Here is a 115,343-nt window from a genome sequence, read left to right as displayed (position 1 = left end):
TCAAAGCGTTTACCCATCAGCTTGGCGGCTGTCATTTGCGGCGTGGCGGCCAGATCGATCCGGGTAAAGCCTTTTTTTGCGGCTGTATCGACAAAGATACTGCCACGGTAGGTGCCAATGGCCTGGTTGTAGATAGAGTCACCCAGCGCCAGCAGGCGTTCTGTATTGCCTTTGCGGGTGTACACACAGGTGCTGCTGATGGCGATGGGGCCAAGCATCACCATCAGCTGCTCGCGCTCGCTTGAGCGTCCTAGGCTAAACAGCATCACATTCGGCCCTTCAAGCAGGGCTTTATAGCCCCTCACCCAAGGGACAAGCTGAATAGGGTCTTTATTTCCTAACCTGTTTTGTAATGCCTGAACGATTTCAACCGCCATGCCAGCTACTTTGTTGCCCGCCATATAATTGACGGGCGGCCAGTTCTCGGTGTAGATCGTGAGCGCGTGGGTCAGCGTGCTGGCACAGCAAAAAGCAAGCAAGGCAATGGCTTGTCTGAGCAGATGAATGGCTGGAAAAGGGTAAAATGCTGGCCGTTTCATGGACTACCTAGCTGCGCCGATAGTTAACATATTCCATTACGGTATAGCATGCTTTAGGCTGACATCACTTTGAGCGGGTGCAGCAGAATTGCATCCATCCTCTGTACTTAAGCTCAGCAATTGATGATGGCTGGTGAATTAAGTTCAGAGGAGGGGGCATTCAGCCTGCAGCTAGGCCGGTTTTTGATAGCCTGAGCATGCGCCCGCACTTGGCAGCCAGCTCTGGGTCATGTGTCACAATCACAAAGCCTGTGCCCGACTCCCTAGCTAGTTCCAGCATCAATTCAAACACGCCGCCAGCGGTTTCGCGGTCTAGGTTACCGGTGGGTTCATCCGCCAATACACAGGCCGGGCGGGTGACCAGTGCACGGGCAATGGCGGTCCGCTGACGCTCGCCACCTGATAATTCACCGGGTTTGTGATGGCTGCGATCGGCAAGGCCTACCCGTGCCAAGATGGCTTCGGCCTCTTTCAGGGCGGAGGCTTTATCCATGCGGCGGATCAGCAGCGGCATGGCGACGTTTTCTGCTGCGGTAAATTCGGGCAATAGATGATGAAATTGATAAACAAAGCCCAGATGCTGATTGCGTATCAGGCCGCGTTCGGTTTCATTGAGTGCTAGCGGGTCTTTACCCATCAGCTGAATTTGCCCGCTGCTGGGTGCGTCGAGAGCCCCAAGGCAGTGCAGCAGCGTGGATTTACCAGAGCCTGATGCCCCCACAATGGCGACGGTTTCACCCTGATGCAATTCAAAATCAATGTGAGCCAGCACCTGGGTTTCTAGTTTGCCGGTTTTATAGCTTTTGCTTAAATTTTGTGCCGCCAATACGGGCGTCTGACTGGTGTTACTCATAACGTAAAGCCTCGGCAGGATTAACGCGGGATGCGCGCCAGCTTGGGTAGAGGGTTGCGACCAGTGCTAAGACCAGTGAAATGCCACCAATACTGCTGACATCACCCCATAGCACACGCGATGGCAGCTCGGAAATGAGATAAACATCCGGGGATAAAATCGTCGTGCCCAGCACGCGCTCAATAAATGGCACAATCACATCCAGATTTTTGGAGATAAACACGCCCGCCAGTACGCCGGAGCCCGTGCCAATCAGGCCGGATAATGCCCCTTGGATCACAAAAATTTTCATGATGGAGCTAGGTGATGCGCCCAGTGTGCGCAAGATGGCGATATCGGCTTGCTTGTCGGTGACCACCATCACAAGGGTAGAAACCAGATTAAACGCTGCAACGGCCACGATCAGTGTCAGGATGATAAACATCATGCGCTTTTCGATTTCAACGGCGCGGAAATAGGTGGGGTTTTCCTGAGTCCAGTCGGCCACAATTAAATTAGGCATTTCGTAATTGAGCTCGCGCGCAACGCGGCGGGCTAAATTAAGGTCGTCCAGTTTAAGTCTGACACCCGAAACAGCATCTGCGGTGCGAAATAGCTTTTGTGCGTCGCCAATATGAATCATGGCCACGCCCATGTCGTAGGGCGCGTAATCGGCTTTAAAAATGCCCGTGACGGTGAATTGTTTATATCTTGGGGTAAATCCCGCAATCGTGACTTGGCCTTGCGGAGTAATGAGGGTGACGCGATCACCCGTGCGAACGCCCAGCTCGTTGGCAAGAGAAATGCCCAGAATGACACCGAATTTATCCGCCTCCAAAGATTGGAATGTTCCGCTGACCAGCTTGCCAGAAACCTCATTTACGGCGCTTTCCAGTTTTGGATCAACACCCCGGATGAGCACCCCTTTGACCTGATCGCCTCCGTTAGTCAGTAGGCCTTGGCCTAAAACATAGGGGGCTGCGGCAAGTACGTGCGGATTCTTTTTGGCTGTGCTGGCGGCTGATTTCCAGTCATTTAGCTGATTGCCCACGCCGCTGATCTGCACATGAGCGGCCATGCCCAGAATGCGGTTACGCACTTCTTCCTGAAAGCCATTCATCACAGAGAGCACAATAATGAGCGCGGCCACTCCCAGTGCAATACCAATCACGGAAACCAGAGAAATAAACGAGATAAAGCCATTACGACGGCTGGCACGCGTATAGCGCAGGCCGATCAGAAGTTCATACATGGGAGGCGAAATCTAACAGGGCGAGAAAGGCGGCTAGTTTAGCATGCTTAGATGGCGATGCTTGCTTGCGGAAGGGGTAAATATGGAGGTGGCACTGGTTTTTTTAGTGTGAAATGAGTGTTGTTTCTTGTGAAAGATGGCGTGGGCACAAAGGTGTGCCCACCCTATATTAGGTTTCTCTCCGTGAAACTCTGTGTCCTCCGTGGTTCACTTGGGGTTTGCTGTAGGGGCATCCGCTAGCAGGTAAATAAACCGCGTTGGCGAAATTGATCACGTACTCGCTCAACTAGTTCGGGTGTTGGCGTAGGGGTGTCGCTTAATTCGTATTTCATGCCCAGCTCGGCCCATTTGCTTTCGCCCATTTTATGGAAGGGCAATACTTCTACCCGCTCGATGTTTTGCATGGGTTTCAGATAGTCAGCCAGCTTTTCTACGTCGGCAAAGTCGTCACTGATTCCGGGGATCAGTACATAGCGAACCCAGACTGGTTTGCCCATCTTTTGCAGGCGTTCGGCAAAGTCGAGCGTGGGTTGCAGGGGTTTGCCGGTCAGGGCTTCATATTTGACCGGGTCACTTTGTTTGATATCCAGCAGCACTAAATCCACATGATCGAACCATGCATCATCGAGGTGAGCGGCTAAAAAGCCTTGGGTATCGAGCGCAGTGTGCAGTTTGAGATCCTGTTTGGCGCGGCGGAATATTTCGCCTACAAAGTGCGCTTGCATTAATGGCTCGCCACCAGAAATCGTCAGCCCGCCCGCAATGCGTAAAAAGCTGGCGTATTTGCTCAGCTCGGTCATGACGGCTTCGACGGTATAGCTTTTGCCGTTATGCAGCTTCCATGTGTCCGGGTTGTGGCAATACAGGCAGCGGAACTGGCAGCCGCTGACAAAAAGGGCAAAACGCATGCCGGGGCCATCGACAGCCGCGCCGGTTTCAATGGAGTGTACAAAGCCCTGCTGGTGGTGCTCGGTATCAAAAGAGATCGGGATGATTTCCCCGAGTGGCTTGCTTGGTTTCATGTTTTTTTCCAGTAGTACTTATTTTATTGTTGTACGTTAAAACGGATCATTAAGCCTGCGCTTAATGATCCGTTTTGGGTAGATCTACTTTGAGCTGCTAGGCAGCACTACTTATGTTTTTTCGTGGAATGTACGGCTGATGACGTCCATTTGCTGCTCACGAGTGAGCTTGACGAAATTAACTGCATAGCCAGAAACACGCACGGTCAGTTGTGGGTATTTATCCGGGTTTTCCATCGCATCAACCAGGGTATCCCGGTTTAACACATTCATATTGAGGTGAAAGAGTTGTGCCATGGGCTGCTCCTTGGGTGGGTGTGTTCGTCAGTCTTTGGTTCGGATTAATCTGCCAGCCCCTCAGGGCTGAGAGATCACAAAGCAATACGTCTTAACACTTGCCGTGGAAGGTGCGGCTGATCACGTCCATTTGCTGTTCGCGGGTCAGTTTCACAAAGTTCACTGCATAACCAGAAACACGCACGGTCAGTTGTGGGTAGTTTTCTGGGTGTTCCATGGCATCCAGTAGGGTGTCACGATTTAATACATTCATGTTCAGATGGAAGAGCTGATCCATGGTTTGATCAACCGCATCTTTATCGAGGCATGCGGAGCATTCTTCACCGTGTGGCCCAAACAAACCGTCGATCGAAGCCGCTAGTGTTTTAACGCGGTCTGCATCGTTGTGGCCCAGTGCATCCGGGGTCATGGAGGCTGTCCATGACACACCATCCAAGGCTGCTTCGTAAGGGATCTTCGATACTGAGAAGCCCGCAGCGATAAAGCCATTGGTATCACGGCCATTCATCGGGTTTGCACCTGGTGAGAATGGTGTGCCTGCACGACGGCCGTCAGGTGTGTTACCTGTTTTCTTACCATAAACCACATTAGAGGTAATGGTCAGAACCGATTGAGTAGGCATTGAATCACGATAGAACACAGGCTGAGCCTTGATCTTGTTCATGAATGTTTCTGTCAGCCACACTGCAATATCATCCACGCGGTCATCGTTGTTACCGTAAGCTGGGTAGTCGCCTTCGATTTTGTAATCAACGGCAATGCCTTTTTCATTACGTACAACGCTTACTTTTGCGTGTTTGATGGCAGAAAGTGAATCCGCAGCAACTGACAGGCCGGCAATACCGCAAGCCATGGTGCGCAGAATATCGCGATCATGCAGTGCCATTTCAATGCGTTCGTACGAGTATTTATCGTGCATGTAATGGATGGAGTTCAGCGCAGTCACGTATGTTTTTGCCAGCCAATCCAGCATTACATCGTATTTGGCCATCACTTCGTCGTAATCCAGTACATCGCCTTTCAGTGGTTCGAAACCATTGGCCACTACTTTGCCGGTTTTTTCGTCCACACCACCGTTGATCGCATACAGCATGGCTTTGGCAAGGTTGACCCGTGCGCCAAAGAATTGCATTTGCTTACCCACGGCCATGGCGGAAACACAACATGCGATGGCGTAATCGTCACCCCATTTAGGTTTCATCAAGTCATCGTTTTCGTACTGGATGGCTGAGGTATCAATTGACACTTTCGCGCAGAATTCTTTAAAGCCTTGCGGGAAAGAAGTCGACCACAATACGGTTAGATTAGGCTCTGGAGCCGGTCCGAGGTTGTACAGGGTGTGCAGAACACGGAAGCTGGTTTTAGTCACCAGTGTACGGCCATCAAGCCCTGTACCACCGATGGATTCTGTAACCCATGTTGGGTCGCCAGAGAATAAATCATCGTATTCTGGTGTGCGCAGGAAGCGGATAATGCGCAATTTCATGACCATATGGTCAATCATTTCCTGAGCTTGTGATTCGGTAATACGGCCTTCCTGCAAATCGCGTTCGATATACACGTCAAGGAAGGTGGACGTACGGCCAATAGACATCGCAGCGCCATTTTGCTCTTTAGTGGCAGCAAGATAGCCAAAGTACAACCATTGGATGGCTTCTTGGGCAGTCGCAGCAGGCTTGGAGATATCAAAGCCATAGGCTTTGGCCATTTGCTTGAGTTCGCCCAGCGCTTTGATTTGCTCAGATAATTCTTCACGCAGACGAATCACCGATTCGGTAAACGGAACATTATTCAGTTCTGTTTTTTCGCGTTTTTTATCGTTAATTAGGAAATCAACGCCGTATAAAGCGACGCGACGATAGTCACCAATAATACGGCCACGGCCGTAAGAATCCGGCAGGCCCGTAATCACGCCTGAGCTACGGCAAGCCATGATTTCTGGGGTGTAAGCATCAAATACGCCCATATTGTGATCTTTACGGTATTTGGTAAAGATATCCACAATTTGTGGGTTCATTTCAAAGTGATAGGCTTCAAGGCCGTTTTGCACCATGCGTAAACCGCCGTTCGGCATAATGGCGCGACGCAGAGGTTTGTCAGTTTGTACACCAACGATGGTTTCTAAATCTTTATTGATATAGCCAGGGCCGTGCGCAGTAATGGATGCACCAACGTGAGTCGATACTTCTAATACGCCACGTTTGCGCTCTTCTTTTAGCTGAACAGATAATTCTGTCCAGAGCTGAGTAGTGCGTTCGGTCGGGCCGGCAAGGAAGCTATCATCATCCAAGTAAGGCGTATAGTTAAGTTGGATAAAACCACGAGTGTCCACTTTGTCTTGCCACTCGCCCGTTTTAAACCCGCGCCAAGCGTCAAGTTGCAGATGGTTTTCTGGTGCGTTCATAGCTGATGCTCCTGTAGGCCTCAAGACCCTGTTGCCGTGCATGCCTTATAAGGACACGCTTTAAGTTTGATCTGTCTGAAAGCGTTTTTCCCGCGTTTCAATACCTTCATCCTAGTCCGATCTTTGACGCAAAAACTTAATATAAATCAACTTCTTGGTTTTGTAGCTTGTATAGAGTTGACTACTTTTGCCTTGGGAAAATAGAGCATAAAAATCAAAAAAAAACAGCGCCAAATTGCGGCGCTGTTGCGTTAAATATTTACAGGGTAACGGCATGTTCACGGGTTGCATGAAACACGATTTTAGGCCACCGTTCCTGGGTGAGTTGTAAGTTCACCCGGCTGGTTGCGAGGTAAGCAAGGCTGTTTGCAGCATCGCGTCCCAGATTATTAACCAGCTGCCCTTCAAAATCGTCGAGCATTTTGGCGTCTTCACAGCTGACCCAGCGTGCAGTGTAAATAGTAGTGGATTCAAAGACGGCTTCTACACCGTATTCATTGGCAAGGCGCGAGGCCACCACTTCAAATTGCAGCACACCCACCGCCCCTAGGATCAGATCCGAGCCATTCAGCGGTTTAAAGACCTGTACTGCACCTTCTTCACCCAGCTGTTGCAAGCCTTTTTGCAGCTGCTTGATCTTCAGCGGGTTTTTGATGCGCACAATGCGGAACATTTCAGGGGCAAAGTAGGGAATGCCGGTAAAGGCCAACAGCTCGCCTTCAGAGAATGAATCACCAATCTGGATATTACCGTGATTAGGCAGGCCGATAATATCGCCCGCGTAGGCTTCTTCTACTTGCTCACGGCCTTGCGCCATAAAGGTCACTACCGAGTTGGCCGCAATTTCACGGTTAAGCCGCAAATGCTTGAACTTCATGCCACGGGTAAATTCACCCGAACACACGCGCAGGAAAGCAATCCGGTCGCGGTGTTTCGGATCCATATTGGCCTGAATCTTAAACACAAAGGCAGAGAATTTTTCTTCGGTCGGGCTGATGGTACGTACGGTGGCATTGGCATCCCCAGGCGAGGGGGCCCAGTCAACCAGCGCGTTTAAGATTTCACGAATCCCGAAGTTATTAATCGCCGAGCCAAAGAAGACCGGGGTTAAGTCGCCCGATAAAAATTCTTCCAGCACAAAGGGATGCGAAGCGCCGCGTACCAGTTCCAGCTCCATACGGGTGGTTTCGATTTCCAGTGGGAATAGCTCATCAAGGCGCGGGTTATTCAGGCCCTCAATGATTTCCATTTCATCCAGCGGGCCTTTGCCGGGGGTGAACAGCAGTACAGTATCGGTCAGGATGCTGTACACACCACGGAAAGTCTTACCCATGCCGATCGGCCAAGTAATGGGCGCGCAGCGGATTTCCAGCACGCTTTCAACTTCGTCTAAGAGCTCAAGCGAATCACGGACTTCGCGGTCGAGCTTATTCATCAGCGTAATAATCGGCGTATTACGCAGGCGGCAGACATTCAGCAGCTTGATGGTTTGCGCTTCCACGCCTTTGGCCGCATCAATCACCATTAAGGCGCTGTCTACGGCGGTGAGTACGCGGTAAGTGTCTTCAGAGAAATCCTGGTGGCCTGGGGTGTCGAGCAGATTAACCACGTGATCGCGGTAATCAAACTGCATCACACTGGAGGCTACCGAAATACCCCTTTGCTTTTCGATATCCATCCAGTCGGACGTGGCGAACTTGCCGCCTTTTTTACCTTTAACCGTACCGGCGTTTTGGATCGCACCCGAGAAATAAAGCAGCTTTTCGGTGAGCGTCGTTTTACCCGCATCAGGGTGGGAGATAATGGCGAAGGTGCGGCGACGGCCTACTTCGCGTGCTAAATCAGTCATGTAAAGGGCTACAAAAAAGCAAAAGAGGGATTTTACGTTAATTACGGGGGATAAGCACGGATCACGGTGCACCGCCCCGGCAGGCCGGAGGGCTTGTTCCGGCTTTATGCTTTATCTGGTGGCTCGAGTGGCAGCAAAATACTAATCACTGCGCCGCCGCCTTCGGCATTGCGAGCATTAATTTCTCCTCCATGATCGGTCATGATCTGGCGGCTGATGGCCAGCCCCAGACCCGTGCCGCTGGCGTGGCTGTTCAGGCGGCTACTTTGAATAAATTTATCAAAAATTAAATCGAGCTCTGCTTCAGGAATGCCAGGGCCGTGATCCCTGACACTTAAGCCGCTGGCCGCTCTGCCATCGCTGAGGCGGGTTTCTTCAATAAAATGAATATCTATTTCAGTATGGTTGGGGCTGAATTTAATGGCATTTGAAAGTAAATTAATAATCACCTGAGTAATGCGCGCTTTATCAAAGAAAAGCATCAGCGGTGGGGCGCCTGCATCTAAATTAAGCTGAATATCCTTGCTGGCCAGTAAAGTAAGCAGCTCGGTTGAAGCGTGTTTTGTAATTGTTTTTAGATCGAAATTCATTTTTGAATAACGCATTTTATTGGCTTCAAGCCGCGACATATCTAAAAGATCATTCAGTAAAATAAGTAATCGGTTGCCGCTAGAATGAATGCGCTCAAAATAGCGGATTAAATTAGCGCTGTCGGCTGTTCCTACTTTAGACAGGCCAATTTCAGAAAAAGACAAAATGGCATGCATGGGCGTGCGAAGCTCATGCGACATATTGGCCAGAAAAATAGATTTAGCCATATTGGCCGCTTCTGCCGCTTCTTTCGCTTCTAAGAGATTGCTTTCAACTTCTTTGAGTTTGGAAATATTAGTGAGAAAAGCAAAAGCATATTCTAAATGCTGGTGCTCATCATAAATGCAGGCGGAATTGACTAAAAATGGGCGCTGTTTGCCATCTGCGGCAGGAAGGCTGACTTCCTCCACATGATTGGATTGCATCTGCTGGCTGGATAAATGAGCCGGAAAAATCGAATTGGCGTGTTCCGGCCAAAGCTCATCGGGTTGTTTACCAATCAGCGTATTGCGATGAAGACCCAGTTGCTGGCAAAAGGCTTGGTTGATATCAACAATGCGGCTTTTGCTGTCAATCAGAATAAAACCGTCGGCAGTGCCCTCGATAATTGTGCGTTTAAGTCGCTCTGATTGTCTGAGCGCCTGCGCTGCAATTCGGGATGCGCTGACATCTTCAATTACGCAAATCAAGCCCTTGCTGATATCACCAGCCACCATTTCTTTGGCATAGACCATGGCCCAGAAGCTGGAGGTGTCTCTGCGGTAGAGCTCCATCTCGCCCCGGAATGTGCCTTTACTCTTAATGGCTTCACGGATGGGCTTGTTATAAGCCGTAAAGTGCTGGGCAGAGGCGTGCAGCATATCTGTTGGCATGTCGGTGATTTCTGCCGTGCTGTAGCCAAACAGCGCCTCAAATGCAGGGTTGACTAGGCGTATCGTCCCTTTGACAGAGAGCATAATGGCCAGCGGGCTGGCATCCAGTACGGAGCGGATTTCTGCGGTGCGCTCCCAGACCAAATCTTGCAGGTGGTCGCGGTGTCGGCGCAGCTCGCGTTCGCTGTTTTGTTGCTCGGAAATATCACGCACCGTGGCGCAAAGATAAGCTACTTCAGCAAAAGTGATCTGGCTGAAGGTGATTTCAACCGGTAGCTGAGTATGTTGCAAATTGATCTGGTGCGTGGTGTAAAGCAAACGCTTTTCAACCGTAAGGGTGTTCCAGAACTCTTGCCACTGGGCTTGATTAATTTGCGGGAAAATATCAAAGAAACGTAGTTTGAGCAGCTCGTCCGCGCTGTAGCCGGTGCTGGTTGATGTGGCGCGGTTGGCATAGCAAATTTGGCCGGAATAATCGGCCCAGAGAATAATATCCGGGGCTTCATCCACGGTAAATTGGGTGAGATGTAATCTTTCTTCGATGCTTTCCACTCGTCTGATTTGCTTTAACAGTAAATAAAGCAGGCAGGAAATAATCAGCACAAAGCTTAAACCCGCCAGAGCACGGGTAATGAGATCGCTCATAAAGCGATTCAGCAGGGTGTTGCGGTCGGTGGAAATCAGAATAATCAGCGGCAGAATGCTCTGGCTGGTGTGAAACGCGGTTAGCAGCTGGGTATTGTTATAGGTGCTTGGGTAAACGCTGGAGCCTTGCAGGCGGCGCTGCTCGAATAGTAGCGGGTCGATATCCCTTAAATTGCGGCCAATCTGGGCTTCATCAAAAGGGTAGCTCAGTAAAATCACGCCATCGCTACGCAGTAAATGGACATGGCTGCCTGGCGCTAACTTGAGTGATTGATAAAACTGAATAAAATACTGGGGCTCTACGCCCGCTAAAATTACGCCACCAAACTCGTTACTATTTTTTTTGATGCGCTGCGTCACAGGGATCAGCCATTTTCCATCTGTGCGGCTCAGGATGGGGTTACCAATGAGCGGGCGGCTGTCTTGAAACTGGCGGTGATACAGAAAATAACTCCGGTCCGCCAGACTAACATGGCGGGTAGGGTATTCCAGCCCGTGGCTCTGGATCAGCCCCTTGCTGTCAATGGTGATGATGGCTCGCACCTGCGGAGTAAGTTTTACCTTATCTTGTAATACTTTATGGGTTTGCAGCTCATTGGCTTGGTCCACCCCGCCATACTGATTGAGGTTTTCCACGATATTTTGCATGGATTGCTCAACCGAAACAAAAGAGCGTGTGGCGTGCTCATCCAGTGAGCGGGCCAGAGATAGACTGCTGCGTTCTGCTTCTTTGATGGTGGCCTGATAGTCATGCAAGGACACGATGACCAGCGCAACGGTAGTAACAATGGCCAAAATGGCGTACAGCAGGATCAGGCCACCACGCAGTAGCTTGAGGGATGTAGCCGAGCCCGTGGGGCGCAGTGATCGTGCGAAAAACCGGTTCATAGTTCAGTGGTTTGGGATGGATGCATTGAAATTGGGCCTAGCAAAGGTGCCGCATGCCGGGCAAAGGATAAGCCGGCTGTTGCTGAGCCGGCTTATCCTTTTTGATTGCTTAATCAGTCATACTATAGTGTATTGCATCAGCCATTTTGCGCTGCAGCAATACGCTATTTATAAAAGACAACTTAAGCTTTTGCTTCCAGTTCTTCCCATTTAGTCATCTTTTCGAGAATCAGCCCATCCAGCTCTTCGATGCGCAATTGCATTTCGCGGGCAAGCTTGGGGCCATTGCGATAGATGCTGGCGTCGAGTAATTGCTGCTGGATATCCAGCTTCTCGGCTTCAAGCGCATTGATTTGCAGTGGCAGCTGCTCTAAAAGGCGGGCATCATTAAATGAAAGCTTTTTCTTCGCTTTGGCAGGCTCAGCCGGCTTGGCTTGTGGTGCTGAGCTGGCTTTGGGTGGGGCAGCAACAACAGGCGCATTGCTGGCCATCCGTGCTTTGGCTTCCATCCAGTCTGCATATCCGCCGGCGTTTTCAATCAGTACGCCATTGCCTTCAAAGGCAATCACCTGAGTGACCACATTATCAAGGAAGGCCCGGTCGTGGCTGACCAGGAACACCGTGCCGGAATAATTAGACAGCAGTTCTTCCAGCAGCTCTAAGGTGTCGATATCCAGATCGTTGGTTGGCTCGTCCAGCACCAGCACATTGGCTGGGCGAGTAAACAAACGGGCCAGTAGCAAGCGATTACGTTCACCACCAGACAGGGAGCTGACCGGGCTGCGGGCGCGAGCGGGCGCAAACAAAAATTCTTCTAGATAGCTAATAACGTGTTTACGCTGATTGCCAATTTCGATGTAATCATTACCCTGGCTGATGGTATCGATCACGGTGGCGTTTTCATCCAGCTGCTCGCGGAATTGGTCGAAGTAGGCCACTTGCAAATTGGTGCCCAGTTTAACTTCGCCGCTATCTGGCTGTAATTCGCCCAAAATCATTTTCAGCAGGGTGGTTTTACCTGCGCCATTCGGCCCAACCAGACCAATGCGATCGCCTCGAATCAGGCGGGTACTGTAGTTGCCAACGAGCGTTCTGCCGTTATAACCCTTGGTGACGTTTTCTAGCTCGGCCACTAGCTTGCCTGATTTATCACCCGAATCCACATTAAAGCTGACATTGCCTACGCGTTCGCGGCGCTGGCTGCGCTCGATACGTAAGGCTTCCAGGCGGCGTACGCGGCCTTCATTACGGGTACGGCGCGCTTTAATCCCCTGGCGGATCCATACTTCTTCCTGGGCGAGCACTTTATCGAATTTTTTATTGGTAAATTCTTCCTGCTCGATCAGTTCTTGTTTTTTAGCTTCATAAGTTTTGAAATTACCTGGGAAGCTGGTCAGATTACCGCGATCAAGTTCGATGATGCGCGTGGCAATATTATCGAGGAAGCGGCGATCGTGGGTAATAAACAACACGCTGCCCGCAAAGTTTTTGAGCAGCTCTTCCAGCCATTCAATCGCGCTGACATCCAGGTGATTGGTTGGCTCATCCAGTAATAAAAGCTGTGGTTCAGACACCAAAGCACGGGCCAGCGCCACACGTTTTTTCCAGCCGCCTGATAAAGCGCCAATTTTTGTTTCTGCAGGCAGATCAAGGTGCGACATAATCGAGGCAATCAGTGAATCGAGCCGCCAGCCATCCTGCGCTTCTAAATCGTGCTGTAAATCCATCAGATGGGTTAAGCTTTCTTCGCTGTCATCTAATGTTTGCAGCGCTGCGTGATAGTCAATCAGCGTCTGGCGCACCGCACCCAAGCCTTCGGCCACGGCTTCATAAACGGTGTGTTCCATATCAAATACAGGCTCTTGCGAAACAAAAGCCATCTTCGCGCCCGTTTCGAGGCGGATAACGCCGTCGTCCAGCTTGTTGACGCCTGCGACGGTTTTAAGAAGGGATGATTTACCTGCACCATTGCGGCCGATCAGACCAACGCGTTCACCAGCATCAAGAATAAAGCTGGCTCCGTCTAAAAGCGGAACGTGGCCATAGGCGAGGTGAGCGTTTTCTACAATTAAAATGGGCATTTGGTACCTTGAAGCAGGGGTTTTGCTTATTTGAATGTTTGAATATAGAGGGCAGATTGTGCGCCTTTGCCTTTAGCCTGAACGCGCTAAGGCAGAGTGTGCATTGATTTGCCAACAAAAAATCTTAGTGGCGATTATACGGCCAGATGGCCTTAGCCGATACCTGCAGTGTTGGAACTATTGATTTCCACCATTAGAATGGGGTGGGCCAAGCGGCTCATTTACCCTGCTTGCAGCGTGATCACTCAGGCTCAGCGCCGTAAATGACGGGATGCTGCCATCCTGCTTCAGCCGCAATAAGCGTCATAAAGCAAACTCGGAAACCGCGAATGATACGATTCTTGATGCTCTGTTTGTGTTTGACTGGCCCTGTTTGGGCAAAGCCCGTCGCGAGTGTAAAAAGCACGCACCCAGCATTAAGTAAACCCTCCCAGCTCGCTGCAACCGGCGCTGATTTCGATCCGGAACACCCGCCAGAAAGGCTGAGAGTGCTGGTGGCGCTGGGGCCTTCTACCTTTTTTATTAAAAATGGCCGTCAGTATGGCGTGGAATACAGCATGCTGAACGAGTTTGAAAAATTTCTGAATCAGGGGCGGAGCAAAGGGCAGCCACCGCTGCGTTTGCAATTTATTCCTGTTGATGCCGGTGAGCTGATTCCCGCGCTCAGGGCCGGGCGGGGGGATATTGCGGCGGGGCTGATGCCGGTGACGGAAGGAGCAAAGCAATTAGTCGCGTTTTCTAACCCCTATTTGCAAGATCGCTGGTGTACGGTGTCGGCCGCAGAAGAGGGGCACAGTCTTACGATTCCATCCAGCAGCTATGCCCAGCGGCTTTTAGGCGATTTTAATGAGGCAAGACGCAAAGCCGGAAGTGCAGAGTTTGAGACAGAAAACGCAGCGCCCGGAGTAAACAGTGAAATGCTGCTCGCCGAAATCAATAAAAACGCAGATAAAACCACCATGGCCAGCAGCTTTGTTCTGGGGTTATGGAGTAAAACGCTGAGCAAGCTAAAAAGTCATAGCTGCACAGAAGAAAAAGTCCCTGTGGCGTGGGCGGTGCGTAAAGACGACAGCGCTTTGCTGGCCACCTTAAATCGTTTTGCAGAGAAATCGGGCATTGCCGAGCGTGCGGTGACGGCTACGCGGCGTTATCTGGAAACCAGTGGCAAGGTGCAAAGCGCCAGTCAGCTAGGCTCACTGGATAAGCTGGCATTTTTTGCGCCTGTGTTTCAAATTGTGGCCGCGGCCAATAATTTAGACTGGTTGCTGCTTGCTGCAATCGGGCAGAAAGAAACAGGTTTGAATTCGGTCATACGCAAAAAAGGCCCGACCGGCATTATGCAAATCAACCCCAGCACCGCCCGTAATATGGGGGTGACAAATCCCCATGATGCAGAAGGCAATGTCACTGCGGCAGCGCGCTATCTGGGGCATTTGCGTGATTTCTTTAATAACCCCGGCATTAATGACGAGGATCAACTGTATTTTATGATTGCTGCCTACAACGCAGGCGAAGGGCGTGTACAGCAATTGCGTAATCAGGCGGCGGCTCAGGGCTTGGATCGCAACCGCTGGCTGGGGAATGTAGAAAAAGTGGCTTTAAAGTCGGTCAGTAAAGGCATGGTGGATTATGTGTCTGCCGTGAGCCGTTATTATATTGCCTATCAGGCAGCGGAAAAAACACGCAAAAAACATGAAGGCGCGTCAGCGGCGGCCGAGCTTAAATAAAGAGATATTGCCGCAGCATCTAGGCATTCAATTACGTCGCTTAGAAGATCAAAGCGCAATTGAGGCGCTATCTGCTTTTCTCCGCGCACGCCGCGTGCGCGTTTAGCGCATAAAAAATCGTTTTTATATTGGCGCGCTAATCTGGGGGCGCAGGGCTAGGGCGCTATGCGGTGCAGGGTTTAAAGCGGGCTAAGGCAAAAAGAGACTAGCCAACCCGTCCATCTCTGGATTGCTTTGCATCCTAGGCTTGTTTTTTTGCATTCTGATCCTCGCTTTTTACACTTGATCGCAGCGCTATTTCGCCTTGGAATGGCTTTGTTTAAAGTGACATTACTCCAACTTTGCAAGAGAATGTCATGAAAGCCTTAATGTTAATCGCTACTGCCTTGATGATTTCTACTCCTGTTTTTGCTGCACCCGTTTCAAAAGAAGCTGTAATCATTAAGTTGCCAAGAATAGAGGTTGTTGGGAAACGTCATGATGCAATCAATAAAGCGTCTGTAAAGCTGGCCGCACTTGATACGCCAATTGCAAACGATGCAGTCATTATTAAATTGCCAAGAATAGAGGTTGTTGGAAAGCGTCGTGATGCCATTCATAAAACATCTGTAAAAATGGCGGCATCAGATGCGAAATGGGCAAAAGACGCCGTGATTATTAAATTGCCACGAATCGAAGTGCTTGCAAAGCGGGAAAGCGCTCTGGTATTGCCATCAATGATGGTGGCCGCAGAGCAGGGCGATGGGGTGTTTTTTAATACTGCAATGCCGTCTATGGCAATAGTAAAGAAAATTAATCTCTTCATGCCTTATGGCGTTTAATACATCGAGCAATACGCTGGCGAAAATGTGTTATTTGGCTGGTACCATGGGTTTAAAAGGCCGGTATTAATAAAATGATGAGGCGCTAGTTGAAGAAAATAGGATGAGCAATAGTCAGCAGTAAGTAATGGTCAGCCTTTACAATTTCAATTATTTACTGTGGCAGGAAAAAGCGCCCGTAATCTGCAGCAGTTTATCTGCTCAGCATCCAGTAAAACCGAGGGTGGCCGCCTTTTGCTATTTTGATATTTCATCGTTGTATGCAATTTAATTATTATGTGAAGGTTGCCGTGGTGCTGTGTAAAATACGCCAGTCTGCGTAGCTTTGCGTGTGGTTTTAAATTGAAGGTATTTGTATAAATCAGAGAATGAGTCAGGCAAAGCATCGTTATAGAATGAATTGATATGGGTATTTAGCTGTAATTAAGTATTGGGTATGGTCGGCTTATATAAAAATAAAGGCAGCATATGAATGATGAAAATATTAAAATAATCAAGGCGCGTTTTTATGAGCTGCTTGATTTTTTTAAAAAAATATTTGACCGGCTCGCTGTGTGGGTGATTCAGCTGAGCTGGGGTAAGTTTATCTTTTTAATGATTTTATCTTTGATAATGGGCGGTGCGATTGAAGATGGAATTAATAGCTTAAAAAATGCAGAATACGTGGCCGCTGTGCCATCCCCTCCGGCACCACCTGTTGTGATTCATCAGCCGGGCAAGGAAAAAATACCTTCTGAGCCATTGGATCCGTCGCCTGATTTGTCGGAAGCATACGCCAATAAAAATACGGACCCGCAGCAGGCTGAGCAAGAAAAGGCCGATGCAGAAAGAGAGCTGGCAGATGCAAAAAAAACAGCGCATGATAAAGATAAAATTAAGAAAAAATTGCGCAATAAAATTGCGGGTTTGAGTGTGATTCAGGATAGTGACTTATCCTTAGCGGATAAAAATGAATTGATTGATGCGGTGAGCGAATATTTGTTGACCCTTGAAGAAAATACACCGCCTGCCACTAGGATATCAACTAATATTTCTGTGAATAACTGGGTGTTTCTTTTTATCATGCTGCTGCTGGGCATTAAGGTATTAATGGGGGGCAAAAAACGTGCCGAAGCACTGGCCAGAGAAGCACAAAAAGAATCAGAAAGAGAGGCATTATTAAGGCAGGTGGCTGAGGCTAAAATACAAATGATGCAGGCACAAATTGAGCCGCACTTTTTATTTAATACCTTGGCTTCTGTTGAATATTTAATTGAAACGGATCCGCCGCGTGCTTCTGCCATGCAGCGCAGCCTGATTCAATATTTGCGCCAGGTATTGCCGCAAATCAGGGACCATGCCTCTGGTAATCATTTGGGGCGTGAGGCCGATATGGTGGCGGCGTATTTAGAGCTGTTAAAAATGCGTATGGAAGAGCGATTGGAATTTAATATTCATATTCCCGAAGGCTTACGCTCAGCGGCTTTCCCTCCGATGATTTTGCAAACACTTGTTGAAAATGCAATTAAACATGGATTAGAGCCTAAAACAGAAGGCGGCAGCCTGAGTGTTTATGCAGAAGTTGCGCATCAAAAATTAAGAATCAGTGTGATTGATAATGGCCTTGGTTTTGGCATGGCAAAAAGCAGTGGCACAGGTTTGGGGCTGCAGAATATTCGTGAGCGGCTGGCTTTGCTATATAAAGGGAACAGCTTGTTTTCAATTACAGAAAATAAACCAAGCGGTGTGTGTATTACGATTGAAGTGCCTTATACTCTGGCAATATAAATGAGCCCATTTTTTTAAAGGATTGCCATGCCCACCGCACTGATTGCTGATGACGAGCGTTTAATGCGTGATCAGTTAAAATTACGTCTTTCTCAGGTCTGGCCGGAATTAGAAATCATTGCGCAAGCTAAAAATGGCGAAGAAGCGATTAGCCAGACATTAGCGCATCGGCCAGATTTTGCTTTTTTAGATATCCGCATGCCTGGCTTGACTGGTTTAGAGGCTGCGCAGGCGATTTCTCAATCTACCCATATTGTATTTGTAACCGCTTATGATCAATACGCAGTAGAAGCCTTTGAGCACGGTGCGATTGATTATGTATTAAAGCCAGCGGATCCGGAGCGTTTGGCTTTAACCGTAGAGCGTTTAAAAAAACGCCTCGCCAGCCCGCCCAATGATATGCAGGCTTTAATTGCCCAGATTGCTAAGCAAGTCACCCAAAAGCCCGCGTATTTGCAATGGATACAGGCATCAATGGGGCAGGAATTGCGTTTGATTCCGGTTGAAGAAGTGTTGTTTTTTCAATCCGATGAAAAATACACACGGGTGCAAACAAAAAATTATGAGGCTTTAATCAGAAAGCCCGTGCGTGATTTATTAGAAGAACTCAACCCCGATCTATTTTGGCAAATTCACCGCGCAACGTTGGTGAACAGCAAGGCGATTGAAGGCGTGGTTAAAGATATTCGCGGGCGCTTACTGGTTAAAGTGAGCGGCCTGAGCGAAAAGCTGGAAGTCAGTCGCAGCTTTACGCATTTATTTAAGCAAATGTAAATCTACCACTGGCAGCCGCTGTCGCTTACTGCATCGGCCACTAAAGGCACGACCGCAAGCAGGCCCAATCCTGAGTACGCTTTTTTACAATCAGGCCGGTTGGCTTTATCCAGTGATTTGGCCAGCTCGCTGCGGGGTGTTTCAGCCTGTGGTTTTAGCCCCGGGATAATGGATTGCGTTCTAACGGCAGAGCTGTTTTCCTTGGGGATGGATAAATCGAGTCTGGCAGATGGGCTGATTGCTTGGTGAATGGCGTTGCCACTCTCAGTAATGGAAGGAATCTCCAAAATATTGGGCTTTGTTTCATGCCTTGAAACAGGCCCCGTTTGGGGCGTTATTTTTTGTTTTGCGGTTTGTTGCTGATGCTTAGCAGCAGGCGGCGGGGGTGGGCTTACCGGCTGCGTCCGTGGCGTTTCACTCGCGGGTAAAAAAACTTGTAAGCCCGGGCGTTTTGTTTGATAAGCCGGTTTTTTTGCCTGATAAAACAGGTAAACACCAAGATGCATCAGTAGTGCCAAAGCAAGGCCGATGGGCAGGGTGTGGTTTTTCATGAGATGGAGATAAAAACGTGCGGCATTTTATGATGTCCTGTCGTCACATGATAGGGTGCTGCTGGGGCGCTTAGTCTAAATGGAATACGTTTCGTTTTTCCATGGGCTTATTTACTTGTTTTTGAATCACTTGGCCTTGTTAAGTGTACAGAGGCATGCGCTAATCCGTTTTCGGTTGGGTATCAGCGCTCTGGCTGTTTGTATTCAAAAATGGTCAGAGCTCGCAAGGCGTGCAGGCTTTGCCTTCTTTCGGAAAATAATTAATTACTTTCTAAGTAATAGCCAAATTGCACACTATTCTTATGCAAGACGTAATGCCACTCAGTGGTACTTATCGGGCATAGGAGTGGATATGTGTAAGTATTTGCTTAAGGCCCTGTGCGGGCTGCTTATGCTTATCAATTGCAGCTTAGCTGCAGGCAGATATACATTTTCTGTGGTCCCTCAGTTTGGCCCTGACCATTTACATCAGGAATGGCAGCCTGTATTGCAACGTATTTCGCACGATACAGGTATCGTGCTCGAGCTGAAGCTTGCCGCTGGCTATACGCAGTTTGATGCGATATTAAATAAAGGTAGCGCTGACTTTGCCTATGTTAATCCCTATCAGGCGCTGCGTGCCCGGCCTCGGCAGGGTTATGTCCCCCTATTAAAAGACCGCAAGCCTTTAGTCGGAATATTGCTGGCACGTAAAGACAGCAGGTTTAAGTCCGTTCAAGATTTAAACGGGCAGGCCATTGCCTTTCCGGCACCCAATGCTTTTGGGGCTTCTATTTTGCTTCGTGCTCACTTAAGCGGGCGCATGGGTTTGCAATTTACCCCGCGATATCTGGGCACGCATTCCAATGTGTTTTTGCACCTAGCGCGAAATGAGGTGGGGGCTGGTGGAAGTGTGCTTGCCGCTTTTGATGATGAGCAGGCTGAAGTGCGCGGTCAGCTGCATATTATTTACCAAACGCCGGAAGTCGCGTCGCACCCGATTGTGGCTCACCCCCGTGTGCCTTTAAAAGATCGTAATGCCATTGTGCAGGCCTTTATGAGTTTGGCCCAAGATGAGGCAGGGCGGGCTTTGCTGAAGGAAATTCGTTTTTCAAACCCTGTGCCGGCTCTGTATGAAAAAGACTATTTGCCTTTAGACGCTTTAAAGCTTCAGAAATATGATGCAGAAGAGAAAAACTAGATGGATGCGCCCCTGATTCCTGCTTCGTCGCCCGCTTGGTGGCAAGCCGTATACCGGGCTTTGCCTCGCAGCCTTTCACGGCAAATTATGTTGCTTACCTCGATTTGTCTTGTGCTATCGCTGCTGAGTTACGGGGCTTATACGGCAAGCAGGCAAACCCATTTACTGCGAACCACCGTCATGAACAATATGGCCGCTTTGGCTCGGAATCTTGCCACAGTGAATGCACAGTTTTTGTTGGTAGAAGACTGGGTGAGTATTGAAGCAATCTCGATGCAAACCGCCGCAACCCCCGGTATTTTTTTGGTGCAGGTCAGTAATCCGGAAGGCAAGCTGCTGAGCGAAGTGGTGTTTGAACATGGGCGCAGCGTGCCTCATTTTGGCCATGAGCGTTTGCATCCTCCCCGGCAGGTGCGGCCCTTTACGCAGTCTGAGGAGGTGAATACAGCGCTCAGCCTTCATCGTTTAGCCAGTAAGCAAACCATGTCGGCATGGCACCCGATTATGGCGGGCACCCATGTGGGCTGGGTCAGGGTGAGCTATCGCACCGATGGTTTAAACCAGGAGGTGATCGCCATATGGACTCAGGCGCTGCTGATTATTGCACTGGCCATCACCGGGACGCTTGTTTTACTGAAATGCTTGCTTGGGCCGCCTATCCGGGCCTTACAACAGGCCACCCGCTTTGCCACGGGTCTGGATCATGCGCTTGGGGCAAAGCTTCAGGTGTCAGGCGAGTCTTCAGAAATCCAGGCTTTAGGTGAGGCGCTTAATCATGTTTCAGCGCGTTTATTTACACAAAATAGCGAATTAAACCATCAGAAATTTGCGCTTGATCAGCACGCTATTGTCAGCATTACTGATTTAAATGGCCTGATTGTGTATGCCAACGATTTGTTTTGTGATATTTCTGCGTATTCTAGGACTGAATTACTGGGTCAGAATCATCGTATTCTTAATTCAGAGTTTCACCCGCCTGCTTTTTTTGCTGCGCTTTGGTCTGCAATTACCCGCGGGCAGGTTTGGCATGGTGAAATTAAAAATAAAAACAAACGAGGGCAGTTTTATTGGGTTAATGCCACCATTGTGCCGCTGATGGGCGTCAATACATTCGCTGAGCAATATATATCTATATGCACTGATATCACTGAAATTAAAAATTATGAATTATCTTTGCAGGCTGCAAAAGCCAAGGCAGAGGCGGCAACAGTGGCAAAAAGTCAGTTTTTAGCCAATATGAGCCATGAAATTCGCACACCAATGAATGCGATTCTGGGCATGCTTAAATTATTGCAAAATACCGAATTAAGCGACCAACAACTGGATTACACCACTAAAACAGAAGGTGCTGCGCAGTCTTTATTAGGGCTGCTGAATGATATTTTGGATTTTTCTAAAATGGAAGCCGGCAAAATGGAGCTAGATCCGCAGCCGTTTCACTTTGACAGGCTGATGCGGGATTTATCCGTTATTTTATCGGTCAATATTGGAGCCAAACCCATTGAGGTATTGTTCGATATTGATCAATCCATGCCTAAGGTTTTGATTGGCGATGTATTGCGGCTGCGGCAAATCCTGATTAACTTGGCGGGTAATGCCATTAAATTTACTGAAACAGGCGAAGTCATTATTCAAATAAAACTGCTTGGCCAGATTGAAGATCAAATCTCCTTGCGTATTTCAGTTAAAGATAGCGGTATTGGCATTGCAGCCGAAAATCAAAGGCATATTTTTGAAGGATTTACTCAGGCTGAATCATCCACAACGCGGCGCTTTGGGGGGACGGGGCTGGGTTTATCTATTTCCAGACGCTTGGTTGAAATGATGGGTGGCAGCCTGATGCTGGAAAGCGAGGCAGGAAAGGGCAGTACCTTTTACTTTGAAATCATGCTGCCTGCCGTGAATGCTTTAGCCGAAGAGGCAGACCGCTCCAGTTTTGTGGGGGGGCTTAATCATTTGCATGTTTTGGTGGTGGATGACAATGAAACCGCTCGCGGTCTGATGGTGGGTATGGCCCGCTCATGGGGCTGGCAGGTGGATGTGGCCCGGAGCGGACAAGAGGCGATTACTCTGGTGGAGACCTGCTCGACTTTGGCGCAGGGGGGATATCAGGCTATTTTTGTGGATTGGCATATGCCGGATATGGACGGCTGGGAAACCATATTACGGATTAGGAAAATTCTGCAGGCCACGGATACCCTTGTCATTGTGATGGTGACCACGCATGGCCGGGAGTTGCTGGCTCAGCGCAGCAGTGAAGAGCAGGCCGCCCTAAATAGCTTTCTGGTAAAACCAGTGACGGCTTCGATGCTGTTTGATGCGGTGGCCGATGCGCGGGCTGGCCTAGGTAATTTGCGCAGCAGGCCCCGCCTGCCGGGATTGAAACCTTGCCGTTTGGTCGGGCTGCGTCTGTTGGTGGTTGAAGATAATTTAATGAATCAGCAGGTGGCACAAGAGCTGCTTAGTGCTGAAGGCGCGCTGGTCGAGCTGGCTGCAAACGGGAAGGCGGGTATTGATGCCATTGTTAATGCATCCAGCCCTTTTGATGCGGTGCTGATGGATGTGCAAATGCCCGTAATGGATGGCTATACGGCAACGCACATCATCCGGCATGGCTTGGGAATGGCCACCTTGCCCGTGATTGCCATGACGGCCAATGCTATGGATTCAGATCGCGAGGCCTGCCTTGCTGCTGGGATGAACGATCATATTGGTAAGCCATTTGATTTGATGCATCTTATTCAGATTGTGCAAAGCCAAGTCAGGCAAACCCGGCATCAATTGGTTTTAAATAGCGACATCACCAGCGCGCCGGACCAAGCGCAATTTCCTGCTAAAGATGAGCTTGATCTTACCGGGGCTTTAGAGCGCCTAGGAAATAACACGGGTTTATACGGCCGTGTTTTACAGTCTTTTTTGTCAGAAGTCAGCGAAGTGCCGGCCCGGCTGGATGCTTTTTTAAGAGCAGGAAAAAGAGAAGAAGCCCGCCGTTTAATGCATACCTTAAAAGGGCTTGCCGCTACAGTCGGAGCTTGCTATTTAGCGGCGGTTGCTCAACAAACAGAGGATGAACTTAAAACCGCGGCCGCGGAGCACGATGTGCTTTGTGAGGCACTGAAGGACGCCGTGCTTTCCTGCAGCCAACTGATCGAGCCGCTCGCTCTGAGCTATACCCAAGCCGCGCCAGCAGAAGCTGTGCCGGATACTTCACAGTTGCTGGCAGATATTAAAGAATTACATGTGCTGTTAAAAGGCTCGGATCTATTAGCTTTTGATGTGCATGCCCGGCTGCAAAAAAAATACGCCCGTACGGCGGCACCTGAGCTTAAAGCCTTGTACGAGGCGATGGGTGCATTTGATTTTATGCGGGGGCAAAAACAGTGTGAAACACTTTTAGAAAAATACGGCGAATTACAATAAGCGGATTTAAATAAACACCCATCCGCCGCTATAAACATGCAGGCGGATTGGATTGTTTTTCATATGCGGGAATCTGGTCTCTGCACAGAATTCCCCGCTAAATCAAAGCCATTAAAGCGTGGCATCTTTAATCTCTGCCAGCAGATCATTTGACGGTAAAACAGGGCCTGCTGTTAATGCGCATGAATCGCCTGCAACAGCTCCGCCTCTAAGGCACGGGATGCGTGCTGATCTTTGAGTAATTCCCCGCTGATTAAGAAATTATCTTCAGCCCGCTCGCCCAAAGTCATAATTTTGGCCGATTGAATTTCAATCCGGTTATTGGCCAGCACGCGGGCAATGGTAGAGAGCAGGCCGGTTCTGTCCCCTGCCGCTATCGATAGCACATGATATTTTCCGCGCTCATCTGCGCGTATCATCACATGTGGCTGAATGGGGAAATGCTTTAATTGGCGGGAAATACGCGATTTTTGCACCGTAACCAGCGGCAGGCCTTTTTCTAATTGCTGGCTGAGCTCAAACTCGATATAGCCAATTAAATCACGGTAATTATCTACGCGATTATCAGGGATATAAATATAGAAACTATCTAAGGCATAGCCATTTTGCGTAGTATGAATATGTGCGTCAAAAATGGTATAGCCAGCACGCTCAAAAAAGCTGCAAATTTGCGCGAATAAATCATTTTTATCTAGGCTGTACACCATTACTTGCAAGCCCTCTCCTGATTCTGAAAGCCGTGCACGCACCACCGGTTTAAGCGTATTTACACGGGAAAACAGCATGCGGGTATGCCATGCAATTTCTTTGGCATCGTGGCGCAAGAAATACACGGTATCGAGCACTTTCCAAAACTCTTCATGCGCTTCCTGGCGTAGGCCATGCAGGCGAATCAGCCGCAGTGCCTCATCTTGCCGCTCTTCCAGCCAGGAGCGGCTGCTGCTGGCTTGGCTGCTGAACAGGCGCTGGGTGGCTTTAAATAAATCTTCAAGCAGTTTGGCTTTCCATGCGTTCCATACCTTGGGGCTGGTGCCGCGGATATCGGCCACCGTCAGCAGGTAAATCGCAGTGAGCTTGCGCTGATCCCCCACCCATGTAGCAAAGGCCTGAATGGTTTCAGGATCATACACATCCTGCTTTTGTGCCACGGCCGACATCGTGAGGTGATGCTCTACCAGCCAAGTAATCAACTGGGCATCCTCATTAGAAAGCGGCATGCTGGCGCACCATTTAGCTGCAATTTCTTTGCCTAATAAGGAATGATCACCGCCACGCCCCTTGCCAATATCGTGAAACAACGCCGCCAGATATAAAACTTCGGGTCGATCAAATTCCGCCAATAGCCTAGAGCACATCGGGTATTCATGGGTAAAGGCATTGACGGCAAAGCGCCGCACATTGCGCAGCACCATTAAAGTATGTTCATCCACGGTATACACATGAAATAAATCATGCTGCATACGGCCGACAATTTGCCCAAATTCCGGAATAAACCGGCCTAATACGCCGTATTGATTCATGCGGCGCAATACGCGGGTCAGGCCGCGCGGCTCTCGGAAAATATCAATAAAGCGCTGCTGATTTACAGGATTGCTGCGAAAATCATCGTCAATACGGGATCTGGCATGCCAAAGCGCCCTGAGGGTGGCAGGGCTGATATCTCGAGCATCTCTTAAGCGCTCTAATTGCCAGAATAATTCCAAGATGGTTGAAGGTTGGCGCTCAAATACATCGGGAGCGGTGATTTCAATCGACGCGCCACGTAATTGAAAGTATTCATTAATCGGGCGGATCTCAATGCCAACTTGCGAAAAAATACGCGCTTTCAGGGCTTCTAATAATAAAGGCGCAAGCTGGCTGATAATGCGGGCAGAGCGGTAATAGGTGGCCATTAGCGCTTCGCTGGCCCGCAGGCGTATTGATCCTTTCTCGCTGTCTGCAAATTTAAAATCGCTGGCGAGCGTGTGCTGGTAATCAAAAAGAATACGATCTTCACGCCGTTTGGCCAGCCAGTGCAATTGAATACGATAGGCACGCAATACCCGCTCGGCATTTTCTAATTTAATGATTTCTTCATCAGTCAGCATTTTTAATTGTGCTAAAGCATGCCAATCACGGCCTAAACCTTGGCTTGCAGCAATCCAGCCAATTAAATGTAAATCACGTAATCCACCCGGTGCTTCTTTAATATTGGGCTCAAGATTATAAGTCGCGTTTTGAAAGCGACCATAGCGTGCTTGTTGCTCTAATAATTTGGCTTCAAAGAATTCCTTGGTGTCGATATAGCGATGCACCGTGTCATAAAACTCTTTAAAGCGCTCAGGATCCCCGACCAAGAGCCGCGCTTCTAAAATGGTGGTTTGCACGGTGATATCTTTTTCAGCCTCGTGCATACAATCGGCGGTGGTACGCACGGAGTGGCCCACTTCCAAGCCAATATCCCAAAGCTCGCCCACAAAGATTTCCAGCTTTTCCAGCAGTGCTGGCGAGGGCAAATCCGGCAATAAAATCAGTAAATCCACATCTGAATAGGGAAATAACTCTCCGCGCCCATAGCCTCCAACAGCCACCAGCAGCACCTCATCAATAAACTGATGCCTGCCCCACAGCTCGCCTAAGGTGCGATCGGTGAGTTGCGCCAGCTCCGCCAGAATAGGCAAGGCCTCGCTTGGGGTATCAAATTGTTGGTGTAAGGCAGCTTTATCAGCCGCATAAGAAGCCCGGATGGCACTGACAGGACGCATAACTCAGCCAAATATAAGGTGGTGCTGTAGTTTATAGGAGAAAGGGGCGGGGAGTGGAGGCGGATAGGATAGTTATGTGTAAGCCGCTTCTGTGCGCTTACATCTTTGTTGCCTCTTTTAGCCATCAGTTTATTTAAATAGATCAGCATATTGCATCGAATCATTGTGAATTCAGGCGGTTTTCCGCCATTTAATATTGCCTGATTCTGTAGTTTCGCCATCTTCGGATTCACCTGAGTAATCAGCATCGCGTCGTTTTTTCTTTGTAAGCAAGGGCTTGAAATGTAGTTGGCCTATGTCAGCCTGCTGGCAAGCTAATTGCTAAATAGCAAAGGGAAGCCTGTCAGGCTGTCTGCCCTTACCTTTAGCTACGGAGTTGCAATGAAGAAACTTACTTTAATCGCATCGCTGGTCATGACGTCTTTTTCTGCCTATGCCGCAGAGGATGTGATTCGTCTTGGTAATCTCAAGTTCGCCCATTACGGTGCGGTGTCTTATATCAAGGAAATCGCGCCTAAATGTGGGATGAAGGTAGAGGAGCGGATGTTTGCCAAGGGGCTGGATATTATGCCAGCCATTATTGCGGGCGAGATTGATGTGGCGGCCAGCGCGGCCGATGCGGCGATTGCTGGGCGGGCAGGCGGGGTGCCGGTGTATGCGGTGGCGGGCTTTGCCAAAGGCGGAATCAGAATTGTGGTGCAGCCGGGCTCAGCCATTAAAACCGTGGCCGATTTTAAAGGCAAATCGGTGGGCGTGGCACGCGGCGGGGCGCAGGAGCTGGCGCTGTTGGCTGAGCTAGCTAAGGCAAATCTGAGCTGGTCTGAAAAGCCGGGCAAGGATGTCAAAATTGTTTACCTGCCGTTTGCGGATTTAAACCAAGCGCTGATGCAAAAGCAGATTGATGCCATGTCGCAATCCGAGCCGCAGGCTTCGCAAGCGATTAATAAGGGCTTTGGCGTGGAGCTACTAAAGCCCTATGAAACACCGATGGGCGAGCCGATTCGCACCCTTGTGATGAGCGAGAAGCTTTACAACGGCAATCGCCCATTGGCTGAAAAGTTTATGAAGTGCTTTGTGCAAGCCACCAAGGCCTTTATGGATGACCCTAAGCTAGCCGAAAACTATGTGCGCAATACGATGTTTAAGGGCCAGATTACGGTGGATGATTATCAGGATGCCATCGCTAATTCGCCGTTTTATTACAACTTAAGCGTTGAACATATGCAGATCACCACTGATTTTATGGCCAAGTATGGCGTGGGCAAAATGGTGAAGCCGCCGGTGGCCAAAGAGTGGGTGAAGCTTGATCTGCTTGAGCAGGCCAAAAAATCTTTAAACGTGAAATAAGGGTCATCCAATGAATAAAGCAATAGCAAGCCGGATTGCAACCGGACTTTGGCTGCCCGTTTTATTGATTGCGCTTTGGCAGGCCGCAGCGATGGCGGGCTGGTTAAACCCGCAGATTTTGCCGTCCCCATGGCAGGTAGTGCTGCGTTGGTATGCGTATTTATTGCCTATGGAGCCCTATGACGCAGCGCAGAGCAGTTATACCGCTTGGTTGTTTTCGGGCGAAATGATTCACGATGCCATTGGCACCTTATATCGGGTGGTGGTGGGTTTTGCGGTGGGCGCAGCGCTGGCTTTGCCGCTGGGCTTATTAATGGGCGCTAGCCCACGGGTGTATAGCTGGTTTAATCCCATGATTCAGGTTTTAAGGCCTATTCCACCGATTGCCTATATTCCGCTCTCTATTTTATGGTTTGGTCTGGGTAATGCCCCAGCGATTTTCCTGATTGTGATTGGGGCGTTTTTTCCTGTATTGATGAATACCATTGCCGGGGTGCGTCAGGTGGATTCTATTTATCTGCGCGCGGCGCGTAATTTAGGCGCGAGCCAAAGCACCCTATTTCTGAAAGTGATCTTACCTGCAGCCACGCCGTATATTCTGGCCGGTGCGCGCATTGGGGTGGGCACGGCGTTTATTGTGGTGATCGTTTCAGAAATGATTGCGGTGAATAACGGGCTGGGCTTCAGAATCTTAGAAGCGCGTGAGTATTTTTGGTCAGACAAAATCATTGCAGGCATGTTAACCATCGGCTTACTGGGCCTTGCGATTGATATGGCGATGAATAAACTCAATAACCACTTGTTGCGCTGGCACCGCGGCCTGGAGCACTAAGATCATGACGGCACAAATCAAAATAGCGCAAGTGAGTAAGATTTTTAAAACGCCAGGCGACGATGTGGTGGCCTTGCGGGATATCAATCTGGAGATCCCCAATGGGCAGTTTGTTTGCCTGCTTGGGCCATCTGGCTGTGGTAAATCCACCTTGCTGAATGCGGTGGCGGGATTTTCTCATCCTACAAGCGGCAGCATTACCGTGGATGGCTCGCTGATTAAAGACACGGGGCCAGATCGTGGCATGGTGTTTCAGGAATACGCGCTGTTCCCTTGGATGACGGTTGAGCAAAATATTGCCTTTGGCCTGACCATCCAAAAAATGCCGCAGGAACTGATCGATAGCAAAGTGGCCGAGCTATTAGAAACACTGAAGCTGGTGGAATTTCGCAAGCGCTTTCCTAAGGATTTGTCTGGCGGCATGCGCCAGCGTGTGGCCATCGCGCGTATTTTGGCGTTGAACTCACCGATTATGCTGATGGACGAGCCTTTTGGTGCGCTGGATGCGCTGACTCGCCGCAGCTTGCAAGATGAGCTGCTTAAGATTTGGCAGGAGCATAAGAAAACCATTTTGTTTGTTACCCATAGTATTGAGGAGTCCATTTATTTGGCCGATCGCATCATTGTGCTCACTTACCGCCCAGGCACGGTGAAGCGCGATGTGCTGGTGGATATTCCAAGGCCGCGTGATCCTAGCTCGGCTGAATTTAACGCGCTAAAACGCGAGCTGGGCGCATTGGTGATGGAAGAGCAGCAACGCCATCAGCAAGCCGAGCTATGCGGCTTGAGCTCTGATTAACGATGCTTAAACCAGCGCGATTTTTGGGGATATTAGCGATGCTCTGCTTGGCGGGCTGCCTGTTATGGCTGGCCGCCCAGTGGAGTGAGCGCAGCGCGCTGGCGCAATTGCGCACGGCCGGTCAGCATCGTCTTGATGTTTACACCGGCAGTTTGCGTAATGCGGTAGATCGCTATACATGGCTGCCCTTTGTGTTATCTAGCCAGCGCGATCTGGCTGATTTACTGCGTGCCCCGCAAGATGCAGTGCAATTAGAGCGGGTGAATCGCTATTTAAAAGCGGTGAACGATGCGGCGCAGGCCTCGGCGATTTATGTATTAAATGCCGAAGGCTTGGCGCTGGCATCCAGTAACTGGGACACCCCGCAGAGCTATATTGGCAATAACTATGCGTTTCGGCCCTATTATCAGCAGGCCCGCTTAGGCTATGCAGGGCGATTTTATGGTGTGGGTTTTACCACGCAACAACCCGGTTATTTTTTATCTTATCCAATCAGAGATGGCGAGCGAGTGCTGGGCGTGGTGGTGGCTAAAGTCAGCCTTGATGCGCTAGAGAGTAATTGGCGGGTGACTGGCGAGCGTATGCTGGTGAGCGATAAAGACGGCATTGCATTTTTAGCCACCGATCCAGCGTGGAAATGGCATACGTTGGCCCCTTTGCCCAGCTATACGCTGCGATATATAAAAGAGAGCCGCCAATATGGGCGCAATATTTTTCCAGCGCTGGGCTTGCTTAAACAGCAGCGCTTAGATAACAACACCCAATTGGCGCGCTTTAAAACCGGCAGTGATCAGGCTGATCTGCTGGTGCAAACCGCCAAAGTGCCTGATCTGGGTTGGCAAATTGTGCTCTTTACCGATCTCACCCCCATCCGGCAAGGCGTGAGCCGCGTTTTGCTTGGCACCAGCCTTGGCCTATTGGCTTTGCTAGCTTGGTATTTATTTTGGCGGCAAAGGCGGCGGCGCATCCGCGATAATCTGCGTGCCAGCCAAGCACTGAAACAAGCGCATGACCAGTTAGAGCAAAAAGTAGCCGCGCGTACCGATGATTTACTCGGGGCCAATACCCAGCTGCAGCGTGAAATTGCCGAGCGAATCCGCACTGAGCTTGATCTGCGCGCGGCCCAAAATGAGCTGGTGCAAGCAGGCAAAATGGCGGTGCTCGGGCAAATGGCGGCGGGGGTCACCCATGAATTAAACCAGCCACTGACGGCTATGCGTGCCTTGGCCGACAATGCCAAGCTGCTGCTGGAGCGTGGCAATATCGCGGCGGTAGCAAGCAATTTGCTGCATATCAGCCAGCTGACCGAGCGCATGGGCAAGATCACTGGCCAGCTGCGCTCCTTTGCCCGCAAAAGCGATAACCGCGCCGAAGCAGTGCTGCTTACACAATCCATTAGCAATGCGCTGCTCTTGCTGGAGCAACGCTTGCGCCAGCAAAGAGTGGCATTAAATATCGAGCAGCCGGAGCAAGTGTGGGTGCGATGCAATGCGGTGCGACTAGAGCAGGTGTTGATTAATTTGCTTAGAAACGCGCTGGATGCGGTAAAAAATCAGCCCGCAGCCTGCATCACACTGGCGGTGCAGCAGGCGCAGGATAAAGTAAAAATCAGCGTGCTTGATAATGGCCCGGGCATCGCTGCCGAGCAGTTAGCCAGCGTGTTTGATCCCTTTTTTACCACCAAGGGCGACGCTGAGGGCTTGGGCCTAGGGCTGGCGATTTCGCTATCGATTGTGCGTGATTTTGGGGGCAATTTGCAGGCCAGCAATCGCCCTGAAGGCGGGGCTTGTTTTGAGCTGGAATTACTTGCCGCCAAGGTATGAAACAAACATCAACAGGGCTTGAATAATGAAAGTGCTCTTGATCGACGATGAAGAAATAATCCGCCATGCAGGCAGCCAAACGCTGGAGCTGGCAGGCTTTGCGGTGGAAAACTTTGCAGATGCAGAATCGGCCTTGCCGCAGTTACAAGCCGATTTTGCGGGCGTGGTGGTGTGCGATGTTTGCCTGCCGGGGCTGGACGGTTTGCAGCTCTTGGCCAAAAGTGTGCAGAAAGACGCCGAGCTGCCCGTGGTGCTGATTACCGGCCACGGCGATGTGGCAATGGCCGTGCAGGCGATGCGGGATGGCGCTTATGATTTTATTGAAAAACCTTTTTCATCCGAGCAACTGATCGAAGTGGTGCGGCGGGCAGAAGAAAAACGCAAGCTGGTGTTGGAAAACCGCCAATTGCGCCGAGAGTTAGAACGCAGGTCTGGCATAGAAGGGCGCTTGTTGGGGCGTGGTGCAGGCATAGAGCAATTGCGCCGCCGCATTATGAATATCGCCGATACCGACGCCGATGTGCTGATCATGGGCGAAACCGGTACGGGCAAAGAGCTGGTGGCGCGTTGCTTGCACGAGCACAGCCATCGCGCTGCCCATCCCTTTGTGGCGCTCAACTGCGGCGCGCTGCCCGAGCAACTCTTTGAAAGCGAAATCTTCGGCCATGAAGCGGGTGCATTTACCGGCGCAAGCAAGCTGCGTATTGGCAAAATAGAATACGCCAATGGCGGCACGCTGTTTCTGGACGAGCTAGAAAGCATGCCGCTTACGCTGCAGGTTAAATTACTGCGGGTCTTGCAAGAGCGGCAGCTGGAACGCCTTGGCGGCAATATCAGCATCCCCGTCAATTGCCGGGTGATCGCGGCCAGCAAAAGTGATTTAAAGCTGCTGAGCGATCAGCAGCAGTTTCGCCTTGATCTTTACTACCGCTTGAATGTAGCCACACTGAATCTGCAGCCCCTAAGGGAGCGGCGCGAAGATATCCCGTTATTGTTTGAACATTTTGTACTGCAAGCCGCACTGCGCTACCACCGCCCCGCTCCGATTATCGCCCCAAGCCGGATGCGGGAGCTGATGTTGCAAAGCTGGCCTGGCAATGTGCGCGAGCTGCGTAATGTGGCCGATCGCTTTGTGCTGGCGCTGCTGGACGATCTACCCGCTAGCGAAGCCGCACTTGATTTACCTTCTTTAGTCGAGCGCTTCGAAAAAAACCTGATCGAAGACGCCTTGCTGCGCGCCGAAGGCCAAATCACCGCCGCCAGCCTATCCCTCGGCCTGCCGCGCAAAACGCTGTATGACAAAGTGAAGAAATATCATTTAGGGGCGGGTGAGGGGTAGTTTGCAAGGAGGGCGTGTGGGGAGGGGACATCCGCCTTTATGGCTTGGAGTGCTAAAAATAGGCAGGGCTTCATCCCTATCCTATCTATAAAAGCCTATCCAGCTGGATGTGATGAATTTGTAGGTTGGGTTAGCTGGTTTGTTCGCCAGTTTTGGGCGGATAAACCAGCGTAACCCAACATTTAGACAAAAAAGAATGTTGGGTTACGTGATAAAACGGCTAAATTCATACGCTGTAAGTTAGGTGTTTTTTATGGGGTTGCCACATGTTTGCAAGCTTTGAAACAACGTAGTGCGGGTGCAACTCGCGTGTTTTTTAGCATTGCATGCGGGTTGCGCCTCATACGCGCTAACCAAAGTCAAAAGCCCTTTTTATTAGTGCCTACGGCACGTTGATTTTGGAGCGGTAGCCACCGCTGGGGCGTCCTTTTCTTGAACGGCCAAGAAAAGAACCAAAAGAAGGCCGCCCCACGAAACACGAAGGCCCCTCATCTGCGGACAATCGAGCGGCGGCTGCGGAACTCGCTTCGCTCAAACAGTCCTCGCCGAAATCCCGCCCGCTTGTTCCTCGCTTCGGCGTGTTTCAAGGGGACTCAAAAAGCCCCGAGCAAAGAGCGTGGTCAATAGATTTTTTCGCTGTTTGCATATGAAAAGCAAAGTGGTTAGCGCATATGGGGTTGTACTCGCCCTACAAAAGAAGCACATGGCGCGATAAAAGACCTTAGCTCAACTTTCGTTTTTCTCCGTGAAACTCCGTGTTCTCCGAGCCCTCCGTGGTTCAAGGTTTGGGTTGTACCACCGCACTGAGCGTTACTTCACCGCATCATTAGGCTTATCCAATAAGCGAATTTCTTCTTTTAGCCATTGCTCGTCCTCGGAGCCCACTTCCAGCAAAATCAGTAGTTTATTCCACCATTCTTTGGCTGCGGCTTTGTCGCCGCGCTCGATAGCGGCGCTGCCGGCTAGCATGAGGGCGTCGGGCTCGCTGGCGTTGACGGAGAGCGCTTTGACGAGCAGATCGCTTGGCTTGCCTTTGAAACTCTTCTGCTCGATGGCGAGTACGCCGGCAAAACGGGCGATTTCTCCTGCGTCTTTTTCAATGGCTGGCCATGCTTTTTCGTAAGCGTTGATGGCGTCGCTATAGCGGGCTTGTGATCGGTAGCTGCGGGCCAGCATCAGCCAGCCTTGTTGATCATTCGGCTCTAAAATCATGCGGGCTTCAAGTTTTTTGACCATGGCGGCGATTTCATTTGGGCCGATATTGGGGCGCTGGCGGGTGCTAGGGTCTAGCGCGCTGGGGGTGCCCAGCTTGAAATACAGCGCGCCTGCGGCCAATGGCAAGATAAGGAGTAGTGCGATGACCAAGCCTCGCGCAGATTGCTCGTTGAGCATTGGGCTGGCGCTGCCAACTTCATTGATCAGGCGGCTTTCGGCCTCTATACGGGCGCTGGCATGATCGCTTTCGCTTAAACGGCCATAGCGTAAGTCTTCATCCAGCTCGGCCAAAATGGTGTCGTGCAGGGCATAACGGGCGCGGCGAATATCACCGGCTTGTGAGCGGCCTTTGAGTAGCGTCCAGATCAGCGCGGCCAGTGTGATGACCACCATTAGCGCGCAGATCAGGGTAAATAAGCCAAAGTGCGATGTGTTCATTGTTTTTCATCTTTCTTGGGGCGGGGCAAGCCGCGTATTTTTCATAAAAGATAAGCGGGTTTGGGCCTATCAGCAACGTTTCGTAGGAGCGGCTTTAGCCGAGAATGTTTTTAATAAGCCAAGTTTTCGCGGCTAAAGCCGCTCCTACAAAGTGCCTGTTGGCTGTTCTGCATATGCACTATTGAGTATTGCTTGTGCCATCAAACTCTTTTCGTAAAGCGGCCAGCTGGGCCGGATCGACCTCGCTGGAGACTGACTTTCGGCCGCGGATTTGCTGCAGCAACAGAAACAAACCAATCAGGAGTAGTAGCGGTGGTAACAGCCATAAAAGCAGCGTTCTAGCCTTGAATGGGGGGCGGTAAGTGACAAAGTCACCGTAGCGATCGGTCAGGTAGCGAACAATTTGCGGGTTGCTATCACCTGCGGCAATGCGCTCCCTTACTTCACGGCGCAGGTCTTCGGCTAGTGGCGCGCGCGAGCTGGCTAGGCTTTCATTTTGGCAAACCAGACAACGCAGCTCGGCTGATAGCTCGACTAAACGCGCCTCGGCGGCGACATTGCTGGCGGCAGGCGCAGCTACCTTGGCCGCTGCGGGCTGTAGCATCAGTGCCAGCCATAATCCACAAATAGCCAGAGTGCTAAAACCCAAACCTTGAATCATGGAGAAAAAGGAGGGCACAGAGAGCCACGGAGAAAACCAAGGCTGTGTAACTCCGTGTTTTCTGTGTTTGCCGTGGCGCAGGGCCTTGGTTTTTATATTTTGTGTTTTAAAATTTGCCAATATGCGGTCGTTATTCATCGCCGTGCCTTTTGCAGCTCAGGCAGCAGAATGTTTTTAAAAATATCCGGGGTGACTGCACCAATGTGTTTGTAAGCAATATGGCCATTCTTATCGATCACAAAAGTCTCCGGCACGCCATATACGCCGTAATCAATGCCCACACGGCCATCCCTATCCGCCACCACTATATTGTAAGGATTGCCACGGCTTTGCAGCCATTGTTTGGCGTCCATATCCAAGTCTTTATAAGCCAGGCCAACGATGGTGACTTTGTGCTCTGAAGCAATGCTGTTGAGCACCGGATGCTCCTGAATGCAGGCGCTGCACCAAGAGGCCCATACATTGAGTAGCCACGCTTGGCCCTTGAGGCTGGCGGGTGAAAACTGCCCGGTGGCATCTAGGCGATCAAGCTTAAATTGCGGCGCAGGCTTGCCGATCAATACGGAAGGGATTTCACGCGGATTAAGCGTTAAGCCCGCAGCCAGCAACAGCGCCAGTGCCGCAAAAATAATTAAAGGAGCAAAGCGTTTCATTCAAACTTCCTAAGCTGCAAAAAAGTTCTGTAACATCGATAACAGAGAGTGCATCGTTTTTGAAAAACCCAAATCTTGAACCAAGGAGGACACAGAGAATACGGAGAAAACCAATGCCAAGAGTCGTTGTGAATTTGCATGTTTGATTTTTTCTCTGTGCCTACTGGTTTAAGGTTTTACATCCTTAGCCGCCAAGCGCTGCTGCCGGTAACGGCGGTCGGATAGGGCGACGGCGCCGCCCAAGGCCATTAATATGCAGCCGTACCAGATCCAGCCAACCAGTGGTTTGTAATGGATGCGTACTAGCCAGTCGCCGGTAAATGGGTTGTCGCCCAGCGGCTCGCCAAGGGATACATAAATATCTTTGATTGCCGTATGGTGAATCGCCGCTTCGGTCATGGGCATTTGGCTAGAAAAATACTGGCGTTTTTCTGGCTGCAGCACGCTGATGGCCTTGCCGTTTTGGCTGAGTGTAAGCTGCCCCGTGAGCGCGGCATAATTGCTGGCGCGGTTTGACTTCACCGCGTCAAAGCGCAGGGTATAGCCCGCAATGGTGTGTGTGTCGCCAAACGCCATGCGCAGATCGTCTTCGTGCTCGTAGCTTGAAACCACGGTTACACCGGCTACAAATACGGCTATGCCGAGGTGGGCGATATGCATGCCGGAAAAAGCTGCAGGCATATTGCAAAGTGCCTTCCACCAAGTATTGCCGCTACGGCGGTTGCTGATTAAGCGGCGGCTCCAGTCGCGGATTGAGGTGATGGCCACCCAAAGCGCAATCACCAACGCGGTGGCTACGCCCCATTTCCATTGGCCCCAGCAAAGTGGCAGCAATACACCCGCTACAATCGCCAGAATCATTGGGCCGTAATAAGCCAGCCACAGGCTGCGGCCATCTTGGTTTTTCCAGCGTACGCTGCCGCTTAAACCCATCAGTAGCAGGGCGGGCATCATCAGTGGAATAAACACGCTGTTAAAGTAGGGTGGGCCAACTGATAATTTGCCTTGGCCAAGTGCATCGATCAGCAGCGGGTAGAGCGTACCGATAAACACCGTGCTACAGGCCACAACCAAAATCACATTATTGGCGAGTAATAGCGCCTCTCTAGAGCACCAGTTAAACGCGCCACCGCCTTCCAGCAAAGGGGCGCGCCAAGCGTAAAGCGCCAGAGATGCACCGATCACCACGCAGAGAAAAATCAAAATAAATAAGCCGCGTGCCGGATCGGTGGCAAAGGCATGCACCGAGGTTAGCACGCCAGAGCGCACTAAAAACGTGCCAAGAAGCGAGAGCGAAAAGGTGCCAATGGCCAGCAATACCGTCCAGTGCTTAAAGGCATTGCGTTTTTCGGCAACCGCCAGCGAGTGAATCAGCGCCGTTCCGGCCAGCCAAGGCATAAAGGAGGCGTTTTCTACTGGGTCCCAAAACCACCAGCCGCCCCAGCCCAATTCGTAATAGGCCCAGGCGCTGCCTAGCATAATGCCAAGCGTGAGCGAAACCCATGCGGCGGACGTCCAAGGGCGGCTCCAGCGCGCCCAGCTGGCATCAAGCCGGCCAGAAATTAGTGCGGCCACGGCAAAGGCAAATGCCACAGAAAAACCCACATAACCCATATACAGAAGTGGGGGGTGAAGAATGAGGCCTAAATCTTGCAATAGCGGATTTAAATCTGCTCCGTCGCTAGGGGCAGGTAGCTGGCGAATAAAGGGGCTAGAAGTCAGTAAAATAAATAGATATAAGCCACTACCAACCCACGCCAATACACCACTCACTAAAGACTGCACCGAGAGCGGTAAATTGCGCGCAAACACCGCCACTGCAGCGCCCCAGCCAGAGAGCATCAATACCCAAAGCAAAAGCGAGCCTTCATGCCCGCCCCAGACCGCAGCAAATTTAAACCAGACTGGTAGAAGGCTATTGGATTGCCGCGCTACATAGCGGATCGAAAAATCATCCTGCAAAAAAGCCGTGGCCAGCAGCGCAAAGGCACTGGCGGTGAGCGCTAGTTGCAATAGCGCCGCAGGCCTAGCGATGCGCATGGCAGGCAGCCACTGCTTAACGCCGCCCCAAATCCCCAGTGTGCCCTGCACCAGCGCCACGAGTAGTGCCAGAATCAGCGTGAAAGTACCGAGTTCACCAATCATTGTTTTTCCAGATGTTTATACGGCTTTAGCGTGGTCAGATGCAGTGCTAAGGATTTAGACACTTTTAACTTCCCGCTTTCGAAAGGTCGTCATTCCCGCATGCCTTTGGCGTGGATCCAGCTGCGCTGCTGGATCCCCGATAAAAACACTCGGGGATGACGGTTTGTCATGCCCGGAAATTATTTCGAACCATATCCTAGGTTTTGAACCACAGAGTAAAACGAGAGCACAGAGCGCCACAGAGAAAGCCAATGCATATTAGGTTTTCTTCGTGAAACTCCGTGTCCTCCTTAACTCCGTGGTTCAAGGCTTGGGCTTGTTTGCTGCCGCTTTCTGATGCGCTTTGTTGACTGCATCTTGTGCTTCGGGCGGCATATAGTTTTCGTCGTGTTTGGCGAGCACTTCGGTGGCGGTGAAAATGCCGTTTTCCCAGCTACCTTCGGCCACTACGCCTTTGCCTTCTTTAAACAAATCCGGTAGCAATCCGCGAAATTGCACCGGGATATTTTGATCGGTGTCGGTGACAACAAAGCGAATACTGACGCCATCGCTGGCACGGCTAAGGCTTTTATCCACCACCATTCCCCCCAGCCTAAACGCCCTGCCATGCGGCGCTTCGCCATTGATGACCTGCGTGGGAGAGTAAAAAAACACTAAATTTTGGCGAAAGGCATTCACTACAAAAAAAGTGACTAAAGCCAGCGTCATTAAAGCACCCACAATCCAAAAAATACGTTTACGTCTGGGGGACATGGGGTTCTCCTTGATGATTCTTGATGGGTTTTCGTAATACGGGTGAAACCCGCGTATTTTTCAGTATCGCTCGCGGGTTTTGCCCCGTAAGTGCTAACCAAAGTCAAAAAGACCTTTTTAGTGCCTTCGGCACAGTGTTTAGGTGCGGGAATCCCCCGCGTGGGCCTCACTTTCTTGCTTCGCCAAGAAAGTAAGCAAAGAAGGCGACCCCACGAAACACGAAAGCCCCTGCGCTGCGGACAATCGAGTCGGCGGCAGGCGGGATTGGCTCGTTCCTCGCTCCCTGGCCGAAACCCCGCCCCGCTTGTTCCTCGCTCCGGCGTGTTTCAAGGGGACTTTAAAAGCCCTTTGCAAAGAGCGTGGTTGTTATGCTTTCTCGCTGTTTGCTAATGAAAAAACAATTTGGTTAGCGCATATGGGGTTTTACCCGCCCTACAATAGTGATGAATGCTCATACTCCTCATCCTCCATCTCTTGTGCTAAAGCCATCCTTCTTAAATGCTGAATCACTTGCTTACGTTGCTGCCTGATCAATAGCCATTCCATGCCTAGCCCCAAAACACAGGCTAAGAAAGAGCCCCACACATATAAGCCATAGCCGCCCATATAGATAAAATCGCTGAAGCTTGCCCAGTAGAGGCTTGAAAACATTATTGTTCTCCTTGGGCGATGCGCTCTTTTACCCAGCGGGTGCGGCTTTCTCGCTGCAAAATCAGTGTGCGAACACGGGATAAGCAGGTGGCGATGCTGTACATCCATGCCGCTAGCGACATTAATAGCATCGCAATCAACATGGTGCCGGCCATGCTGCTGCCTTTTTCTAAGGAGATGGACGCGCCTTGGTGCAGGGTGTTCCACCATTTCACCGAGAAATAAATCACCGGTACATTAAATACCCCAACAATCGCTAATACCGATCCCGCCTTATCGGCGCGGTCTGGTTCGTCAATGCTGCGGGTGAGGGCGATAAAACCTAAATACAAAAAAAACTGCAGCAGCATCAAGGTGAGCCTTGCATCCCACACCCACCAAGTGCCCCACATTGGCTTACCCCACAATGCACCCGTCAATAGTGATAAAAACGCCATCAGCGCACCCGTAGGAGCCAAGGCTTGCGCCATCATCGCGGATAAGCGAGTGCGAAAAATCAAATGCATCACCGACCAAAATGCCATCACCATATAAATAAACATCGCTATCCAGCTGGTGGGTACATGCAGGAAAATAATCCGATAGCCTTCACCCTGCTGCGCGTCGCCCGGCGCAATAGCAAAACCCAGCCACAGCCCTGCCAGCCCCAAAAGAATGGCTAGCATCATAAATACGGGGGTGAGTCGGCCAGCCAGCGGGTAAAACTGCATGGGGGAGGCGAAAGAAAATAGATTCAGCCAGCGCGGGCCGTTATGGCTTGGTTTCATTGTTTCCCTAGTTGTCTCTTGTGGCTTGCAACTCGTAGGGCGGGTGAAACCCGCCGTTTTCGTTGTTTTTTATATTAAATATTGGAGGGCTTTACCTCGGCTCTAGCAGCTTAAGATCCTATGCCGTAGGAGCGGCTTTAGCCGCGAATATGGTTACGAGCAGTGCTTTCGCGGCTAAAGCCGCTCCTACGAAACAGCAGGTTTTACTTTCTCAGCATTAAACAAAACTATTCAACCGCCAGCTTCACCGCCATCGCAGTCAGCCACGGCGCTAAAAATAATGTTCCGCAAAGCATGGCGGCCAGTAAGGATAGCTCGGCCATCCCAGGCAGCCCGCCCGCCACCGCGGCCACAGCACCGCTGCCAAAAATAAGTACCGGTGCATAAAGCGGTAAAACCAACAGCGCCAATAACATTTCGCCCTGACGCACGCCAAGGGTGAGCGCAGCACCAATGCTGCCTAATGCACTGAGTGTAGGCGTGCCAAGCAGTAAGCTGGCCATTAGCATCAGCAGGGTGTCGCTTTCCAGCCCGTATTGAATGCCTAAAAGGGGGGCGATTAAGGTGAGCGGAATGCCAGTCGTTAACCAATGTGCGGTCAGCTTGCCTGCCACCATCACGCTGGCGGGAGCGGGGGCGGTTAAGAGTTGCTCTAGGCTGCCATCTTGCCAGTCGCTATTAAAAAGCCGTGGCAGGGCGAGCAAATTGGCGAGGATCACCGCCACCCACAGCACGCCGGGGCCGATACGGGCCAGCAGCTTAGGCTCGGGGCCGATGGCGAGCGGAAACAGGCAGGCGACTAAAACAAAGAACACCACGCCCACCAGTAAATCGCCACGCTGCTGCCAGGCCAGTAATAAATCGCGGCGAACAATGGCTAAAAAGAAGCGCGTGCTGCTCATGCTGCGCTACTCATAGTTAATTCTAGTTCGGTGATGTTTTGAATGGCTTTGGGTAAGGCTTGATGCGAGGTCAGTATCACTAAGCCGCCGCTGCTTGCGTGTTGGGCAATCCACTCACCAAGCTGATTTTGCGCGGCTTGATCTAGCCCTACAAAAGGCTCGTCCAGCAGCCAGAGCGGGCGGCTGATCGCCAATAGTCTTGCTAAGGCAGCGCGTTTTTTTTGCCCTTGCGAAAGAGAGCGTACGGCTAGATCGCATTGGCGTATTAGCCCGACTTGAGTGAGTGTTTTGAGTGCAGCTGCTTCGCTTAAAACCTGTCCTGATAGGCTCGCCGTAAGACGTAAGTTAGTCAGCGGGCTAAGTAAATCTTTTAAGCCATCTTTATGGCCCAGATAATGCAGTGCGGCATAGTAATCATCGCCCCAAGCTGCTAATGCTTTGCCTTGCCAGGTGATTTCGCCATCCTGCGCCGTGCTCAGCCCCGCCAGCATTTTAAGCAAGCTTGTTTTACCCGCACCGTTCGCGCCGCGCAGGTGCAGGCATTGCCCCGCATTCAGGGCAAAAGACAGATTGGTAAAAAGGGGGCGATCAGCGCGCTCTGCTGAAAGTCTGGATACAGAAAGCATGGTGGGTAGTCAGTCAGGTTAGAAAAGGCGGCTTAGAAATCGATGGATTTCTTCGCCTAGCAAAGCGCAAGCTCTATAGCTGGCTAGGCCATGACGAGCAACGTAGTCAGGCGGAAAAAGGCGCGATTTAGCGCTGCCTCCAGCCTTGCTGACTACTAGTATAGGGATGTAGTGCTGTTTGCTGACAGGTATTTGGGCCTATCTCAGAAGAGGTAGTCCTAAATGCAACAGGCTAATTCACAGGCTTGACGTTATAGTGGGAGGTCTGAGGGCATAAGAATCTGCATAACTGCTGGCGGCACTTTCGCACTGTAGCTTCCCCCTTTGTAAAAGGGGGATTGAGGGGGATTTGCATGAGAGTTGGTTATATTTTGCCTTTTATCAAAAGCATGCAGAGCTAAATCCCCCCTGGCCCCCCTTTTTCAAAGGGGGGAACAAGTGCTTCAAACTTGTGTAGATATTTATGGTCTGAAGGGGGTACAAATGTACATTGTTGTGCTGTCATCAATTGCCATAGAGTGCGACTAATTATAAATTTGCTTGAAAGCTGTTTTCCCACGGATATAAGGAAGCCCGATGTTTGCGATTGCTCCCTTACAAGATCGCTTTGGCCGCGCTATACGCTACCTACGTTTATCGGTAACGGATCGCTGTGATTTGCGCTGTAATTACTGCCTACCTAAAGGCTTTAATGGCTATGAAGAGCCTGCGAACTGGCTGAGCTTTGATGAAATGACCCGTCTGGTCGGTATTTTTGCGCAGGCTGGTGTTTCGCGCGTGCGCCTGACCGGGGGCGAGCCTTTGCTGCGGCATAATTTGCCTGAGCTGGCTGCAAGGATATCGGCACTGCCGGGGGTGGAGGATTTATCGCTCTCTACTAATGCAACGCAACTGGTCAAACATGCCGTAGCGCTCAAAGCCGCTGGCGTGAAGCGCATCAATGTGAGTCTCGATTCGCTGGATAAAGGCTGTATTAATACGATTACCGGCCGCGATAGTTTCGACGCGATTATGGCGGGGATTATGGCGGGCAAGGCCGCTGGCTTTGATCCGATTAAGCTGAATATGGTGGCGATGCGCGGTGTGAACGAGCATGAAATCAGGCGTATGGTGGCGTTTTGCTTAGAGAACGATTTTATTTTGCGCCTGATCGAAGCCATGCCCATGGGTAGCACTGGCCGTAATGCACAGTATCTGGATTTAAACCCTGTGCGCGAGCAGCTGCTTGCAGAGTTTGGCCTGATTCCCGAAGTGGCCGAGCTGGGCGGCGGGCCTGCGCGCTACTGGCAAACCGCCGATGGTAGTGGTCGGGTCGGCTTTATTACGCCCATCTCGCAACACTTCTGTGCCACCTGTAACCGCGTCAGGCTGGCTGTGGATGGCACTTTATATATGTGCTTAGGCCAAGAAGAAAAATTTGAATTTGCACCGCTGCTGCGAGGCGGGGCAAGCGATGCAGAGATTTTAGCCGCGCTCAAATTTGCCATCGAGCTAAAACCAGAACGCCACGAGTTTAAAGAACAACCCGGCAAAATCATCCGCTTTATGTCGCAAACAGGCGGTTAGTGTTTCTTGAGTAAGAATTAAAGTTTTTGCACACAATGTTAAATCTTGAACCACAGAGTAAAACGAGCACACAGAGCGCCACAGAGAACCCCAAAAGCGAGGGAAGTTCTCCGTGATAATTTGAAGAAATAGTGTGGTTTTCTCTGTGTAACTTTGTGTCCTCTGTGCTCTCTGTGGTTCAAGATTTAACAAAGTGTGATTCAACACTTACCCCTGTTTTATCCCCTGTTCCACTGCCCAAATTGCCGCTTCCAGGCGCGAGCGGAAGTTTAGTTTTCTGAGCAGGCTCTTCACGTGCACTTTCACCGTGCCTTCCGCGATGCCTAGTTCCCTGCCGACCAGTTTGTTGGATAGGCCATTGGCAAGGCAGCCCAGTATTTCCCGCTCCCGCTCAGTGAGAGAGGCCATCATGGCATTGCGCTCGCTGCCGTCGTCTTCGCGCATTGCTAAGGCAAGAACACGGCCAAGGCGCTCCGGAATCGCCATCTGCCCATCCAGTGCCTCGGCAAGGCTGGCTATGATTTCCTCCGGCTCCATATCTTTGAGCAAATAGCCATCAGCACCTGCCCGAACGGCGGCAACCAGATCCGATGATTGATCGGATACGGTGAGCATCACTACCCGTGAATCGAGATCCAGCTCTTTAATGGCACGCAAGGTAGCAATGCCATCCATTTCTTTCATGTTTAAATCCAGAATGACCAGATCCGGATTGTTGGCTTCCACTACAAGCAGGCCTTCTGCGCCGCTGGCGGCTTCGCCAACGATATTAAACCGGCTATCTAAGGCTAATAGCTGGATCACGCCTTTGCGAAATAGGGGGTGATCGTCGATGACGACGACGGTGTATCTATCGCTCATTGTTTTTTTCCTTTTGCTGCAGGCGTATTGGGTGTGAATTGTAAGGAGACCAAGGTGCCGCTAGGTAGCTGGCGGGCGATGTCCAGCTCTCCATGCAGGCTATGGGCGCGGTCGCGCATAATGCCTAAGCCATAGTGCTGTTTTTTATCTGGGTGATCTTTGATGCCCAGACCATCGTCTCTGATGGTGACTAAAATGGTGTGGTTCAGCCCGCTTAGCGTGACCCATGCATGCTGTGCATGGGCGTGGCGCTCGATATTGGCGAGCGCTTCACGCACTATTTGCAGGATGTGGATTTCTTCATGGGCGCTCAGCTCAACCCCCATGAGCTGATTGTCCAGTATCACCGGATGCGCTGCCCGTTCAGAGAACTCCTGTACGGTTTGTTCTAGCGCTTCGGCCAGGCCACGCTCGTGCATTTGTAAGCGAAAGGTGTTGAGCAGCTCACGCAGCTGGCGGTAAGCATCGTTTAAGCCCTGGCGTAATTCTGTGAGTACAGCTTCTGCTGTGGCGCTGCGGGCTGCTTCGGGGAATTCGGTTTGTAGGCGCACCACCTGAATTTTTAAATAGGATAAAGATTGCGCCAAAGAATCATGCAGCTCGCGCGCAATCACTGAGCGTTCTTCATGCAGCGCCAGCCGGTGCAGCGCTTGCGTGCGTTTGGCATTGGCCAGTGCCGTACCAATTTGCCGCGCCACGGCTTCAAGTAATTGCTGCTGCCAGTCGGCCAGCTTTTGCATGGGTTTTAGCTGAATCGGCATAATGCCGTAGTTTTTTCGCCCGTCAGTTAGCTGAAAAACAGGGAAGTCGCTGGATTGTGCGGGCGTGGCTGTGGCTTCGCTGCAGCTGGCGCAGTCTCTTTGATCGCAATGTGTGCTGGGCTGGTTGGCGACCACGGCAAGGCGAAAGGCCAGCGGGGCTTGCTCGGTTTCGGTAATGCAGATGGCGGCGTGCTCAAGCTCGATCACGCTGCCCAAATCGCTTAGTACCTGATCAAAGGTGGTCTGATCTGGCTCCTGATCGGATAAGCGCTGTTTAATACGATATAGCAGCTCTAGGCTGCGCTGGTTTTGCGATAAAGCCTTGGTTTTTTCGCTGACCCGCGATTCTAATTCGCCGATGCCGCGGGCCAGTTCGGCCACCATATGGTTGATGGCTTGGCCAAGCTGGGTGATTTCACCCGCGCCGTCTTCTGGCGCTCGTACACTTAAATCACCATCTTTTACTTTGCTGGCGGCATGGGCCATGGCGATCAGCGGCCGGGTAACGCGCTGTGAAAGCCAGTGTAAAGTGCCCATCAGCACAATAAGCATAATGCCCAGACTGATCCATTGGATGCGCCCCAGCCAGATCAGACGCGCTTCGTGCTTTGCCTCAATCGCCTCTACATAAGCATCAATTAAAGAGACAAAACGAATGGCTCTGGGTAGCAGGCTGCCATCTTGCTGGCTGTTGAGCTGGGAGAGGTCTTTTTTAACTTCGGTGCGCCAAGCCATTTCCATGCGGTTGTAGCGGGTGCGCACCGGATCATCTGCCTGATCAGGCAGATTATTGAGCAGGATGGGGTGATAAAGGCGTAGCTCAAATTCATCAATGACCTCTTGCAGCAGGGGACGGCTGCCGGGGACGGGCGCGGGCGGTGATGCGTGGGTGGCCACAATCAAATACACCTGCTTACGTAAGGAACCCGCCAGATTAATCGCCGCACCTTCGCCTGTGGAGCGCACGACGGTGCTCCAGCTCATAAAAAAAGCCAGAAACGCGGGCAAAACCATCAGCAATAAGGCACGGGCAATAAACTGCAAAATCGACGCTTGGCGGAAATAGTCCCCAATACGCATAAGCACTACCTCTAAATTTCCATTTCTAACGACCTGCGGCAGAGGCCTCACTTTAAGTGTGAAAGGCATGCTGCCTGCCAGGGTTGTATTTTTTGAGCTGTGGCCTGAAATGCCGCCAGATAAGGGCAAGCACAAAGCGAGCAGCCTTGCCTCTCTTAAGACCGTCCTGCTGCAAAAACGCCGGATTTGGCCATGTTTCGGGCTTTTTTTCGTTACACGCCTGCTTAGCGTGCAACGAAGTTGCTCAGCACAGCCTCAAAAAACCTCGAAATCTGCTTCAAGCCGGACGTTTTCTCGCCGCGGATGCTCAAGTCTGACAGGCTGCTAGGTAGCAAAACATAGCCTAATTGCCTGTATTTCGCCATGCGCTTTAAAGGGAAGGCAAGTCTTTGATTTTTTATGATTACCTCTAAGGGGGTAGCGGTAGGCGGGCGCTGCTGTGCTGCACCTCTAAAGAGGCATTGTATGTATTACAGCGGCAGCCTAGTCTTAAAAACTTACTGATCCGGATGAATTGCCGCAGTGGACCCTTCCCGTCGTAATTTACTTTTTGGCCGCCGCCCGCAAACGCCAACCGCACCGCGCCCCCCTTGGGCAAGCGCGTCTTTTTCTGATCGCTGCACACATTGTGGCGATTGCATACGGGCATGCCCGCAGCAAATTATCAAAACAGGTGAGGGTGGTTTTCCGGTGGTGGATTTTGCTCAGGCCGAATGCACCTTTTGTGGCGATTGCGTGCGCACCTGCACATCTTTAGCGCTCGATCAAAGCATCAGCCCGCCCTGGAAAATCTACGCAGAAATCAATACCAATTGCTTGGCCGATCGCGGTGTTGAATGCCGAATTTGCGGTGAGGTCTGCGATGAGCAGGCGATTCGTTTTCAGCTTGCCGTTGGCAAAGTGGCCCATCCCCTTGTGAGTGCAGAGCAATGCACCGGCTGTGGTGCCTGTGTTTCATCCTGCCCAAGCCAGAGCATTCGTTTGTTGGAGTTGATCGCATGAATATTTTTAGCATGGTGATCCGGGCCGTTCCCGATCATCTGGAAGACGTCAAAGCTGCAGTCCTTGCGGTGCCGGGGGTGGAGTTACATCTTGAGCACGAAGGGCGGCTGATTATCACGATCGAGGATGTGCCTAGTGTTCGATCCTCTGATCTGCTCAAACAAATTCAAGAGATTCCCCATGTTGCATCGGCCACGTTGGCTTATGAATATTGCGACGAAGAAATGCCACCACCCCTATCTGTGAAATCAAAAAAATCTGAGGAGCGCTTATCATGAGCCTGGATCGTCGTGAGTTTATTAAAATTTCTGCCGTAGCTGCTGCGGTAGCCAGTGCGGGCATCCCGCTGGCTGGCGCTGCGCCTAAGCCTATGCCAGCCACGGCGGGCGATGGTAAAAGCGCCATTCGCTGGGATAAAGCACCCTGTCGTTTCTGTGGTACGGGCTGTGCCGTGCTGGTGGGCACGCAAAATGGCCGCGTGGTGGCCACGCAAGGGGATCCTGATGCAGAAGTAAATCGGGGTTTAAATTGCGTGAAAGGGTATTTTCTTTCCAAAATTATGTATGGCGAAGACCGCTTAACCCAGCCTTTGCTGCGTAAAAAGAACGGCCAGTATCACAAAGATGGTGAATTCACTCCCGTAAGCTGGGATGAAGCCTTTGCCATTATGGAGCTCAAATGGAAAGACGCGATTAAAACCAGCGGGCCGGAATCGGTGGCCATGTTTGGTTCGGGCCAGTGGACCATTTACGAGGGCTATGCCGCATCCAAGCTGATGAAGGCAGGTTTCAGATCTAATAATATCGATCCCAACGCTCGCCACTGTATGGCCAGCGCGGTGACCGGCTTTATGCGTACCTTTGGTATGGATGAGCCTATGGGCTGTTACGACGATATTGAAGCCGCAGATGCCTTTGTGCTGTGGGGCTCGAATATGGCCGAAATGCACCCGATTCTATGGAGCCGGATTACCGATAGGCGTTTATCCAATCCTAAGGTTAAAGTTTCGGTTCTTTCTACCTATGAGCACCGCTCCTTTGAGCTGGCAGACATTGGTTATGGCCTGGTGTTTACCCCACAAACCGATCTGGCGATGATGAATTTTATTTGCCACCACATCATCAAAACCGGCCGTGTGAACCAAAAATTTGTAAAAGATCACTGTAATTTCAAAATTGGTGAGACCGATATTGGCTACGGATTGCGGGCTAAACACCCTTTGGAAGTCAATGCCAAAGCCAATGGCTATCCGGATGCCAACGGCAAGCCTAAAACCAATCCCAACGATATGAAAGACGGCTCGTTTGAGCAGTTTTCAAAATTTGTGTCCGATTACACGGTAGATAAAGTCAGCAAGCTTTGCGGTATTCCAGAAGACCGCTTGATTGCGCTGGCTGAGCTGTACGCCGATCCAAAAATCAAAGTGACCTCGTTCTGGACCATGGGCTTTAATCAGCACACCCGTGGCACATGGGCGAACAATATGATTTACAACATCCATTTGCTGACCGGCAAAATCGCCGAGCCGGGCAATAGCCCGTTCTCGCTGACAGGCCAGCCATCGGCCTGTGGTACAGCGCGTGAAGTGGGCACTTTTGCTCACCGCCTGCCTGCCGATATGGTGGTAACTAATCCAGAACACCGCAAACACGCTGAAGAAATCTGGCGTATTCCTGAGGGCACCATCCCGGGCAAAATTGGCTTGCACGCCGTCGCCATGGCTCGGGCCATTAAAGACGGCAAGGTGAAAGCCTACTGGCAGATGTGTAATAACAATATGCAGGCCGGCCCCAATATTAATGAAGAGCTCTACCCAGGCTGGCGCAGGCCAGACACCTTTATTGTGGTGTCTGACCCTTACCCAACTGCATCAACCCTAGCTGCCGATCTGGTCTTGCCGACAGCAATGTGGGTAGAAAAAGAAGGGGGCTTTGGTAATGCCGAGCGCCGCACCCAGCTTTGGCGCCAGCAGGTGGATGCGCCGGGCGAGGCGAAGTCTGATTTATGGCAGCTGATGCAATTTGCCAAGCGCTTTAAGGTAGAAGACGTCTGGCCTGCCGATTTGATTGCCAAACAGCCCGCAGTAAAAGGCAAAACGCTGTACGACGTGCTGTATGTCAATGGCAATGTGGATAAATTTAAAGCCGCAGATCAGTTTAAAGGCTTTGAAAACGTGGAAGCAAAACTGGCCGGGTTTTACATCCAGAAAGGCTTGTTTGAAGAGTATGCCCAGTTTGGCCGCGGCCATGGCCACGATTTAGCGCCGTTTGATATGTATCACCAGGTACGTGGCCTGCGCTGGCCGGTGGTGAATGGTAAGGAAACCAAGTGGCGCTACCGTGAAGGCTACGATACTTACGTGAAGAAAGGCGAGGGCGTACGTTTCTACGGTAATAAAGATGGCCGCGCCAATATTATTGCTCTGCCTTACCAAGCCCCGCCGGAAATGCCCGATGCCAACTTTGATATGTGGCTTTGCACGGGTCGTGTGCTGGAGCACTGGCATACCGGCACCATGACCCGCCGCGTGCCAGAGCTGCATAAAGCCGTGCCGGAGGCGATGGTGTTTATGAACCCGAACGACGCTAAAAAACGTGGCTTACAGCGCGGCATGCTGGTGAAAGTTTCATCCCGTCGCGGTGATATTAAAGCCCGTTTAGAAACGCGAGGCCGTAATAAACCACCGATGGGGCTGATCTTTATCCCCTTCTTTGACGAAGGCCGCTTGGTGAATAAGCTGACGCTGGATGCCACCTGCCCGATATCCAAACAGACCGACTTTAAAAAATGCGCGGTGAAAGTGGTGAAGGCCTGATATTGAAGGGCGCACGCTAAGCCCGGCGAGCGGCAGTTTCAGGCCGCTCAGCGGACGCAGTGCGCCATGCAGATCCAAAGGAGAAAAAAATGAAAAAATTAATGACGATGCTGGCGCTGTTTATGAGCTTCTGTATGGTCTGCGCCCCTATGGCGCAGGCTGAAACCATGAAATCTTTGCGTGGTAGTGAAGCCGTGAAAGGCGACGCGCCATCTGAAAATTATCGCTGGGAAAAAGACCGCAAACCTTTACCAAGGCAGTTTGTGCAGCAGCCGCCGCTGATCCCGCACACCACCAAGGGCTATCTGATTACCAAAGAGTTTAATAAATGCCTTGATTGCCATAGTTGGGATCGCACGGCGGACACCGGCGCCACCAAGGTATCGATTACCCACTTTAAAACCCGTGGCGGTACTGAGCTGACTAATATTTCGCCGCGCCGTTATTTCTGCCAGCAATGCCATGTGCCGCAAACGGATGCCAAACCTCTGGTTGGCAATACCTTTAAGCCTGCCGATGGCTTGGTTAAGTAAAAAGGATTAAATAATGAGCGATGAAAGCAAGCCCTCATTCAAAGCACGGCTTTGTGCACGCATGCAAAAGTTGCGCAGCCTGCGTATCGGCTATATCGGCGTGATTGTGGCGTTTTTTGTGGGGATTATCTTTTGGGGCGGCTTTAACACCGCACTGGAAATGACCAATACCGAACAATTCTGTTTAAGCTGCCACGAAATGGCCAGCAATGTGTATCCGGAATACCAGGAAACCGTGCACTACACCAATCGCTCCGGTGTGCGTGCTACCTGCCCAGATTGCCATGTGCCGCATGAATGGGGCCCAAAAATGATTCGTAAGCTTGAAGCTTCCAAAGAAGTCTGGGGCAAGCTCACGGGCTTTATTGATACGCGTGAGAAATTCTTAGATAAGCGTATCGAGCTGGCACAGCACGAGTGGGACAGGATGAAGGCCAACGATTCCAAAGCCTGCCGCAACTGCCATAACTATGAATACTTTGACTATATGGAGCAAAACACCCGCTCGGCCAATGCCCACCAAAAAGGCTTGTCCGAAGGTATGACCTGTATCGATTGCCATAAAGGCATCGCCCACCACCTGCCCGCCGTTAATCAAAACGTAGGGCCAGATGGCAAGGGCGTGAGCCCAGAAGTAATGCACCCCGCATCGCCTAAGCCTGCTGTAAAAGCAGAAAACGCCAGCGATGAAGAGATTGCAGGCACGCAGTAAGCAGAGATCCTGAATCACGTAAGTATTGTGTCTTGCAGGGGAAAAGACAAATCAGAGGGCTGTGGCCCTCAGTGCCCGCGTTTGCTTAAGTAGTGCAAGGTTTAGCACGCCGCTTTCTTAATCAAATGGGCGTAGTTTTTGTTTTTTTAAAGGCTGCGCACCATGAGTTCAGCATGTAAAAACGGGCATCTGCGGGTGCCCGTTTTTTTGCTTAAGCGGAAGATTTAGTTGCAAAACCATTCGTTTTATTAAGATATGCCAGATATATGTTTACGGCATGCTTTCATTTTGTTAAATTCGCTGCTCATTCCATAACAGGATATCCACGAATGTTTCGTGCGAGCCCTTACTCAGCAGATTGCTCTGCTGGTGTATCCATGATGACTCCCCACTAGCCTTCACTAGGCAGGGCCGTTTGCGGCCATCTATTGCAATCCAAACCGCGGGTGTTTTAGAGCACAGTGCTATGGCGCGTGTTGCGCGTGGCTAAGCTCCTGCTTGCTGCATCGTGATCGCTTAGTCCATCGCTTTGCTTAGGCACGGCGTACGCACGAGGCTTCCTGCTGTTTGGGTTTTATCCCTGTCCGTTTGTCATTGCCCACCGTTGCGGCAATGGGGACGGCTGCGTATTGGAATGATGATGATTAAATTATTTATGTCTTCCCGCTGGTATCTGTGGTTTACCCTTTCCATATTGATTACCAGTATTGGCTCTGGATTAACCGCCGTGGCGGTATTTGGGGCTTTATCCAAAACGGCGGCAAATCCATCCGATTTTGCGCTTACTTTTTCAATGTCGGTTGTGCCGACACTATTCAGCTCTGAAATCGGTAAGTATCTGGGCAAATGGTACAGGCCTTTTTCTGTGCTGATTGCAGCAGAAATAGCCGGTGCATTGTCTTTGTTTCTGCCATTTTACGCTTTAGAAACAGGCAATGTGCTGATGCTCAGCATGGCGTTAGCTCTGCCGGGGCTGTGTACCGGGCTGGCGGTATCTGCGTATCACCTCATTAATAAGCGTGGTTTTGGCGAGGCAGATTATTTGCATCTGGCCAGAATAGAAACTATTACTTTTTCTGCAATTGCCATTGTGGGCACGGGTTTCGGCGGGGTGCTTTACCCTTTACTCAGCAGCAAGCTTTATTTTGCAATTGATGCGCTCTCATATTTATTATCGCTTGCGTGTTTGCTCTACGCCCGCTCTTTAATTGTGGGTGTAGCGCTTGATTGCATCGATCAGGAAACGATGGTGAAACTGCGGTTTTTCTCTCTGAGCCCAGATAAAAAAGCCATTTTAATGATTATGCCCATGCTGACATTGATTGCGGCACCAGCCATGGCTTTGCTGCCGGTAAAAGGGCTGGAATTTAATGATTTTAAAGTGCTGGGGCTGATCATTAATCCCGTATTAATACTGCTCTTTGCTCGCTGCCTTGGCCAGTTGATTGGCCCGCTGCTGACCAGCCAAAAGATGGTTGATCGCGTGTTTTACTCTGCATCGGGCAAATCTTTGCTGGGCTTGGGGTTTTTTCTGATGTATTTATTTGCGTTTTATACTCGGTATTTACCTCTGCTTATTCTGGCGGTGATTCTGGCGCATGTTTTTTCGAATATTTTATTCGCGGTGTCTTATTCCACCATGCTGACGTATTTTTCAGAAAATGAAATTAGCGCAGCATCGGTATGCTCTTATCAAAGTACCACCTTGATTTTGGCTTTAATGTCTTTGCCTCCAGGTTTTTATGCTGATCAATATGGCCTAGTGTCTGCCATGCTGATCTTTTCTTTTCCGGCCGTTTTATTGATGATGGTGGTGTTTGGCCGGCTTAAGCCGGGGCCGGAATTGAGTGTGATTTCATAAGCTGATTTATTTATTCCCTAAAGGGCAGGGGGCCGGTATGTTGCTGGCCTCTCTGTTATTTAGCGTGTGGCATGGTATTTAAAAACCAGACTTGCACAATCAGGATAATGGAATATTTTTCTTTTGGTGGGTAAGATATTTTGATTTAAAATCAAAGACTAAGTATTAATACTTACACTATAAGTATGAAATATTGTTAATAATCACAAGCTTTTGTAATCATTGTGCCGGGGCACTAAATCATCGGGTAATCTGCGGCATTGATAAAATAGTGGAATTACCGTGGGCCCCGATCAGCTACTTGCTTCATTTTCCGCCGCTTTTTCTCAAAACCAGCGTTTAATCTTATTGCAACTGGGCGATGGCGCAGCGTGGGGCGAGCAGCTTTTACCTCAGCGTGTAACAGGCAGCGAGGGGATTAATCAGGCCTATCGCTATCAGATTGATTGCCTGTCATCCGATGCGGCCTTAGAGCTTAAATCGCTGCTTGGCCTGCCGGTTGTTTTGGCCGTGGCCGATGCTAATGGCGATGCTATCGAGCGCTGTGGCGTCATCTCGCAGGCGCAGCTTTTAGGCTCAGATGGTGGCTTTGCTAAATATTCTATTACCGTAGAGCCACCATTCGCGCTGCTCAGATACCGCCGCACTTCCCGTGTATTCCAGGATTTATCCGTCCCCGATATTGTTAAACAAGTTTTAGCCGAACATCAGGCTAAAAATCCTGTCTTTGCCTCGGTACAAGCGCTGGATTTCAAACTATCGGCAGAATACCCGCCGCGCTCTTACTGCCTGCAATACCGCGAAGATGACTACGCCTTTTTATGCCGCTTAATGAAAGAAAGCGGCTTGGCATGGCGCTTTGAGCATTTGGCCGGAGACACACCTCAGGTTCAGCTCATTGTATTTGACGACGCTTTTGCCCTGCCCGAAGCGGCAGAATCTGCGGTGAGATTCCATCGGGCGGACGCCACAGAAGAAAGTGATTCACTCACCGGCTGGAATACCCAGCGGCAAATTGGCAGCAGCTCGGTAGCCCTTGCCAGCTTTGATTACAAAGCCGCCAATACCAGCCACAGCTCAAGCGACAGCGCCATTGATCAGGGCGATGGCGGGCAGCAAATCCAGACCAGCCTCGAATATTACGACCCGCAAACGCATTATTACGCCAGCGATTCGGATCAGCTCTGCAATGATGCCAAGCTGCGTCAGGATGCTTTAGATGGGCAAAAAAAATCATTTACCGGCTCTGGCACATTACGCAGCCTGCAGGCTGGGCAATGGTTCCGTCTGGAAGATCACCCCGCGCACGAATGGGATAGCGCAGAGCAGCGCGAATTTGCCATTACCGGGCTGACATTCACCGCCAACAATAATTTACCTGCAGATTTAAGCCAGCAACTTGGCTTAGTTGCGCCCAGCCTACTTGCCACTCCTGCCAAAGATAACGCGCCTTACCAAGCGGACTTTACCGCGCAAAGACGCGGCCAGCCTGTGCTCAGCCATCTGGGCGAGCAAGAATTTACTAAGCCCACCAGCCCAGGCCTGCAAACCGCCACGGTAGTTGGCCCTGCCGGGTCAGAAGTCCACACCGATGAGCAGGGGAGAATAAAAGTACAATTTCACTGGCAGCGTGCCGCCGAGCACCCTGAGTTTGGCGCCAATCTGGATGACAAATCATCTTGCTGGATACGCGTCGCCGCGCCATCGGCGGGGGCAGGCTGGGGGCATCAATTCATCCCGCGTATCGGTCAGGAAGTGACCATCAGCTTTGTTGAAGGCGATATCGACCGCCCTGTAGTCACTGGTGTTGTTTATAACGGCAGCCACCCCGTGCCAGCGTTCAGCGGCACAGGCGCATTGCCAGCGAATAAAACGCTGTCTGGCATCAAAACCAAAGAGCATGAAGGCGGCCAGTATGGCGAGCTGCTGTTTGATGATACTAAGGGCGAAGTTCGTACCAAATTATCCAGCGAGCACGGCAAAACCCAGCTCAACCTAGGTTATCTGATCCACCCAAGAACCGATGGTAAGGGTGAGCCACGCGGCGAAGGCTTCGAGCTGCGCACGGATAACCAAGGCGCAATCCGCGCCAATGGCCTGCTGATCAGCACCGAAGCCAAAGGCGGCGCCAGCGGTAAACAACTCGACCATAGCCCCGCACAAAGCCAGCTGGAATCAGCTTTAGCGTTGGCTCAAAGCCTAGGTGAAACCGCCACCAACCAGCTTGCGGACACCATAGAAACTGGCGACGAAGGCAAAACCGTAGAGGCAGACAACAGTGCAGGCAGCAAGGCCAGCACGGGTCATTTGTATCACCACGTGCATGCCAGCAAAAGCTTGGAAGCGGGCAGCAACACCGATAAAGACGGCAAGAGCAAATCTCAAAGTCAGGCAGGTCAACAAAAAATCATCCTGCTGCACGGTGAGGACGGCGTAGCCATCACCAGCCCGCAAAGCCAGACGCTCTCCGCAGGTACCAACCTGGATCTGGTTGCTCAAAGAGACACCAACCAAACCTCCGGCCGCCGCTGGATACATAATGCAGGATCACACATCAGCCTGTTTGTGGCCGGGGTAAAAGACAAAGTCGCGCTAAAGCTAATCGCAGCCAAAGGCAAAATCCAGCTGCAGGCGCAAAGCGATGATATTGAAATCACTGGCGACAAAAACGTCAAAATCACTGCCTGCAAAGAAAGCATCACCGTCGTCGCACAAGACGAAATTCTGATGACCGCTGGCGGGGCATACATCCGCATCAAAGGCGGCAACATCGAAATCCACTGCCCGGGGAAGGTAAGTATTAAGGGGGCGAATCATGATATGAGTGGGCCAGCGAGCTTAAATATGCCTCCTGTTAAATTCAAAGGGACGCTCTGTGAAATGCAGGCCGCCTCAGCGGCTTCAGGTGGTGATGCCATTGTGTCGAGTAAATGAAATGGTAATCTGCTTAATCATAAAGAGCCTTAAATATGTTTGAACATGCTCACCCGAACGACAGTTTTGAAGCCGAGCAAAGTGGTGCACCTTGCACACAAGTATTGCAAATGTCATTTTTGCAGGCTCAGCGGTATGCGCTTATTTTGGCTGAGCAGCGTGAAATGCTGCCCGCTGATTTGCCCTTCGTGCCACTGGTCCCCAAACAACTGGCAAAAGACGTCGGTTTAATGCCGCTGGCGCTCGATTTATGGGCTCTTGATGAAAAAGTCAGATTGGCTATGTTTGAGCAGCTCATTGAGCTTCAAGATCAAAAAGAAGCCAGCCCGATAGCCGCATTGCTGATCGCCGACTGTGATATTAAACAACTCAGCAAGCATCTGAGTGACATTCAGTTTCGTCGCTACCTTCAGCAATCAGGATGGCTGCGCCTTGTTGATCCTCGTGTATGGATACAACTTCCTCGCGTTTTAGGTGCAAGAGAAGTGGCAAGGCTTTTTGGCCCCGTACAGCAATGGAGCGTTTGCCTCTATGGTGATTGGGTGGTGACTCGGCCACTTTCTCCAGCAATGCTTGAGACGGTTGAAACACCACCCCTTGCTCTGCGTTGGCCTGCCTTATTAAGAATGGGCATTGTTAACCGGGCTTTGGCGCACCTCGGCTGGCTTAGCTACCCGCAAGCACAAGCTCAAAGTGAGTTACTGGATGCTTTGGTCTACCAGGGGCAGAGCAAACATCAACTCTCCCGCAGTGAAGAGCTGATTGCCTATGCCTGCCTTGGCATCCATTGCGGGCTAGCGTTTGATGAGCATCCCATTGCTCTGGCCGCGATTGCAGGATTGGATCGAGATGAGCCGGATGCCAGCATTGTTGATGCGCTCAATGAAATACCCAAAGAGCAATGGGAAATCATTCAAAAAGAGACCCATTCCAAAATGTACGCGACTCAATTACCCCTAAAGGCCAACAATGGCAGATAAACAATGCTCCAAAACCTGTGAATACTGCGATAAACGTGGCGTGGCTATTTTACCGCTGCGATATGCCGTAGCCTGTCCACAGGCAGGTGCGCCTGTAGCAACAGCACCCGAAATAGCCCTTGCAGCTGACGCCGGACAATACACCACTCGTTTGTTACGCTCTGGATATCTCTACGTTTATGACGAAGCGCGTAAACGCTGGGACGATTATTTTGTCACGCCAGATGCTTACTTTTTTAAGTTGGTTCAGCTGCCAGGCCAGGCACAGGTATTACCCAAAGAACCATTTAACTGCACTGGGCCAGGGCATAGAGAATTAGCCAGCTGCATTACGATCGCTAATGCAAAACAAGCAAGCAAGGTTTGGTTGGCATTTTCTGATGTGCAATGGACAGAGGCAGTACGTAAGCGCCACCAAGATGAATCCTATCGCAAGCACCATATGCGCTCTGTTGATGTGAAAGCTTTTGCAAGCAGCGCAGACGCTAAGCATTGTTTTTCTATCAAAGAAGTGGGCAAGCGTGTGGCTGAATACGCGCTAAGCAAAGAGCAGCTAAAAAAAGCGGTTGGCTATCACGAATTTACTAGCAACCCAAGAACCGGCCTGCAAAAAAACCTAGAATATGAATGTGATCTGCTTTACCCCAATAAAGGTTTTGCTCTTGTATTGGAAGACCCCGTCGGCGTTGCGGCAGAGCTGGGTGCCTTAATGAACTATCATCTGCACAACTTTGCTAATGATAAAGACCGAACCCGTAAACTTTACACCGCAGGAACAATCGCTAGTCTTGAACTTGCAGTAAAAGAGCAGGCTAGATCAAACGAAGAAACCGCAGCAAAAGAGCTGGCTAATCAGCAATTGTCCCAGCCTGACTTTGGGATGCTTAATGCTAATTATGCCAAAAACAAAGTAAAACGTACTGAAGAAATAGCAACGGTTACAGAAGCAGAAGCCAAGCGCGCAGAGAATTTAGGTTGGGAAAAGTACAGAATAAAATTCAAAGAAACGGAAATGAAAAAATGGCAAACTGAGCACGATGCTGAATTAAAGGAGTTTGATAAGAAATACATCGCCCCATTGGCTATTGCCCATACCGAATGGATGAAATCCACCATTATCCGTCACTATTTTGAATGCAATTATGATGATGGCAGTATGGAAAGTGGATTGGTCTATGCCAAGGCGGTTACCCTGTGTATTCGCAGTACACAAGATAAAGGCAGCAGCGCAAAATTAATTGCAGATTGGCTGGATGGCAAGATCAACGATAAAAATAATTTCATTATGAATGCTTTGGTTTTAAATGATAAAAAAACTAAAGAAGAAATCCAAAAAGCCATGGCTGTGAGTTTGGATTGGCGCGGGTTCCCTCTCGATCCTATTGCCGGTGCATTTGGCAAAGCGATTGAAAAAGTTAGGGGTGGTGAAGTGGATGTGCTGGGGCAGTTGACCACAGCCTGTGCGGGTGGTTTAACGAAGTTATTAAATACAGCATTAGACGGCGTAGTGCGCCCTGCTATGGTGGCCCTTGGCCTGCATACACAGCAAACATTTGTGGTGGTGACGATTACGGGTAATAAAAAAGAATTCAGATCCTTATTGATTCGAGAGCTGATCCGGCTAAGTGGGCAATCTGTTGAGAAAAACCGCATACAGCAGGCAGTCTCCCAGCAAATGCGTAGGTTACAGCTGGCGGGCGTGCCGATGGTAGGGCAAGTCGACAAACGTTTTTTACTGCTGATCGACCCCAGCCAAATTCGCAATATGCCTGCCAATTTAAATTCGGCAGCTCAAGCCAAATGGCTGGCAGGGATGATCAGAACGCCCGAGCAGTTGGAAGCGCTGAACTTGGCTGGCTGGCGCAGCCGGCTTAGTAATAGCCACATCGGCCAAGCCACCCAAGGAGCCGTCGCCCGCATCCCTCTGATTGCCTGCATTATTGGTGGGATATTGCAGTTCAACGCCATGCAAAAATTAAATGAAGACGAAGGCAAAGCCATGAGCCACGAGGCGCAAGAAGCGGTCTACCGCTTAGGCAGCGGCATCACCGCGCTGGCGGGTACCTTGGTTGATTTAACAGCACAGGGGCTGGAAAAAGTAGCACACAGAGCGCCGCTGAGGTTTGGACAAGGGCTCGATAGACTGATTAATTTTGGTAAATGGCTGGGTAAAGCTGCAGGTATGGCTGCTGGGGTGGTGATGGCTGGATGGGATGCTTATCAAGGAGTGAATGCTATTCAAGAAAAAAATCATGGTTTAGCCGCTTTATATTTTACCTCCGCAGGAATAGGGGCGGCGGCATCTTATCTACTAATTTATTCAACTTGGGCTCTCGCCACTGGAGTAGGACTTTTGCTTGTACTGGGCTTGATTTTAATTACCTTAGCAATTGAGTATCTAAAAGACAATAAATTTCAAGAATGGCTAGAGCGTTGCACATGGGGGGTAAAAGGGAAAGAAGAGAGATATAAAACACTGGAAGAAGAAATAAAACAATTTAACATGGCAAAGGCTTGACTATGAATTATTTAGGATTACTCGGTGAATACCCCACAAAGCGCCTCTTGAGTGATGTTGAAATTGATAGGAAATTGGATCGCAAAAAAAGTATAGCAACAACTCCTGCTCATCAGTTAAGTACGATAAAAATTAATTCTAGCTTTATTGAAATAGTTGATAAATATTTTTTTTGGAAAGGGTTTTTTTCTATTTTTGCACTTAGTATTATTTTTATTATGTTTTTTATGGTGATTGGATCATTTTTGGCTGCGTATTCAACTGATGAAGGTTTATCAGGGGCAATAGGTATTCTTATGTTTGTATCTATTTTGGCAACTTCATTTATTGTTTTTTTTTCATATAGGCTAAAAAAAGAGTCTTTCGCCTACACCCACTATCCCATACGTTTAAACCGTAAAACTAGAATAGTGCATGTTTTTCGCATCAATGGCTCTGTGCTCAGCGTGCCATGGGACGAGGTCTTCTTTTGTATCGCTCCCTGTGGCAAAGGCGATTGGGAGATTCAGGGGCATGTATTAGATAAAGACAAAAAAACGGTATTAGAAACCTTTGCTTTTTCAGAGGGCGCTGGTAGTAAGTTAGAAAGTGAAAAATTAAAACACTATTGGGAGTTTGTGCGGCGCTATATGGAAGAAGGCCCAGCATCTGTGATTGATGGCATTACTGGCTATTTGCCAATTAGCGATCGCCGTGAAACCTTTATCTTTGGCTTTCATCGCATGCGCTTTACAGTTGGTGCCGCACCATTAATATTGCAAATTCCTATTTTAGTACTCAATACTTTGATTTACCCCGCCCGCTGGTTTGCAATGCGTACCAGTAAAATACCAATGTGGCCTAAAGAAATTGAAGATCAGTGCCCAGTTGAAGAAAATGACCCTTATGCCCGTGATTATAGAAATAACCCTGCTTGATTTTGAGCATGCAAGTAAAAGCCAGTTCAAATTGTGCGACTGGCTTTTAAATCGTTTTACTTTGGCTTGTACCTCTTTGTTTGGGGTGATTTTGGTTGGCTTGTTAATTGGCATCACTATTTGTATAAAATATTTAAAAGGTAATGAATTGCAGGATTGGCTGGGGCGTTGCAGATGGGGAGTCAAGAAAAAAGAAGATCGTTATAAAACGATAGAAGAAGAAATAAAACAATTCGATTTGGCAAAGGCATAATAATGAACTACTTAGGGCTTCTTGGGAAATATCCAAATAATCGAGCTTTAACTACGATTGAAGTTGAAAGAAAGCTGGGCGCGAAGAAAAAGCTAGGTTTAGAGCCAGCTCATCAACTTAGTGCAATTAAAATAAATTCAAACTTTATAGAATTGGTAGACAAATATTTTATATGGAAAGGAGTTATAACTACATTCACTAGTATAGCTATATTTTTTGGGATCGCTATCCTTGGCGCAATTGGTTATGATTTTTTTATTAACTCGAGAAAATTGTCAGACGAAATTAGCACAATTTTTTTTGTATGTTTAATGGTTATTCCTTTTGTTGGGTTTTTTGTTCATCAGTTAAGTAGAGAATCTTTTGCATACACCCACTACCCCATACGTCTAAACCGTAAAACTAGAATGGTGCATGTTTTTCGTATTAATGGCACTGTACTTAGCGTGCCATGGGACGAGGTCTTTTTTTGTATCGCTCCTTGTGGCAAAGGCGATTGGGAGATTCAGGGGCATGTATTAGATAAAGAAAAAAAAACGGTATTAGAAACCTTTGCTTTTTCTGAGGGCGCTGGTAGTAAGTTAGAAAGTGAGAAATTAAAACACTATTGGGAGTTTGTGCGTCGTTATATGGAAGAAGGTCCAGAGTCTGTGATTGATGGCATTACTGGCTATTTGCCAATTAGCGATCGCCGTGAAACCTTTATCTTTGGCTTTCATCGTATGCGCTTTACAGTTGGTGCCGCACCATTAATATTGCAAATTCCTATTTTAGTACTCAATACTTTGATTTACCCCGCCCGCTGGTTTGCAATGCGTACCAGTAAAATACCGGTGTGGCCTAAGGAAATTGAAGATCAGTGCCCAGTTGAAGAAAATGATCCTTATGCCCGTGATTATAGAAATAACCCTGCTTAATTTTTAGCCTGCATGTAAAAGCTAAAAGCTAAAAGCTAGTTCACATTGTGGGTTGAATATTGTTTATACAACAAAACAGCAAAATAGAAGACAGAATAATGTTAATTAAACAATTAACCGTACTTTGCCTCTGTTTGTTCTTTGTTTTCGCAGGATTTAAGAAAAAGACATAATCAGGATGCTTTAATAAAAAACAGGGAGCATTGCTCCCTGTTTTGCTAAGTGGCTTTAACGGTGGGCTGAATTAAAACCCAAAATTCAAGCCCGTTTGCCCGCTATAAGTGCTTTCCTTGTCGTTCAGGTATTCCACTTTGCCAAACAGCGTGATGTCTTTGCTGAGTTTGTAGCTGGCGTTAAAGCCGATATTGGCGGTGAGGTCTCTGTCTTTCACAAATTGAATCGGCGCTGCAACGCGCTGGTCAATCGCTAACTTGCTTTGCATATCGTCGCGCTTGTCGCTGAAGTGGCGCTCAATGCCCAGATCTGCGCCCAGTTTTAGGGGCTGATCTTTGGCTCCCCAAATCAAGGATGCGCCCAGCTGCCCGGTGAGCTGGGATGCGTCTGCGCTGCCCAGTTGCAGGCGGTGGCTGGAGCCTTGCTCGTCAAAGGCGTCGCTCATGACCTTGCCGTGGCTGAGGCTGCTGCGTGCCAGTAGCGTGAAGTCCTGGTCTGCATAGGCTTTGTAGCTAGCGGCTAAGCTGGCATCGATGCCGCGGGCGGTGGTTGCGCCGGTGATTTGGCCTGTTACGCCGCTACGATCTAAATCATAGGAATACTTGGCGTAAGCCACGCTGGCAAGGATGTTCAGATCGCTCACTGGCTGGTAAGCAAGATAGGCTGTAAGGGCCTGACCATTCACATTGCCAGAGCCAAAGCGCGCTTCCAGCTTGCCGCTGTTTACGGTTAAAACGCTGCCTAATTTTAGCGACTCATTCACGCTGAATTCTGCGCCTAGGTAGTAATCATTGCGGCTGATATGCGCGTTGCCTGCCGATTGGCCGCCGCTGCGCATATAGCCTGCGTAAGCTGAGTTTTGCTCCTGATTACTTCTGGATTGCAGCAGGCTCAGCATGCTGCGCTTGCCGAGCAGGGCGTAATCGCTGATCGCGCCGTAATATTCTGGCGTGAGGCGTTCTGCATTGTCGGCGACCGTTGCACCATTGGCCGTCAGAAACTCACCTGCGTTTTTACCTGTGCCGCTGGCGGTATCAATCTGATTGGTGCCCACATCGCTTGTGGCGATATTCATCAGTGCTGCGGCTGCGGCACGCTGATTAGGATTGCGGCCCAAATCAGCGAAAGTGCTTTGCGGCAAGTTCAGCCCGGTGGTGATCACCTGGCCGGTGGCCACATCAAATACGGCGGCGGCGTTGACGACTGCTGCGCCGCTGCCGGCTACGCCATCCAGATCAAATTTTACGGTGGCAAAGTGGCCGCTTACTTTTTTGGCCTTGCCATCCAGGTCGGCCATGATTTGGTAGACCTCCCCTAGGCGCGGGGCGCTGCCGCCGTAGGTTTGCACAATCAGCTCGCTTTGTTTCTCAAGCGTGATTTTGCCTGCCACACGGATCTGATCGTGGCCGCTTACGGCGGTGGTGTTTTGCAGCTCAGATTGCAAAGTGGCCGCTTCGGTGTAGTTGCCCAGCACGGTAATCATGCCTGGCGAGTTGCCTGGAGCCAGCGTGCCTTCGTTGCGGAAATCACCGTTAAAGCTTAAGAAGCCTTGCACCTTTTTGCTATTGGTAAAGCTGCCGGTACTGGTGTTCACAAGGCCGCCTCCGGTCAGCACTTCGTACTTAATGCTGTCGCTATTGTTCAGCGAGAGCACGCCGCCTTTATCTACGGTGGCCGTGCCGGTGGTCACTACGGCGGTGTCGCCCACTGCAACCTGGCTGTTGTTCTGCACATTGATGCTGTCGGTTTGGGTATTGCTACCGCCGCTGATATCCAGCTTACCGCCGGTGCTGATTAAATCGGTTTTTACCGCGTTAATCTTGCCGGTAAAGACGCCGCCGTTGGTGACAATCAACTTATGGGTGGTGGAGTTCACCGTACCTGATCCATTCAGGGTTTTGATCGTTTGATCGCCGCCTGCCAGGATCATTTCGCCCGTTTTATCAATTTGCACCGTGGCGTTTTTATTCAGGCGCTCTGCAGCGCCTAGGGTTAGCGCGCTTTGATCATAGATATGCACGTTTTCTGCCGCGCTTGTGCCATTCAGCATGACTTTGCCGTGGGTTTCCAGCGTACCGTCACCCAGATTGGCATTGACCACCGAGCCATCGTTCAGGGCATAGTTGCTTGCGCTGAGCGTGCCGTTACCAATGATATTGCCACTGTTGCTCAGGCTGGCAATCTTTTGATTTGCATCGATTTTTAGCGTGCCATCGTTGCTGAGCTTAGCCGTTGCCGATAAGCCGCCATTTTGGTCATTCAGCGTAGCGGGCCGTGCGATATAAATATCCTGGCTGGCCAGCTTGCCGCTGAGCGTGATTGCGCCTTGCTCAATGCGGGTTGCGCCCTTGTAGCTGCTGTCGCCCGTCATGCTCAGCATGCCGCTGCCTTGTTTTACAAAGCTGCCCTTGCCGGATGCATCACTGATCTGGCCGCTGAACAGGCTGTCGGTATTTTGCTGCAGCGTTAATTTGCCCGCGTTTAAATCCAGCTCGCCGACGCCTGTCAGCTGGGCGATCGTTTCATTGCCGCCCAGCACCAGCTTGCCCGCAATGCTGAGTTTGGCGGTATCCAATAAACGATCTGCCGCGCCCAGCGTGGTGATGCCGGAATCAATTTTGACCGATTCAGCGGCGCTAGTGCCGTTGAGCGCTACATTGCCATTGGCGATCAGGCTGCCCGAGCCAAGGTTGGCGTTGATGACAGATCCACCGTTTAGCGCGTACGTTTTAGCGGTGAGGGTGGCTTTGCCATCTACGCTGGCGTTGATGGTGCCGGTGTTGCTCAGCGCGGCAATGGTGTCGTTCTGGTTTAAATTAACGATGCCATCGTTATTGAGCTGAGCAAGATCAGCCAGGCCGCCTTGGTTATTGGTCAGCTTGCCGTTCTTTTGTACGCTGATATTCAGGCTGGCAAGCGTGCCATCTAGCGTGATGCCGCCATTCTCAATCCGAGTATCGCCGATGTAATGGTTTACGCCCGTTAGGGTGATGGTGCCCGTGCCTTGTATGACCACGCTGCCCTTGCCGGTTTGCGCGTCATTAATCTGGCCCGCAAACAGCGTGTCTTTATTTTGCAGCAGGGTCAGCTTGCCACCATTCAGATCAAGCAGCCCACTGGCTTGGCCCGCCAGCGTGCCGATGGTTTCATTACCGCCCATGATGAGTTTGCCATCGACACTGACATCACTCGTATTCAGCAAACGCTCTGCGGAGCCCAAAGTCAGGGTGCCACTGGCCACATTCACGGTTTGAGCCGTGCTGGTGCCGTTCAGTGCAACCTTGCCATTGGATGTCAGTACGCCTGCGCCCAGATTGGCGTTAACCACCGAGCTATCGTTCAAGGCATAAGTTTTGGCGGTAAGGGTGGCTTTGCCATCGCTGCTGGCATTGATCGTGCCGGTGTTGATCAGGGCTGCAATGGTGTTATCGCTGTTTTGATTAACTACGCCGTCGTTGTTTAGCGTAGCCAGTGCAGAAAGGCCGCCCTGGTTGTTGGTGAGCGTGCCAGCTTTTTGCACATCGATGTTCAGGCTGGCCAGCTTGCCATCTAAAGTCATGCCACCTTGTGCGATGGTGGTATTGCCCAGGTAATGGCTGTCGCCAGTGAGCGTCAGCGTGCCTTTTCCTTGCTTAAGTACGCTGCCTTGCGAGGTGCTTGCATCATCAATCTGGCCAGCATAGAGCGTGTCTTTGTCTTGCAGTAAAGTCAGCTTGCCCCCATTCAGATCAACAATGGCTTTGGCTTTGGTACCTGCCAGTGTGCCTATGGTTTCATTGCCGCCCATGATCAGGGTGTCGTCAACCGTTACATCGCTGGTATTCAGCAGGCGTTCAGCTGCGCCAAGGGTCATCGTGCCTTGCTTGATGTGCACTGTTTTGCTGACCAGTGTGCCGTTCAGCTGCACTTTGCCGCCATCAACCGTGGTGTCGTCACTGAAAGTGTGATCGCCATTGAGGGTGATTTCGCCTGTGCCGTGTTTCAGTAGTGTGCCTTTGTCGCCGTCTTTGTCCTGAATCACGCCATCAAACACGGTGTTGTGGTTTTGTTCCAGCGTCAGCTTGCTGCCGGATAATTCCACTACGCCGCTGGCGGCTCCTGCCAGTGTGCCGATGGTTTCATCGCCACCCATTACCAGTTTGCCGTTGACCGTTACATCGCTGCTGTCCAGTAAACGCTCGGCTGCGCCCAGCGTCATCACGCCGCTGTTTACATTTACGGTTTGCGCTGCGCTTGTGCCGTTCAGTGCTACCTGGCCATTGGAGGTTACAATCCCTGTGCCCAGATTGGCGTGGACAACAGAGCCTTGGTTCAGTGCATAGGTGTTGGCGGTCAGCGTGGCTTTGCCATCGCTGCTTGCATTGATGGTGCCGGTGTTGACCAGCGTTTTAATCGTGTCATCGCTGTTCTGATTGATTACGCCATCGTTGTTGAGCGCAGCCAGAGCAGACAAACCACCCTGGTTATTGGTCAGTGTGCCCGCTTTTTGCACGTCCAGATTTAAGCTGGCCAAGGTGTCATTCGGCGTGCCATCCAGCGTAATGCCGCCTTGCTCAATGGTGGTCTTGCCTAGGTATTGGCTCTTGCCAGTCAGGGTCAGTGTGCCTGTGCCTTGTTTTAATACGCTGGCTTGGTCGACCTGAGCATCATTGAGCTGGCCTGCAAAAGTGGTGTCTTTGTTTTGCTGTAAGGTGAGCTGGCTGCCAGATAATTCAAGTATGCCTCCTGCCTTGCTGCCTGCCAGTGTGCCGATGGTTTCATTGCCACCCATGATGAGGGTGTCATCAACGGTCACATCACTGCTGTCGAGCAGACGTTCAGCTGATCCCAGCTTCAGCGTGCCTTGCTTAACGTGAACAGTCTGGCTGAGTAGTGTGCCGTTCAGCTGCATCTTGCCGCCATCAACGGTGGTGTTGCCGCTGAAGGTATGGTCGCCATTCAGGGTGATTCCGCCTGTGCCTTGTTTTAGCAGGCTACCTTTATCGCCTTCCTTATCCTGAATTACCCCGTCAAAGATAGTGTCGTGGTTTTGGTTCAACGCCAGCTTGCCACCGGATAATTCCACTACGCCGCTGGCTGCACCGGCTAGTGTGCCGATGGTTTCATCGCCACCCATCACCAGCTTGCCGTCCACGACAACATCGCTGCTATTCAGTAAACGCTCGGCCTTGCCTAAAGTCATGACGCCATTTTTAACAAAAACGTCGCCGGCAGCGCTTGTGCCGTTGAGCAGCACATTGCCCTGGGCGCTTAATTCGCCTGCGCCCAGATTGGCGTTAATCACCGAGCCATTGTTCAGCGCATAGGTGTCTGCGGTCAGCGTGGCTTTGCCATCGCTGCTTGCATTGATCGTGCCGGTGTTCACTAGGGTTTTGATGGTGTCATCGCTATTTTGATTCACGATGCCGTCGTTATTGAGCTTAGCGAGCTTTGATAAGCCGCCTTTATTATTGGTCAGTGTGCCTTTCTTTTGCACATCTAAATCCAAGCTGGCCAGCGTGCCTTCCATCGTGCCATCCAGCGTAATGCCGCCTTGCTCAATGGTGGTCTTGCCTAGGTATTCGCTCTTACCTGTTAGGGTCAGCGTGCCTGTGCCTTGTTTTAATACGTTGGCTTTATCGCCTAGATCATCATTAAGCTGGCCAGCAAAGGTGGTGTCTTTGTTTTGCTGCAGGGTCAGCTGGTTGCCGGATAATTCCAGTGCGCCATCTTCCTTGCTGCCTGCCAGCGTACCTATGGTTTCATTGCCACCCAGGATCAGCTTGCCATCGACGGTCACGTCGCTGTTGTCGTCCAGACGCTCACCGCTGCCAAGCAGCATCTCGCCGCTGACCACGTTGACTTTTTCTGCTGCACTTGTGCCGTTAAGTACCACGGAGCCATTGGCGGTCAGCTCACCTGTACCCAGATTGGCATTAATGGTGGAGCCATCATTGAGCGCATAGGTTTTAGCTGTCAGTGTGTTGTCACGGCCGTTGATGGTGCCGGTATTGGTGAGGCTGGAAACGGTGTCATCGGTATTCAGATTAAGCGTGCCATCGTTATTCAGCTTGGCGTCCTGATGCAGGCCGCCATTCAGGCCGCCTTTATTGTCGATCAGTACCGCGCCCGCAGAAATATCCACGCTCTGGCTGGCTAAGCTGCCATCCAGCGTCACGATGCCTGCCTTGATTTGGGTTTGCCCTTGGTAGGTGTTGTCGCCAGACAGGGTGAGATTGCCTGTGCCTTGCTTGATGAGATTGCCTTTCTCACCGCTGATCACGCCAGAGAAGGTGGTGTTGTCACCCTGATTAAGCGTTAGGGTATTGGCTGCCAGCGCCACTTTACCTTCGCCCGCCAGTGTGCCAATCGCCTGATCACTGGTCTTGGTCAGATCAAACTGGGCCTCTTTTTCAACGATGACTGCGCCATCTTTATTCAGCGAGGCAAGATCTGAAAGCTGTAGATTGCCTGCCTTGATGGTGGTGCCGCCTGCGTAGGTATTCGCGGCATTCAGAATTAGCTCGCCTTTATGGCTGGCATCGCCCACCACCAGGCTGCCGTTGGAAATCACGCCATCCATTTGTGCGTGCTTGCCTGCTTCCTGGCCCGGGTTAACCAGAATGGTGGCTGTGCCGCCAGCAATATTGATGGCGTTTTTAAAAGTGACATTGTCAGTTGCAGTGTCCGAGCCAAAAATCAGTGCATTATCGCCGCTTACAAAGCCTTCCTTGCCCCATGTGCGCTGAGCGCCACCGTTCAGGCTGACTTCTAAATCACCGCCGTTTGCTGCAAAGCCGCCCGATCCAGTCCATTGCACACGGTCTTTGGCTGTGCCGGTGTAGCGGTCAAACTTGCCGCTGGTTTCCAGTACGCCGCCATCGTGATTGCCAGTGAAGTTGATATTGCTGTTTTTATGAATGCCTTTGCCGTCTTCGGCGTGTAATGCACCCCCTTCAATCTTGGTTTGGCCGGTATACGTGTTTTCGCCGTTAAATACCACGAGGCCGCTTTTAACCGTGAGATCCGCGCCTTTACCGCTGGCGTTGCTGGCACCATCTAGGCCTGCCGCGCTGTCATCGGCGATGCTGCCATTAAAGGTAATCGTTTTACCCTTGCCTGCATCCAGCACAACGGTAGAGCCTTTCATCATAAAGAGGTCAGAGCCCGCTTCCTTGCCCGCTTCGCCCTGATGATCTTCATGATTATCGCCGCTGCCGCCGCTTACATCGCCACGATCAAAGCTAGCATTGCCTTTGATGGTCAGCTTGCCGCCTGCGCGGACAAAAATAGAGCCGCCTAGGCCAGAGCCGCCGTTACCGCCGGTTAATGCATTGCCGCCGTCACCGCTGCCGCCGCTGCCTGCGAATAAGCCGCCTTTTCCACCGTCTCCGCCATCGCCCTGGCCGTTGTTATGACTGACGCCATTGCCATTGCTGCCTTCTTTTCCGCCTGTGCCGCCCTGGCCACCGCCCGCGCCAAACCCGCCCACGCCGCCTACGCCGCCATTACCACCATCGCCACCCACTGCGTTTGAATGAGAGTAAGCATCTCCTGCATTACCACCAGCACCGCCAGCGCCACCGCCTAAAAAGGTCTCGCCATTTCCCCCATTTCCGCCGTCTGCACCTGATCCGCCGCCACCTGCTACACCTTTTTCAAGTGCTTCTATAGTCATTGCGGTAAGGTAAGCGGCATCTGCAGCAGCTTTTACTGTGTCAGCTGTAATGTAAACGGCAATTGCGGCTGCTTTGGCTCCAAACATTGGAGCCAGCGCCGCGGTAACAATCCCCGCAGCGGCTGCAGAGGCTGCTGCTGCATTTGAGGCCGCCTCTGCGGCGTCTTTTATTGCTGTTGCAGTATCAAAAACAATATCTGCTGCTGCTTTGATGGTGTCTGCATTGACTGCAGAGCCATCGGAACCATTGCCACCTGAGCCGCCATTCCCGCCATTTTTACCGTCATAGCCTTTGCGGCCATCACTACCATTGCTACCATCAAACCATGCAGAGTCGGAGGCGGCGTTGTCACCGTTTTTACCATCCAGCTTGCCGGAAGGCGCTTTGCTGATGTCATTGAGCGCGCCGCCTGTGGCGCTTGTTCCACCATCCCCACCCACGGCCGAATTGCCCGAGAAATTCACGTTATCCAGTACGACTTCAGCGCCGTTGTTAATAAAAATAGCGCCGCCCAAGCCCGCGCCGCCGCCACTACCATTGCCGCCCTTGGTGGTGAAGTTTTTAACGGTAGCATTCGAGATATTTAACTTGCCTGATTCAACAAAATAACCGCCACCTTCTTCACCATTAATTTCATTATTGCTGTCCGCTGTGGCGGTGTGCTCAGTCGTGATGACCATTTTCGGTGCGGCGGCTGCGCTGCCGAAAATCATCATGCCCGTGACGGCGCAAATGGCTACAGAGATAAATTTACCCTGGGATTTGGTCAGGCGATGCGATAGTTCGATGCGTTTCATGGTGGTCTTTGTAAAAAGTTTCAAAAAAATATCAAGCAAATACGCCGCGCACTTACAAAACATTTGTAAGTTTGTATTAAAAATGAAATATTTGAGTCAAAGCAAAACGGCGGGGCGGTTTAGCTGCTAAGTGCTTGAGTCTGAATGAGCTTTGCTAAAGTGGCTTTTGGCGGAGCGGACAAATGCTTTGCTGGAGGGAATAAATTTTGCTTAAAAAAATGGGGAGTTCGATTAAATAGGATGTATATCCGTAAGCTTTTGTCAAAATTTTTTTTATGCATATGTTGTATAGATGTTTATGATTGCGATTTTGCCAATACCGTCTGTTACTTATGTTGCCCGATCGTCCCGCTGTGTTAGGCCCTTTGTCAGATAAACCCCATGTCTTGATTGTTGATGACTCCGTGGATGAGTTGCGTTATTTGCTTGATGCTTTACGCAGTCAGAATTACCGGCTTAGCGTGGCATTTGACGGGCAGCAGGGCTATCAGCGTGCGCAGGCCAGCCCTCCTGATCTGATTCTGATGGATGTCAATATGCCGAGGGTGGATGGCTATGCCAGCTGCCGTTTGCTGAAGGCCAATCCGCTGTTGATGCATATTCCAGTGCTGTTTTTATCTGCTTCCAATGCGGTGCATGATCGCTTACTAGGCTTTAGCAGCGGGGCGGTCGATTTCATTTGCAAGCCTTTTGCCGCAGATGAAGTGATTGCCCGGGTAGGGGTGCATTTAGAATTAGCGCAGCGTCGCTGCAATGCGCCAAAGTCCATTTCTGAATTAAAAACACCAGATCAGGATGAAGTCTTGTTGGCCGCAGCCGTGCAAATCATTAGTGAGCAGCTCTACCTGCCCTTAACGTTGGCCGATATCGCCAGCCAGATTGGCACTTATGAGAAAAAGCTCAGCAAAATATTTAAAACCCAGATGGGCATGACGGTCTTTGCTTATATCAGGGAACAAAAACTTCGAAATGCCCGGCAGTTGTTGGCTAAAACTCAGATGAGTGTGATTGATATTGCCGAGCAGCTTGGATTTCAAAGTGCATGTAATTTTACAACGGCATTTAAAGAGCATTTCTCGCAAACGCCCTCTGCATTTAGGCAAACAATCAAACTGGCCGGGGCGCATGTGTGAGATTTTTGTTTTACTTTTTGTTTTCGGCTCTTGTGTATGCTGGTCAGGATATTAAGCCCACGGTGGCTTATTTTCCTTTGCAATATCAGTTGATTGAAGATGCAGGTTTACATACACCGGCGCAAATCGATGCGCGGCTACCGGCTGCCCCTGTATTGCAGGGGCCTCAGCATTTGGGGTATTCCAATTCTGTATTCTGGCTGAAACTGAAATTAAATAATGCATCTGATCAGCAGTTAATACGCTGGCTGGATATTGGCGCGCCACGCTGGCAATCAGTGACTTTATATCAGCGTATGCAGGGGCAATGGCGATACATTGCAGACGCAGGTTTGGATACGCCTTTATCCTTGCATCCGGTTAAGGCAAGACAAGCTGTATTTGTGTTGCCTTTAGCGGCAAAACAAAGTGCCGAGTATTTAATCCGGCTGCAAAGCAAAACGTCCATGAATTTTTTGCCAGGATTATGGGATCCGCTGGCTTATAAAGATAAAGAAATAGTGAGCAGCCTTTGGGCAGGCGGGCTGCTTGGCGCATTGATGATTGTTGCGCTTTGCTGTTTTTGTTTATTTGTTTTTATGCGCGATGTGGCTTTTCTTTTTCATGGCCTGGCTGTTTTATTCTTTGTATTAAATGAAAGCTGCATGCGGGGCTATGGCGCTTTTTATCTTTGGCCGGAAAGTACCATCTGGTCGGTTCATTCTTTGTCTTTTTTCGGACAAGTCTGTACTTTGTTTTTTTTATTGTTTGTACGGAATTTTCTGAATCTCCCCGCTTTATTGCCATGGGGAGATACCGTACTTAAGCTGATGCTGGTCTGGAATTCTCTGGCGATACTTGTGGCACAATGCTTTGATTATCAGCTAGGTACCCAGCTGGGCCTAGCGCTTATTCTGATTACCGTACCCATTATTTTGCCAATGTGCATTCAATTAATCCGCAAAGGTGGTTTGGCCATCCGCTATTTTGCAGGGGGTGTGCTGGTTTTAATGACGGGTAATATTTTTAGAGCTTTGGATTTGTTCGGTATTTTAGCCAGTGATCAAGTGCTGGGCGAGCACTATATGCTGATGGTGATTGTGTTTTCTATGCTTTCATTTTTAATGGCGATTGTTGACCGTGTGATGAGGGCTCGGCAGGAAAAAGAAAGTGTTCAGAAAACATTAATTCATACCTTGAATACGCAGCAATCTATCCTTGAAAAAGCGGTGACAGGCAGAACAGCAGAATTAACGATTGCCGTTGATGAGGCTCAGGCTGCCAATCGTTTAAAAACTAAATTATTGGCCTATATCAGCCATGATTTAAGAGCACCTCTTTCTGCCATGATTGCCTCAGCAAAATTAATACGCAAAGATGAATCTTGTTCTGTATTTGCAGAGAAAATTGAGCGCAGTGCCCGGCAGCAATTGGAATTAATTGATGAATTGCTGAGGTTTTCCCATGGCGAAATGGTGGATGAGGATTTGCAATTAAGCGTCGCCTCCATGGAAGAATTTATTACCGATATCTGTGATCAGGCAACCCTGCTGGCGGGTCAGCATCAGAATCGATTTCTTCTTGTGCAAAGGGGTGAAGCACCGTCCGCTGCTTTGGCAGACTGGCGGCGTTTAAGGCAGATTTTGCAGAATTTGCTTTCAAATTCTGCAAAATTTACCCGTTATGGCGTGATTTCATTGAGCACAGAATGGCGATGGCTGGACAGCCAGTTCGGAGTGTTGAAAATTGTGGTGGATGATACGGGGCTTGGTATTAATCAGGCCGATCAGGCGCGAATCTTTTTGCCGTTTGAGCGGATTAAATCTGCTCAATCGCAGGAAGGGCATGGCTTGGGCCTCGCTATTGCCTCTCAAATGGTGAAAAGCATGGGGGGCGAGCTGAAAGTAGAAAGCGCTCTGGAACGCGGTTGTCGGTTTTATTTTAGCCTGAATCTGCAAGCTGCTAATTCGCTGCCCGTGAAGCCCAAGCCTGAAGTCAGCGGCCCCGCTGTAACGCGGGCTAGGGTGCAGCAGTTGCGTGAATTGATTGCCAACGGAGAAGTCACAGAGCTGGAAAACTGGGCCCAAAAAATAGCCGGGCAATCGGCAGAGCATGCCCGGCTAGCCTCGCAAATCCAAGAGGCCATTTATCTTTTGGATTTTACAAAACTTCAGGAATTGGCTGATGGGCTGGTGATGGGTTCTTCACTGAGTCCATAGCTCCTAGCTTAAGCCCGCTTTTGTGCAATCCATTTTTGCACACTAGGCCTTTGCCATTGTTCATTAGCATAGTTCAGCAGCTTTTCTGGCACAGGATCGCCATTTTTAATCAGGCGATTTAGCATCAGTGCCAGATCTGTATCGGCAATGCACCATTGGCCAAATAAATGGGTCTGACCATCCTCAATTAGTAGGCTGGCTGCTGCAATTAGCTTATCTGCGGCGGTTTGGCCTTTGGCAGAAAGGGGGTGATCTGTGGGGGCAAAGAACACCACATTGGTCGAACGCTCGATACGCAAATCCAGTAGGTCGCTGCGTAGCCATGCCTGAATTTGCCGCGCTTTGGCGCGCTGCTGCAGATTTGCCGGATACAGTGCCGCATACTCAGGTGCCGGAAATAGCTCGTCCAAGTATTCGGTAATGGCTGACGATTCAGAGAGCGAGAAATCACCTTGCATCAGTGTGGGGACACGGCTGGTGAGGGATTGCTGGCGATAGGCATTTTGCTGCTGTTCCCCTGCATCCAGATCCAGCGTTTTTACTTCAAAAGGCAGGTCTTTTTCGAACAGAGAAACAAATACCGACATCGCGTAGGGGCTGGTGAAGAGCGAATCTGCATAGAGCGTAAAGGGAATGATGCTCATTCTGGTTTACCTTTTTTGGGTTAAAGGGCTACGTTGTTTTACATCTGGCCATTATAAAGACATCTGTAAATTGCCCATTTCTGAATGCATAGTTTTTGCAAAGCCCTTCTTTGATAAAACCGTGCTTTTCATACAGGGCGAGGGCAGCGAGGTTGTCGGTGTATACAGAAAGCTCGATGCGGCTAATGGCCTGCCATTGCTCGGCGATTTCTATCGCTGCACGCATTAAAGCATCGGCCACGCCTTGCCTGCGCGCACTGGTTTTTACTGCCATGCCAATATCGGCCACATGCTTGCGGCGTGGGTTTTGTTCGATATGCAGGCCCAGTTGACCAAGAACTTCTTCTCCTGATACGGCCACGAGGCTGATTGCGCCTGTGTGGCTCTGCCCCAGCCGGGCTTCCCACAACTCAGCCGCTGGATAGGGGCCTTGCAGTGTGGCGGAGTAGTTGCTTGGCTCCGCGTAGAGTTGGCGAATCTGCTCTATATCTTTTTTTTCGCTGTGCCGGATGATGTGCATGGCGGCCTCTTTATCTTTGATGATATGTAAGCAGAGTGTATCAAAGCGCTTTGTTTTTGGTCAGGTATTTAAATAGGCAAAACTGTTTTGTGGTGTTTTCTAGGTGCTACCTTCTTTTTTCTGGGTAGTTTATGGTAATAGTTCTCGTTCATTGTCTTTAAAAATGAATGGCATAATAGAAACGACGGGGCATAAAAGCATGATGCAATGCCCCTTGTGTTTGATTGAGTTGCTGACACACACATTTATTATTGATTCTAAGAGGGCTGTTTTTTTGATTGAGTTGAAACTGAATAATCTGGCGGGTGTTCTGGGTGGCGTTTTGCTGCTGTTTTTTAACATCCATGCGTTTGCTGCGGGTAATAAGGTGGCGCTTGCATCCACACCGGCAGAACGCGTTCTGGCGAAGCCTTTGTTTCATTCTGCTAGCGCAGCGCATAGTGCGCCGCTGGTGATTGACCGGGGTTTATTCAGGCAATTAAGCGTGGCCCCTGATGCAAGTATGTTGCCTGATGCCAAAGCAAAACGGGCTGAAAAAAAGCGCGTGTTGAAAGAGTCCGCTATGGCCAGTGCATTAAGACAATATGAGAAAGAAGAAAATCAGAGGCGCAGGGAGCGCGCTATTGATGCCTCACGCAAGCAGGCTGCAGTGGCAAATGCACTGCGGGAAAGGGGGTGTGATCAGCCGCCATTAGTCACTCAGTCGGAATGCGTTGCTGCGGTTAATCAGCTTTCTGCCCTGGGTGCTTTGAGGTTGCCAAAACAGCCTGTGGGAACGATGGGTGGGTTTGATTCAGACGTGCCGCCCAGCGTAGGGGGCTACTGTGATGATAATGGAAAGTGTGATACCTACACTTATTGATCAGGGGGCTGGTATTCGTGGAGCACGATGCGGTTGTGTTTAATAAAAGGAGCGGGTGTGTTTACTACGTTTAGAAAAAGTACTTATGGGGTTGGGGTGTCGGGTTTATTTGTTCTATGCCTGAGCCCGTTAAGTTTTGCGGCTGAAGTGTCTGCCCCATCTGTAAGTATTGCATTAAGTCAGCCAGCACAGGGTGCAGCGGATGCACAAACGAGTAATGCCCCTCTGGCGCATGCCATTGCCGCACAAGCTGCGGCTCACGCAGAGCTTGAGTTGCCTGCATCCTTGGGGTTTGGCCATAAAGGGGAGGATCAGCAGGGTGAAATTGTGATTGATCACCGCATGTTTAAGCGTCTGCGCACGGCAAAAGATGCTGATGTTTTGCCTAGTTCAAAGGAAAAGGCGTTACAAGAGAGCAAAGAGATGCGCTCGAAACTTGAAAAAAGTGCTTTTGCAGAGGCTTTGGAAAAGGCTGAGCAAGAAGAAGAGGCCCGCGCTGATCGGGCAAAAAGAGAACAAAATTATTTAGAAATGCAGCAGATGCAGCGATACGAGTGTAACTCTGTGCCAAATCAATATAAGTGCGCGCCTCAGGTGAGTGGTGTGCCTTTTTCTCAGCGGGGGCGTTTATTTCCCTGAGCGTGTGATCGCGCGGGAAAATGCTTATTTAATCATCAGCAAAAAGTAAGTGATCGGTGGGATAAGTAGCCCCATGCCGGATAAAAGCATTTTCCCTGGCCACGCCGCAATCTGCCAGCGGCGCAGGCAATACACGGCCGCCAGCGGAAAAACAGCCAGCATGCCTGCAGCCCATAGCCAGTTTTTATGCCCCAATGCGGTCATTAAAGACACCATCAGCCCCACAAAACACAGCGCTACACCAATAGAAAACACAATCACAAGTAGGCCAATCAGCCAAGGTGAAGTAAGAAGAAGCACGGTTTTGTCCCTGTGTTTAATCGTGATGCGGGCAAGCTTAAAAGAGTTGCCTGCCCGGCATTTCTTAGATGGCGTAGCTGTCCGGGCGCTCTGGTGTGCCTTCCGATTGGGTCAGAATTTCATAGCCAGTTTCGGTCACTAAAATGGTGTGTTCCCATTGTGCGGACAGGCTGCGGTCTTTGGTGACGATGGTCCAGCCATCGCTCATACCTTTGATGTCGCGCTTGCCCGCATTAATCATGGGCTCAATCGTAAAGATCATACCTGCCTTCATTTCCGGGCCGGTGCCCGCTTTGCCATAGTGCAAAACTTGCGGATCTTCATGAAATTTTGTGCCGATGCCATGGCCGCAGAATTCACGCACCACGGAGTAACCCGCGCCTTCGGCGTACTTCTGAATGGCCGCACCAATATCGCCAAAGCGTGCGCCAGGCTTAACCTGATCAATCCCAATCCACATGGCGTTATAAGTGACTTTAGCAAGGCGGCGCGCGGGAGCTGAAACATCGCCCACCAGATACATACGGCTGTTATCGCCGTGGTAGCCATCTTTGATCACGGTAATATCTAGATTTACGCAATCGCCGCTCTTGAGCGGCTTGTCGGCAGGAATGCCGTGGCAAACCACCTGATTGACCGAAGTGCAAATCGCTTTTGGATAAGGCGTGTAGCCTGGCGGGCAGTAGTTGAGCGGCGCAGGAATAGTGCCCTGCACATCGCGCATATATTCGTGGCAAAGACGATCGATTTCAGCCGTGGTAACGCCCACTTTTACAAATGGGGTAATGTAATCCAGTACTTCGCTGGCTAATTTGCCAGCAACGCGCATCTTGGCGATGTCGTCGGCGTTTTTAATAACAATGCTCATGATGTGGGCCTCAAAATAGCGAAGAGAGTGCTGGCAGTGCCGGCCTCTCTTCGGGGTGTTCTTTAATGATAGTAATTCTTGTGCCTTAGCGCTTATTGGCTTCTGGCAGCACAATGTTTACTTCTAATACTTCAAAGTCATCTTTGCGATCAAGCTGCACAATGATGTCTTCTGGATTGATTGCCACGTATTTAGAAATGACGGCAATCAGTTCTTTTTGCAATTGGGGCAGATAATCCGGGGTATTTCTACCGTTTCTTTCATGCGCCAGAATAATCTGCAGGCGTTCGCGTGCTACGGACGCCGTTTTTTTCTTTTCACCAAAGAAATAGCTCAAAATAGACATGCATTAACCCCCGAATAACCGTTTCCAGAACGGTGCCTTGGGTGTTTCAATAAAACGCAATGGACGCTCTTCACCCAGGAAACGGGCGACCACATCTTTGTAAGCCTCAGAAACATCGCTGCCCGCCAAGTGAATGGCCGGGCTGCCCGAGTTAGACGCTTGCAAGACGCTTTCGGATTCTGGAATCACACCAATCAATTTAATACGCAGCAGATGCTGCACATCATCCAGCGATAACATTTCGCCAGAATCAACACGCTTCGGACTATAGCGGGTAATCAGCAAATGTGTTTTTACCGTGCCACCGTCTTCGGCTCGTTTGGATTTTGCATCCAAAATACCAATGATACGGTCGGAATCACGTACGGAAGAGACTTCCGGGTTGGTGACCACAATGGCTTCTTCGGCAAAATACAGCGCCATAAACGCGCCGGTTTCGATGCCGGCTGGGCTGTCGCAAATAATGTAATCAAAGCCGGTGTGTTCAAGTTCTTTCAGAACTTTCTCTACGCCTTCTTTGGATAGTTCGTCTTTATCGCGGGTTTGCGATGCGGGCAGGATGTAAAGATTGTCACAATTTTTGTCTTTAATCAGCGCCTGATTCAGCGTGGCTTCGCCTTTGATAACGTTTACAAAATCGTAAACAACACGGCGCTCGCAGCCCATGATTAAATCGAGATTGCGCAGGCCCACATCAAAATCAATGACGGCGGTTTTAAAGCCGCGCAAAGCTAGGCCGGAAGCAAAGCTCGCGCTGGTAGTGGTTTTGCCCACGCCTCCCTTGCCGGATGTGATAACGATGATTTTTGCCACTGTAAATCCCCTGAATTTTTTATTTAATTAGTTTCGCTTAAAGCTTCGATCACGATTTTTTCCTGATCGAGATAAATTTGTGCCGGCTTGGTTCTGATTGAACTAGGCAGGTCTTCTTGCAATGAGCGGTAAATGCCGGCAATTGAAACCAGCTCTGCTTCCATGCAGGTAGTAAAAATTCTGGCCTGATTATCGCCTTTTGCGCCTGCCAGTGCACGGCCGCGTAAGGGCGCATAGACGTGAATGTTGCCATCTGCAATGACTTCGGCTCCTGCAGACACCAATGCCAGCACAATTAAATCGCCACCCTTGGCATAAACCTGCTGCCCGGTTCGTACCGGGCGGGTAATGACCAGTGCCGGAGGAGGGGGCGGCGCTTTATTGACGGCAGGCAGGGGGGCAGAGATTGAATCGTCTTGTAAAACAACCAATCCTGCGGCCGATGCGGCTAACTTTTGATCGCTGTTGCCGCCATGCACGGCAATGGGCAGTAGGCTGAATTGCTGCAAAAGCCGCACCAGCGTGCCCATTTCAAGCGCAGAAGGCAGCTCGGGCAGGCTGGTGAAATCAATAATCAGTTGTTCGCCCGCTAAAAAGTGCTCGCGCCCGCCCAGTTTTTCAAACAGAGCGGCTTCTAATTTTGCAGGGTCAAGTGTGGCCGGGACGAAAGACAGTAGTTTAATGCTGCTGCTTTTAAATTCAAAAATGCTGTCTAAATCAGTAGCAGGATTTGTCATGCGCGTAAGCCAGGTAAGCGTTTGATCGGTGAAGTGTGAGAGTTTACCGTGTAGCGCTACGTCAAGGAAGCTGTGTTATGGCGTAAGCGCAAATGAATGATATACGGGGCCGGGGCTGATGCTTCATATCCACAGTTTGCGGGATTTTGTGCAGTGGGCAAGGCCCACTGCCGTCACTTTTAATACGTGCGTCTTACAAGGCCCGTTCTGTGCATGATGGTGGTGGCCAGCTCTTCAATCGACATCCTGGTGGTATTAAGGTAGGGCACGCCCACATGGCGCATCAGGGCTTCGGCTTCTGCGATTTCAAAACGGCAGTTTTCAACGGATGAATACTTGCTGGCGGGTTTTCTTTCTTCGCGGATTTCGCCAAGGCGCTCAGGCTCAATGGTTAAGCCAAATAATTTGTTTCTGTAGGGGAGTAGCAATTTGGGCATGGTATGGTTGCCAAAATCTTCGGGAGTCAGCGGGTAGTTAGCGGCTTTAATCCCAAATTGCAGCGCCAGATAGAGGCAGGTTGGTGTTTTTCCTGATCTGGAAACGCCAACCAAAATCAAATCGGCTTCAGATAAATCTCTGGGCATCACGCCATCGTCGTGGTTGAGCGTGAAATTAACCGCGTCGATTCGGTTTTTGTATTCTTCAAAATTAACAATCGCATGCGATTTACCTACGGTATGCGATGAATCCTGGCCAAGCTCAGCTTCTAAGGGGCCGATAAACATTTCAAAGAAATCGATCACCAGTGCTTCAGGAACGTGGGTCAGCTTGCGGATCACCGGATCAACCACCGTACTGAAAACCAGCGGCCTGCAGCCATCAATCACGGAATGCTTGCGGATTTCCAGTGCGACTTCCATGGCTTTGGCCGGGGTGTCCACATAGGGAAGAGTGACGCGATGGAAGGTAACGTCTTCAAATTGCGTAAGCAGTGAGTGGCCGAGCATTTCGGCAGTAATACCAGTTCGATCGGAGACAAAGAAAGCCGTTCGACGCATCGTAAATCTCCAAATATTTAAGCGTATAAAGCTTACCGATTGGCTTTCGGTAGGCTGTCCGTAAAAGCATGTTTTGCAATAAAAAACGCGATTCTGAGGTGTTTCACGCACTTTTTATTTCGATAGTAAGCTTTTCGTCTAAAAATGCAAGAAAACTGTTGTAAGGCAAGTCTTGAGTACAGCCAGGGAATAATTCCGTCTGTGCACAAGTAATGGATTTTCCTGTAATGGTTTATCCTGAGTTTTCTCTGGGCGCTCTCAGCCTAAAATGCACTCAGTTTATCGCAACGCAACATTTCAATAAGGCCCGCACCATGTCCGAACGCTATGTGATCGATTTCGCTCATCTGCGCATGCACGATGTAGAACAAGTAGGCGGTAAAAACGCCTCGCTCGGTGAGATGATCTCTCAGCTTACAGAAAAAGGCGTTCGTGTACCCGGTGGTTTTGCGACCACCGCTGCAGCATACCGGCAATTTCTGGCCCAACAAGGGCTTGCGGATCGTATCGATGCGATCATGAGCACCTTGGATGTCGATGATGTCCGTGCGCTTGCCACGGTAGGTAAGCAAATTCGTAGCTGGATTTTGGAAACGCCTTTCCCCGAACAATTAGAAGCCGAGATTCGTGAGCATTATAAACTGCTTGGCGACGATGTAACTGTTGCAGTGCGATCTTCTGCGACCGCCGAAGATTTACCTGATGCATCATTTGCGGGTCAGCAAGAAACATTCTTGAATATCCGTGGCTTTGAAAATGTTTTAGTGGCGATGAAAGAAGTCTTTGCATCCCTCTACAACGACCGCGCTATTTCCTACCGCGTACACAAAGGCTTTGATCATAAACTGGTCGCCTTGTCTGCAGGTATTCAGCGCATGGTGCGCTCGGACGTGGGCGCTGCCGGCGTGTTATTTACCATTGATACCGAAACCGGTTTTGATCAGGTGGTGTTTGTCACGGCCTCTTATGGCCTTGGCGAAACCGTGGTGCAGGGTGCGGTTAATCCTGATGAGTTTTACGTGCATAAGCCAACGCTGCGCGCTGGCCGCCCGGCGATTGTGCGTCGCCATTTAGGCGGTAAAGCCATCAAGATGGAATTCGATCTTGAAGCGGTTGCAGGCAAATCTGTTAAAACCGTTGATGTTGATCCAGCTGAGCGTCGTAAGTTTTCGATCAGCGATGCAGAAGTAGAAGAATTGGCTGGCTACGCCCTGACGATTGAAGAACACTATGGCCGTGCCATGGATGTGGAATGGGGCCGCGACGGGATTGATGGCAAGCTCTACATCCTGCAAGCGCGCCCGGAAACAGTGAAATCGCAAGAAAGCAATGCCGAAAAACTGACCAAATTCCGCATGCTGGAAAGCGGCAAGGTGCTGGCTGAAGGCCGCTCCGTAGGGCAAAAAATTGGCCAGGGCCGTGTTCGTGTGATTCGTGACGTGTCTGAAATGGACCGTGTAGAAGCAGGTGATGTGCTGGTTTCTGATATGACCGATCCTGATTGGGAGCCGGTTATGAAACGTGCTTCGGCCATCGTGACCAACCGTGGTGGCCGTACCTGCCACGCCGCAATTATTGCGCGTGAATTAGGTATTCCGGCCGTGGTAGGGTGTGGTGACGCAACTCGCGTCTTAAAAGAAGGTGATCTGGTCACCGTATCATGTGCCGAAGGCGATACTGGTAATGTCTACGAAGGGATTCTGAAGTTTGAGCGTATGGATACTTCGCTCAGTCATATGCCAGAATCGCCCGTTAAAATTATGATGAACGTGGGTAACCCAGAGCTGGCGTTTGAATTTTGCCAGTTGCCGAATGAAGGCGTGGGCTTGGCGCGTTTAGAATTTATCATTAACCGCATGATTGGCGTGCATCCAAAGGCACTGCTGGCCTACCCACATTTGCAGCCTGAGCTGAAAGCGCAGGTTGAAGAGCGTATTGCGGGCTATCGCACGGCCGTTGATTTTTATGTTGATAAGCTGGCTGAAGGGATTTCCACGCTTGCTGCTGCTTACTCGCCGAAAAAAGTCATTGTGCGCTTGTCAGACTTTAAGTCGAACGAATACGCTAATTTGATCGGTGGTACAGAATACGAGCCACACGAAGAAAACCCGATGATTGGTTTCCGTGGTGCAGCGCGCTATGTGGATAAGAGCTTCCGTGATTGCTTTGAGCTGGAATGCCGCGCCGTTAAAAAAGTACGCGATGTAATGGGCCTGACCAATGTGGAAGTGATGATTCCCTTTGTCCGAACCCTGAAAGAAGCCGAATGCGTGATCGAATTGCTGGAGCGTAATGGTCTGAAGCGTGGCGAAAACGGCTTGCGTGTGATCATGATGTGCGAGATTCCTGCTAATGCGGTGCTGGCTGATCAATTCCTTCACTTCTTTGATGGGTTCTCGATTGGCTCTAACGACATGACTCAGCTGACGCTGGGGATTGACCGTGATTCAGGTGGCCCGGTTTCAACTTCTTTTGACGAGCGTGATGATGCGGTGAAAGCCATGTTGTCGATGGCGATTAAAGCCTGCCGCAAAGCCAATAAATACGTGGGGATTTGTGGCCAAGGCCCATCGGATCACCCTGATTTCGCGCAGTGGCTGGTAGAAGAAGGAATCGAAACGATTTCTCTGAATCCAGATACCGTAGTGGAAACATGGTTGTATTTATCAGGTGCAGCAGCAAAATAAGCTGAACAGCCCCTTTTATTAAAGGAAAGGGGCTGTTTAGCATTGCAATTAATACGCTTGAGTATTGAATAAAGCATCAGCGGCGGGTTACGATACAAAATCGGACCCGCCGTTTTTATGTTTATTTAAATAAGGAAAGAATATGTCCCATACCCGCGCCGATTTTGACCAGTATATGGTCCCTAATTACGCCCCCGCAGCCTTTGTACCGGTGCGCGGTGCGGGCAGCCGAGTTTGGGATCAGACTGATCGCGAGTATGTGGATTTAACCGGTGGAATTGCGGTGAATGCCCTTGGGCATTGCCATCCGGCGCTGGTGGCTGCGCTGAACGAGCAGGGCAGTAAGCTCTGGCATCTCTCTAACGCCTTTACCAATGAGCCTGCGCTTGACCTGGCCCAAAAGCTGGTTGATGCCACGTTTGCTGATCGCGTGTTCTTTTGTAACTCGGGCGCTGAAGCCAATGAAGCGGCGCTTAAATTAGCCCGCCGCGCCGCAATTGAGCGTTTTGGTGATAAAAAACACAAAGTATTGTCAGCGCTGAATTCATTTCATGGCCGTACCTTTTTTACTGTCTGCGTGGGTGGGCAGCCTAAGTATTCCGACGGTTTTGGCCCAAAGCCAGCCGGTATTGAATACTTTGAATACAATAATCTGGCCGCTTTAGAAGCGCTGATCGACGACGAAACCGCTTGCGTCATTATCGAGCCCATTCAGGGCGAGGGCGGTGTGTTGCCTGCGACGGCCGAGTTTATTGCTGGCGTGCGTGCCCTCTGTGATAAACACCATGCCTTTCTGATTTTTGATGAAGTGCAAAGCGGTGCTGGTCGTACCGGCAGCCTTTATGCTTATCAGGAATACGGCGTGGTGCCGGATATTCTGACTAGTGCCAAAGGCATTGGCGGTGGCTTTCCTCTGGGCTGCATGCTTACCACTACCGACATCGCCAAGCATCTGGCTGTAGGTACGCATGGCACGACTTATGGTGGCAATCCTTTGGCTTGTGCAGTAGGTAATGCTCTGCTGGATGTGGTGAATACACCTGCTGTGCTGGAGGGCGTTAAAGCCAGACGTGAGCTGTTTGTGGCGGGTATTGCCAAAATCAACGCGCAATATCCAGTATTTGACGAAGTGCGCGGCATGGGCTTATTGATTGGTGCAGAGCTTAAGCCCGCTTTTGCTGGCAAGGCTAAAGATTTATTAAATCTGGCGGTTAAAGAAGGCCTGATGATTTTAATGGCTGGCCCGAATGTCATCCGCTTTGCGCCTTCTTTAGTGATTACAGAAGCGGATATCAGCGAGGGAATGCAACGCTTTGAGCGGGCTGTGGCGGCTTTTGTTGCTGCGTAAAGACTGAATTGATTAAAACGCCTCATCAGAGGCGTTTTTTTTGCCTGTAACTTTCATTATCCCTATGCTTGGTAAGCTTCAAGAAGGGTTTTCGTGTTTTTTTGTTATAAAAACCAGATTAAGCAGCCAGAGCTTGATGTTATGCGCTTCTTAGCTATCTTCAAGGAGGTGTCAGTATAAAGTTGGGTAAAGCAGGAGCCGGGAAAGGAAGATGTTCAGATACTTGATTCGATATCCTTTGATGTTGTTGTTGATGCTGCTACCCGGCTTGGGGCGGGCAGAGGAATACGCTGAGCAAGATCTGTTTTCGCTGAGTGGCTTTGCCACCTTGGGCGCGGTTTATAACAGCACCGATCAGGCCGATTTTTTACGAGATTTATCGCAGCGGGAAGGTGCAGGTTACACACGGCAGCTTGATTTTGGCTTGGATTCCTTATTAGGCCTGCAGCTGGATGCAAAAATTAATGCAGAAGTTTCTGCATCGGCTCAGCTTCTCAGCCATCGGCGCTATGACAATAGCTACACCCCTGAATTAAATTGGGGTTTTGTTAAATATACCCCAAATGACAGTGTGCAAGCGCGTATCGGGCGGCTGGGTTTTGATGTGTATATGCAGGCAGACTCAAGGAGTGTGGGGTATTCCTATTTGCCGGTGCGCCCGCCGGTGGATTATTACGGTGGCTTGCCTATCAGCTATCTGGATGGCGTGGATGTTGTTTTAAAACATCCCATAGGAGAGGGCATTGCGCGGCTTGAATTAGCCATGGGCTATGCCCGCGAAAAGCTTCCCGTTCAGGGTTCAGATCACTCACTGGATTTAAGTGGCTCACCGCTCTGGGGTGGGTATTTAGATTATCAATTACAAAACTGGCAATTCAGAGTGGGCTATGCCCGCTTAAATTTGGAAAATGAATTACCCGATTTAGATCTGTTGCTAAATGTATTGCGCTCGCCTCAGCTTCAGTCCTTTCCTGGCCCTGCACAATTTGCAGACGATGCCATGATTAAAGGGAAAATGGTTGAATTTATCTCAGCCGGTATGATTTATGATAATGGTCCTTTGCAAATTCAGCTGATGCTGCGCAGATTATTAGCGACCACCATTTCTTACCCGGATAATGATGCCGGATATTTAATGCTGGCTTATCGCGTTGGCCCGTTTACCCCCTATGTTTCTTATTCCATCGTCAAACCTAAAGTCATTAAGCACGATGTGGGGTTGCCAGATATACCTGCATTTTCTCAGGTTAATGGTTTATCTAGGCTGATTCAGCCTTATCCTTTGAACGATCAATCTACCTATTCTTTGGGTGTGCGTTACGATGTAATGCGCAATTTAGATCTTAAATTTCAAGTCGATCGGGTTGATGGCCGGGATTCATTTCAGTGGGCAAATAAACAGCCTAGCTGGGATGGACGCGCAACCATTTACAGCTTGACCTTAGATTTTATTTTCTAAGGTGATCTTGATGAGAAACCTCTTTTTCTTTATCAGCCTTTTATTTGCAAATATAGCGTGGGGTAGCGATTGGGTAGTGATTGTGCATCCTAATAGCGGCGTTACACAATTGAGCAAAGCAGAAGTTATTAATATCTTTATGGGCCGCTATCGTAAATTTCCATCCGGGCAAAGCGCAATGCCTTTGGATGTACTGCACCCTGTATCAGGAAGAGAGCAATTTTATCGTGGTTTATTAAATAAGGAATTAGCCGAGGTCGATTCTTATTGGGCCCGGCTTAAGTTTTCAGGGCAGGTTGCCCCGCCCTTGCTCATAGAAAACAGTGATGCAGTGATTCAAATGGTGGCAAGTAATATTAATTATATAGCCTATTGCGATAAGAGTAAGGTCACCGACAAAGTGAAAGTTGTTTTTGATTTTAACCGGTGATAAAAGCGATATGCCTTTGTTTTTTGCAAATTTCGCAAAGCGATTGGTATGCTGAATGTATTTAGTACCAGCTTGGTTTTTCGCAGCGCAGCTATTGTGCTTTGTATCGCCTTACTTGCCGGTGCTGTTTTCTCAGGTATGACTTATGTGGTAATGGCAAAAAAAGAGCGCGCTCAGCATCAAATACGCATGAATGAATTACTCAGTACGGTTGAAGACACCGTAAAAATAGCCTGTTTTTTAAATGATAAAAATTTGGCCGCAGAAGTCGGGCGGGGCCTGCTTAAAAATCATTTTATCAGCCAGGTAATGATTCAGAATGACAGTCATATTCTGGCTCAGGTAGGCGAGGTTAAAGAAGATTTACAATTATTAGGTGGCGGGCAAATCGTACGGCAAGTCACATCGCCATTTAATTCCCAGGAAGTGGTTTGCAAAATCATGCTGGATTTAAATCCGGATGTGATTCAGCAAAGCGTGGCCGAGCGCTCCTTGCTGGTGGTTTATTTACTGCTGATGCAGGCTTTTGTTGTAGCCTGCGCGGTAGTGCTGATGGTCCTTAAATTGATTACCCGGCCCATTAAAAACATCTCTGACCGTTTGCATCATTTATCTGCTGAATTAGGCGCAAAATTAAATATTCCTGCCGGACATCAGCACGATGAAATTGGGCGGTTGGTTGATGACGTTAATGCATTATTAAACCGCCTTGTGATGATTTTAGATGATGAGCGCAATTTGCGAATTCAGCGTGGGATTGAAGAAAAGAAATTCAGGGCCATTTTTGAAAATGCTGAAACCGGTATTTTTGTTGTAGATCGTTTTGGCCGTTTATATTCTTATAATCGGGCCTTTGCCCGTGTGCTTGGGCTGAAAGAGCCCTCGCTGTCTCATTCCCCTGTCAGAATGCTGCAGGAATATATGGGAGAAGCTTCGGCTAAATGTTGCGAGTTGATTGAATTATCGCTGAGAGAAAACAAAGGCGTAAGTGAAGATATTTTTGTGTCTTTTATCGAGGAGAAAGAAAATAAATGGCTGAGCTTGGTGCTAAATCCGATTGAAGAAGATATGTTGCAGGGTTTGTTAAATGATATATCCGATCGGAAAAGGGTAGAAGAATCAACCCGGCAATTAGCCATGACATTAAGAGAGGCCAAGTTGGCCGCAGACAGGGCTAATCAGACAAAAAGTGACTTTCTGGCGAATATGAGCCATGAAATACGCACCCCCCTGAATGCTATTCTGGGGTTTTCTGCCTTACTGCTGGATACCGAACTGACCCCACAGCAAAAGGACTTTTTAGAATCAATTAATACCGGCGGAGATGCATTATTATCACAAATTAATGATTTGCTGGATTTTTCTAAAATTGAAGCGGGTAAATTAGAGCTGGAATATATTGATTTTGATTTGCGCCGCTCTATTGAAGAATCACTGGAGTTAGTGGCCGCTAAAGCCGTTGAGAAAAGATTGGAATTGGTCGGCCTTGTTGATCCTTCGGTTCCATGGCGGCTGAATGGCGATCCGGTGCGGCTGAGGCAGATTGTTTTAAACCTGCTTAATAATGCGATTAAATTTAGCTCTGCTGGCCCTGTATTAATCCGAGTCAGGGCACAGGCGGTATATCATGATCAATATCAATTGCATATCGAAGTGGAAGATCATGGTATTGGAATTGATCCAGAAATAAGAGCGATTTTATTTCAGCCTTTTTCTCAGGCAGATGCCTCCACGACGCGTCGTTTTGGTGGAACAGGGCTTGGGCTTTCAATCTGTAAACGTCTTGCGGAAGCGATGGGCGGAAAAATAGATGTGATCAGCGAGCCCAATAAAGGCGCTACTTTCTGGTTTGAAATTATATTAAACCGTGCCAAGGTTAATGTGTTACCGCCTTCTTTGCCATTAAGTTTAAAAGGAAAGCGGGTTTTAATTGTGGATGATTTAGCAGCAAACCGGGAATTACTCTCGCTGCAATTGCAATCTATGGGTTTAGAAACCGAAGCTTTTGGCTCGGCTGTGGCGGCTTTACTCAGGCTCAATGAAGGTAATGATTTTAGTGTGGCCTTTCTGGATGGCCATATGCCTTATATGGATGGCTTCTCGCTGGCTAAATCCATTAATGCAATGCCTGCCCATGCCGATATGCCGCTGGTGTTGTTAAGCTCTATTGGCGGCGTGGGGCAAACGGGTATGGCTCAGCAGGCAGGATTCACCGCGTTTTTAAGTAAACCGATTCGCACATCGCAATTATACGGTTGCCTAGAAGTGGTGTTTAGTTTGTCCGAGGGAAAGCCTCCCGCGCGTGAATTGCTGACAATGGGTGTGATTGAAGAGCAAAGGGCGGTGATTAAGCCCTATTTATTGCTGGCAGAGGATAATTTATTAAATCAGAAAATTGCCGTATTAATGCTAGAGAAAATGGGTTTCCGGGTTGATGTGGTGGGCGATGGTTTGGCCGCTGTGAAAGCCGTTGAGCAGCAAAATTATGATTTGGTGCTGATGGATTGCCAGATGCCGGAAATGGATGGTTTTGAGGCGACACGTACAATCCGTAATTTAGAAAATGATAAAAAAAATATAGTTATTCTAGCCCTGACCGCAAATGCCTTTAAAGAAGATATGCGGCGTTGCCTTGATGCAGGCATGAATGGATTTTTATCTAAGCCCATCAGCATTGATGCGCTGCAATTAGAAATAGAAAAATGGCTGCCTGTGAAATACATCCAGGGCCATTTATAAAGCCGGTATTGAGCCGGCTTTATTTTGGATTTTTTATTGCAGTGCGCTTTCTCCTCCCAAAGCTTTATACAGGGCGACTTGCGCCAGAAGCTGATCCCGTTTTGCGGCAATCAGCTCCAGCCTGCCATTAAATAAGTTTCTCTCGCTATCAAGCACCGTTAGGTAATCGCTGTAGCCATTGTCGTAGCGCATGATGGCCAGTTTGAGCTGGCGTTCTAAGGCCTTGATCTGGCGCTGCTGCCCTTGGGTTTTTTTCATGCTGAACTGGCGGCTTTTCAGTGCAGCCAAGGTGTCGGCAAAGGCATTTTGAACGGCAAGCTGGTAGCCTGCTGCTGCGGCTTTATCTTTTGCCTTGGCCTGATCAATTTGCGCTGCGTTGAGGCCCCCGTCAAACAGGGGCATGGAAAGATTGCCCGCAAATTGCCAGGTTTTGCTGCCCGCAGCAAATAAATCAGTTAAAGGATGGCTGGCCACACCCAGCAGACCGGATAAGGAAATGCGCGGAAACCATGCCGCACGGGCCGCGGCTACTTCTGCATGGCTGGCACGCAGCGTGGCTTCTGCTTGGGCAATGTCGGGCCGACGCAGCAAGAGGTCTGATGGAATACTCGCTGTGATAGGGCTGCTGTTGTTGATTTCGCTGATGCTTTTGCCGCGCGGAATACCTGCTTCAATCAGCGCTCTGGGGGAAAGGCCGCAGAGCACAGAGAGTGCGCTTTCTAATTGGGCAATCTGGCTTTGGTACTGAGGCACAATGGCTTGTGCGGTGGCCAGATCGCTTTCTGCCTGACGGGTTTCCAGCTCGCTGATCAGCCCGCCCTTAAAACGGGTTGTTTGTAGGGAAAATGCTTTTTGGCGGGCTTCTGCGGTTTGCTTTGCCACGACCAGCTGTGCATCTGAGGCGCGCAAATTAATATAGCTTTGGGCTACGTCTGCTATGAGCGCCAGCTGCAGGCCAGTATGTGCGGCCTGGCTGGATAAAAACTGTTGCCTTGCCGCCTCGGTTTCATTGGCCAGCCGGCCCCATAAGTCCAGCTCCCAGCTTGCTGCGCCAGCTAGGTGAAATCGGGCAGGCACATCATCGCGCTGACGCTGCGTACCGGCTTGTAAATTAAGGCTCGGCCATTCTGCAGACTGACTGATGCCTAAGCGGGCACGGGCTTCATCTATATTCGCCACGGCCATGGCCAGGCTGGCATTGTGCTGCAAAGCCTGGCCGATCAATGTATTAAGTACTGGGTCGTTAAAGCTGGCCTCGCCAGGATCTGCTAGAGGAAGCGCGTTTTGCATCCGGGGCAGATCAAGCTTGGGCAGGGTTTGTTCAGGACTGATGGCACATGCGGTGCAAAGCAGGGCCAGTAGGCTGGCAATCAGGGAGTGTTTCATCGTGAAGATCTCAAGGTGTGCGCCTGCCGTTACCAGCAGGCGCGCGGGCTTATTGGCCTGAGGACTGGTTTTTCCTGAACCCCATAATCAGGCGGAAAAACAGCGGAATAAAGAAAATGGCAATAAAGGTAGCGGCCAGCATGCCGCCAATTACGGGCGTCCCTAAGGAATGTCGGCTGTTTGCCCCCGCGCCGCTGGAGGTAATTAGCGGCACGCAGCCTAGAATAAAGGCCAGCGAAGTCATTACAATCGGCCTGAAGCGCAGCCTTGCTGCCTCGATGGCCGCATCAGATAAACTCATGCCTTCTTTGAATTTCATCACGGCAAATTCCACAATCAGAATGGCGTTTTTAGCGGCCAGACCGATCAGCGTCACCATGCCAATCTGAAAATACACATCGTTATTCATATCCCGCAGATACGCTGCCAGCAGCGCACCAAAGAGCGCGAAGGGTACGGCGGTAATCACGGCAAACGGCAAACTCCATCTTTCGTATTGCGCCGCTAAAATTAAAAACACCATCACAATGCCAAGTAAAAAGGCAATGCCGGCTGTGCCGCTGGCTTCTTTCTCTTGGTAAGCGCTGCCTGTCCAAGCAAGGGTGTAATCGCTGCTGAGCGCGGTGGCGGTTACGCTTTCCATCGCCTTGATGGCTTCTCCTGAGCTAACACCTGGCGCTGGTTGGATCATGATTTTGGCCGCGCCAAAAATATTAAAGCGCTCGACTAGCTCCGGCCCACTGGTGTCTTTAATGCTGACTAGGCTGGTGAGTGGAATCATGTCGCCTTTGGCAGATCGCACAAAAATATTCGCCAGATCTTTAGGACGTTTGCGATATTGGGCTTCAGATTGCAGCTGTACCTTGTAAGTGCGGCCAAAGCGGTTGAAATCATTGATATAGAGCTGGCCTAGGGTGGCTTGCATGGTGCTGAATACATCGTTGATATTCACACCCAACGCCTTGGCTTTTTCGCGATCCAGATCAACAAAATATTGCGGCACATCGGCGCGAAAAGTGGTGGTGACCTTGGCAAACTCAGGGCGTTTTTTTGCCGCTTCAATCAATTTTTGTGCCGCCGTGCTGAGCGCCTGCGAGCCTTCACCATTACGGTCTTGCAAATAGCCTTCTAAGCCGCCGGTAGTCGACATACCCATAATCGGCGGCGGGGTAAAGGCGGCGATCAGCCCGTTTTGGATAGAGCGGGCGTTTTGCATCACTTTTTCTGCCAGCGAAAACGAATCCTGCCCATGGCCCTTACGTTCGTCCCATGGCTTGAGCGTGACAAAGCTGGTGGCGTGATTGGTCAGCTTGGAGCCGGATAAAATATCAAAGCCGGTAAAGGTGGTGACATTATTAACTTCGGCCAGTTGACTGAGCGCGGTATCTGATTCGGCGCTTACCTGACGGCTGCGGGCCAGTGAGGCGGCATCGGGCAGGGCAACGCTGACAAACATCGTACCTTGATCTTCTGCTGGGACTAAGGAGCCGGGCACTAAGGCATACAGCGCCGCCGTGCTGGCCAAAATCCCTGCAAACAGTACAAAGGCCACGCCAACGCGGCGGTTTAGAAATTTGACTCCTGCAATATAGCCGCCGGTGATGCGTTCAAAAAAACGGTTAAACCACACAAAAAAGCGGGCGGGTTCGTGGTGATCAGATTTAAGCAAAAGTGCACATAAGGCGGGGGAGAGGGTCAGCGCCACAATGCCAGAGATAATCACCGATATTGAAATGGTGATGGCAAATTGCTGATACATCACGCCCGTCATGCCGCTCATAAAGGCCACGGGCAAAAACACCGCGCACAGCACCAGCACAATCGCCACCACGGGGCCAGATACTTCCTGCATGGCTTGAATCGACGCGTCTTTGGCCGAGCAGCCGGTCTCACGCATAATCCGTTCGACGTTTTCGAGCACCACAATTGCGTCGTCCACCACAATGCCGATGGCCAGCACCATGCCAAATAGCGTGAGTAGATTGATAGAAAACCCAAACATAGCTAAGCCTGCAAAAGTGCCGAGTAGTGATACTGGCACGGCAATGCAGGGAATCAGCGTGGCGCGGAAGTTTTGCAAGAATAAATACACCACACAGAACACCAGCACCATGGCTTCGAGCAGGGTGACGACGACTTCTTCAATCGAGGCTTTTACAAATTTTGTGGTGTCAAAGGGAATGGCGTAGTCCATCCCCTGAGGAAAGCGCGTAGAGAGCGTTTGCATTTTGTTGGCAATGGCCTTGGATACATCCAGCGCATTGGCACCTGGCTGTGCATAGGTCACCAGCCCCACGGCGGGTTTGCCATTTCGCATGCCGGAAATATCATAATCATTACCGCCCATTTCTACACGGGCCACATCTTTGAGCCGGATTTTTGCGCCATCGGGCATCGATTTTACAATAATCGCTTCAAACTCTTTTGGGTCTGCTAGGCGGCCTTTGGCGTTTATGGTATAGGTAAAATCAACCGGATCATTGTCTGGCTCGGCCCCCAGCTTGCCTGCGGCAAATTGTGAGTTTTGTTCTTGCACGGCTTTCACAACATCGGCAGGGGTGAGTTTGAGCTGGGCTAAGCGATCGGGCTTCAGCCAGATTCGCATGGCGTAATCGGTGCCGCCCATCATGCTGGCGTCGCCCACGCCGGGTATGCGTTTTAAATCATCCAGAATATTGAGTAGGGCGTAGTTGGCAATAAAGTTGCGATCATACTGGCCTGTCGGTGAGCCTAAGGAAATCACGGATAATACTTCGGTGGATTTCTTTCTGACCGATACGCCTTGGCGTTTGACTTCATCCGGCATTTTGGCCAGAGCGGCTTGAACGCGGTTGTTGACGTCAATCGTGGCCTGATCCGGATCAGTGCCAACAGCAAAATAGACGTTCATATTCATTTGCCCGTTTGCTGCAGATTTGGATTGCAGATAGAGCATATTGTCTACGCCATTAATCTGCTGCTCCAGCGGGGACGCCACGGTTTGGGCAATGGTTTCAGCGGTGGCGCCGGGATAGTTGGCGCTCACCGAAACGACGGCGGGCACAATATTGGGATATTGCTGAATAGGCAGTGAAAACATCGCAGCCAAGCCCGCCAGCACAATTACAATGGAAATCACCGTGGCAAAAATGGGCCGGTTGATAAAAAATTTAGAAAACATTTAGCCCTCCTTTCTGATGCTGACTGGCTGGCCAAGGCGTGCTTTGACTAAGCCATCGACAATAATGCGCTCGCCCGCTTTCAGGCCGGATTCCACAATCACCTCGTGCCCAATGCTTTCCCCTAGTGTCACTTTGCGTGATTCAACGATATTTTTGTCATTGAGCAGCAGCACGCGTTTTTCAGCCTGCAACTGAACAATGGCGCGTTCTGGAATGGTGATGGCTTGCTGGCGGGTACCCTGATCAACCCGCACGCGTACAAACTGACCGGGCAATAAATCCCCTTTAGGGTTATCAAATTGCGCCCGCATATTGATGGTGCCGGTATTGTTATCAATGCGGTTGTCGTGGAAATTGACCTTCCCCTGAATGGGGTACTTTGTGCCATTGGCCAGCCTGAGCGTGGCCTGCAGCGATTTGCCGGGGCTGAAGTGCTGGTAATCCTGTTCGGAAACCGAAAAATTGACGTATAGCGGTGACATTTGCGAAATGGTGGTCAGCGGCAGCGGGCTGTTGTTATTGATTAAGCTGCCCTCAGATTGCACCTCCTTGCTGCTGATGCCGGAGATAGGTGCGGTAACTTGGGTGTAGCTTAAGTTTAGCTGGGCGGTGCGCACCTGTGCCCGGGCTGCTTCTACACTGGCTTTCGCGGCTTCAAAAGCGCTGATGCTGTCATCGTAATCTTTTTTTGAAACGGCGTTTTCTTTAAACAGCGGGGCGATGCGCTCCTGATCGGCGCGGGTTTTATTAAAAATAGCCACTTGCCGTGCTAGCTCACCTTTAGCCTGATTCAATACGGCTTTGTAAGGCTCAGGATCAATCTCAAACAGCACTTGCCCCTGTTTGACCGGCTGGCCTTCTGCATAAGTACGCTTTAATAAAATACCCGCCACACGGGCACGTACTTCAACATCACGAACACCTGCTGTTTCGCCTGTAAATTCGCTTTGCAGGGCAATATCAAGCGGCTTAATGACGAGTTGACTCACTTCAAGGGGGGCTGTCCGTGTTTCGGCAGGCGGAGCTTGGCAGGCTGCAAGCAGCGACACTGCACAAAGGGAAAGCCATTTCATTTGCATCTAGGCGCTCTTCCATTAAATAAAAAGCCCCGCGAACCGGGGCTTAAGTTAAAGCAATCAGGGGGACAGGCTTTAGCGGTAGACCGTGTGTTTCAGACGGCCAGGATGCCAGTTACTGGAATCCTGATCGTTGAATGCGGTGACCTGGGGTTTTTTAGTTTTTTTGCTTTGATTATTCATGGCCGGGCGCTCGCGCTGCGAAAAAGGGGTGATGCGTGCTTGCGTATTGGTCGCAGCGGGTACGGAAATCGATTGATTCATTGCGGGGCGGCTGCGTTGTGAGAAAGGTTTTATCTGTGATGCAGATGCCGGAGCAAGTGTTGAGTTGTCGTCCATCGCAGGGCGGCTGCCTTCAGCAAAAGGGGTTGCAGCGGCAAGGCTAAGCGTAGGAATACTGAGTGCTGCGCTGATTATCAGGGCCAGTGTGGCTGCCTTTTTCATGATTTACTTCCTTTTAATGCCGGGTTGACAGGGGCTATTTAACAGGCCGGATGTAAACCGTTTGAGGGTGAAAACAGGCATTTTGTAAATGCAATGTAAACAGCGCCTCTTTATGGTCGTAAGGGGCGCGGGCGCGGGGTATTCTGTAATCAACAAAATGGATGGGCAGAGCATGGGTACGCAAATACTCCTCGTGGATGATGATGTTGATTTACGCGTTTTATTAAGTGATTACCTTGGCGACCAAGGCTATGCCGTGACGGCGGTGGGCGATGGCATCGCCATGCACCGGGCTATGGAGCAGGGGCAGTTTGATCTGCTGATTTTGGATTTAATGCTGCCGGGTGAAGATGGCTTAACGCTGTGTCGTAATTTGCGGGCCAGCTCTAATTTGCCTGTACTGATGTTAACGGCCAGAGGCGATGAGCTGGACCGGATTATTGGCCTTGAAATGGGCGCGGATGATTATTTGCCCAAGCCTTTTAATCCAAGAGAGCTGCTGGCCAGAATTAAAAGTATTTTGCGCAGGGCCGCTGACCCTACCGCAGGCAGCAAGGCCACACGCCTGTGCTTTGCCGGTTGGGAGCTGGATTTGGCCGCGCAATATTTACTGGGGGCCGACGGCGTGGTGACTTCATTATCCACCGGCGAGTTTCGCCTGCTGCAAGCCCTGGCTGAAAATGCGAACCGTGTTTTATCCAGAGATCAGCTGATGGATGCCATTAATGGCAAGGATGCCGCGCCGTTTGACCGCACTATTGATGTGATGATAGGGCGCTTACGTCGCCGCTTGGGCGATGAAGCCCGTGAAGCGGTATTGATTAAAACCATCAGAAGCAGCGGCTATATGCTGGTTTGTAAGGTAGAGGCCAGGTAGTGACTGGTCTATGTGTTTTCAATTTAGCCCGCAAGGCCATCGCTGCGCGTTGGCTGAATCCGCTCATAAAAGGTAAATAAATTCATGCGTTACTGGCCTAAAACCTTATTCGGGCAAATCCTGCTGGTGATGCTGGCGGGCTTGTTTACCGCTAATGCGGCAGGTGTCTGGCTGGTGATTAATGACAGAGCAAGGCTGGCCCGCGTATTGCGGGTTGAATATGTGGCAGAGCATATTGCCAGCTCGATTAATGTGCTGGGTGAAACCCCTGCGGCTTTTCGTACGCAGCTATTAAGGGCCTTAAACAGCCCTGCCTTGCAAGTGAGCCTAGATACACCATGGCAACAGGCCAGGCTGCCCGCTGCAGATGTGCTGGAGTTTGAAAAACTGGTGTCCAAGCAATTGCAAAAGCAAGAGCGCATGCAGGTGGTTTCGATGAGTTACGGTGCTTTGCCAGAATCTATGCGCAGTGTGTCTGGCGGGCTGGAGGCAGCAGAAAGCGTGCTGATTAATCTCACCTTACAAGCGCAGCTGGAAGATGGCACGATTGTGACGTTTTCTTCTTCCAGAATGAGTAATGTCCTCATTCGTGAGCCATGGCGAATTGTGGGCTGGCTGGCCTTAGTGGCGCTGGCCGCGGCGCTGTTATCTGTGTGGGCGGTAAGGCGCTTAACGCAGCCGCTTTCGGTTTTTTCCACAGCGGCTGAGGGACTTGCCCGGAATATTAACCAGCCTCCTTTGCCCGAAACAGGCCCAAAAGAAGTTCGTCATCTGGCCAGAGCCTTTAATAGCATGCAATGCGCCATTAAATTGTATTTAAGTACTCGCTCGCAAATGCTGGCAGGCATTTCGCATGATCTGCGTCTGCCGATTACCCGCATACGCTTACGCTTGGAAAAGCGCGCAGACCCGGCACAAAACCAGGCAATTGAGCGGGATTTAGAAGAAATGGAAAACTTAATTGCCGATACCCTCGCCTTTTTGCACGCAGGCAATAGCGCTGAAGCCAGCGTTAAACTTAATTTTATGGATTTACTCGAAGGCGTTGTTGAAGATATAGAGGCGCTGGGCGCACAAATCAGCGTAAGGGGGCAAGCCTGTCAGGTGTTTACAGGGCGGCCCCAAGCGCTGCGGCGCTGCCTAAGTAATCTGCTCGATAACGCCCGCCGTTACGGGGGGAATCTCATTATCCTCACCGTGCAAGAAGACGCTGCCGCACTGCTGATTATGATTGAAGATCAGGGGGATGGCATTGAAGATGCCGAGCTGGAGCGGGTATTTGAGCCCTATGTCAGGCTGGAAACTTCCAGATCGCGCCACACCGGCGGCAGCGGCTTGGGCCTAGCCATCGCCCGCGCCATTGCCCGCACCCACGGTGGGGAAATCTGGCTGGCTAATCGGAAAGAGGGTGGTTTAAAGGCGATGATGCGCCTGCCCTTTATTGTGTAAGTTTTATGGGGTTGTTTTTGACGTGGTTTGAATTCTGGCTTATTTATTGCTTTCTTATTTGTTTGGTAAACAATCAGGAAGTGATCCATGAATGTTTCAGCCGCCTCTCCGCTCAGTATTTTACCCGCGCATTTGCGGCCCAAAATCCCTTATCCGCCTGATGCCCCAGCGGGGGATTCTAGATTGTACGATCCGGCAAATATGACGGCAGGTGAAGCGGAAAAATTGGCCACAGATTTGTACAATGACGGCAAAATCAGCTTGCATGAGTTGGGGGCGATCACCATTTCACACCGGCTGAATATCAATGAAGACGGCTCGCCACGCGCTGAAGATGAAAGCCGCCGTTTAAAAAAATGGAATTTTATTGATTATGCCAAACAAAGCGTTGCGGCCTGCCAGTTTAGAAACGATCCGCAGGGCGTTGGGATTTATCAGCATATACTGGATGTGCTCGAACAAACCGCTGCAGAGCCGGGTAGAAGGGTGAATGTTGCAGTTTAATGGGGGTCATAAAGTGAGTCATGCCCGCTGTAAAAAATTAAATCCCTTGTGTGGCATTTAAAGTGCGGGCATGAAGCAGAGTTGTATTTAAAATTGCCCCGTCCAGCAATCAGGCGCGTTCATACCAAGGTTTCGTGCGATTTACGATATTGACGACCAGCAACATCACCGGTACTTCAATCAAAACGCCAACGACTGTTGCTAATGCTGCGCCTGAATTAAAACCAAACAATGCAATTGCCGCTGCAACGGCCAGCTCGAAGAAATTCGACGCACCAATCAAGGCAGACGGGCAGGCGATATTGTGCTTTTCACCCACCGCACGGTTTAGCAGGTACGCTAAGCTTGAATTAAAAAACACTTGAATCAAAATGGGTACGGCCAGTAAGGCAATGACCAGTGGCTGATCTAATATTGCTTTACCCTGAAATGAAAACAGCAAGATCAGCGTGATCAATAAAGCAGAAATTGACCATGGTCCAATCTTGTTCATTGTGCTATCAAAGGTGGCTTGGCCTTGGCTGAGTAAACGTTTTCGAATGATTTGTGCAATAAGCACCGGAATAACGATATACAGCACGACTGAAATAATCAGCGTATCCCAAGGTACATGAATGGCCGACATGCCAAGTAAAAAACCCACGAGTGGCGCAAAGGCGACGACCATAATTGCATCGTTCAATGCCACTTGAGACAAGGTAAACAACGGGTCGCCATGAGTTAGCTTGCTCCATACAAACACCATTGCCGTACACGGTGCGGCCGCAAGCAGGATCAAGCCAGCGATATAACTATCAATTTGATCAGCGGGCAGATATGGAGCAAACAGTTGCCGGATAAAGATCCATGACAATAATGCCATTGAGAATGGTTTGACCAGCCAGTTCACAAACAAGGTTACGCCAATCCCGCGAACATGCTGGCGTACTTCATGCAACGCCGTAAAATCAACCTTGATCAGCATGGGAATAATCATGACCCATATCAGCAAACCCACCGGCAGATTAACCTGTGCAACCTCTAGTTTGCCAATGGCATGAAATACGCGGGGGAATAATTGCCCTGCACTAATGCCGACAACAATGCATAAAAACACCCAAATGGTGAGGTAGCGCTCGAAAAAACTCATGGGTGCGGCAGCGATACGTTGGCCGGTCACTTCACATTGTGCGGACATCATGCACTCCAATTTTCAATCTTAGGGCGCTGCACGGCATAGACCAGCGCGTGCAGCCTCGGATGAATCACTTTGCAACAGCAGCTGCTAGTCGAGTTTGCTTTCGCCAATATCACGTACCACGTCTTTCAACGCTAAGCTGGCCAGCTTTTCGTCAGGCAGACTCGCAAGGAGCAAGACGCGCTGCTTTATCTGCAAGAAAACTTTGCGGAACGAAGCTTGTTTTTCTTCCTCTGTTTCTCCGTGCGGGTCTTCATAGCCCCAGTGTGCTGTTAGCGGATGCCCTGGCCAAATTGGGCAGAGTTCTCCTTTGGCGTTGTCACAAACGGTGATGACAATATCCATGTGCGGGGCGTCAGCGGCTTCAAACTCTTCCCATGATTTCGAGCGCAGTGCACTGGTGTCGTAGCCAATCTCATTTAGCAGGGTGATCGCGTACGGGTTGACTTGGCCGCTGGGGTGGCTGCCCGCACTGAAGGCTTTAAAGCGTCCCTTGCCCAGCATATTCAGCCAGCCTTCGGACATGACACTGCGCGCCGAATTGGCCGTACACAGGAAAAGGACGTTGTAGACTTTGTTGCTCATCGTGAATCTCCGAGGTTTTGCATTGGTTTTAGCAGCAGTTACTGCCGGGGGCACAGCTGTTTTTGGGAGTGGGCGTTACTGCAACAGCCTTGGGCGCGCAACAGGCCTTGGTTTCTATTGTGGATTCGCTGCCGTTGAAAGTTGGGATGCTGCCAAGGGTGCGATAGCTTTCCCATGCAATGCCCGCCGGATCAGTAACCCAGTGCTTGTCTGATTGGGCGTAGCAACAGGCTGTGCCTGGCTCGCTGAGCACAGAGATGTCGGCAGCGGCTAATTGGTTTTGCAAGGCGGTCAGCTCGTCGTCGCTGTCGACCTGAAAACCAAGGTGATCAAGGCCCGCCGGTGCGCCTCGCTGCGAGATGGCGAAATTAATGCGTGGATCGTCGAGCATCCACTTCGCGTAGTCGGGCTTGAGCACGGTCGGCTCGGCCGCGAACAGCGCAGAATAAAAGCGTATGCTGTCGTCCAGCTTTGGTACCGAGATATGGACATGAAAGCGTTTCATTTTTTAACCCCGATGAGATAAATGTTAAATACAGCTGCTGTCGCAAGATTGAGGGTCAGAGGGCGCACAAGCTTGGCCACGGCAGCAGTTCTCAGTCATAAAACAGAGCAAATTATTCATTTGCTCATAGTTAGCGGAATAATAGATAAAGCGCCCGTCTTGTCGCCGATTGATCAGGCCCGCGTGCGTTAACTCCTTCAGATGGAAGGACAGGGTGGCATTGGCAACCTCCAGACGTTCACCGATTTGGCCAACAGCCAAACCTTCTGGTCCTTCTTGTACCAGTAGTCGGTAGATTGCTAAGCGAGTGTCCTGAGCTAGTGCGGCTAGGAGTGTGACGGCAGTTTTTGTATTCATATTTCTATAATTATAGAAATATAGAATGAAGTCAAGAAGGATTTTCGCGTTCGCTAAAAATGAGGGACATCAAGAAGAGGAAATAAACAGGGTAGGAGCAAGCTTTTCTTAAAAGGTAAGTCTTGTTTGAATACGCTAAACTGCCATTTTAGAAATAACACGCAGGGCGTCGAAATCTGTCAGCATCTTCTAGATGGGCTTAAAAAACACACAGCCTAGCAGTGCAGAAGGGTGAGTGTTGAGGTTTGATTGGGCTTATAAACAGCGTGCTGCCCCCTCCTATACGGAAAAACCTAGGCATGTTGTGTGATTTTTGAGTCGCGGGCATAAAACACTGCAGGATTTAAGTTTGCTCAAATAGCATGAACACCGTATTTGAGTAGAAACCAAGCCCTCGCGCTGAAGTGGCAGTTCGCAGGAATAATTTAAAATATTTAATCTTTCCAGGGGCTGTTGACGCTTTATTCACAATTTGGCTAAGCCGCGAATGAAACGTCGATAGGCTCTCTGGTAACTTTGTTTCCTTGTTTGTTCCCCTTTATTCAGGACTTCATGCCATGACTAAGTTTCCCCTGTCTTTAAGTGTTTTATCCGGCGTGGTTTTACTTAGCGCCTGCGGAGGAACCGCATTTAATAAGTACGATACAAGTCTTCCCCATAACAGCCAGCCTGCAGAGCGAGTAGCAGCACCTGCGCCTGTCGCCAGCAAAATACAAGCAATGGCCGAGGCAGGTGTGCGTACACAGCCCAATGCGCCGCTTGCATCTGCTGAGCCTAGCCGTGAAAACTATAGCAAGCTGGAAGAGCTGTCCGTGAAGGCCGTGGCTGTAGAGCCGGTTTCTACTTTTTCAATTGATGTGGATACCGCCAGCTACACCAATGTGCGCCGCTTTTTGCAAGCGGGTCAGTTACCCCCCAAAGACGCGGTGCGGGTAGAGGAGATGATTAATTATTTTCCTTACAATTATCCGCATCAGGCCGGTAGCCGCCCCTTTGCCGTATACACCGAAATAGCGCCCGCGCCTTGGGGCGTGGATAAGCATCTGATCCGCATTGGTATCAAGGCGCAGGACATCAAAGCGGCCGCGTTGCCTGCGGCAAATTTAGTGTTTCTGGTGGATGTATCTGGCTCGATGAATGAGCCTAATAAACTACCGCTGCTGCAAGCTTCGCTTAAATTATTGGTGGATCAGCTTAAAGCAGCAGACCATGTTTCCTTAGTGACCTATGCCTCCGGTACGAAGGTGGTGCTGGAGCCAAGTGCGGATAAAAACCAAATCAAGCGCGCGATTGATCAGCTGGTTGCTGGGGGTGGCACAGCAGGTGCGGCAGGTATTCAGCTGGCTTATCAGATGGCACGGCAGGGTTTTATTAAAGGCGGGATCAATCGCATCCTGCTGGCCACCGATGGTGATTTTAATGTGGGTGTCACCAGTATTGATGCGCTGAAAGAAATGGTTGAAAAAGAGCGTGAGGCAGGGGTTTCTTTAAGCACTTTGGGCTTTGGAATGGGAAATTACAATGATGCGCTGATGGAGCAGGTGGCCGATATGGGCAACGGCAATTACCACTACATTGATAATTTGAACGAGGGGCAAAAAGTGCTGGTGGATGAAATGAGCTCTACGCTGGCCACCGTAGCCAAAGATGTCAAAATCCAAGTTGAATTCAACCCGGAGCAGGTCAAAGAGTATCGGCTGATTGGCTATGAAAACCGCCAGCTTAAGCGTGAAGATTTTAATAACGATAAGGTGGATGCCGGTGATATTGGGGCAGGCCACACCGTGACGGCACTCTATGAAGTGACTTTTGCCGGTAAAGCGGGTTATTTGGAGCCGCTGCGTTATGAAGCCAAACCCGCTAAAAAAACCACGCTGAGCGACGAGCTGGGCTTTTTACGCCTGCGCTATAAAGCGCCCGATAGCAATAAAAGCCAGCTGATCGAAATCCCGCTACAGCGCCGTGATGTACTAAACAGCTTTAATCAGGCCAGTAATGAATTCCGCTTTGCCACTGCCGTGGCGGGTTTCGGGCAATTATTGCGTAATGGGCGGTATATGAGTGACTTCAACTACGCAAAAGTCGCCGCTATTGCCGGCAATGCCCGTGGTGATGATGCATTTGGCTATCGGGGTGAGTTTTTGCAATTAGTTAAACTGGCAAAAAGCCTGACACCCGCAGCCACGGAAGGTGGGCGGGATTAGCGCTTACGAGCTGGGCAAACCCTCTGGTAAAGCCCGGCATGAGTGAGATGAAAACAGCGTGCAAGGCGCTCATTGCCCTTTTGATGTCCGTTTGCCAGCGGGGCAGTGGTTCCGCTGGTTGATTGAAGTAAGAGCGCTGCCGCCCCTGTTATTCCAGATTAAAGCGCAAGACGGCGCCACGCATTTGTTGGGCTAATGCCGAAAGGGCCGCAGCTGATGAAGAGCTGCCTTTGGCGGCCACGCTGCTTTCTTCTGTCATTTGTGCAATCCGCTCTACGCTGCCTGCAATTTGCCCGCTGGCTGTGGATTGCTCCTGCAGGGCGGAAGAGATGGCAGATATGGCGGCTTCGGCCACTTTGGCGCTGTCTGCAATGCTGCCTATGGCTTCAGCGGCAAGGCTGGCCAGAGTAACGCCACTGCTTACTTTCTCCACTGTGCGATTCATGCCTGCTACCGAGCTGTCGGCCCGGTCCTGGATCAGCCTGATCATATCGGCAATTTCTCTGGTTGCCCCGCTGGTGCGCTCGGCGAGTTTTCTTACCTCGTCGGCAACAACGGCAAAGCCGCGTCCTTGCTCACCTGCTCGTGCTGCTTCGATGGCCGCATTAAGCGCCAGTAAATTGGTTTGCTCGGCCACTTCGCGGATCACGGCCACAATGCTGGAAATACGTTGTGATTCATCTCCCAAGGCCGCTATTTTTGTGGCTGTTTCTGTGATCTCTGCAGCAATACTATGGATTTCATCCGCCACATTCCGGATCACCACCGCGCCCTCATTGGATCTGGCTTCGGCCTGCAGCGATGCCTTCTGTGCATCCCCAGCGTTATTGCTGATTTGACCGATGCTGACGGTCATTTCTTCAACTGTTGCCGCCATATTGGATGCGGCATCGCTCTGTAGCCCTGCACTGAGCGATACCTGTTCTGAATGCTCTACCATTCCGGCGGCTGATATGGCTAGCGAATCAGCATGGGTGCGCATTGCAGAAATGGCCTGCCGCAGCGCAGTTTGCATATCGCCTAAGGCGTGCATCATCTGTGATGTTTCATCGCAGCCTTGGCTGCGGGTGTCATTGGTCAGATCGCCGGAGGCAATACGGTTGGCGATACCGATGGTGCGCCGTAAGGGCACAACAATGCCACGCGCGGTGATAATGCCCAAAATGATGCTCAAAATTGCAGCCAGCACACCGCAAACAAGAAATAACTGTTTGGCCAGCCCAAAAGCACTTTGTGCATCTTTGTCGCCCTGATTGGCCAGCGCAACGTTAAAGCCACGGTGAGCCTCGATTAAAGCGCGTACTTTCTCAAAAGACCTGACGCTATTGTTTAATAAGCTTCTTGCCTCATCAGCCTGATTACCTGCAGAAGCTGTTAATGTTTGTTGCCGGATTGAGTTGTAGCTGGCCAGTGCAGCCCGGTCATCCGCCAACATCTGCCTGTCGCTGTCATTACTCAGCAGGGGTTCGTATCGCTTGAATTCGGCCTCAATGGCAGATAAAACGGGCGGCATTTTTTGCGCTAAGTCTGCTTTGGCTGCTGCATCTATGGTTAATACATGTTCGCTCAGCATTTTATCCAGCTGGACAAAATGATCAAAAGCGGCATCAAGCACTACAAGGCTGGGTACGCTGTTTACCGTGGCATAGTTGGCGCTGTTATACACCTTGTCAATCTGATAAAGCCCCACTCCGGTAACGGCAATGACGCCCAGCAAGGCTGTTCCAACCAGAGTTAATAATCTTTGAGTAACGTTCATCATTTGCTCCTAGGGTGAACAGCAACAGCCTTGCTTAAGCAGGCCGCCTGCTTTTCTTACTACTGATGTTCACCATAGGATAGCGTTGTGGGACATACCAATACGCTGGCTGGACGGTACAGCGGGGGGTGGCGGGTTTCTTTAGGGGTTAAAAAATCACGACTCTTCACCCTCTGTGTGAAAAGCCTCGTAAATTTCTTTTATGGTTTCGCCATTAAATGTCCAGTAAGGCGAAGGCTGAATAGGGCTGCCTTCTGCTAATCCCAGTAGTCTTCGGGTTGCTTCAGTTAATGAGGTGATTTCATCTGCGAAGCGTACTTTTTTTTCTCCAATCACAATGGCCTGCTGGCTGCCGTCTTTAGAAATTAAAATGGATCCATCAGGAATACCCAGCTCATGGAAATTCATTCTGGGGCGTTTGGTTTTTTTGAAATGATCTGCCGATTGTTTATCGATATCTTCAATATCAGAATCTAACTGCTGTTCAAATTCAAGCGTTATATCTTCTACTTTTAATAATCTAAGCACAGAAATAACCCGCTCAGGCTCAATTTTAAAAAACTCCCGGTTGGGGTTAATTCTATGATTGCCAAAGGCAAAATGAAGCGCTTTTTCAACTTCGCCAGCATCTCTAACCTGGCAGGCAAACGCGCAATCAAAGGGTACAGGCACGCCTGTTCCATATAATTGCTTCATTCTTTCTTCAACTTCTGCGTGCGTTGTTTTCCCTATCTTCACGAGGCCCGGCATGGCTGGATTGGTTAAAACATAAACAATTTGTGAACTGATATCGGCCATAGAAAGTGCTCTGGGTTTAATTGGGGCTTGTGTGTGTAGTACGGCAGTATTAATGCTCAGAAGGAAAGAGTACACAGCTTGATCTGGCTTCGAATGTGCCGCCCGGCATGCCCCAGCTATGTGCATAGCTAATGCCGCCATCAGGCTGTAGTTTGATTGTGATTTCTTCGCGAAATATTTCTGTTCTGTCACGTGGCCCGCTGGAAAAAATAGCAATGAATTCTCCGTCAGTCATAACGGCACTGCTTGATTCCGTATGCGGTAATACAAAGGGCAACTCTTCCATCACAGGCCACAGGCAGAGCTTGCCCTCTGCTGTGTTTCCAAGCAGCGTGGCTTCACTGTGAAACTGTTGTCCATCTGCTCCACATGCTGAGTAGTACAACATGAGTGCAACCGGGGAAGGCAGTGTTTTAATTTCAATATGTCCGATAAAGTCTTCGCCTTCGTGGTTTGTGCCGTGCCCTGTGAATTTTCTGGGTTGAGCGAGCAGTGCGGTAAGCATATTCATGGGTAAGACCTTTGCTTTGCGTTTGGGTGGGCCAAGTCAATACGGCAATAAGATGGCGGGCTAGCTTAAATCGGTAATCTTGGCAATCAGGCCGTCTTTAAATTCAAATTCAGACCGGCCGGATAATTCCAGCGTCTGGCCTTTCTTTAAGCCATTGGGCAAATCATCGGCAACGACGGCACGAAAGGCGATGGATGCGCTGGCCTTGTGGGGGCTGCTTTCAAAACTGAGTATTTCCTGATGCCGTTCCGAAAATATGGCGACAGATTGCTCCGCCAGCACTTTTAATTCTTCCCGGCCTGTGGTGTGGGTATTTACAACGCCATCCGCGATATTTTTGAATTCCACATCAGGGTGCACGGTCAGCAGCATGGCTGTTACGTCTTTGCGGTTGTAAGCATGGATGTACTGATCAATCAGTGCGCGAATTTCGGTGGGGGTCATCGTCTATCTCCTGCATTGACAGGGCTGGGGGGCATTATCTGCTTAATGAATGCTTCTTAGTTTTGCCTGAGCTGTTTTTACATTTTTATATTCATGTATTTGGGCTGATGTATTTTTCTATCGCTTCTTTTGCCTCTTTAAGCCCCGCCCCTTGTTGCCTGCGATAAAGTCTTATTGCGCTGATTTTTTCCCCGGCCCTTGCTAATTTGATTACTTCAGCGGATGGCGCCTGCCATTTGTTTTCATCAATCCCCTGCAGGGCGAGCAGCCGGTCAAGTTTGGCTTCAATCCGTCTTAAGCGATCAGTTAATGACTGCAAGAGCACAAAGCCGAGGCTGCCCACGATCATTAGCGCCATCCAAAAATTGTCTGACATTTTGCTTCCCCACATTTAAAAAAGCCGGTGATGTAAAGGTGATGCTTTGGGGCTGATTTTACCCTGCCGATTGTCTTTCTGAAATGGAAAGCAAAAGAAGGTGATGGATTCAGTCATTTTTTCCACAGATTATTTTGCGCTGAGCCGCCTGATAAAACGTGCATAAAAGAGGTCGGGGGCGCTGATGCAAGATGGGCACGGGCATTTTTATATGCAGGGGATCAGGCAAAAAAAGCCATTTTAGATTGCATGAAGCCATTTATTGCGTAAGTCATATATCAGATAGAGGCGGCCGCGCTTGCAGTGCAGCACGGGAGAGTGGCTATTTGCAGAAAAATTTATACCTGTGCCTTGATGCTGTGGCCTTTTGTGGGCTCTAGGTCTTGATCGCGCTCAAAACCGAAGTCCGGTCATGACGGCTCTTTTAAGTACAAATTTTTATAATTTTTATACTTTCTTTATACGATGGCCTGCGTTTTTACCAAAGTCTTTACGCTGTATTCCATAAAGTATACGGGTCGATTCCTCTTTATAAGAGTTAGCCATGGATGTGATCTATTTAGGCGCTTTATGCGTAATAGCGGTATGCCCCGCCTTACTTTTACTGCTGTGTAGCCACCTTGGAGGCGAATCATGATCGTATTGATTTCGCTGGTTACCGTTGTTTTATTTGTTTACCTTTTTTACGCGCTGTTTAAACCGGAGCGTTTTTAAATGACTACCGATGCTTTGCTCCAACTGGGGCTGTTTTTATTCGTTTTACTGCTGTTGTCATGGCCGCTGGCGATTGTGATCAATAAAGTGATGCAGGGCGAGATTCAAGGCCCTTTACGTGTTTTAAAGCCGCTTGAGAACGGAATTTATCGTTTGGCAGGCATCCATTCCAGCCAGGAAACAGGCTGGAAATCTTATGCGATCAGTTTGCTACTGTTTAATGCGTTGGGCGCATTTGCACTTTATCTCTTGCAGCGTGTGCAAGGTGGCCTGCCATTTAACCCTCAGGGTTTTGGCGCGGTCAGCCCGGATTCGGCACTCAATACCGCTATTTCTTTTGTCACCAATACCAACTGGCAAGGCTACGGTGGTGAATCCACCATGTCTTACCTCACGCAAATGCTGGGTTTAACGGTGCAGAACTTTTTATCTGCTGCGACTGGTATTGCGGTGGTGATTGCCTTGATCCGTGGCTTTGCGCGGCATAGCGCCAGCACCGTGGGTAATTTCTGGGTGGATTTAACCCGCAGCACTTTATATATCTTGCTGCCGCTGTCTCTGGTTTTATCTTTGGTGTTTGTGGGCCAAGGCATGATTCAAAACCTGTCTGCATATAAAGAAGTGCCTACCGTACAGGCCACTACATTTCAGCAGCCTAAGCATGATAGCCATGGTGATGTGGTGAAAGATGCCAAGGGCGCACCTGTTATGGAAGACGTGATCAGCCATACACAAACGCTTGCCATGGGGCCGGTTGCATCGCAAGAAGCGATTAAGCTTTTAGGTACTAATGGTGGTGGTTTCTTTAACTCTAACTCTGCTCATCCTTTCGAAAATCCAACCCCATTTGCAAACTTTTTGCAAATGTTGGCGATTTTCCTGATCCCTGCTGCGCTATGTTTTGTTTTTGGTCGCATGGTGGGTGATAAACGTCAGGGCTGGGCGGTTATTGCAGCCATGACGGTGATCTTTGTGGCGATGTATTCCGTACTGGTGATGGCCGAGCAAACAGGTACGGCCGGTCTGAATTCACTTGGCGTGGATCAGGTGCTGAGCAGCACGCAAGCTGGCGGCAATATGGAAGGTAAAGAAGCTCGCTTTGGTATCACTGCGACATCCTTGTTTGTAGCGGTAACCACTTCGGCTTCTTGCGGTGCAGTGAATGCAATGCACGATTCCTTAACCCCGTTGGGCGGGCTGGTGCCAACACTGCTGATGCAACTGGGTGAAGTGGTGTTTGGTGGTGTTGGCTCTGGCCTTTACGGCATGCTGGTGTTTGCGATTCTGGCGGTGTTTATTGCGGGGCTGATGGTGGGCCGCACGCCTGAATACCTAGGTAAAAAGATCGAAATCTTTGAAATGAAGATGAGCGCTTTATCGATCCTGGTGACGCCAATTCTGGTGCTGGTGGGTACAGCCATTGCCTTGATGTTGACTGATGGTAAGGCAGGCATTCTGAACCCGGGTGCGCATGGCTTAAGTGAAGTGCTGTATGCCTTTACCTCGGCTGCAAATAATAACGGCAGTGCTTTTGCTGGTTTATCTGCGAACACTCCGTTTTATAACGGGATGCTGGGTATTGCGATGTGGCTGGGCCGTTTCCTGATTATTGTGCCGGTACTGGCCATGGCAGGCTCTTTGGCGGCTAAAAAACGCCTTGCCGTAACAGGCGGAACGCTGCCAACGCACGGGCCTTTATTTGTGGTGCTGTTGGTGGGAACCGTGTTGCTGGTGGGGGCACTGAACTATGTACCTGCACTGGCACTGGGCCCTGTGGTTGAACATTTGCAAATGATTGCACCTGTTAAATAACAGCTTTGGGCGGGAAGGCCTGTGGTTTTTTCCGCCCGGTAAATTTGCAATCAAACCATTGCAACTCCTTTTGGTAAAAAGCGATGAATACTACTGACGTGAATCGTACAAAGCCCGCCGCAGTGCCTGTTGCTGCTGCCGCAGTGGCTGCGCACTCTGTACCTGCTGCCGCAGGCAAAAAACTTTCTTTGCTCGACCCGCAGCTGATTGGGCCAGCGGTGGTCGATTCATTTAAAAAGCTGGCACCTAAAACCCAGCTTAAAAACCCAGTGATGTTTGTGGTGTATGTGGGCAGTATTTTAAGCACCTTGCTGCTGATTCAGGCCCTTGCCGGCCACGGCGAAGCGGCGCTGAGCTTTATTGCCGGTATTACTGCATGGCTGTGGTTTACCGTGTTGTTTGCTAACTTTGCTGAAAGCCTGGCAGAGGGGCGCAGCAAGGCGCAGGCTGCATCTTTACGTAATACCAAGAAAAACGTCATTGCTAAAAAGCTGACTGGTCCTGGTCGAAAATTTGGCAAATCGATTGCCGACAGTGCCAGCCTGCGTAAAGGTGATTACATTCTGGTGGAAGCCGGTGATGTGGTGCCTGCGGACGGCGAAGTGATCGAAGGCGTGGCATCGGTGGATGAATCGGCCATTACCGGTGAATCTGCACCGGTGATTCGTGAATCAGGCGGCGACTTTACAGCAGTAACTGGCGGTACGCGGGTGTTGTCTGATTGGATTGTGATGCGCGTCAGTGTCAATCCGGGTGAAGCCTTTTTGGACCGTATGATTGCCATGGTAGAAGGCGCAAAACGCCAGAAAACACCGAATGAAATCGCGTTAACGATTTTGCTGGTGGCCTTAACCATCGTGTTTATGGTGGTGACGGTGACGCTGCTGCCTTTCTCTATGTTTAGCGCAGAAGCAAGCAAAGCAGGCTCGCCGATTACCATTACTGCCTTGATTGCCTTACTGGTGTGTTTGATCCCAACCACCATTGGCGCGCTTTTATCAGCCATTGGTGTGGCAGGTATGAGCCGTATGATGCAGGCCAATGTGATTGCTACATCGGGCCGCGCAGTAGAAGCAGCAGGGGATGTGGATGTATTGATGCTGGATAAAACCGGCACGATCACACTGGGTAACCGTCAGGCATCGGCTTTTGTACCTGCTCCTGGCGTGACAATGGAAGAGCTGGCAGATGCCGCACAATTGGCATCTCTTGCTGATGAAACCCCGGAAGGGCGCAGTATTGTGGTCTTGGCTAAGCAGAAATTTAATTTGCGTGAACGCCAGCTTTTAAGCCACGCAGTAGAGTTTGTTGCGTTTACTGCGCAAACCCGGATGAGTGGTGTGAATTACGATGAGCGCCTGATCCGTAAGGGGGCGATCGACGCGATTAAAAAGCATGTTGCATCTATGGGCGGTGTGTTCCCTGATGCAGTAGGCAAGATTGCAGACGACATTGCCCGCCGTGGTTCTACACCTTTATTAGTAAGTGATGGCCCTAAAGTAATGGGCGTGATCGAGCTAAAAGACATCGTGAAAGGCGGCATTAAAGAGCGTTTTGCCGAGCTGCGTCAGATGGGGATTAAAACCATTATGATCACCGGTGACAATCCGCTGACGGCTGCAGCCATTGCGGCCGAAGCCGGTGTGGATGATTTCCTAGCTGAAGCGACACCAGAAGCCAAGCTGGCATTGATTCGCCAGTACCAGGCCGAAGGCAAGTTGGTCGCGATGACGGGTGACGGTACCAATGATGCACCGGCTCTGGCGCAGGCGGATGTGGCGGTGGCGATGAATACCGGTACGCAAGCGGCTAAAGAAGCGGGCAATATGGTGGACTTGGATTCCAATCCAACCAAATTGATTGAGATTGTAGAAATCGGCAAGCAAATGCTGATGACACGCGGCTCCTTAACCACCTTTAGTATTGCCAACGATGTGGCGAAATATTTTGCCATTATTCCGGCCGCTTTTGTATCGACTTATCCGCAATTGGGTGCATTAAATGTAATGGGATTAAATAGCCCTGATTCGGCGGTGATGTCGGCGGTGATTTTTAATGCCTTAATTATTGTATTTCTGATTCCGTTGGCATTAAAAGGCGTGAAATACCGCGCTCAGGCTGCCGCGCAATTACTGCGTAATAATTTATTGATTTACGGTTTGGGTGGCTTATTAGTGCCTTTTGCCGGAATTAAAATCATTGATATGGCTTTAGGTGCAATGGGCTTAGTTTAAGTGGTGCGTCATCCGGCCGGTGCCGGATGATTTGGAGGGCACGCGTATGGATATGATTGGAAACTTATTGCTGATTATTTTCATGCTGCTGTTGGCGTATGCGGTGAGGTGCTGCAGTCTTTGGTTTTGGCGGCGCTCGCCCACGCTTAAGGAGTATCTGGCAAAGCATGCCACTTGCAAAGGGGAAGGAGAGGTGGGCTGCTATCGCTGCGGCGCATTTTACCCTTTGACCAGTGATCATTTGTACGCCGTGCGCTCTAAAACGATGTGCAGCTGCTGCAAAACCGTACTGTGGCGCAGCGAAATTTGATGTGGTGCGCCATTGCTCGCCACTTATGGATAGATTTACCTCTTGAAGCAAGCCTTAAGGCAAGCGCAACGAAGGATTTAAAATGAATGCTCAATTAAGACCCGCTCTGGTCATTTTTGCTCTACTTTCTGCCATCACTGGTCTTGCTTACCCTTTGCTAGTGACTGGTGTATCTCAAGCGACCATGCCGGATCAGGCCAATGGTAGCCTAGTGCAATTGCAGGGTAAGGCCGTAGGTTCCAGCCTGATCGGGCAGAATTTCAGCGAGCCACAATACTTCTGGGGCCGACCGTCAGCAACAGGGCCGATGGGCTACAACGCGGGCGGATCAAGCGGCTCAAACCTTGGCCCGACTAATCCTGCGTTTCTGGATGCGGTAAAAGGGCGGGTAGAGGCCTTGAAAAAAGCCCACCCTAATCAAGCTGGAGCAATTCCTGTTGATCTGGTTACCGCCTCTGGTAGTGGCTTAGATCCACATATCAGCATCGCTGCCGCCCAATATCAATTAGAGCGTGTGTCGGTAGCGCGTAAGCTATCAAGCGATAAAGTGAGTAAACTGCTAGTAGAAAACACAGAAGGCCGTCAGTTTGGTGTATTTGGCGAGGCTAGAGTCAATGTGTTAAAGCTCAATATCGCGCTGGATGAGCAATATCCATTGGCGAAATAGTCAAACTGCTTGCTTAGGGCGCAACCGCCTTGGCATTGCGCCGGATAAATCTCCCCATCTGGCATCATCATTATCTACACAAGTTGATATGTACGTTCCCCCTTTTGAAAAGGGGGGCTAGGGGGGATTTAGCATTGGAATTTCATCTGATTTCATGCCAATTCAACATCCAACCCCCCTTTTTCAAAGGGGGAGGTGTGGCACGGAATTGATAGTAAGTAGTTGGGTAGATACTGATGCTCTGGCGTATTGCACTTCGCGTCGAATACGCCTTTTGATGATATGAAAGATGAGTAGGCAGAGGGGAATGTATTCTCTCTTTTGGTTTTCTCCATGGTCGCTGTGTTCTCCCCTGTCCTGCGTGTCTACACAGAACTTCGATTTTTAACCCCCAACCCTTAGCCACAAGCCTATCAATGACCGATACCCGACCCGATCCCGATTCCCTGCTCGATAAAATCAAACGAAGCGATGAGCAAGCTGCCCGCGGGCGTTTGAAGGTTTTTTTTGGTGCCTGTGCGGGTGTGGGTAAGACTTACGCCATGCTGGCCGCCGGCCATGTGCAGCAGCGTTTGGGCGTGGATGTTCTTGTTGGCGTGGTGGAAACACACGGCCGTAGCGAAACAGCCTCACAGCTGATCGGTTTAAAAGTATTACCCCCTGCAAAAATAGAGCATCGCGGGCAAACTCTGCCCGAATTTGATCTTGATGCAGCACTGGCTATTAAACCGCCGCTGATTTTAATCGACGAGCTGGCGCATTCTAATGTGGCCGGATCCCGCCACCCTAAGCGCTGGCAGGATGTGGAAGAGCTGCTGGCTGCAGGGATAGATGTTTACACCTCGCTGAATGTGCAGCATTTAGAGCGCTTAAATGATGTAGTAGGGCAGATCACCGGCATTGTGGTGCGCGAAACACTGCCGGATCATGTGTTTGATGCGGCCGATGAAGTGACCCTTGTCGATTTGCCGCCTGATGAATTATTGCTGCGCCTCGCAGAGGGCAAGGTTTACCGGCCGGAGCAGGCCACGCGGGCCAGTCAGAATTTCTTTCGCAAAGGCAATTTGCTGGCATTGCGTGAGCTGGCGCTGCGCCGCACGGCTGATCGGGTGGATGCGCAGATGCGTGCTTACCGCGCGGATCAGTCTATTCATCCCGTGTGGAAAGCACACGAGCGTTTATTGATCAGCATTGGCCCGTATTCAGGCGGGGACAAGCTGATTCGCAGCGCATGCAGGCTGGCCGCCAGCTTGCATGCTGATTGCCTGGTGGTTTATGTAGAGACGCCGGAGCTGCAGCGCCAGGGCGATGCAACGCGTAATCAGGTATTAAAAACACTGAAACTTGCACAGGAGTTAGGTGCGGAAACCAGCGTACTGGCGGGAGTGGATTTGGTGGATACCCTGCTGGCCTTTGCGCGTAGCCGTAATGTATCCAAAATGGTGGTGGGCAAATCGCAGCGCAGTACATGGTCGAGGCTTTGGCGGCGGCCTTTATCCGAGCTGCTGATTGATAAGGCCAGCGATGTCGATGTTTATGTGGTGGCGCATGATCTAAGCGATGCACTGCCCAGCGATGCAAAACCCAATAGCCTGCTGTTTGACGAAGCAACGCCCAAATTCCAGCGCCATGGCTATTTTGCCGCGCTGGGCGCAGCCGCCTTAACTACGCTGCTGACAGCAGGCTTGCTGCATTTTTTTGATTTAGCCAATGTGGTGATGTTGTATTTGCTGGCGGTGGTGCTGGTGTCGGTGCGTTATGGGCGCGGTGCGGGTGCTGTGACGTCTTTATTATCGGTGGCCGCATTTGATTTCTTTTTTGTTGCACCGCGCATGTCCTTTACGGTGTCAGATACCCAGTATTTACTGACGTTTGCTGTGATGTTATCGGTGGCGCTGATTATTAGTCATCTGACTTCCAGATTACGCTTTGAAGCCAATGTGGCCACCTACCGCGAGCGCCGCACGCGGGCCTTGTACGAGCTAGGACGCGAGCTGTCTGGCGCGCTGACCGCTACCCAGATTGTAGAAATGAGCGTGCGCCATCTGGATGGGCTTTTTCAATCACAAACGCTGCTGTTTATCCCAGATAGCGAAGAAAAAGTGCGTGCTTCGCACGAGCATGCCAGTGCCGATTTAGGTATTGCCCAGTGGGTTTATGATTATCAGCAGCCTGCGGGCCTTGGCACGCATACGCTGCCTGCCGCGCCGCTGCTCTATATTCCTTTGAAAGCCCCGATGCGTACCCGAGGCGTGCTGGCGGTTTTACCTGGCGACAGCCAGCTTGTGTTTTTACCTGAGCAACAGCGCTTATTAGAAAGCGCCGCCAGCCAGATTGCGCTAGCCTTGGAGCGCGTGCATTACGTAGAGGTTGCTCAAGATGCCATTGTGGTCATGGAATCAGAGCGCTTGCGTAATGGCGTATTGTCTGCAGTCTCGCATGATTTACGTACGCCGCTGACCACGCTTGTTGGTCTTGCCAGCCTGCTGGATAAAGATGAAACCCCTGCAGAATTGCGGCATGTTTCGCAAAGCTTGCAAAAAGAAGCGATGCGCATGAATCATATGGTCAGTAATCTATTAGACATGGCCAAGCTGCAATCGGGGGTAAAGCCGAATAAAGAATGGCAGCTATTCGAGGAGTCTGTAGGCGGCGCGGTGAGGGTGGCAGGGGCCAGCCTTACGGCTCACAGTATTCAGGTTGATCTGCCTAGCGATTTTCCCTTGCTTGAGTATGACGCCGTGTTGATGGAGCGTGTTTTGGTTAATTTACTGGAAAACGCTGCCAAATATACCCCTGCTGGCAGTAGCATAACGATCTCAGCAAAAAAAGACGGTGATATGGCACGAATAGCCGTCAGCGATAACGGCCCCGGCTTACCAGAGGGCACGCGCTTATTTGATAAATTTACCCGTGGTACAACCGAATCCGGTGCGCCCGGCGTGGGGCTGGGCCTTGCAATATGCCGCAGCATTATTCATGCCCACGGCGGACAAATCAGCGCCCGAAACCTAGACCCTCATGGTGCAGAGTTTGAATTCACCCTGCCATTGGGTACACCGCCTGTATTTGAAAGCGTGGATTTAATACCCTAGCGTCTGTAGATGCAGATAACACAGAGATTTAAGGCAGAACACAGAGAAACCATGAGCTCGCTTTTATAGGTTGTACAACGACGCAGTCGCTGCGCACCTGGCATTAAAATTCCCCCTAGCCCAAATGCCGTTTACTTAAGCCGTTTTGCTTGAGTTCCCTCCTTTTACAAAGGGGGAGGCTAAGGTCAAAACCGCTTAAGTGAACGGCATTACCCCTTGCCCCCTTTTTGCAAAATGGGGATGCGCTGTATTTTCGATTATTTTGTATTCACCATTTATAAGAATAGGCCAGCATGTCAGATATCCCTATTACCGTTGTCATCATCGAAGACGAAAAGCCGATACGGCATTTTTTGTCTGAATCCTTGCTGGATGTGGGCATGCAGGTGTTTACGGCGGAAACCGGTAAGCAGGGCTTGATTGAGGTTGCCACCCGTAAGCCTGATCTCATTATCTTAGATTTAGGCCTGCCCGATATGGATGGTGTAACGGTGATCGAGCGCCTGCGCGAATGGTGCGAGCTGCCCGTATTAGTGCTCTCTGCCCGCACGCAAGAAACAGAAAAAGTAAGGGCGCTGGATGCCGGAGCCGACGATTTCTTGACCAAACCCTTTGGTGTGCCTGAGTGCTT

The 115,343-nt window shown here is 50.2% G+C and carries 86 protein-coding genes and 1 pseudogene (2 of these 87 cut by a window edge); 43 read left to right on the top strand and 44 right to left on the bottom strand.

Translation table 11 applies throughout. The features are described 5' to 3' along the window. From DYD62_RS13490 to DYD62_RS13450, 9 genes and pseudogenes are all read right to left on the bottom strand, one after another. Nucleotides 1–539, bottom strand: the 5' portion of a protein-coding gene (locus DYD62_RS13490) for a substrate-binding periplasmic protein (RefSeq protein WP_115227815.1). 286 nt of this gene lie to the left of the window's left edge; the window shows 539 of its 825 coding nt (coding positions 1–539); the start codon lies at nt 537–539; the stop codon falls past the left edge of the window. Between the two features lie 160 nt (nt 540–699). After that, complete coding sequence (gene lolD, locus DYD62_RS13485) at nt 700–1,392, bottom strand: lipoprotein-releasing ABC transporter ATP-binding protein LolD (RefSeq protein ID WP_115227814.1); 693 nt, start codon at nt 1,390–1,392, stop codon at nt 700–702. Then, entirely contained in the window at nt 1,385–2,623 is a 1,239-nt protein-coding gene (locus DYD62_RS13480; protein ID WP_115227813.1) for a lipoprotein-releasing ABC transporter permease subunit, read from the bottom strand. The genes lolD and DYD62_RS13480 overlap by 8 nt, the downstream gene beginning before the upstream one ends. Nucleotides 2,624–2,859: 236 nt before the next feature. After that, on the bottom strand, nt 2,860–3,645 hold the full coding sequence (gene pflA / locus DYD62_RS13475; RefSeq protein WP_115227812.1) for a pyruvate formate-lyase-activating protein: 786 nt from the start codon (nt 3,643–3,645) through the stop codon (nt 2,860–2,862). 111 nt (nt 3,646–3,756) lie between these two features. Then, nucleotides 3,757–3,927, bottom strand: a pseudogene (locus DYD62_RS13470) (glycine radical domain-containing protein); the annotation flags it as partial. A 106-nt stretch (nt 3,928–4,033) separates the two neighbouring features. Beyond that, a complete protein-coding gene (pflB, locus tag DYD62_RS13465; protein ID WP_115227811.1) occupies nt 4,034–6,346 on the bottom strand; it encodes a formate C-acetyltransferase in 2,313 nt (770 codons plus the stop codon). 259 nt (nt 6,347–6,605) lie between these two features. Beyond that, nucleotides 6,606–8,195 (bottom strand): peptide chain release factor 3, encoded by a 1,590-nt coding sequence (locus DYD62_RS13460; RefSeq protein WP_115227810.1) that lies wholly within the window; start codon nt 8,193–8,195, stop codon nt 6,606–6,608. A 104-nt stretch (nt 8,196–8,299) separates the two neighbouring features. Next, nucleotides 8,300–11,191 (bottom strand): PAS domain S-box protein, encoded by a 2,892-nt coding sequence (locus DYD62_RS13455; protein WP_115227809.1) that lies wholly within the window; start codon nt 11,189–11,191, stop codon nt 8,300–8,302. Nucleotides 11,192–11,373: 182 nt separating this feature from the next. Further along, nucleotides 11,374–13,272, bottom strand: coding sequence for an ATP-binding cassette domain-containing protein (locus DYD62_RS13450; RefSeq protein ID WP_115227808.1), 1,899 nt, complete (start codon nt 13,270–13,272; stop codon nt 11,374–11,376). A gap of 329 nt (nt 13,273–13,601) precedes the next feature. Between DYD62_RS13450 and DYD62_RS13445 the strand changes: the two genes are divergently transcribed. From DYD62_RS13445 to DYD62_RS13430, 4 genes are all read left to right on the top strand, one after another. Continuing rightward, nucleotides 13,602–14,999, top strand: coding sequence for an MltF family protein (locus DYD62_RS13445; RefSeq protein WP_165928768.1), 1,398 nt, complete (start codon nt 13,602–13,604; stop codon nt 14,997–14,999). 356 nt (nt 15,000–15,355) lie between these two features. Beyond that, nucleotides 15,356–15,820: a hypothetical protein gene (locus tag DYD62_RS13440; RefSeq protein WP_115227806.1), complete on the top strand. Its 465-nt coding sequence runs from the start codon at nt 15,356–15,358 to the stop codon at nt 15,818–15,820. A 468-nt stretch (nt 15,821–16,288) separates the two neighbouring features. After that, a complete protein-coding gene (locus tag DYD62_RS13435) occupies nt 16,289–17,587 on the top strand; it encodes a sensor histidine kinase (RefSeq protein WP_207916755.1) in 1,299 nt (432 codons plus the stop codon). A 27-nt stretch (nt 17,588–17,614) separates the two neighbouring features. Then, entirely contained in the window at nt 17,615–18,361 is a 747-nt protein-coding gene (locus DYD62_RS13430; RefSeq protein ID WP_115227805.1) for a LytR/AlgR family response regulator transcription factor, read from the top strand. 2 nt (nt 18,362–18,363) lie between these two features. Here the strand turns inward: DYD62_RS13430 and DYD62_RS13425 are convergent, their stop codons facing one another. Next, nucleotides 18,364–18,912 carry a hypothetical protein gene (locus DYD62_RS13425; RefSeq protein ID WP_115227804.1) on the bottom strand — a complete coding sequence of 183 codons (549 nt, stop codon included), beginning with the start codon at nt 18,910–18,912 and terminating at the stop codon, nt 18,364–18,366. A gap of 391 nt (nt 18,913–19,303) precedes the next feature. Between DYD62_RS13425 and DYD62_RS13420 the strand changes: the two genes are divergently transcribed. Both DYD62_RS13420 and DYD62_RS13415 read left to right on the top strand, forming a co-directional pair. Then, nucleotides 19,304–20,092, top strand: coding sequence for a phosphate/phosphite/phosphonate ABC transporter substrate-binding protein (locus DYD62_RS13420; RefSeq protein ID WP_165928767.1), 789 nt, complete (start codon nt 19,304–19,306; stop codon nt 20,090–20,092). Beyond that, nucleotides 20,093–23,512, top strand: a complete 3,420-nt coding sequence (locus DYD62_RS13415; RefSeq protein WP_115227802.1) for a hybrid sensor histidine kinase/response regulator — start codon at nt 20,093–20,095, stop codon at nt 23,510–23,512. Nucleotides 23,513–23,685: 173 nt separating this feature from the next. On the opposite strand, the gene DYD62_RS13410 is transcribed toward DYD62_RS13415, so the two are convergent. After that, nucleotides 23,686–26,256 (bottom strand): [protein-PII] uridylyltransferase, encoded by a 2,571-nt coding sequence (locus DYD62_RS13410; protein WP_115227801.1) that lies wholly within the window; start codon nt 26,254–26,256, stop codon nt 23,686–23,688. A 381-nt stretch (nt 26,257–26,637) separates the two neighbouring features. Here DYD62_RS13410 and DYD62_RS13405 point away from each other — a divergent pair, with 381 nt between their 5' ends. The 5 genes from DYD62_RS13405 to DYD62_RS13385 are packed head-to-tail and all read left to right on the top strand — an operon-like array spanning nt 26,638 to nt 32,396. Then, on the top strand, nt 26,638–27,603 hold the full coding sequence (locus DYD62_RS13405; RefSeq protein WP_115227800.1) for an ABC transporter substrate-binding protein: 966 nt from the start codon (nt 26,638–26,640) through the stop codon (nt 27,601–27,603). A gap of 10 nt (nt 27,604–27,613) precedes the next feature. Beyond that, nucleotides 27,614–28,435 carry an ABC transporter permease gene (locus tag DYD62_RS13400; protein ID WP_115227799.1) on the top strand — a complete coding sequence of 274 codons (822 nt, stop codon included), beginning with the start codon at nt 27,614–27,616 and terminating at the stop codon, nt 28,433–28,435. Between the two features lie 4 nt (nt 28,436–28,439). Next, nucleotides 28,440–29,234 (top strand): ABC transporter ATP-binding protein, encoded by a 795-nt coding sequence (locus DYD62_RS13395; protein WP_115227798.1) that lies wholly within the window; start codon nt 28,440–28,442, stop codon nt 29,232–29,234. A gap of 38 nt (nt 29,235–29,272) precedes the next feature. After that, nucleotides 29,273–31,057 carry a sensor histidine kinase gene (locus DYD62_RS13390; protein WP_165928766.1) on the top strand — a complete coding sequence of 595 codons (1,785 nt, stop codon included), beginning with the start codon at nt 29,273–29,275 and terminating at the stop codon, nt 31,055–31,057. 25 nt (nt 31,058–31,082) lie between these two features. Beyond that, complete coding sequence (locus tag DYD62_RS13385) at nt 31,083–32,396, top strand: sigma-54-dependent transcriptional regulator (protein WP_115227796.1); 1,314 nt, start codon at nt 31,083–31,085, stop codon at nt 32,394–32,396. 810 nt (nt 32,397–33,206) lie between these two features. Here DYD62_RS13385 and ccmI read toward each other — a convergent pair. The 9 genes from ccmI to ccmA form a co-directional block, all read right to left on the bottom strand. Next, nucleotides 33,207–34,049 (bottom strand): c-type cytochrome biogenesis protein CcmI, encoded by an 843-nt coding sequence (gene ccmI / locus DYD62_RS13380; protein ID WP_115227795.1) that lies wholly within the window; start codon nt 34,047–34,049, stop codon nt 33,207–33,209. 178 nt (nt 34,050–34,227) lie between these two features. Next, on the bottom strand, nt 34,228–34,848 hold the full coding sequence (locus DYD62_RS13375) for a cytochrome c-type biogenesis protein (protein WP_207916753.1): 621 nt from the start codon (nt 34,846–34,848) through the stop codon (nt 34,228–34,230). Further along, nucleotides 34,845–35,363, bottom strand: coding sequence for a DsbE family thiol:disulfide interchange protein (locus DYD62_RS13370; RefSeq protein ID WP_115227794.1), 519 nt, complete (start codon nt 35,361–35,363; stop codon nt 34,845–34,847). Before DYD62_RS13370 ends, DYD62_RS13375 begins: the two co-directional genes overlap by 4 nt. A 168-nt stretch (nt 35,364–35,531) precedes the next feature. Then, complete coding sequence (locus DYD62_RS13365) at nt 35,532–37,508, bottom strand: heme lyase CcmF/NrfE family subunit (RefSeq protein WP_115227793.1); 1,977 nt, start codon at nt 37,506–37,508, stop codon at nt 35,532–35,534. A gap of 303 nt (nt 37,509–37,811) precedes the next feature. Next, nucleotides 37,812–38,261: a cytochrome c maturation protein CcmE gene (gene ccmE / locus DYD62_RS13360; RefSeq protein ID WP_115227792.1), complete on the bottom strand. Its 450-nt coding sequence runs from the start codon at nt 38,259–38,261 to the stop codon at nt 37,812–37,814. 432 nt (nt 38,262–38,693) lie between these two features. Further along, complete coding sequence (ccmD, locus tag DYD62_RS13355; protein WP_115227791.1) at nt 38,694–38,912, bottom strand: heme exporter protein CcmD; 219 nt, start codon at nt 38,910–38,912, stop codon at nt 38,694–38,696. After that, nucleotides 38,912–39,679, bottom strand: coding sequence for a heme ABC transporter permease CcmC (gene ccmC / locus DYD62_RS13350; protein WP_115227790.1), 768 nt, complete (start codon nt 39,677–39,679; stop codon nt 38,912–38,914). The genes ccmD and ccmC overlap by 1 nt, the downstream gene beginning before the upstream one ends. A gap of 227 nt (nt 39,680–39,906) precedes the next feature. Next, the gene (gene ccmB, locus DYD62_RS13345; protein WP_115227789.1) at nt 39,907–40,581 is read right to left on the bottom strand and encodes a heme exporter protein CcmB; all 675 of its coding nucleotides are present in this window, start codon (nt 40,579–40,581) and stop codon (nt 39,907–39,909) included. Further along, nucleotides 40,578–41,207: a cytochrome c biogenesis heme-transporting ATPase CcmA gene (gene ccmA, locus DYD62_RS13340; RefSeq protein WP_115227788.1), complete on the bottom strand. Its 630-nt coding sequence runs from the start codon at nt 41,205–41,207 to the stop codon at nt 40,578–40,580. The genes ccmB and ccmA overlap by 4 nt, the downstream gene beginning before the upstream one ends. Before the next feature lie 576 nt (nt 41,208–41,783). Here ccmA and moaA point away from each other — a divergent pair. Beyond that, nucleotides 41,784–42,773 (top strand): GTP 3',8-cyclase MoaA, encoded by a 990-nt coding sequence (moaA, locus tag DYD62_RS13335; protein ID WP_115227787.1) that lies wholly within the window; start codon nt 41,784–41,786, stop codon nt 42,771–42,773. Nucleotides 42,774–42,980: 207 nt separating this feature from the next. On the opposite strand, the gene narL is transcribed toward moaA, so the two are convergent. Next, on the bottom strand, nt 42,981–43,634 hold the full coding sequence (gene narL, locus DYD62_RS13330) for a two-component system response regulator NarL (protein WP_115227786.1): 654 nt from the start codon (nt 43,632–43,634) through the stop codon (nt 42,981–42,983). Beyond that, complete coding sequence (locus DYD62_RS13325; RefSeq protein WP_132038728.1) at nt 43,631–45,544, bottom strand: HAMP domain-containing protein; 1,914 nt, start codon at nt 45,542–45,544, stop codon at nt 43,631–43,633. Before DYD62_RS13325 ends, narL begins: the two co-directional genes overlap by 4 nt. Nucleotides 45,545–45,997: 453 nt before the next feature. On the opposite strand from DYD62_RS13325, the gene napF reads away from it, so the two are divergent. From napF to DYD62_RS13265, 12 genes are all read left to right on the top strand, one after another. Beyond that, entirely contained in the window at nt 45,998–46,477 is a 480-nt protein-coding gene (gene napF / locus DYD62_RS13320) for a ferredoxin-type protein NapF (RefSeq protein ID WP_115227784.1), read from the top strand. Next, the gene (locus DYD62_RS13315) at nt 46,474–46,755 is read left to right on the top strand and encodes a chaperone NapD (protein WP_165928765.1); all 282 of its coding nucleotides are present in this window, start codon (nt 46,474–46,476) and stop codon (nt 46,753–46,755) included. The genes napF and DYD62_RS13315 overlap by 4 nt, the downstream gene beginning before the upstream one ends. Beyond that, on the top strand, nt 46,752–49,292 hold the full coding sequence (napA, locus tag DYD62_RS13310) for a nitrate reductase catalytic subunit NapA (RefSeq protein WP_115227782.1): 2,541 nt from the start codon (nt 46,752–46,754) through the stop codon (nt 49,290–49,292). The genes DYD62_RS13315 and napA overlap by 4 nt, the downstream gene beginning before the upstream one ends. 89 nt (nt 49,293–49,381) lie before the next feature. Then, entirely contained in the window at nt 49,382–49,825 is a 444-nt protein-coding gene (locus DYD62_RS13305) for a nitrate reductase cytochrome c-type subunit (RefSeq protein ID WP_115227781.1), read from the top strand. 13 nt (nt 49,826–49,838) lie between these two features. Then, nucleotides 49,839–50,537, top strand: coding sequence for a NapC/NirT family cytochrome c (locus tag DYD62_RS13300; protein ID WP_115227780.1), 699 nt, complete (start codon nt 49,839–49,841; stop codon nt 50,535–50,537). Between the two features lie 634 nt (nt 50,538–51,171). Further along, nucleotides 51,172–52,398: an MFS transporter gene (locus DYD62_RS13295; RefSeq protein ID WP_132038727.1), complete on the top strand. Its 1,227-nt coding sequence runs from the start codon at nt 51,172–51,174 to the stop codon at nt 52,396–52,398. A 282-nt stretch (nt 52,399–52,680) separates the two neighbouring features. Beyond that, nucleotides 52,681–55,332 carry a type VI secretion system Vgr family protein gene (locus DYD62_RS13290; protein WP_115227778.1) on the top strand — a complete coding sequence of 884 codons (2,652 nt, stop codon included), beginning with the start codon at nt 52,681–52,683 and terminating at the stop codon, nt 55,330–55,332. A gap of 35 nt (nt 55,333–55,367) precedes the next feature. Further along, nucleotides 55,368–56,312, top strand: coding sequence for a hypothetical protein (locus tag DYD62_RS13285; RefSeq protein ID WP_115227777.1), 945 nt, complete (start codon nt 55,368–55,370; stop codon nt 56,310–56,312). Then, nucleotides 56,302–58,830, top strand: coding sequence for a T6SS effector BTH_I2691 family protein (locus tag DYD62_RS13280; protein WP_115227776.1), 2,529 nt, complete (start codon nt 56,302–56,304; stop codon nt 58,828–58,830). Before DYD62_RS13285 ends, DYD62_RS13280 begins: the two co-directional genes overlap by 11 nt. A 2-nt stretch (nt 58,831–58,832) precedes the next feature. Beyond that, entirely contained in the window at nt 58,833–59,747 is a 915-nt protein-coding gene (locus tag DYD62_RS13275) for a DUF6708 domain-containing protein (protein WP_115227775.1), read from the top strand. After that, nucleotides 59,716–60,000 carry a hypothetical protein gene (locus DYD62_RS13270; RefSeq protein ID WP_115227774.1) on the top strand — a complete coding sequence of 95 codons (285 nt, stop codon included), beginning with the start codon at nt 59,716–59,718 and terminating at the stop codon, nt 59,998–60,000. The genes DYD62_RS13275 and DYD62_RS13270 overlap by 32 nt, the downstream gene beginning before the upstream one ends. 2 nt (nt 60,001–60,002) lie before the next feature. Further along, nucleotides 60,003–60,917: a DUF6708 domain-containing protein gene (locus DYD62_RS13265; protein WP_115227773.1), complete on the top strand. Its 915-nt coding sequence runs from the start codon at nt 60,003–60,005 to the stop codon at nt 60,915–60,917. Nucleotides 60,918–61,161: 244 nt separating this feature from the next. On the opposite strand, the gene DYD62_RS13260 is transcribed toward DYD62_RS13265, so the two are convergent. After that, on the bottom strand, nt 61,162–69,546 hold the full coding sequence (locus DYD62_RS13260) for an autotransporter-associated beta strand repeat-containing protein (RefSeq protein WP_165928780.1): 8,385 nt from the start codon (nt 69,544–69,546) through the stop codon (nt 61,162–61,164). A 332-nt stretch (nt 69,547–69,878) separates the two neighbouring features. On the opposite strand from DYD62_RS13260, the gene DYD62_RS13235 reads away from it, so the two are divergent. Further along, entirely contained in the window at nt 69,879–70,679 is an 801-nt protein-coding gene (locus DYD62_RS13235) for a response regulator transcription factor (RefSeq protein WP_115227769.1), read from the top strand. After that, nucleotides 70,676–72,877 carry a sensor histidine kinase gene (locus DYD62_RS13230; RefSeq protein ID WP_115227768.1) on the top strand — a complete coding sequence of 734 codons (2,202 nt, stop codon included), beginning with the start codon at nt 70,676–70,678 and terminating at the stop codon, nt 72,875–72,877. The genes DYD62_RS13235 and DYD62_RS13230 overlap by 4 nt, the downstream gene beginning before the upstream one ends. An 8-nt stretch (nt 72,878–72,885) precedes the next feature. Here DYD62_RS13230 and yfcF read toward each other — a convergent pair whose 3' ends face one another. Next, nucleotides 72,886–73,521 (bottom strand): glutathione transferase, encoded by a 636-nt coding sequence (gene yfcF / locus DYD62_RS13225; protein ID WP_115227767.1) that lies wholly within the window; start codon nt 73,519–73,521, stop codon nt 72,886–72,888. Nucleotides 73,522–73,549: 28 nt separating this feature from the next. After that, nucleotides 73,550–74,041: a GNAT family N-acetyltransferase gene (locus tag DYD62_RS13220; RefSeq protein WP_115227766.1), complete on the bottom strand. Its 492-nt coding sequence runs from the start codon at nt 74,039–74,041 to the stop codon at nt 73,550–73,552. A gap of 274 nt (nt 74,042–74,315) precedes the next feature. Between DYD62_RS13220 and DYD62_RS13215 the strand changes: the two genes are divergently transcribed. Further along, nucleotides 74,316–74,903: a hypothetical protein gene (locus DYD62_RS13215; protein WP_132038739.1), complete on the top strand. Its 588-nt coding sequence runs from the start codon at nt 74,316–74,318 to the stop codon at nt 74,901–74,903. A 342-nt stretch (nt 74,904–75,245) separates the two neighbouring features. Further along, entirely contained in the window at nt 75,246–75,542 is a 297-nt protein-coding gene (locus DYD62_RS23650) for a hypothetical protein (RefSeq protein WP_132038740.1), read from the top strand. A 24-nt stretch (nt 75,543–75,566) separates the two neighbouring features. Here DYD62_RS23650 and DYD62_RS13205 read toward each other — a convergent pair whose 3' ends face one another. From DYD62_RS13205 to ppsR, 6 genes are all read right to left on the bottom strand, one after another. Continuing rightward, nucleotides 75,567–75,842, bottom strand: a complete 276-nt coding sequence (locus DYD62_RS13205; protein WP_115227763.1) for a hypothetical protein — start codon at nt 75,840–75,842, stop codon at nt 75,567–75,569. A gap of 64 nt (nt 75,843–75,906) precedes the next feature. After that, nucleotides 75,907–76,824 (bottom strand): type I methionyl aminopeptidase, encoded by a 918-nt coding sequence (gene map, locus DYD62_RS13200; RefSeq protein WP_267896117.1) that lies wholly within the window; start codon nt 76,822–76,824, stop codon nt 75,907–75,909. Next, a complete protein-coding gene (minE, locus tag DYD62_RS13195; RefSeq protein ID WP_099399765.1) occupies nt 76,796–77,056 on the bottom strand; it encodes a cell division topological specificity factor MinE in 261 nt (86 codons plus the stop codon). The genes map and minE overlap by 29 nt, the downstream gene beginning before the upstream one ends. Before the next feature lie 3 nt (nt 77,057–77,059). Beyond that, nucleotides 77,060–77,869, bottom strand: a complete 810-nt coding sequence (gene minD / locus DYD62_RS13190) for a septum site-determining protein MinD (protein WP_099399764.1) — start codon at nt 77,867–77,869, stop codon at nt 77,060–77,062. A 23-nt stretch (nt 77,870–77,892) separates the two neighbouring features. Continuing rightward, nucleotides 77,893–78,606 (bottom strand): septum site-determining protein MinC, encoded by a 714-nt coding sequence (gene minC / locus DYD62_RS13185; RefSeq protein WP_115227762.1) that lies wholly within the window; start codon nt 78,604–78,606, stop codon nt 77,893–77,895. 179 nt (nt 78,607–78,785) lie between these two features. Further along, the gene (gene ppsR, locus DYD62_RS13180) at nt 78,786–79,604 is read right to left on the bottom strand and encodes a posphoenolpyruvate synthetase regulatory kinase/phosphorylase PpsR (RefSeq protein WP_099399773.1); all 819 of its coding nucleotides are present in this window, start codon (nt 79,602–79,604) and stop codon (nt 78,786–78,788) included. A gap of 314 nt (nt 79,605–79,918) precedes the next feature. Between ppsR and ppsA the strand changes: the two genes are divergently transcribed. The 5 genes from ppsA to DYD62_RS13155 all read left to right on the top strand — a co-directional run bounded on the left by ppsA (nt 79,919) and on the right by DYD62_RS13155 (nt 88,267). Beyond that, on the top strand, nt 79,919–82,291 hold the full coding sequence (ppsA, locus tag DYD62_RS13175; RefSeq protein ID WP_115228302.1) for a phosphoenolpyruvate synthase: 2,373 nt from the start codon (nt 79,919–79,921) through the stop codon (nt 82,289–82,291). A gap of 142 nt (nt 82,292–82,433) precedes the next feature. Beyond that, nucleotides 82,434–83,639, top strand: a complete 1,206-nt coding sequence (locus DYD62_RS13170; protein ID WP_115227761.1) for an aspartate aminotransferase family protein — start codon at nt 82,434–82,436, stop codon at nt 83,637–83,639. Between the two features lie 211 nt (nt 83,640–83,850). Beyond that, entirely contained in the window at nt 83,851–85,098 is a 1,248-nt protein-coding gene (locus DYD62_RS13165; RefSeq protein ID WP_132038741.1) for a hypothetical protein, read from the top strand. Nucleotides 85,099–85,108: 10 nt separating this feature from the next. Then, nucleotides 85,109–85,528 (top strand): type 2 periplasmic-binding domain-containing protein, encoded by a 420-nt coding sequence (locus tag DYD62_RS13160; RefSeq protein ID WP_115227759.1) that lies wholly within the window; start codon nt 85,109–85,111, stop codon nt 85,526–85,528. 48 nt (nt 85,529–85,576) lie between these two features. Further along, nucleotides 85,577–88,267, top strand: a complete 2,691-nt coding sequence (locus DYD62_RS13155; protein WP_115227758.1) for a response regulator — start codon at nt 85,577–85,579, stop codon at nt 88,265–88,267. Nucleotides 88,268–88,300: 33 nt separating this feature from the next. On the opposite strand, the gene DYD62_RS13150 is transcribed toward DYD62_RS13155, so the two are convergent. The 4 genes from DYD62_RS13150 to DYD62_RS13135 all read right to left on the bottom strand — a co-directional run bounded on the left by DYD62_RS13150 (nt 88,301) and on the right by DYD62_RS13135 (nt 94,334). Next, nucleotides 88,301–89,653, bottom strand: coding sequence for an efflux transporter outer membrane subunit (locus DYD62_RS13150; RefSeq protein WP_115227757.1), 1,353 nt, complete (start codon nt 89,651–89,653; stop codon nt 88,301–88,303). Between the two features lie 49 nt (nt 89,654–89,702). Beyond that, complete coding sequence (locus DYD62_RS13145) at nt 89,703–92,813, bottom strand: efflux RND transporter permease subunit (RefSeq protein WP_115227756.1); 3,111 nt, start codon at nt 92,811–92,813, stop codon at nt 89,703–89,705. Continuing rightward, the gene (locus DYD62_RS13140; protein WP_207916777.1) at nt 92,814–93,887 is read right to left on the bottom strand and encodes an efflux RND transporter periplasmic adaptor subunit; all 1,074 of its coding nucleotides are present in this window, start codon (nt 93,885–93,887) and stop codon (nt 92,814–92,816) included. It lies immediately after the preceding gene. A gap of 78 nt (nt 93,888–93,965) precedes the next feature. Continuing rightward, complete coding sequence (locus DYD62_RS13135; protein WP_115227754.1) at nt 93,966–94,334, bottom strand: hypothetical protein; 369 nt, start codon at nt 94,332–94,334, stop codon at nt 93,966–93,968. 88 nt (nt 94,335–94,422) lie between these two features. On the opposite strand from DYD62_RS13135, the gene DYD62_RS13130 reads away from it, so the two are divergent. The 3 genes from DYD62_RS13130 to DYD62_RS13120 all read left to right on the top strand — a co-directional run bounded on the left by DYD62_RS13130 (nt 94,423) and on the right by DYD62_RS13120 (nt 97,164). Beyond that, nucleotides 94,423–95,211: a response regulator gene (locus DYD62_RS13130; protein WP_233702913.1), complete on the top strand. Its 789-nt coding sequence runs from the start codon at nt 94,423–94,425 to the stop codon at nt 95,209–95,211. Nucleotides 95,212–95,295: 84 nt separating this feature from the next. Then, nucleotides 95,296–96,660 carry an ATP-binding protein gene (locus DYD62_RS13125; protein WP_115227753.1) on the top strand — a complete coding sequence of 455 codons (1,365 nt, stop codon included), beginning with the start codon at nt 95,296–95,298 and terminating at the stop codon, nt 96,658–96,660. An 87-nt stretch (nt 96,661–96,747) separates the two neighbouring features. Next, complete coding sequence (locus tag DYD62_RS13120; RefSeq protein WP_115227752.1) at nt 96,748–97,164, top strand: hypothetical protein; 417 nt, start codon at nt 96,748–96,750, stop codon at nt 97,162–97,164. A gap of 109 nt (nt 97,165–97,273) precedes the next feature. Here the strand turns inward: DYD62_RS13120 and arsB are convergent, their stop codons facing one another. From arsB to DYD62_RS13100, 4 genes are all read right to left on the bottom strand, one after another. After that, complete coding sequence (gene arsB / locus DYD62_RS13115) at nt 97,274–98,344, bottom strand: ACR3 family arsenite efflux transporter (protein ID WP_444542813.1); 1,071 nt, start codon at nt 98,342–98,344, stop codon at nt 97,274–97,276. 84 nt (nt 98,345–98,428) lie between these two features. Next, complete coding sequence (locus tag DYD62_RS13110) at nt 98,429–98,926, bottom strand: arsenate reductase ArsC (RefSeq protein ID WP_115227751.1); 498 nt, start codon at nt 98,924–98,926, stop codon at nt 98,429–98,431. Nucleotides 98,927–98,954: 28 nt separating this feature from the next. Further along, the gene (locus tag DYD62_RS13105) at nt 98,955–99,431 is read right to left on the bottom strand and encodes an ArsI/CadI family heavy metal resistance metalloenzyme (RefSeq protein ID WP_115227750.1); all 477 of its coding nucleotides are present in this window, start codon (nt 99,429–99,431) and stop codon (nt 98,955–98,957) included. Nucleotides 99,432–99,455: 24 nt separating this feature from the next. Beyond that, complete coding sequence (locus DYD62_RS13100) at nt 99,456–99,788, bottom strand: ArsR/SmtB family transcription factor (RefSeq protein WP_115227749.1); 333 nt, start codon at nt 99,786–99,788, stop codon at nt 99,456–99,458. Between the two features lie 557 nt (nt 99,789–100,345). Between DYD62_RS13100 and DYD62_RS13095 the strand changes: the two genes are divergently transcribed. Further along, nucleotides 100,346–101,992 carry a vWA domain-containing protein gene (locus DYD62_RS13095; RefSeq protein ID WP_115227748.1) on the top strand — a complete coding sequence of 549 codons (1,647 nt, stop codon included), beginning with the start codon at nt 100,346–100,348 and terminating at the stop codon, nt 101,990–101,992. A gap of 148 nt (nt 101,993–102,140) precedes the next feature. On the opposite strand, the gene DYD62_RS13090 is transcribed toward DYD62_RS13095, so the two are convergent. The 5 genes from DYD62_RS13090 to DYD62_RS13070 form a co-directional block, all read right to left on the bottom strand. Next, on the bottom strand, nt 102,141–103,754 hold the full coding sequence (locus DYD62_RS13090; protein ID WP_115227747.1) for a methyl-accepting chemotaxis protein: 1,614 nt from the start codon (nt 103,752–103,754) through the stop codon (nt 102,141–102,143). 153 nt (nt 103,755–103,907) lie between these two features. Then, nucleotides 103,908–104,549 (bottom strand): GIY-YIG nuclease family protein, encoded by a 642-nt coding sequence (locus tag DYD62_RS13085; RefSeq protein ID WP_115227746.1) that lies wholly within the window; start codon nt 104,547–104,549, stop codon nt 103,908–103,910. A gap of 49 nt (nt 104,550–104,598) precedes the next feature. Continuing rightward, nucleotides 104,599–105,060, bottom strand: a complete 462-nt coding sequence (locus DYD62_RS13080) for a hypothetical protein (protein WP_115227745.1) — start codon at nt 105,058–105,060, stop codon at nt 104,599–104,601. A 60-nt stretch (nt 105,061–105,120) separates the two neighbouring features. Continuing rightward, nucleotides 105,121–105,504, bottom strand: a complete 384-nt coding sequence (locus DYD62_RS13075; RefSeq protein WP_115227744.1) for a nuclear transport factor 2 family protein — start codon at nt 105,502–105,504, stop codon at nt 105,121–105,123. 91 nt (nt 105,505–105,595) lie between these two features. After that, the gene (locus tag DYD62_RS13070; protein ID WP_132038742.1) at nt 105,596–105,880 is read right to left on the bottom strand and encodes a ribosomal L7/L12 family protein; all 285 of its coding nucleotides are present in this window, start codon (nt 105,878–105,880) and stop codon (nt 105,596–105,598) included. A gap of 633 nt (nt 105,881–106,513) precedes the next feature. Between DYD62_RS13070 and kdpF the strand changes: the two genes are divergently transcribed. The 6 genes from kdpF to DYD62_RS13035 form a co-directional block, all read left to right on the top strand. Beyond that, on the top strand, nt 106,514–106,594 hold the full coding sequence (gene kdpF / locus DYD62_RS24430; RefSeq protein ID WP_099399210.1) for a K(+)-transporting ATPase subunit F: 81 nt from the start codon (nt 106,514–106,516) through the stop codon (nt 106,592–106,594). Further along, nucleotides 106,595–108,406, top strand: coding sequence for a potassium-transporting ATPase subunit KdpA (gene kdpA, locus DYD62_RS13060; RefSeq protein WP_115227742.1), 1,812 nt, complete (start codon nt 106,595–106,597; stop codon nt 108,404–108,406). A gap of 83 nt (nt 108,407–108,489) precedes the next feature. Further along, the gene (kdpB, locus tag DYD62_RS13055) at nt 108,490–110,640 is read left to right on the top strand and encodes a potassium-transporting ATPase subunit KdpB (protein ID WP_115227741.1); all 2,151 of its coding nucleotides are present in this window, start codon (nt 108,490–108,492) and stop codon (nt 110,638–110,640) included. A gap of 392 nt (nt 110,641–111,032) precedes the next feature. Then, nucleotides 111,033–111,617 carry a potassium-transporting ATPase subunit KdpC gene (gene kdpC / locus DYD62_RS13045; RefSeq protein WP_115227739.1) on the top strand — a complete coding sequence of 195 codons (585 nt, stop codon included), beginning with the start codon at nt 111,033–111,035 and terminating at the stop codon, nt 111,615–111,617. Between the two features lie 416 nt (nt 111,618–112,033). Continuing rightward, a complete protein-coding gene (locus DYD62_RS13040; protein WP_115227738.1) occupies nt 112,034–114,712 on the top strand; it encodes a DUF4118 domain-containing protein in 2,679 nt (892 codons plus the stop codon). Nucleotides 114,713–115,005: 293 nt separating this feature from the next. Beyond that, nucleotides 115,006–115,343, top strand: partial view of a response regulator gene (locus DYD62_RS13035; protein WP_115227737.1) — the beginning only. It continues 352 nt past the right edge of the window; the window shows 338 of its 690 coding nt (coding positions 1–338); the start codon lies at nt 115,006–115,008; the stop codon falls past the right edge of the window.

Source organism: Iodobacter fluviatilis, from assembly GCF_900451195.1.
Lineage (GTDB): Bacteria > Pseudomonadota > Gammaproteobacteria > Burkholderiales > Chitinibacteraceae > Iodobacter > Iodobacter fluviatilis.
Note: the sequence above shows the minus strand (reverse complement) of the source record. Positions and strands in the feature narration are given on the sequence as shown.

Excerpts from the sequence above, each read along its gene's own strand:
- lolD (WP_115227814.1), bottom strand. The coding sequence starts at position 1,392 with ATGAGTAACACCAGTCAGACGCCCGTATTGGCGGCACAAAATTTAAGC.
- DYD62_RS13480 (WP_115227813.1), bottom strand. The coding sequence starts at position 2,623 with ATGTATGAACTTCTGATCGGCCTGCGCTATACGCGTGCCAGCCGTCGT.
- pflA (WP_115227812.1), bottom strand. The coding sequence starts at position 3,645 with ATGAAACCAAGCAAGCCACTCGGGGAAATCATCCCGATCTCTTTTGAT.
- pflB (WP_115227811.1), bottom strand. The coding sequence starts at position 6,346 with ATGAACGCACCAGAAAACCATCTGCAACTTGACGCTTGGCGCGGGTTT.
- DYD62_RS13460 (WP_115227810.1), bottom strand. The coding sequence starts at position 8,195 with ATGACTGATTTAGCACGCGAAGTAGGCCGTCGCCGCACCTTCGCCATT.
- DYD62_RS13455 (WP_115227809.1), bottom strand. The coding sequence starts at position 11,191 with ATGAACCGGTTTTTCGCACGATCACTGCGCCCCACGGGCTCGGCTACA.
- DYD62_RS13450 (WP_115227808.1), bottom strand. The coding sequence starts at position 13,272 with ATGCCCATTTTAATTGTAGAAAACGCTCACCTCGCCTATGGCCACGTT.
- DYD62_RS13445 (WP_165928768.1), top strand. The coding sequence starts at position 13,602 with ATGATACGATTCTTGATGCTCTGTTTGTGTTTGACTGGCCCTGTTTGG.
- DYD62_RS13440 (WP_115227806.1), top strand. The coding sequence starts at position 15,356 with ATGAAAGCCTTAATGTTAATCGCTACTGCCTTGATGATTTCTACTCCT.
- DYD62_RS13435 (WP_207916755.1), top strand. The coding sequence starts at position 16,289 with ATGAATGATGAAAATATTAAAATAATCAAGGCGCGTTTTTATGAGCTG.
- DYD62_RS13430 (WP_115227805.1), top strand. The coding sequence starts at position 17,615 with ATGCCCACCGCACTGATTGCTGATGACGAGCGTTTAATGCGTGATCAG.
- DYD62_RS13425 (WP_115227804.1), bottom strand. The coding sequence starts at position 18,912 with ATGAAAAACCACACCCTGCCCATCGGCCTTGCTTTGGCACTACTGATG.
- DYD62_RS13420 (WP_165928767.1), top strand. The coding sequence starts at position 19,304 with ATGCTTATCAATTGCAGCTTAGCTGCAGGCAGATATACATTTTCTGTG.
- DYD62_RS13415 (WP_115227802.1), top strand. The coding sequence starts at position 20,093 with ATGGATGCGCCCCTGATTCCTGCTTCGTCGCCCGCTTGGTGGCAAGCC.
- DYD62_RS13410 (WP_115227801.1), bottom strand. The coding sequence starts at position 26,256 with ATGCGTCCTGTCAGTGCCATCCGGGCTTCTTATGCGGCTGATAAAGCT.
- DYD62_RS13405 (WP_115227800.1), top strand. The coding sequence starts at position 26,638 with ATGAAGAAACTTACTTTAATCGCATCGCTGGTCATGACGTCTTTTTCT.
- DYD62_RS13400 (WP_115227799.1), top strand. The coding sequence starts at position 27,614 with ATGAATAAAGCAATAGCAAGCCGGATTGCAACCGGACTTTGGCTGCCC.
- DYD62_RS13395 (WP_115227798.1), top strand. The coding sequence starts at position 28,440 with ATGACGGCACAAATCAAAATAGCGCAAGTGAGTAAGATTTTTAAAACG.
- DYD62_RS13390 (WP_165928766.1), top strand. The coding sequence starts at position 29,273 with ATGCTCTGCTTGGCGGGCTGCCTGTTATGGCTGGCCGCCCAGTGGAGT.
- DYD62_RS13385 (WP_115227796.1), top strand. The coding sequence starts at position 31,083 with ATGAAAGTGCTCTTGATCGACGATGAAGAAATAATCCGCCATGCAGGC.
- ccmI (WP_115227795.1), bottom strand. The coding sequence starts at position 34,049 with ATGAACACATCGCACTTTGGCTTATTTACCCTGATCTGCGCGCTAATG.
- DYD62_RS13375 (WP_207916753.1), bottom strand. The coding sequence starts at position 34,848 with ATGAATAACGACCGCATATTGGCAAATTTTAAAACACAAAATATAAAA.
- DYD62_RS13370 (WP_115227794.1), bottom strand. The coding sequence starts at position 35,363 with ATGAAACGCTTTGCTCCTTTAATTATTTTTGCGGCACTGGCGCTGTTG.
- DYD62_RS13365 (WP_115227793.1), bottom strand. The coding sequence starts at position 37,508 with ATGATTGGTGAACTCGGTACTTTCACGCTGATTCTGGCACTACTCGTG.
- ccmE (WP_115227792.1), bottom strand. The coding sequence starts at position 38,261 with ATGTCCCCCAGACGTAAACGTATTTTTTGGATTGTGGGTGCTTTAATG.
- ccmD (WP_115227791.1), bottom strand. The coding sequence starts at position 38,912 with ATGTTTTCAAGCCTCTACTGGGCAAGCTTCAGCGATTTTATCTATATG.
- ccmC (WP_115227790.1), bottom strand. The coding sequence starts at position 39,679 with ATGAAACCAAGCCATAACGGCCCGCGCTGGCTGAATCTATTTTCTTTC.
- ccmB (WP_115227789.1), bottom strand. The coding sequence starts at position 40,581 with ATGAGCAGCACGCGCTTCTTTTTAGCCATTGTTCGCCGCGATTTATTA.
- ccmA (WP_115227788.1), bottom strand. The coding sequence starts at position 41,207 with ATGCTTTCTGTATCCAGACTTTCAGCAGAGCGCGCTGATCGCCCCCTT.
- moaA (WP_115227787.1), top strand. The coding sequence starts at position 41,784 with ATGTTTGCGATTGCTCCCTTACAAGATCGCTTTGGCCGCGCTATACGC.
- narL (WP_115227786.1), bottom strand. The coding sequence starts at position 43,634 with ATGAGCGATAGATACACCGTCGTCGTCATCGACGATCACCCCCTATTT.
- DYD62_RS13325 (WP_132038728.1), bottom strand. The coding sequence starts at position 45,544 with ATGCCTTTCACACTTAAAGTGAGGCCTCTGCCGCAGGTCGTTAGAAAT.
- DYD62_RS13315 (WP_165928765.1), top strand. The coding sequence starts at position 46,474 with ATGAATATTTTTAGCATGGTGATCCGGGCCGTTCCCGATCATCTGGAA.
- napA (WP_115227782.1), top strand. The coding sequence starts at position 46,752 with ATGAGCCTGGATCGTCGTGAGTTTATTAAAATTTCTGCCGTAGCTGCT.
- DYD62_RS13305 (WP_115227781.1), top strand. The coding sequence starts at position 49,382 with ATGAAAAAATTAATGACGATGCTGGCGCTGTTTATGAGCTTCTGTATG.
- DYD62_RS13300 (WP_115227780.1), top strand. The coding sequence starts at position 49,839 with ATGAGCGATGAAAGCAAGCCCTCATTCAAAGCACGGCTTTGTGCACGC.
- DYD62_RS13295 (WP_132038727.1), top strand. The coding sequence starts at position 51,172 with ATGATGATGATTAAATTATTTATGTCTTCCCGCTGGTATCTGTGGTTT.
- DYD62_RS13285 (WP_115227777.1), top strand. The coding sequence starts at position 55,368 with ATGTTTGAACATGCTCACCCGAACGACAGTTTTGAAGCCGAGCAAAGT.
- DYD62_RS13280 (WP_115227776.1), top strand. The coding sequence starts at position 56,302 with ATGGCAGATAAACAATGCTCCAAAACCTGTGAATACTGCGATAAACGT.
- DYD62_RS13275 (WP_115227775.1), top strand. The coding sequence starts at position 58,833 with ATGAATTATTTAGGATTACTCGGTGAATACCCCACAAAGCGCCTCTTG.
- DYD62_RS13270 (WP_115227774.1), top strand. The coding sequence starts at position 59,716 with ATGCCCGTGATTATAGAAATAACCCTGCTTGATTTTGAGCATGCAAGT.
- DYD62_RS13265 (WP_115227773.1), top strand. The coding sequence starts at position 60,003 with ATGAACTACTTAGGGCTTCTTGGGAAATATCCAAATAATCGAGCTTTA.
- DYD62_RS13260 (WP_165928780.1), bottom strand. The coding sequence starts at position 69,546 with ATGAAACGCATCGAACTATCGCATCGCCTGACCAAATCCCAGGGTAAA.
- DYD62_RS13235 (WP_115227769.1), top strand. The coding sequence starts at position 69,879 with ATGTTGCCCGATCGTCCCGCTGTGTTAGGCCCTTTGTCAGATAAACCC.
- yfcF (WP_115227767.1), bottom strand. The coding sequence starts at position 73,521 with ATGAGCATCATTCCCTTTACGCTCTATGCAGATTCGCTCTTCACCAGC.
- DYD62_RS13220 (WP_115227766.1), bottom strand. The coding sequence starts at position 74,041 with ATGCACATCATCCGGCACAGCGAAAAAAAAGATATAGAGCAGATTCGC.
- DYD62_RS23650 (WP_132038740.1), top strand. The coding sequence starts at position 75,246 with ATGTTTAAGCGTCTGCGCACGGCAAAAGATGCTGATGTTTTGCCTAGT.
- minE (WP_099399765.1), bottom strand. The coding sequence starts at position 77,056 with ATGTCTATTTTGAGCTATTTCTTTGGTGAAAAGAAAAAAACGGCGTCC.
- minC (WP_115227762.1), bottom strand. The coding sequence starts at position 78,606 with ATGACAAATCCTGCTACTGATTTAGACAGCATTTTTGAATTTAAAAGC.
- ppsR (WP_099399773.1), bottom strand. The coding sequence starts at position 79,604 with ATGCGTCGAACGGCTTTCTTTGTCTCCGATCGAACTGGTATTACTGCC.
- ppsA (WP_115228302.1), top strand. The coding sequence starts at position 79,919 with ATGTCCGAACGCTATGTGATCGATTTCGCTCATCTGCGCATGCACGAT.
- DYD62_RS13170 (WP_115227761.1), top strand. The coding sequence starts at position 82,434 with ATGTCCCATACCCGCGCCGATTTTGACCAGTATATGGTCCCTAATTAC.
- DYD62_RS13165 (WP_132038741.1), top strand. The coding sequence starts at position 83,851 with ATGTTCAGATACTTGATTCGATATCCTTTGATGTTGTTGTTGATGCTG.
- DYD62_RS13160 (WP_115227759.1), top strand. The coding sequence starts at position 85,109 with ATGAGAAACCTCTTTTTCTTTATCAGCCTTTTATTTGCAAATATAGCG.
- DYD62_RS13155 (WP_115227758.1), top strand. The coding sequence starts at position 85,577 with ATGCTGAATGTATTTAGTACCAGCTTGGTTTTTCGCAGCGCAGCTATT.
- DYD62_RS13150 (WP_115227757.1), bottom strand. The coding sequence starts at position 89,653 with ATGAAACACTCCCTGATTGCCAGCCTACTGGCCCTGCTTTGCACCGCA.
- DYD62_RS13145 (WP_115227756.1), bottom strand. The coding sequence starts at position 92,813 with ATGTTTTCTAAATTTTTTATCAACCGGCCCATTTTTGCCACGGTGATT.
- DYD62_RS13140 (WP_207916777.1), bottom strand. The coding sequence starts at position 93,887 with ATGAAATGGCTTTCCCTTTGTGCAGTGTCGCTGCTTGCAGCCTGCCAA.
- DYD62_RS13135 (WP_115227754.1), bottom strand. The coding sequence starts at position 94,334 with ATGAAAAAGGCAGCCACACTGGCCCTGATAATCAGCGCAGCACTCAGT.
- DYD62_RS13130 (WP_233702913.1), top strand. The coding sequence starts at position 94,423 with ATGCAATGTAAACAGCGCCTCTTTATGGTCGTAAGGGGCGCGGGCGCG.
- DYD62_RS13125 (WP_115227753.1), top strand. The coding sequence starts at position 95,296 with ATGCGTTACTGGCCTAAAACCTTATTCGGGCAAATCCTGCTGGTGATG.
- DYD62_RS13120 (WP_115227752.1), top strand. The coding sequence starts at position 96,748 with ATGAATGTTTCAGCCGCCTCTCCGCTCAGTATTTTACCCGCGCATTTG.
- arsB (WP_444542813.1), bottom strand. The coding sequence starts at position 98,344 with ATGATGTCCGCACAATGTGAAGTGACCGGCCAACGTATCGCTGCCGCA.
- DYD62_RS13110 (WP_115227751.1), bottom strand. The coding sequence starts at position 98,926 with ATGAGCAACAAAGTCTACAACGTCCTTTTCCTGTGTACGGCCAATTCG.
- DYD62_RS13105 (WP_115227750.1), bottom strand. The coding sequence starts at position 99,431 with ATGAAACGCTTTCATGTCCATATCTCGGTACCAAAGCTGGACGACAGC.
- DYD62_RS13100 (WP_115227749.1), bottom strand. The coding sequence starts at position 99,788 with ATGAATACAAAAACTGCCGTCACACTCCTAGCCGCACTAGCTCAGGAC.
- DYD62_RS13095 (WP_115227748.1), top strand. The coding sequence starts at position 100,346 with ATGACTAAGTTTCCCCTGTCTTTAAGTGTTTTATCCGGCGTGGTTTTA.
- DYD62_RS13090 (WP_115227747.1), bottom strand. The coding sequence starts at position 103,754 with ATGATGAACGTTACTCAAAGATTATTAACTCTGGTTGGAACAGCCTTG.
- DYD62_RS13085 (WP_115227746.1), bottom strand. The coding sequence starts at position 104,549 with ATGGCCGATATCAGTTCACAAATTGTTTATGTTTTAACCAATCCAGCC.
- DYD62_RS13080 (WP_115227745.1), bottom strand. The coding sequence starts at position 105,060 with ATGAATATGCTTACCGCACTGCTCGCTCAACCCAGAAAATTCACAGGG.
- DYD62_RS13075 (WP_115227744.1), bottom strand. The coding sequence starts at position 105,504 with ATGACCCCCACCGAAATTCGCGCACTGATTGATCAGTACATCCATGCT.
- DYD62_RS13070 (WP_132038742.1), bottom strand. The coding sequence starts at position 105,880 with ATGTCAGACAATTTTTGGATGGCGCTAATGATCGTGGGCAGCCTCGGC.
- kdpF (WP_099399210.1), top strand. The coding sequence starts at position 106,514 with ATGATCGTATTGATTTCGCTGGTTACCGTTGTTTTATTTGTTTACCTT.
- kdpA (WP_115227742.1), top strand. The coding sequence starts at position 106,595 with ATGACTACCGATGCTTTGCTCCAACTGGGGCTGTTTTTATTCGTTTTA.
- kdpB (WP_115227741.1), top strand. The coding sequence starts at position 108,490 with ATGAATACTACTGACGTGAATCGTACAAAGCCCGCCGCAGTGCCTGTT.
- kdpC (WP_115227739.1), top strand. The coding sequence starts at position 111,033 with ATGAATGCTCAATTAAGACCCGCTCTGGTCATTTTTGCTCTACTTTCT.
- DYD62_RS13040 (WP_115227738.1), top strand. The coding sequence starts at position 112,034 with ATGACCGATACCCGACCCGATCCCGATTCCCTGCTCGATAAAATCAAA.